General features: G+C 59.9%; 92 protein-coding genes and 1 tRNA gene (2 of these 93 running past the window's edge). 55 read left to right on the forward strand and 38 right to left on the reverse strand.

Annotated features, from left to right (window positions below; genetic code table 11):
* Positions 1–183 carry the 3' end of a translocation and assembly module lipoprotein TamL gene (gene tamL, locus INF32_RS00565; protein ID WP_226386470.1) on the forward strand. Its footprint begins 2,142 nt before the window's first position, so the window shows 183 of its 2,325 coding nt (coding positions 2,143–2,325); its start codon lies beyond the left edge, outside the window; its stop codon occupies positions 181–183.
* Positions 184–306: 123 nt separating this feature from the next.
* Positions 307–1,314: a malate dehydrogenase gene (locus tag INF32_RS00570; RefSeq protein ID WP_226386471.1), complete on the forward strand. Its 1,008-nt coding sequence runs from the start codon at positions 307–309 to the stop codon at positions 1,312–1,314.
* 72 nt (positions 1,315–1,386) lie between these two features.
* On the opposite strand, the gene INF32_RS00575 is transcribed toward INF32_RS00570, so the two are convergent.
* Positions 1,387–2,334, reverse strand: a complete 948-nt coding sequence (locus INF32_RS00575) for a hydrogen peroxide-inducible genes activator (RefSeq protein WP_226386472.1) — start codon at positions 2,332–2,334, stop codon at positions 1,387–1,389.
* Between the two features lie 91 nt (positions 2,335–2,425).
* Between INF32_RS00575 and INF32_RS00580 the strand changes: the two genes are divergently transcribed.
* Positions 2,426–2,944 carry a ferritin-like domain-containing protein gene (locus INF32_RS00580; protein WP_226386473.1) on the forward strand — a complete coding sequence of 173 codons (519 nt, stop codon included), beginning with the start codon at positions 2,426–2,428 and terminating at the stop codon, positions 2,942–2,944.
* A 115-nt stretch (positions 2,945–3,059) separates the two neighbouring features.
* Positions 3,060–3,284, forward strand: a complete 225-nt coding sequence (locus INF32_RS00585) for a heavy-metal-associated domain-containing protein (protein WP_226386474.1) — start codon at positions 3,060–3,062, stop codon at positions 3,282–3,284.
* Positions 3,285–3,371: 87 nt separating this feature from the next.
* Here the strand turns inward: INF32_RS00585 and INF32_RS00590 are convergent, their stop codons facing one another.
* The gene (locus INF32_RS00590) at positions 3,372–4,865 is read right to left on the reverse strand and encodes a DHA2 family efflux MFS transporter permease subunit (protein ID WP_226386475.1); all 1,494 of its coding nucleotides are present in this window, start codon (positions 4,863–4,865) and stop codon (positions 3,372–3,374) included.
* A 114-nt stretch (positions 4,866–4,979) separates the two neighbouring features.
* Between INF32_RS00590 and INF32_RS00595 the strand changes: the two genes are divergently transcribed.
* The 6 genes from INF32_RS00595 (at position 4,980) to INF32_RS00620 (ending at position 12,924) form a co-directional block, all read left to right on the forward strand.
* Positions 4,980–6,179, forward strand: a complete 1,200-nt coding sequence (locus tag INF32_RS00595; RefSeq protein WP_226386476.1) for an L-serine ammonia-lyase, iron-sulfur-dependent, subunit alpha — start codon at positions 4,980–4,982, stop codon at positions 6,177–6,179.
* Between the two features lie 11 nt (positions 6,180–6,190).
* Complete coding sequence (locus tag INF32_RS00600; protein WP_226386477.1) at positions 6,191–6,868, forward strand: NUDIX hydrolase; 678 nt, start codon at positions 6,191–6,193, stop codon at positions 6,866–6,868.
* Positions 6,869–7,020: 152 nt separating this feature from the next.
* Positions 7,021–8,586 (forward strand): glycerol-3-phosphate dehydrogenase/oxidase, encoded by a 1,566-nt coding sequence (locus INF32_RS00605; protein ID WP_226386478.1) that lies wholly within the window; start codon positions 7,021–7,023, stop codon positions 8,584–8,586.
* 226 nt (positions 8,587–8,812) lie between these two features.
* Positions 8,813–11,002, forward strand: a complete 2,190-nt coding sequence (locus INF32_RS00610) for a patatin-like phospholipase family protein (protein WP_226386479.1) — start codon at positions 8,813–8,815, stop codon at positions 11,000–11,002.
* 71 nt (positions 11,003–11,073) lie between these two features.
* Entirely contained in the window at positions 11,074–12,165 is a 1,092-nt protein-coding gene (locus INF32_RS00615) for an endonuclease/exonuclease/phosphatase family protein (RefSeq protein WP_226386480.1), read from the forward strand.
* Positions 12,166–12,333: 168 nt separating this feature from the next.
* Positions 12,334–12,924 carry a SagB/ThcOx family dehydrogenase gene (locus INF32_RS00620; RefSeq protein ID WP_226386481.1) on the forward strand — a complete coding sequence of 197 codons (591 nt, stop codon included), beginning with the start codon at positions 12,334–12,336 and terminating at the stop codon, positions 12,922–12,924.
* 202 nt (positions 12,925–13,126) lie between these two features.
* On the opposite strand, the gene INF32_RS00625 is transcribed toward INF32_RS00620, so the two are convergent.
* From INF32_RS00625 to INF32_RS00640, 4 genes are all read right to left on the reverse strand, one after another.
* The gene (locus tag INF32_RS00625) at positions 13,127–13,549 is read right to left on the reverse strand and encodes an organic hydroperoxide resistance protein (RefSeq protein ID WP_226386482.1); all 423 of its coding nucleotides are present in this window, start codon (positions 13,547–13,549) and stop codon (positions 13,127–13,129) included.
* 44 nt (positions 13,550–13,593) lie between these two features.
* Entirely contained in the window at positions 13,594–13,803 is a 210-nt protein-coding gene (locus tag INF32_RS00630) for a heavy-metal-associated domain-containing protein (protein WP_226386483.1), read from the reverse strand.
* Between the two features lie 13 nt (positions 13,804–13,816).
* Positions 13,817–16,039, reverse strand: coding sequence for a heavy metal translocating P-type ATPase (locus INF32_RS00635; protein WP_226386484.1), 2,223 nt, complete (start codon positions 16,037–16,039; stop codon positions 13,817–13,819).
* Between the two features lie 138 nt (positions 16,040–16,177).
* Positions 16,178–17,317: an aldose epimerase family protein gene (locus INF32_RS00640; RefSeq protein ID WP_226386485.1), complete on the reverse strand. Its 1,140-nt coding sequence runs from the start codon at positions 17,315–17,317 to the stop codon at positions 16,178–16,180.
* Between the two features lie 141 nt (positions 17,318–17,458).
* On the opposite strand from INF32_RS00640, the gene INF32_RS00645 reads away from it, so the two are divergent.
* Positions 17,459–18,790 (forward strand): MATE family efflux transporter, encoded by a 1,332-nt coding sequence (locus INF32_RS00645; protein ID WP_226388073.1) that lies wholly within the window; start codon positions 17,459–17,461, stop codon positions 18,788–18,790.
* A gap of 79 nt (positions 18,791–18,869) precedes the next feature.
* Here INF32_RS00645 and INF32_RS00650 read toward each other — a convergent pair whose 3' ends face one another.
* Genes INF32_RS00650 through INF32_RS00660 form a run of 3 tightly spaced genes read right to left on the reverse strand, consistent with a single transcriptional unit; the run spans position 18,870 to position 21,062 of the window.
* Positions 18,870–19,589, reverse strand: a complete 720-nt coding sequence (locus INF32_RS00650; RefSeq protein ID WP_226386486.1) for a pirin family protein — start codon at positions 19,587–19,589, stop codon at positions 18,870–18,872.
* 57 nt (positions 19,590–19,646) lie between these two features.
* Positions 19,647–20,735, reverse strand: a complete 1,089-nt coding sequence (gene mutY / locus INF32_RS00655) for an A/G-specific adenine glycosylase (protein ID WP_226386487.1) — start codon at positions 20,733–20,735, stop codon at positions 19,647–19,649.
* A gap of 9 nt (positions 20,736–20,744) precedes the next feature.
* Positions 20,745–21,062: a DMT family transporter gene (locus INF32_RS00660; RefSeq protein ID WP_226386488.1), complete on the reverse strand. Its 318-nt coding sequence runs from the start codon at positions 21,060–21,062 to the stop codon at positions 20,745–20,747.
* A 230-nt stretch (positions 21,063–21,292) separates the two neighbouring features.
* On the opposite strand from INF32_RS00660, the gene INF32_RS00665 reads away from it, so the two are divergent.
* The gene (locus INF32_RS00665) at positions 21,293–22,654 is read left to right on the forward strand and encodes an FAD-dependent oxidoreductase (RefSeq protein ID WP_226386489.1); all 1,362 of its coding nucleotides are present in this window, start codon (positions 21,293–21,295) and stop codon (positions 22,652–22,654) included.
* Positions 22,655–22,810: 156 nt separating this feature from the next.
* A complete protein-coding gene (locus tag INF32_RS00670; RefSeq protein WP_226386490.1) occupies positions 22,811–23,158 on the forward strand; it encodes a DUF805 domain-containing protein in 348 nt (115 codons plus the stop codon).
* Positions 23,159–23,222: 64 nt separating this feature from the next.
* On the opposite strand, the gene INF32_RS00675 is transcribed toward INF32_RS00670, so the two are convergent.
* Positions 23,223–24,317 (reverse strand): alkaline phosphatase, encoded by a 1,095-nt coding sequence (locus INF32_RS00675; protein ID WP_226386491.1) that lies wholly within the window; start codon positions 24,315–24,317, stop codon positions 23,223–23,225.
* A gap of 307 nt (positions 24,318–24,624) precedes the next feature.
* Here INF32_RS00675 and INF32_RS00680 point away from each other — a divergent pair, with 307 nt between their 5' ends.
* From INF32_RS00680 to INF32_RS00695, 4 genes are read left to right on the forward strand one after another with little or no spacing between them, the layout of a single operon-like run.
* Entirely contained in the window at positions 24,625–27,594 is a 2,970-nt protein-coding gene (locus tag INF32_RS00680) for a glycoside hydrolase family 2 protein (protein WP_226386492.1), read from the forward strand.
* A gap of 30 nt (positions 27,595–27,624) precedes the next feature.
* Positions 27,625–29,553, forward strand: a complete 1,929-nt coding sequence (locus INF32_RS00685) for a glycoside hydrolase family 28 protein (protein ID WP_226386493.1) — start codon at positions 27,625–27,627, stop codon at positions 29,551–29,553.
* Positions 29,554–29,590: 37 nt separating this feature from the next.
* Entirely contained in the window at positions 29,591–31,141 is a 1,551-nt protein-coding gene (locus tag INF32_RS00690) for a glycoside hydrolase family 28 protein (protein WP_226386494.1), read from the forward strand.
* Positions 31,142–31,148: 7 nt separating this feature from the next.
* On the forward strand, positions 31,149–32,903 hold the full coding sequence (locus INF32_RS00695; protein ID WP_226386495.1) for a glycoside hydrolase family 88/105 protein: 1,755 nt from the start codon (positions 31,149–31,151) through the stop codon (positions 32,901–32,903).
* 64 nt (positions 32,904–32,967) lie between these two features.
* On the opposite strand, the gene INF32_RS00700 is transcribed toward INF32_RS00695, so the two are convergent.
* The gene (locus INF32_RS00700; RefSeq protein WP_226386496.1) at positions 32,968–33,786 is read right to left on the reverse strand and encodes a phospholipase A; all 819 of its coding nucleotides are present in this window, start codon (positions 33,784–33,786) and stop codon (positions 32,968–32,970) included.
* Positions 33,787–33,869: 83 nt separating this feature from the next.
* Here INF32_RS00700 and INF32_RS00705 point away from each other — a divergent pair, with 83 nt between their 5' ends.
* Positions 33,870–34,592, forward strand: coding sequence for an acyl-[acyl-carrier-protein] thioesterase (locus tag INF32_RS00705; RefSeq protein WP_226386497.1), 723 nt, complete (start codon positions 33,870–33,872; stop codon positions 34,590–34,592).
* A 72-nt stretch (positions 34,593–34,664) separates the two neighbouring features.
* Positions 34,665–35,543: an arginase family protein gene (locus tag INF32_RS00710; protein ID WP_226386498.1), complete on the forward strand. Its 879-nt coding sequence runs from the start codon at positions 34,665–34,667 to the stop codon at positions 35,541–35,543.
* Positions 35,544–35,760: 217 nt separating this feature from the next.
* Here INF32_RS00710 and INF32_RS00715 read toward each other — a convergent pair whose 3' ends face one another.
* From INF32_RS00715 to INF32_RS00725, 3 genes are read right to left on the reverse strand one after another with little or no spacing between them, the layout of a single operon-like run.
* Positions 35,761–37,116: a Gfo/Idh/MocA family oxidoreductase gene (locus INF32_RS00715; protein ID WP_226386499.1), complete on the reverse strand. Its 1,356-nt coding sequence runs from the start codon at positions 37,114–37,116 to the stop codon at positions 35,761–35,763.
* 24 nt (positions 37,117–37,140) lie between these two features.
* A complete protein-coding gene (locus INF32_RS00720; protein ID WP_226386500.1) occupies positions 37,141–37,872 on the reverse strand; it encodes a 3-keto-disaccharide hydrolase in 732 nt (243 codons plus the stop codon).
* A 42-nt stretch (positions 37,873–37,914) separates the two neighbouring features.
* The gene (locus INF32_RS00725; protein ID WP_226386501.1) at positions 37,915–38,760 is read right to left on the reverse strand and encodes a sugar phosphate isomerase/epimerase family protein; all 846 of its coding nucleotides are present in this window, start codon (positions 38,758–38,760) and stop codon (positions 37,915–37,917) included.
* Positions 38,761–38,974: 214 nt separating this feature from the next.
* On the opposite strand from INF32_RS00725, the gene INF32_RS00730 reads away from it, so the two are divergent.
* The gene (locus INF32_RS00730; protein ID WP_226386502.1) at positions 38,975–40,972 is read left to right on the forward strand and encodes a protein-disulfide reductase DsbD family protein; all 1,998 of its coding nucleotides are present in this window, start codon (positions 38,975–38,977) and stop codon (positions 40,970–40,972) included.
* On the forward strand, positions 40,966–41,949 hold the full coding sequence (locus INF32_RS00735) for a glycosyltransferase (RefSeq protein ID WP_226388074.1): 984 nt from the start codon (positions 40,966–40,968) through the stop codon (positions 41,947–41,949). Before INF32_RS00730 ends, INF32_RS00735 begins: the two co-directional genes overlap by 7 nt.
* A 90-nt stretch (positions 41,950–42,039) precedes the next feature.
* Here the strand turns inward: INF32_RS00735 and INF32_RS00740 are convergent, their stop codons facing one another.
* Together INF32_RS00740 and INF32_RS00745 are read right to left on the reverse strand one after the other, a co-directional pair.
* Positions 42,040–43,425, reverse strand: a complete 1,386-nt coding sequence (locus INF32_RS00740; RefSeq protein ID WP_226386503.1) for an MFS transporter — start codon at positions 43,423–43,425, stop codon at positions 42,040–42,042.
* 26 nt (positions 43,426–43,451) lie between these two features.
* Positions 43,452–45,443, reverse strand: a complete 1,992-nt coding sequence (locus INF32_RS00745; RefSeq protein WP_226386504.1) for a tetratricopeptide repeat protein — start codon at positions 45,441–45,443, stop codon at positions 43,452–43,454.
* Positions 45,444–45,662: 219 nt separating this feature from the next.
* Between INF32_RS00745 and INF32_RS00750 the strand changes: the two genes are divergently transcribed.
* The 8 genes from INF32_RS00750 to INF32_RS00785 all read left to right on the forward strand — a co-directional run bounded on the left by INF32_RS00750 (position 45,663) and on the right by INF32_RS00785 (position 54,971).
* Positions 45,663–46,928 carry an adenylosuccinate synthase gene (locus INF32_RS00750; RefSeq protein WP_226386505.1) on the forward strand — a complete coding sequence of 422 codons (1,266 nt, stop codon included), beginning with the start codon at positions 45,663–45,665 and terminating at the stop codon, positions 46,926–46,928.
* A gap of 37 nt (positions 46,929–46,965) precedes the next feature.
* Positions 46,966–48,849: an FAD-dependent oxidoreductase gene (locus INF32_RS00755; RefSeq protein ID WP_226386506.1), complete on the forward strand. Its 1,884-nt coding sequence runs from the start codon at positions 46,966–46,968 to the stop codon at positions 48,847–48,849.
* 22 nt (positions 48,850–48,871) lie between these two features.
* On the forward strand, positions 48,872–49,564 hold the full coding sequence (locus tag INF32_RS00760) for an OmpA family protein (RefSeq protein ID WP_226386507.1): 693 nt from the start codon (positions 48,872–48,874) through the stop codon (positions 49,562–49,564).
* A 33-nt stretch (positions 49,565–49,597) separates the two neighbouring features.
* Positions 49,598–50,476 carry an electron transfer flavoprotein subunit beta/FixA family protein gene (locus INF32_RS00765; RefSeq protein WP_226386508.1) on the forward strand — a complete coding sequence of 293 codons (879 nt, stop codon included), beginning with the start codon at positions 49,598–49,600 and terminating at the stop codon, positions 50,474–50,476.
* Positions 50,477–50,497: 21 nt separating this feature from the next.
* Complete coding sequence (locus INF32_RS00770; RefSeq protein WP_226386509.1) at positions 50,498–51,517, forward strand: electron transfer flavoprotein subunit alpha/FixB family protein; 1,020 nt, start codon at positions 50,498–50,500, stop codon at positions 51,515–51,517.
* Positions 51,518–51,525: 8 nt separating this feature from the next.
* Positions 51,526–53,244: an acyl-CoA dehydrogenase family protein gene (locus INF32_RS00775; protein WP_226386510.1), complete on the forward strand. Its 1,719-nt coding sequence runs from the start codon at positions 51,526–51,528 to the stop codon at positions 53,242–53,244.
* Positions 53,245–53,376: 132 nt separating this feature from the next.
* A complete protein-coding gene (gene nagB / locus INF32_RS00780) occupies positions 53,377–54,189 on the forward strand; it encodes a glucosamine-6-phosphate deaminase (protein WP_226386511.1) in 813 nt (270 codons plus the stop codon).
* Positions 54,190–54,200: 11 nt separating this feature from the next.
* Entirely contained in the window at positions 54,201–54,971 is a 771-nt protein-coding gene (locus tag INF32_RS00785; RefSeq protein WP_226386512.1) for a glycerophosphodiester phosphodiesterase, read from the forward strand.
* Positions 54,972–55,085: 114 nt separating this feature from the next.
* Here INF32_RS00785 and INF32_RS00790 read toward each other — a convergent pair whose 3' ends face one another.
* From INF32_RS00790 to INF32_RS00800, 3 genes are all read right to left on the reverse strand, one after another.
* Entirely contained in the window at positions 55,086–56,051 is a 966-nt protein-coding gene (locus tag INF32_RS00790) for an alpha/beta hydrolase (protein WP_226386513.1), read from the reverse strand.
* A gap of 254 nt (positions 56,052–56,305) precedes the next feature.
* Positions 56,306–57,337, reverse strand: coding sequence for a 2-oxoacid:ferredoxin oxidoreductase subunit beta (locus INF32_RS00795; RefSeq protein WP_226386514.1), 1,032 nt, complete (start codon positions 57,335–57,337; stop codon positions 56,306–56,308).
* Between the two features lie 4 nt (positions 57,338–57,341).
* Positions 57,342–59,192: a 2-oxoacid:acceptor oxidoreductase subunit alpha gene (locus INF32_RS00800; RefSeq protein WP_226386515.1), complete on the reverse strand. Its 1,851-nt coding sequence runs from the start codon at positions 59,190–59,192 to the stop codon at positions 57,342–57,344.
* A 292-nt stretch (positions 59,193–59,484) separates the two neighbouring features.
* Here INF32_RS00800 and INF32_RS00805 point away from each other — a divergent pair, with 292 nt between their 5' ends.
* The 3 genes from INF32_RS00805 (at position 59,485) to INF32_RS00815 (ending at position 63,572) form a co-directional block, all read left to right on the forward strand.
* Positions 59,485–60,876 carry an FAD-dependent oxidoreductase gene (locus INF32_RS00805; protein WP_226386516.1) on the forward strand — a complete coding sequence of 464 codons (1,392 nt, stop codon included), beginning with the start codon at positions 59,485–59,487 and terminating at the stop codon, positions 60,874–60,876.
* A gap of 172 nt (positions 60,877–61,048) precedes the next feature.
* Positions 61,049–62,425 carry a Gfo/Idh/MocA family protein gene (locus tag INF32_RS00810; protein WP_226386517.1) on the forward strand — a complete coding sequence of 459 codons (1,377 nt, stop codon included), beginning with the start codon at positions 61,049–61,051 and terminating at the stop codon, positions 62,423–62,425.
* Between the two features lie 64 nt (positions 62,426–62,489).
* Positions 62,490–63,572, forward strand: a complete 1,083-nt coding sequence (locus tag INF32_RS00815) for a phosphotransferase enzyme family protein (protein ID WP_226386518.1) — start codon at positions 62,490–62,492, stop codon at positions 63,570–63,572.
* Between the two features lie 146 nt (positions 63,573–63,718).
* Here the strand turns inward: INF32_RS00815 and INF32_RS00820 are convergent, their stop codons facing one another.
* Positions 63,719–65,272 (reverse strand): glycosyltransferase family protein, encoded by a 1,554-nt coding sequence (locus INF32_RS00820; protein ID WP_226386519.1) that lies wholly within the window; start codon positions 65,270–65,272, stop codon positions 63,719–63,721.
* A 291-nt stretch (positions 65,273–65,563) separates the two neighbouring features.
* Between INF32_RS00820 and INF32_RS00825 the strand changes: the two genes are divergently transcribed.
* Positions 65,564–66,880 carry an acetyl-CoA hydrolase/transferase family protein gene (locus INF32_RS00825; RefSeq protein ID WP_226386520.1) on the forward strand — a complete coding sequence of 439 codons (1,317 nt, stop codon included), beginning with the start codon at positions 65,564–65,566 and terminating at the stop codon, positions 66,878–66,880.
* Between the two features lie 89 nt (positions 66,881–66,969).
* Here the strand turns inward: INF32_RS00825 and INF32_RS00830 are convergent, their stop codons facing one another.
* Entirely contained in the window at positions 66,970–68,127 is a 1,158-nt protein-coding gene (locus INF32_RS00830) for a PepSY-associated TM helix domain-containing protein (protein WP_226386521.1), read from the reverse strand.
* Positions 68,128–68,130: 3 nt separating this feature from the next.
* A complete protein-coding gene (locus tag INF32_RS00835; protein WP_226386522.1) occupies positions 68,131–70,491 on the reverse strand; it encodes a TonB-dependent receptor in 2,361 nt (786 codons plus the stop codon).
* A 241-nt stretch (positions 70,492–70,732) separates the two neighbouring features.
* Here INF32_RS00835 and INF32_RS00840 point away from each other — a divergent pair, with 241 nt between their 5' ends.
* The 7 genes from INF32_RS00840 to INF32_RS00870 all read left to right on the forward strand — a co-directional run bounded on the left by INF32_RS00840 (position 70,733) and on the right by INF32_RS00870 (position 80,465).
* Positions 70,733–71,488 carry a lipopolysaccharide kinase InaA family protein gene (locus INF32_RS00840; protein WP_226386523.1) on the forward strand — a complete coding sequence of 252 codons (756 nt, stop codon included), beginning with the start codon at positions 70,733–70,735 and terminating at the stop codon, positions 71,486–71,488.
* Between the two features lie 239 nt (positions 71,489–71,727).
* Complete coding sequence (locus INF32_RS00845; RefSeq protein ID WP_226386524.1) at positions 71,728–72,141, forward strand: hypothetical protein; 414 nt, start codon at positions 71,728–71,730, stop codon at positions 72,139–72,141.
* A 91-nt stretch (positions 72,142–72,232) separates the two neighbouring features.
* Entirely contained in the window at positions 72,233–73,465 is a 1,233-nt protein-coding gene (locus tag INF32_RS00850; RefSeq protein WP_226386525.1) for an efflux RND transporter periplasmic adaptor subunit, read from the forward strand.
* Positions 73,466–73,479: 14 nt separating this feature from the next.
* A complete protein-coding gene (locus INF32_RS00855; RefSeq protein WP_226386526.1) occupies positions 73,480–76,584 on the forward strand; it encodes an efflux RND transporter permease subunit in 3,105 nt (1,034 codons plus the stop codon).
* The gene (locus INF32_RS00860) at positions 76,569–77,747 is read left to right on the forward strand and encodes a TolC family protein (RefSeq protein WP_226386527.1); all 1,179 of its coding nucleotides are present in this window, start codon (positions 76,569–76,571) and stop codon (positions 77,745–77,747) included. The genes INF32_RS00855 and INF32_RS00860 overlap by 16 nt, the downstream gene beginning before the upstream one ends.
* Positions 77,748–77,873: 126 nt before the next feature.
* Positions 77,874–78,737 carry an enoyl-ACP reductase FabI gene (locus tag INF32_RS00865; protein WP_226386528.1) on the forward strand — a complete coding sequence of 288 codons (864 nt, stop codon included), beginning with the start codon at positions 77,874–77,876 and terminating at the stop codon, positions 78,735–78,737.
* 417 nt (positions 78,738–79,154) lie between these two features.
* A complete protein-coding gene (locus INF32_RS00870) occupies positions 79,155–80,465 on the forward strand; it encodes an aspartate kinase (RefSeq protein ID WP_226386529.1) in 1,311 nt (436 codons plus the stop codon).
* Between the two features lie 180 nt (positions 80,466–80,645).
* On the opposite strand, the gene INF32_RS00875 is transcribed toward INF32_RS00870, so the two are convergent.
* Positions 80,646–82,097, reverse strand: coding sequence for an aminoacyl-histidine dipeptidase (locus INF32_RS00875; protein ID WP_226386530.1), 1,452 nt, complete (start codon positions 82,095–82,097; stop codon positions 80,646–80,648).
* A 75-nt stretch (positions 82,098–82,172) separates the two neighbouring features.
* Between INF32_RS00875 and INF32_RS00880 the strand changes: the two genes are divergently transcribed.
* Together INF32_RS00880 and ispF are read left to right on the forward strand one after the other, a co-directional pair.
* Complete coding sequence (locus tag INF32_RS00880) at positions 82,173–83,006, forward strand: hypothetical protein (RefSeq protein WP_226386531.1); 834 nt, start codon at positions 82,173–82,175, stop codon at positions 83,004–83,006.
* Positions 83,007–83,110: 104 nt separating this feature from the next.
* On the forward strand, positions 83,111–83,617 hold the full coding sequence (gene ispF, locus INF32_RS00885; RefSeq protein WP_226386532.1) for a 2-C-methyl-D-erythritol 2,4-cyclodiphosphate synthase: 507 nt from the start codon (positions 83,111–83,113) through the stop codon (positions 83,615–83,617).
* On the opposite strand, the gene INF32_RS00890 is transcribed toward ispF, so the two are convergent.
* The 4 genes from INF32_RS00890 to purB all read right to left on the reverse strand — a co-directional run bounded on the left by INF32_RS00890 (position 83,590) and on the right by purB (position 86,658).
* Positions 83,590–84,390 carry a DUF4251 domain-containing protein gene (locus INF32_RS00890; RefSeq protein WP_226386533.1) on the reverse strand — a complete coding sequence of 267 codons (801 nt, stop codon included), beginning with the start codon at positions 84,388–84,390 and terminating at the stop codon, positions 83,590–83,592. The genes ispF and INF32_RS00890 overlap by 28 nt on opposite strands.
* A gap of 3 nt (positions 84,391–84,393) precedes the next feature.
* Positions 84,394–84,936 carry a DUF4251 domain-containing protein gene (locus tag INF32_RS00895; protein WP_226386534.1) on the reverse strand — a complete coding sequence of 181 codons (543 nt, stop codon included), beginning with the start codon at positions 84,934–84,936 and terminating at the stop codon, positions 84,394–84,396.
* Between the two features lie 168 nt (positions 84,937–85,104).
* Positions 85,105–85,266, reverse strand: coding sequence for a rubredoxin (gene rd, locus INF32_RS00900; RefSeq protein WP_226386535.1), 162 nt, complete (start codon positions 85,264–85,266; stop codon positions 85,105–85,107).
* A gap of 45 nt (positions 85,267–85,311) precedes the next feature.
* The gene (purB, locus tag INF32_RS00905; protein WP_226386536.1) at positions 85,312–86,658 is read right to left on the reverse strand and encodes an adenylosuccinate lyase; all 1,347 of its coding nucleotides are present in this window, start codon (positions 86,656–86,658) and stop codon (positions 85,312–85,314) included.
* A gap of 196 nt (positions 86,659–86,854) precedes the next feature.
* On the opposite strand from purB, the gene INF32_RS00910 reads away from it, so the two are divergent.
* The 8 genes from INF32_RS00910 (at position 86,855) to INF32_RS00945 (ending at position 93,084) form a co-directional block, all read left to right on the forward strand.
* Positions 86,855–87,175 (forward strand): DUF4834 family protein, encoded by a 321-nt coding sequence (locus INF32_RS00910; protein ID WP_226386537.1) that lies wholly within the window; start codon positions 86,855–86,857, stop codon positions 87,173–87,175.
* 13 nt (positions 87,176–87,188) lie between these two features.
* Entirely contained in the window at positions 87,189–87,929 is a 741-nt protein-coding gene (locus INF32_RS00915) for an MlaE family ABC transporter permease (RefSeq protein WP_226386538.1), read from the forward strand.
* Positions 87,926–88,687, forward strand: coding sequence for an ABC transporter ATP-binding protein (locus tag INF32_RS00920; RefSeq protein WP_226386539.1), 762 nt, complete (start codon positions 87,926–87,928; stop codon positions 88,685–88,687). Before INF32_RS00915 ends, INF32_RS00920 begins: the two co-directional genes overlap by 4 nt.
* 109 nt (positions 88,688–88,796) lie before the next feature.
* Positions 88,797–89,804 carry a type I glyceraldehyde-3-phosphate dehydrogenase gene (gap, locus tag INF32_RS00925; RefSeq protein WP_226386540.1) on the forward strand — a complete coding sequence of 336 codons (1,008 nt, stop codon included), beginning with the start codon at positions 88,797–88,799 and terminating at the stop codon, positions 89,802–89,804.
* A 120-nt stretch (positions 89,805–89,924) separates the two neighbouring features.
* Entirely contained in the window at positions 89,925–90,518 is a 594-nt protein-coding gene (gene yihA, locus INF32_RS00930; protein WP_226386541.1) for a ribosome biogenesis GTP-binding protein YihA/YsxC, read from the forward strand.
* 77 nt (positions 90,519–90,595) lie between these two features.
* The gene (locus tag INF32_RS00935) at positions 90,596–91,537 is read left to right on the forward strand and encodes a ribose-phosphate diphosphokinase (protein ID WP_226386542.1); all 942 of its coding nucleotides are present in this window, start codon (positions 90,596–90,598) and stop codon (positions 91,535–91,537) included.
* Positions 91,538–91,645: 108 nt separating this feature from the next.
* Positions 91,646–91,735 (forward strand) — tRNA-Ser (locus INF32_RS00940).
* Between the two features lie 77 nt (positions 91,736–91,812).
* Positions 91,813–93,084, forward strand: a complete 1,272-nt coding sequence (locus tag INF32_RS00945) for an anaerobic sulfatase maturase (RefSeq protein ID WP_226386543.1) — start codon at positions 91,813–91,815, stop codon at positions 93,082–93,084.
* 105 nt (positions 93,085–93,189) lie between these two features.
* On the opposite strand, the gene INF32_RS00950 is transcribed toward INF32_RS00945, so the two are convergent.
* Positions 93,190–93,696 (reverse strand): DUF4251 domain-containing protein, encoded by a 507-nt coding sequence (locus INF32_RS00950; protein ID WP_226386544.1) that lies wholly within the window; start codon positions 93,694–93,696, stop codon positions 93,190–93,192.
* A 76-nt stretch (positions 93,697–93,772) separates the two neighbouring features.
* A complete protein-coding gene (locus INF32_RS00955; protein ID WP_226386545.1) occupies positions 93,773–94,129 on the reverse strand; it encodes an arsenate reductase family protein in 357 nt (118 codons plus the stop codon).
* 141 nt (positions 94,130–94,270) lie between these two features.
* Between INF32_RS00955 and INF32_RS00960 the strand changes: the two genes are divergently transcribed.
* The gene (locus tag INF32_RS00960) at positions 94,271–94,882 is read left to right on the forward strand and encodes an RNA polymerase sigma-70 factor (protein ID WP_226386546.1); all 612 of its coding nucleotides are present in this window, start codon (positions 94,271–94,273) and stop codon (positions 94,880–94,882) included.
* A 64-nt stretch (positions 94,883–94,946) separates the two neighbouring features.
* Here INF32_RS00960 and INF32_RS00965 read toward each other — a convergent pair whose 3' ends face one another.
* From INF32_RS00965 to INF32_RS01005, 9 genes are all read right to left on the reverse strand, one after another.
* A complete protein-coding gene (locus INF32_RS00965; protein WP_226386547.1) occupies positions 94,947–96,533 on the reverse strand; it encodes a PKD-like domain-containing protein in 1,587 nt (528 codons plus the stop codon).
* Positions 96,534–96,597: 64 nt separating this feature from the next.
* Positions 96,598–97,281, reverse strand: coding sequence for a DUF4843 domain-containing protein (locus tag INF32_RS00970; protein ID WP_226386548.1), 684 nt, complete (start codon positions 97,279–97,281; stop codon positions 96,598–96,600).
* A gap of 25 nt (positions 97,282–97,306) precedes the next feature.
* On the reverse strand, positions 97,307–98,755 hold the full coding sequence (locus INF32_RS00975) for a RagB/SusD family nutrient uptake outer membrane protein (RefSeq protein ID WP_226386549.1): 1,449 nt from the start codon (positions 98,753–98,755) through the stop codon (positions 97,307–97,309).
* A gap of 19 nt (positions 98,756–98,774) precedes the next feature.
* Positions 98,775–102,149, reverse strand: coding sequence for a SusC/RagA family TonB-linked outer membrane protein (locus tag INF32_RS00980; protein ID WP_226386550.1), 3,375 nt, complete (start codon positions 102,147–102,149; stop codon positions 98,775–98,777).
* 112 nt (positions 102,150–102,261) lie between these two features.
* Complete coding sequence (locus INF32_RS00985; protein ID WP_226386551.1) at positions 102,262–104,901, reverse strand: DUF5117 domain-containing protein; 2,640 nt, start codon at positions 104,899–104,901, stop codon at positions 102,262–102,264.
* 28 nt (positions 104,902–104,929) lie between these two features.
* Positions 104,930–107,608 (reverse strand): zinc-dependent metalloprotease, encoded by a 2,679-nt coding sequence (locus INF32_RS00990; RefSeq protein ID WP_226386552.1) that lies wholly within the window; start codon positions 107,606–107,608, stop codon positions 104,930–104,932.
* A 36-nt stretch (positions 107,609–107,644) separates the two neighbouring features.
* Complete coding sequence (locus INF32_RS00995; RefSeq protein WP_226386553.1) at positions 107,645–108,814, reverse strand: FecR family protein; 1,170 nt, start codon at positions 108,812–108,814, stop codon at positions 107,645–107,647.
* Between the two features lie 801 nt (positions 108,815–109,615).
* Positions 109,616–111,106: a potassium/proton antiporter gene (locus tag INF32_RS01000; protein ID WP_226386554.1), complete on the reverse strand. Its 1,491-nt coding sequence runs from the start codon at positions 111,104–111,106 to the stop codon at positions 109,616–109,618.
* A gap of 159 nt (positions 111,107–111,265) precedes the next feature.
* On the reverse strand, positions 111,266–112,081 hold the full coding sequence (locus INF32_RS01005) for an energy transducer TonB family protein (RefSeq protein WP_226386555.1): 816 nt from the start codon (positions 112,079–112,081) through the stop codon (positions 111,266–111,268).
* A gap of 83 nt (positions 112,082–112,164) precedes the next feature.
* Here INF32_RS01005 and INF32_RS01010 point away from each other — a divergent pair, with 83 nt between their 5' ends.
* The 4 genes from INF32_RS01010 to nusA form a co-directional block, all read left to right on the forward strand.
* Entirely contained in the window at positions 112,165–113,553 is a 1,389-nt protein-coding gene (locus INF32_RS01010; protein ID WP_226386556.1) for a bifunctional UDP-3-O-[3-hydroxymyristoyl] N-acetylglucosamine deacetylase/3-hydroxyacyl-ACP dehydratase, read from the forward strand.
* Between the two features lie 43 nt (positions 113,554–113,596).
* Complete coding sequence (lpxA, locus tag INF32_RS01015) at positions 113,597–114,400, forward strand: acyl-ACP--UDP-N-acetylglucosamine O-acyltransferase (protein WP_226386557.1); 804 nt, start codon at positions 113,597–113,599, stop codon at positions 114,398–114,400.
* A gap of 140 nt (positions 114,401–114,540) precedes the next feature.
* Positions 114,541–115,008, forward strand: a complete 468-nt coding sequence (gene rimP, locus INF32_RS01020) for a ribosome assembly cofactor RimP (RefSeq protein ID WP_226386558.1) — start codon at positions 114,541–114,543, stop codon at positions 115,006–115,008.
* Positions 115,009–115,029: 21 nt separating this feature from the next.
* Positions 115,030–115,343, forward strand: the beginning of a protein-coding gene (nusA, locus tag INF32_RS01025) for a transcription termination factor NusA (protein WP_226386559.1). The gene runs 916 nt beyond the window's last position; the window shows 314 of its 1,230 coding nt (coding positions 1–314); the start codon lies at positions 115,030–115,032; its stop codon lies off the right edge, out of view.

Raw genomic sequence — 115,343 nt, forward strand, 5'->3', positions numbered from 1 at the left:
AACGACATCGCCCTGGGAACCGGTTTCGGCCTGCGCTACGATATCAGCTACCTGGTGCTCCGGGCCGACCTGGGAATCGGGATACACACGCCCTATCCCAATCCCGACAAACGGGGGTATTACAATATCCAGAGTTTCAAGGACGGTCTCGGTTTCCATCTGGCCATCGGCTATCCTTTCTGACGCCGTACGGTCCGGTACGCATTTTGCCGTCATAACCCCGTCTTATGGGGCATGCCTCTTTTCTATTTGTCAGGAGAAACGGAAAAGAATAGATTTGTCAACGATAAAAAAACGGAAAACGTCATGGAAAAGAACTTTCTTACGCACGAAAAACTGACGATCGTCGGCGCGGCCGGCATGATCGGCTCGAACATGGTGCAGACGGCGCTGATGATGCGTCTGACACCCAACATCTGCGCCTACGATCCCTATGCCCCCGCGCTGGAGGGGGTGGCCGAGGAGATGTACCATTGCAGTTTTGGGGGCGTGAACCTCACCTGGACCAGCGATATCCGCGAGGCGCTTTCCGGGGCGAAATACGTGGTCTCTTCGGGCGGTGCGGCCCGCAAGGCCGGCATGACCCGCGAGGATCTGCTCAAGGGGAACGCCGAGATCGCCGCCCGCTTCGGCAAGGATATACGGGCCTACTGTCCCGACGTGAAACACGTGGTGGTGGTCTTCAATCCGGCCGACATTACCGGGCTGATCGCCCTGATTCATGCCGGTATCGAACCCTCCCGGCTTTCCACGCTGGCGGCGCTCGACAGCACCCGTCTCCAGACCGAGCTGGCCCGTTTCTTCGGCGTGGCGCAGGACACCGTGACCCATGCCCGCACGTACGGCGGCCACGGCGAGCAGATGGCCGTTTTCGCTTCGGGCACGCAGATCGACGGCACGCCGCTCGATTCGCTGATCGGTTCCTCGGCCCTCGGACAGGAGCAGTGGGCCGAGTTGCAGCAGCGCGTGATCCAGGGAGGCAAGCGGATCATCGAGCTGAGGGGCCGTTCGTCGTTCCAGAGTCCGGCCTACCTCTCCGTGGAGATGATCCGTGCGGCGATGGGCGGCGAACCGTTCCGCTGGCCGGCCGGGGTGTATGTGTCGTGCGACAAGTTCCGCCATATCCTGATGGCGATGGATACGGTGATTACGAAAGAGGGGGTGGCCTATCGCGTTCCGCAGGGTACCGCTCCGGAAGCCGGGGCGCTCGAGGCGAGCTACCGTCATCTGTGTGCCTTGCGCGACGAGGTGATCGGCATGGGGATCGTGCCTCCCGTAGAACGGTGGGGGGAGCTGAACCCCCATTTGAAATGACCTGTCTCCGTCGTGGACGGGAATACGGTCCGGACCTGTGAAGGTCCGGACCGTCTCTTTCCTGTTCCCCGCTTAGATCCGTATGGCGAATTTCCGCAGCCGTTCGTCCAGCATCTCCCGGGGTATGACGCTTTTTACGGTATCGGCCACGGCGTTGAGCATCCGTTCGCGGATGAAATCGCGGCGGATGACGATCGAAATTTCCCGTACGGCGGGCGGATCGGCGATCGGGCGCACGTTGCGGCGCTGCGTTTCGTCAAGCAGGCCGATGTGCAGTTCCGGGATCACGGTGTAGCCCCCGTTGCGGTCCACGATCTTCACCAGGGTGTCGATGCTGCCCGCTTCGTACGCCTGCCTCGTACGGGCCTTTTCATGGCAGAAGTTGAATACCTGGTTGCGGATGCAGTGACCTTCCTGAAGTACCCACAGGTGGTCCAGCGGCATGTCGGAGGCCGACAGCGATTCCTTGCCGTAAATCTCTTCGAGGGGCGAGACGTAGGCCGCGAACTTCTCGTAGTAGAGCGGGATGGAGAAGAATTCGTTTTCGGACAGGGGCGTGGCCAGGATGGCCAGATCGGTCTCCGCCCGGCGGAGCTGTTCCAGTATGACGGGCGTGCGCATTTCGCGTATGTGGAGCCGGACAGCGGGATAGTGCTCCCGGAAATGGTGCAGGAAATCGGGCAGCAGGTAGGGCGATACGGTGGGGATGACCGCCATGCGTAGCTCTCCCCCGAGCGACTCCTTCTCCTGCGAGATGATTTCGTGCAGTCCCGCGATATTGCTCAGAACCACCTGCGCCTGTCCCACGACCGCCTCTCCGATCGGGGTGGGCTCCACTGGATGTTTCGTGCGGTCGAACAGGGCGACGCCCAGCTCCTCCTCCAGTTTGAGAATCATGGCGCTCAGGGTGGGTTGCGTGACGCCGCACTGTTCGGCAGCCTTCACGAAATGGCGCTGGCGGGCCAGGGCCACGATGTATTCGAGTTGTTGCAGGGTCATGACGGCATAGATTTTATCCATACAAAGATAGTGATTATCCTTTTGATTGATATGTGTTTTGGAATCACTTTTGCAGGAGTGTGGGGAAGTGAACAATCAAAAAAACGAGATTATGGGAAAAGAAGCTGTCAAGATTTCGAAACTGGACGTCGACAAACTGCTCAAGGAGATGAATGCCGCCCTGGCCGAGGAGTGGCTGGCCTACTATCAGTACTGGATCGGCGCCCGGGTCATGGAGGGACAGATGCGCAGCAACATCGAGCCCGAACTGCTCAAACATGCCGACGAGGAGCTGCACCACGCCGAAATGCTGGTCGAACGTATCAAACAGTTGGACGGGGTGCCCCTGCTCAGCCCGAAAGAGTGGTTTACCCATGCGCAGTGCGCCTACGAGACGCCCACCGATTTCTACATCGAGCGCATCCTCGAGCAGAACCTGCGCGGGGAACGGTGCGCCATCGAGCGCTATCAGCACATCGCCGAGTACACGATCGGCAAGGACTACGCCACCTACCGGATGGCCGTCGAAATTCTGGAGGACGAGATCGACCACGAGGACGACATCGAGTCATGGATGGCCGATTTCCGCCGTATGCGAGAAGATTTTCTCCAGGTGAAGGAGCGCGTGTAGCGGAACCCCGGCCGGCAACGGCCGGCCGGGAAACTTTAACTATCTTTGTCAATGCGTTGAAGGGAGGGCGGTCGTTTCCGCGGGGAGCGCCGCCCTTTTTTGGCTGAAAAGGAGTATGAAAACGGAGATACGGATAGAGAACGTCATGGCCTGCGGCTGCCGGGGTTCCATTCACAGGGGGCTCGCCGCGGTGCAGGGCGTTTACGGCGTTTCGGTCGATCCTCTTTCCGGCCGCGTGACGGTGGAGCATACCGAGGAGGTTGACCGTGCCCGCCTGGAGCGGAGACTCGGGGAGATGGGCTACCGGGTCCTGCCCCAGGAGAAACAGCCGGCCGTCTGACGGCGTGTCCGGGCGACCGGACCGTGCCTCCCCGCGGTGTGCGGGAACGGGCCCTTGTCGCAGGGAAATTCAGCCGGATGCTCTTCGTCAGGACGATGGGCCGGAGCGTCGCGTTTGCGGTGCGTTCCGGCTTTTTTGCGTCCCGGTGCCGGAGGGCCGGTGCCGTCCCAGGAGCAGGAAGAGGAACGGGGCGAGCGAAAGGAGGGTGAGCAGGACCAGCATCCGGAAATCGTCCGTGATGCCTGCGATGTAGAGATCGGTTTTCGACGCCGTGCCGTGCGCCGCATGGTAGGCCGTGCGCGAGGTCATCACGGCCGTGAGCAGGGCGATGCCCACGCTGCCCGAGAGTTGTTTGATGCTGTTGGCGATGCCCGAAGCGGCCGCCATGTCGTGCAGGGCCACGTGGCGCAGCGAAAAGAGGTTGAGCGGCGCGAACGTGAGGCCCATGCCGAATCCCCGCAGGTAGAGCATCAGCAGGATGTAGCCGTGCGGGGAACGGGCCGTGAAACGGCTGGCCACCCAGAAACTCGCCGCCATGACCAGTACGCCCGCAAAAACCAGGACCAGTGGGCGGACATGCCGCGTGAGGATGCCCGAGACGGTCGACAGGATGCCCTGGATGACGCCTACGGGCAGGAAGACGCTTCCGGCCATGATGGCCGTCCATCCCAGGCCGTTCTGCAGGTAGAGGGGCACGAGGTAGGTCCCTCCGAGCATTCCGATGCCGAACAGGAGGAGCACGGCCATCGAGAGTCCGAAATTGCGTTCTCCCACCAGGCGGATGTTCAGCAGCGGGTGTTTTGTTTTCAGTTCCGTAAAGATAAAGAGGACCAATGCCGCGCCGCCCACGGCGAAGGAGCCGATCACTTCCGGAGCCTCCCAGCCTTTCGGATTGGTGGCGGCGTTGCCTCGCGACAGCCCGTAGATCGTCAGCGGCATGAAAAGGGCGGCACACACGAATCCGGGCCAGTCGAACCGGCGCAGGGCCGGGTTTTTCCACTCTTTCTGTATGACGAGAGCTCCTGCGATGCCCAGCAGGCCGACCGGTACGTTCACGTCGAAGATCAGGTGCCAGCTGTACTCGTCCACGAGGAATCCTCCGAGCAGCGGCCCGAAGGAGATGGAGGCCGCCGCCGCCACCGACCACACGCCCAGTGCCGTGCCCCGTTGTCCGGCGGGGAATTCGCGCGTGACGATGGCCAGTCCCAGCGACTGGATGATGCCCGAACCCATGCCCTGCAAAGCCCGCGAGAAGATCAGGAACCCGTCGCTCCAGGCCCGTCCGCAGAGCCACGAGCCGAGGGTGAACAGGGCCAGCCCCGCGATGTAGAGCCGTTTGTTGCCGAAGCGGTCGGCCAGCCACCCGGCCGTGGGGAGCATGACGGTCATGGTGATCATGTAGGCCGTGATAACCCATTCGGCCGTGGAGAGTCCGATACGGAAGGCAGACATGATGGCCGGCATTCCGACGTTCACGACCGTAATGTCGAGCACCGCCATGAAGGTGCCCACCATGACGAAACCCAGCACCCACCATTTGTAGGCCGCGCTCTCCCGAAGCCGTTCTCTGAATCCGCTCATACGAAATTGTTTGCCGGGAGAGGGCGCAAAAAAAATGCCGTCCGAAAATTCCTCCGTTTTCTGCCGGAATTGCCGCGAATGCGTTATCTTTACACGGATTTAAAAATCGACCTTATGGAATCCCTCCGCGAACTCTACAAGATCGGGCACGGTCCTTCGAGCAGCCACACCATCGGCCCGCAGCGGGCGGCTGGACAGTTTCTCGAACGCTGTCCCGGTGCCGACTCCTTCCGTGTGACGCTTTACGGCTCGCTGGCCGCCACAGGCCGGGGCCACATGACCGATTCGGCCATTCTGGCCGTATTGCAGCCCGTGGCTCCGGTGGAGATCGTCTGGAAACCCTCCGAATTCCTTCCCTTCCATCCCAACGGCATGAAGTTCGAGGGTCTGAAGGACGGAAAAACGGTACAGGAGTGGTTCATTTACAGCGTGGGCGGGGGTTCGCTGGCCAACGAACAGACGCCTCCGCTCGACGGTTCGGTCTATCCGATGAGCCGTATCGCCGACATCCAGCACTGGTGCGAGGAGGGCGGCCGCACCTATTGGGAATATGTGGACGAGTGCGAGGGACCCGGAATCTGGGATTACCTGCGGACCGTGTGGGACGTGATGAAGCGTTCCATCGCCAACGGGCTCAACAACGAAGGGGTGCTGCCCGGCGGGCTGGGCGTGCGGCGCAAGGCGGCTACCTATATGGTCAAGGCGCGGGGGTATGCCGACGCGATGCAGAGCAGGGGCAAGATCTACGCCTATGCGCTGGCCGTGTCGGAGGAGAACGCCGCCGGAGGGGAGATCGTCACGGCTCCCACCTGCGGATCGAGCGGAGTGCTTCCCTCGGTGCTGTACCACCTCTCCACGTCGCGGGATTTTCTGGAGGTGCGTATTCTGCGGGCGCTGGCTACGGCGGGGCTTTTCGGCAACGTGGTCAAGACCAACGCCTCCATCTCGGGCGCCGAGGTGGGTTGTCAGGGCGAGGTGGGCGTGGCCTGCGCCATGGCGGCCGCGGCCGCCTGCCAGCTTTTCGGCGGGACCCCGGCCCAGATCGAATATGCCGCCGAGATGGCTCTCGAACACCATCTGGGCCTTACGTGCGATCCCGTGTGCGGGCTGGTGCAAATTCCCTGCATCGAGCGCAACGCCATCGCGGCGGCCCGGGCTTTCGACGCCAATATCTTCGCCACATTCTCCGACGGACGCCATCGGGTGAGTTTCGACAAGGTGGTGGAGGTGATGAAAGAGACGGGCCACGACATACCCAGCCTCTACAAGGAGACCGCCGAGGGAGGGCTGGCCCGCGAATATTCGAAGAAATAGATCGGGTGGGTATGGTCGGCAAGCGGGATATACTGGATTCGTTGGAGATTTTTCTGACGGCTTATCCGGACGGACGGGAACGTTACCTCGAGTTCTCGGAGTTCGTGGAGGAGTGCCGGGAAGGGGCTTACTGCGACCGGAAGAACTTTCGCGGACATCTGACCGTCAGCGGGTTCATCTTCTCCCGCGAGGGCGACCGCGTGCTGATGCTGCGCCACCGGGCGCTGGGGCGCTGGCTTCAGCCGGGCGGCCACCTCGAACCGTCCGACCGCTCGCTGGCGGAGGCCGTCCTCCGCGAGATACGGGAGGAGACGGGATTCGGGGAGGCCGATCTGAGGGCGCTGTCTCCTCTCCGTTGTGTTCCGGGCGGCGGAGAGCCCGGTTCCGGGATGCCCGTTCCGGACTTTGCCCGTTCCGGATTTCCGCGGCCTGCCGCCGGGCCGGTCCCGATAGGGCTCAACAGTCATCCCATTCCGGCCAATCCGTCCAAGAGGGAGGACGCACATGTCCATTACGACCTGCGGTTCGCGTTCCAGTATGCGGGCGATCCCGGTGCGGTACGCTGCCACGCGGCGGAGTCGGAGGGATTCCGTTGGGTACCGCTGGAGGAACTGAGGGGCGATCCCGATTTCGGAGAGGTGGCGCTCCGGGCGGGGGAACTCGATCTGGTGCGTTTTCCCCGGAAGTAGGGTTCCGGTAATTTTCCGTTTTGTAATTCCGTCGGAATGAATCCCTTCCCGTCCGGTGTGCGGGAAGGGTCGTTTCGTCCGTCTCTGCGGTGCGGGGTCCATCTGTGGCAGGAATATTGAGACGAAGGGAGTGAACGAAACAGACGGAAATTATGAAAAAGGAAGATTTGATCGGCCGCATCGCCGACACTTCGCAGGTGTGGGACATGGCGGTCGTGGGCGGTGGCGCCACGGGACTCGGGATCGCGCTCGACGCCGCCCTGCGCGGCTTCAGCGTGGTGCTGTTCGAACAGAGCGATTTCTCCAAAGGCACGTCGAGCCGGAGCACGAAACTGGTGCACGGCGGGGTACGATATCTGGAGAAAGGAGACGTGGGGCTGGTGATGGAGGCGCTCCGCGAACGGGGACTGCTGCTGCGCAACGCGCCCCATCTGGTGAAGGACCAGTCGTTCGTGATTCCCAACTACCGGCTTTGGGACAACGTGCTCTATACGGCGGGACTGACCTTTTACGACCTGCTGGCCGGACGGCTCGGATTCGGCCGTTCGCGTTACCTGTCGCGCCGCCGGACGCTCGAAATGCTTCCCGCGATCCGGGCCGAAGGGCTCCGGGGCGGCGTACTCTACCACGACGGGCAGTTCGACGATTCCCGGCTGGCGGTCAACCTGATGCAGTCCTGCATCGCCGAAGGGGCGGTTCCGGTCAACTACATGAAGGTGACGGGGCTGATCCACGACGTGCGGGGCCGGGCGGCGGGCGTGCAGGTGACCGATCTGGAGACGGGTGCCTCCTATTCCGTGCGTTCGACGGTGGTGGTCAACGCCGCCGGGGTCTTCGTGGACGACGTCGTGAGGATGGACGATCCCGGGGCCGATCCTCTGGTGCGTCCCAGCCAGGGGGTGCATCTGGTGCTCGACCGCTCCTTCCTGGAGAGTGAATCGGCGCTGATGATCCCGAAGACCTCGGACGGGCGGGTGCTTTTCGCCGTACCGTGGCACGGCAAGGTGGTGGTGGGTACGACCGATGTGCTGCGTGAGAGGCCGGAGTTGGAACCCCGTCCGCTGGAGCAGGAGATTGCCTTCATCCTGAAGACTGCCGGTCTCTACATGGCCCGTAAACCGGACCGTTCGGACGTGCGGTCCGTTTTCGCCGGGCAGCGTCCGCTGGCGGCCCCGAAAAAGGCCGGACAGAGCACGAAGGAGATTTCGCGGCGGCATAAGATCATCGTTTCGGAAAACCGGCTGATCACCGTGACGGGCGGCAAGTGGACCACCTACCGCCGCATGGCGCAGGATACGGTGGACCGGGTCATCGGACTGGGCCTGCTGCCCCGGCGTCCCTGTACGACCGCCTCCTACCATATCCACGGCTACCGTCCCTCGCCCGATCCGGGCAACCACCTCTGCATCTACGGTTCGGACATGCCTGCCGTGCAGGAGTTGATGCTTTCGGCTCCGGAAATGGCGGTTCCGCTCTCCCCCGACTATCCTTATACGGCCGCGGAGGCTGTGTGGGCCGTGCGGCACGAGATGGCCCGCACCGTGGAGGACGTTCTCGCCCGCCGGGTGAGGCTGCTGTTCCTCGATGCGCGGGCCGCCGTGGAGGCGGCTCCGGCCGTGGCGCATATCGTGGCCGGGGAGCTGGGATACGGGCGGCAGTGGGAGGAGCGGCAGGTGAAGGCCTTTGCCGGGCTGGCTTCCGGATACGAACTCGCGTGAGGCCGCCGGACTGCGGGACCGGCCGGACTGCGGACTGCGGCGGCGGAGCGGCGGAAAATCCGGGAAGACCTTTTTCCTTCCGGTGCTGGACATTCCTGCCGGCAGGAATCCCTGCGAGGCCAAACGGACTATTTTTACCTGCTTTCGGGGCATAATTACCGGGTCGGAAGCGTTTCGTTTCTCCGATCTAACGTTTATATTTGCAGAATAACAATTGATTGCCGTTATGAAAAGGGTCCTCCTGTTTATTGTCGCGTTGGCGATATGCTTCCAGGCCGGAGCGGAACGCAAGAAAGTGGGTGTCGTGCTCAGCGGCGGCGGGGCGAAGGGCGTGGCGCACATCGGCGTGCTGAAAGTGCTCGAAGAGGCGGGTATCCCGATCGACTATATCGCGGGAACCAGCATGGGGGCCATCGTGGGCGGCCTGTACGCCATCGGGTACAGCGTGGAGGAGCTCGACAGCATGGTGCGCACCCAGAACTGGACGGCCCTGCTGACGGACAAGGTGGCCCGCTCCCACCGGCTCTTCCCCGAACGGGAGATGGCCGACCGCTACATCGTGTCGGTTCCCCTTTCGCGCGACCATAAGATCAAGGTTCCGGCCGGTTTCCTGGCCGGGCAGAACGTCTATAACCTGCTTTCGGAACTGACGGTGGGGTATCACGACTCCGTTTCGTTCGACCGGCTGCCGATTCCGTTCGCCTGCGTGACCTACGATATGGTGGACGGCCGGGAGGTAGTCGTGCGCGAGGGAAACCTGCCGCTGGCGATCCGAGCCAGCATGTCGATTCCGGGAGCGTTTGCTCCGGTGGAGGTGGACAGCATGGTGCTGGTGGACGGCGGGGTCATCAACAATTTTCCGGTGGACGTGGTGCGTGACATGGGGGCTGAGGTGGTGATCGGTGTCGATCTGGCTTCGGGCATGAAGAAGGCGGGGGAGCTCAAGTCGGTCATGGACATCGTGGACCAGTTCACCTCGATCATCGGCGAACCGGCCTACGAGGCCAACCTTAAAAGCACCGATCTCTATATCCATCCGGACATCCATCCCTACTCGGCGGCCAGCTTCAATACGGAGGCGATCGACACGCTGATCCGGCGGGGCGAGGAGCGGGCCCGGGAGCAGTGGGACCAGATCGTGGCCCTGCGCGACAGGATCGGTCTGACCGAAAAGGAGTGGTACGAACACGAGACGGTCGATTACGCTCTGCGTTCGGACAGTATCCGGATCGGCCGTATCCGGATCGAGGGGCTCAGCCCCCAGGACGAGAAAATCCTGAGGCGCACGCTGACCCTGAAGGAGAACAGCGTGGTCGGCACGAAGGATATCCAGCAGGAGGTGAGTACCCTTCAGGGGTCGGGAGCCTTCTCCAACATTACCTACCAACTGAACGGGAAGCCTCCCTACGAGTTCACGCTTTTCCTGAGCGAGAAGTCGCGCAATTCGCTCAATCTGGGCATCCGGTTCGATTCGGAGGAGATGGCGGCGATCCTGCTCAACACCACGCTCGGCCCGCGGACGCTGAAGGGCTCTACGTTCGAGTTGACGGGGCGTCTGAGCAAGAATCCCTATATCCGGGTCGATTACAGCATAGGCAACACCTTCATGGGGCAGATGGGGCTTTCCTACATGTTCAAATACAACAACCTCGACATCTACGAGCAGGGGCGCAAGCGCAACAACGTCACCTTCGGCCAGCATCAGGCCGACCTGAGCGTGACGGGAATCCGGGTGCGGAACATGAAGTTCACGGCCGGTCTGCGCTTCGACTATTTCGATTACCACAATTTCCTTTTCTCGCGCGAGGGAGAGCAGATGACCGTCAAACCGGAAGGGCTGGTGAGTTACTACCTGTCGGGCCTGCTGGAGACGATCGACAACTATTATTATCCCGTCCGGGGGCTCTCGCTGCGTCTGCGCTACGGGCTCTATACCGATAATTTCGCCACCTACAAGGGCGGGTCTCCCTTCAGTGCCGTGGACCTCGGATTCCGCTGGGCGCTCTCCCCCTCCCGCAGGGTCACGTTCATTCCGGCGCTCTACGGGCGGGTACTGATCGGACCGCAGGCCGCCTATCCCATGTGGAACTGCATGGGCGGTGATGTGGCCGGGCGCTACCTCTCGCAGCAGATACCTTTCATCGGGGTGCAGCACTTCGAACTGGCCGACAATTCGCTGGTGGTGGCGAGGCTCGATTTCCGGGTGCGGCTCTGGAGGCGGCACTACGTCTCCCTGTTGGGGAATTACGGGAAACAGAGCCACGATTTCGGAGATATTTTCTCGGGCGAAGACCTGATCGGGTGCGGATTCGCCTATTCGTTCAACAGTCCGATCGGCCCGATCGGTTTTATGGTAGACTATTCGAACGTGGACAAGAAGGCCGGGCTCTATTTCAATCTGGGACGTTATTTCTGACGGTGTGCGGCGCGCGTGCGGATTCCGGAGAGAATTTTGCCTGTATTGGCGGAACGCCGTGCCTTGACGGTATGGGAAAGAAATTCACGACATATTGCTTGTATCCGGCTTTGCTGGCCGTGACGTGGGGTGCTGCCGCGGCTGCGGTCGCTGCGGTTTTCGTGCCGTGGGTGCGGCCCGTTCCCGGCCGGGACTGGGTGCCGCTGCTGGGACTGGCGCTTCCGGCGGTTCTGACTCTCTGTGCGGTTCTGGCGCTCGTGTGGAGCGTGATGCGTCGCCGGTGGGCGCTGCTTCCCCTGATCGGGTTGCTGGCCAACTGGCACTACCTGGCGGCGATGGTACAGGTTCCCCTTTTCCAGCGGCGGGTCGCCGGTCCGCCCGATTTGACCGTGGCCAGTTACAACGTCTTCGGTTTCCACAAAGAAGGCGTCCGCCCGACGGCCGGGAATGTCGCGCGGGAGATGGAGGCGAGGGGCGTGGATGTCCTCTGTCTCCAGGAATCGTGCGGGGGAGCTGCGTACGGGCCGGACAGCATCGCCGCCGCATTCCGCTATCTGCCGTACCGTTATCCGCCTTCGGGAACGCCCTGCGAGGGGGTGACCCTCTTCAGCCGCTATCCGGTGCTGGCCGCGGGAATGATCCGTTTCCCGGACACCGACAACCGTTCCATGTGGGCCGATGTGCTGGTGGGGGACGATACGGTGCGCATGTTCAATAACCACCTGCAAACGAGTGGCATCAGCAGGCGGCAGGACGATCTGCGCAGGCAGCGGGAGCTGGGCAGCGTGACGGGACAGACCCGTGTGGTGGTGTCGATGACCGGAGAGCTGCGCAGGAATTTCGGGATACGGGCCCGACAGGCCGAGACCGTCCGCGGGATGATCGACACGACCCGGATACCCGTGATCGTGTGCGGTGATTTCAACGATACTCCGGCTTCGTACACCTACCGGGTCATGCTGGGCGGACTGACCGACGGATTCCGCCAGGCCGGTTCGGGCTACGGCGACACTTTCCGCCAGATGCGCCGGATACTCCGTATCGACTACGTTTTCTATTCCGATGCTTTCCGCAGTGTGCGCTATTATTCCCCGTCGCTGCCGTGGAGCGACCACGACCCGGTGGTGGCGGAACTCCGGTTCGTCTCCCGGTACCGGGAGTGATGCGGTTTTCCGGAAAACGGGTAGGGGAAGCCCGAATCCGGAGTCTGTCTTCGGGTATGAGAATGGTCCGCATATCCGGTTTTTGCGGAGATAGGGGGTGGAAGATATCAGCTTTTTTACTATTATTGCAGAGATAACGATTATGTCGAATCCGAAAGAAAGAAACGTATGAAGAGGATGCTTTTGCCGCTGCTTATGGGTGGTCTGATCTTTTCGATGGAATTACAGGGACAGAATATGGAAACGATTCAACTGGAAAGCCCCGACCTGACGCGGGGCAAAAATGTCATGCAGGCGCTGTCCGAGCGTCGCTCCACCCGGGAATTTTCGTCGCGGATGCTCTCGATGCGCGATCTGTCCGACCTGCTTTGGGCGGCCAACGGCGTCAACCGTCCGGCTACGGGAGGCCGTACGGCTCCGTCGGCGATGAACCGGCAGGATGTGGCCGTGTACGTCTGCATGAAAGAGGGAAGCTATCGGTACGACGCACGGCAGAACCGGTTGGTTCCTCTTTCGGCGGGCGACGTGCGTCCGGTGGAGGCTCCCGTCTGCCTCGTCCTCGTGGCTGACGACGGACAGACGTGGAATGCGCTCGATGCGGGAATCGTCTCCCAGAACATTTCGCTCTTCTGCGCTGGGGTGGGGTTGGCGACCGTTCCGCGTGCCACGATGGACAAGGAGCAGTTGAAAAAGGCGCTGAAACTCGGTGACCGGCAGACCCCGTTCCTGAATCATCCCGTGGGGTATTTCAAGGAGTAGGCGGCGACGGAGGGTCCCGCCGGGTTCTCAAAAAAGGAAATCACCCCTGCCGGAGATGGTGCCGACAGGGGTGAAACCGTAAGAAAACGGATTCGGCGGATCGTATCATCCCGTGTCCGTTGTCCGGCAGCGCGGGCTCCCGGTGTGTCTGAAATCCGCCGGAAGTTCTTTCCCGGCCGCGTAGCCTGCGGGTGCCGGGGCGTCAGTCGGTACTGACTGCCGTGGTCACTTCGATGTTGCCGCGTGTGGCGTTGGAGTAGGGGCAGATATGGTGGGCCTGTTCGGCCAGTTTTTCCGCCTCGTCCTTCGTGATCCCGGGAACATAAACGTCGAGTTTTACGGCCAGCATGAAGCCGCCGCTGTCGTTCTTGCCGATGCTCACCGACGCGGTCACCGATGTGGTGCCCGTTTTGACGCGGGCGAGCCGCACGGCCAGGTTCAGCGCCCCGTTGTAGCAGGCGGCATAGCCCGCCGCGAAAAGCTGTTCGGGATTCGTGAAGCGTCCCCCTTGTCCGCCCATGGCGCCCGGGGTGTGCAGATCGAGGTCGAGCACTCCGTCCGAAGTGCTCACGTGGCCGTCCCGGCCTCCGGTGGCCGTGGCCACCGCCGTGTAGATTGCTTCCATGATGTTTTGTTTTTTATGTTTCCCTGCCGTTCGGAAGGAAGTTCCTATTCGATCGGTTCGGCTTTGTAGCCCGACTGCCGGACGGTTTCGACGATCGTTTCCGTCGGTACGTCGGCGGTTACGGTCAGTATTTTATCCCCCGAGTCAAGGTTGACCGACCACTGGCCGGGTTCCATGATCCGGTTGAGGTGTTCTCCGATCCGGGCGACGCATCCGCCGCATTTGGCGTTGGTTTTGAATTTCTTGGCGTTCATATCGTTTTTCTGTTTAGAATTTTTTCCATTTGAGCCGCAGGCTGTTCATCACCACGGAGACGGAGCTGAAGGCCATCGCCGCGCTGGCGAGCATCGGGTTGAGCAGCACGCCCCACAGGGGAAAGAGCACGCCGGCCGCTACGGGAATCCCGATCACGTTGTAGATGAAGGCCCAGAAGAGGTTCTGGCGGATTAGCCGTACCGTGCTTTTCGAGAGCGTGTAGGCCTTGGGCAGCAGCACGAGGTCGGAGTTCATCAGCGTGACCATCGCCACTTCCATTGCAATATCCGTACCTTTTCCCATCGCCACGCTCACGTCGGCCCGGGCCAGCGCCTGCGAGTCGTTGATGCCGTCGCCGACCATCGCTACCACCTTGCCCTCCTGTTGCAGACGGCGGATGTACTCCTCCTTGTCCGAGGGGAGCACTTCGGCCTGGTAGTGGTCAATCCCCACCTCGCCCGCGATCCATGCGGCGGCGTACTTGTTGTCGCCGGTGAGCATGTGCACCTCGATGCGGAGCTTGCGCAGGGCGGCCACGGCCTCGAAGGAGGTGGGCTTCACCCGGTCGCTCACGGCTCCCAGGGCGATCAGCCGGTCGCCCGTCCCGAAGAAGACGGTGCTTGCTCCCTGCATCTGGAACCGTTCGATGTGGGTCGAGGTCTCGGGCGAAGGGGTTACGCCGTAGGTCTCCAGCATCCGGTTGCTGCCGATCCAGTAGCGCAGGCCCTCGTGTTCGAAGACGATTCCCTGTCCCGTGACGCTCTCGAAAGAGCGGATGCCGGCGTTCGTGGCTCCGTTTTCGAGCAGATACTCCGCGACGGCCCCGCCCAGCGGGTGTTCCGATTTGAGTTCGGCCGTATAGACCAGGTCGCGGTAGCGGGCGATCCGTTCGGGGTCCTCTTCGAGCCATATCCACCGCGTGACCGAGGGGTGTCCTTCGGTGAGCGTTCCCGTCTTGTCGAGTACTACGGCCGTGACGTTACAGAGCTGTTCGAGGGCGGCGGCGTCCTTGATGAGTATCTGGTGTTCGGCTCCCTTGCCGATGCCTACCATAAGGGCGGTCGGCGTGGCCAGCCCCAATGCGCAGGGGCAGGCGATCACCAGCACCGAGACGGCCGAGAGCACGGCGTAGGAGATGTCCTCCCAGCCCCCGATCGCCAGCCACAGCACGAGGGTGAGCAGGGCGATCGCCAGCACCGAGGGGACGAACACCGAGGCGATCCGGTCGGCGATCCGCTGCACGGGGGCCTTGCTGCCCTGAGCCTGCTGCACCAGGGCGATGATGCGGGCCAGCACCGTGTCGGCGCCCACTTTGACCGCCTCCATGGTGAACGATCCGCGCTGGTTGATCGTGCCGGCCAGCACGCTCGCTCCCGGTTTCTTGCCCACGGGCATCGGTTCGCCGCTGATCATGCTTTCGTCCACGAACGAACTCCCTTCGCGCAGGATGCCGTCCACGGGAATTTTTTCGCCCGGGCGCACGCTCACGATGTCGCCGGGACGCAGCGCGGCGATCGGCAGTTCCGTCTCCTGTCCGTCCCGGACGACGCGGGCCGTGGGCGGCTGCAGGCCCATCAATTTGCGGATGGCCGTGGAGGTGTTGCCTTTGGCCCGCTCCTCCATCAGCTTGCCCAGCAGGACGAAGGCGATGATGACGCAGGCGGCTTCGTAGTAGACGTGGGGTTCCAGCCCGCGAAGGTACCAGAATTGGGGAAACAGCGTGTTGAAAAGGCTGAACAGAAAGGCGATCGCCGTGCTCAGCGCCACCAGCGTGTCCATGTTGGCGCTTCCGTGCAGGGCCTGCCGCCATCCGTTCACGTAGAATGTCCGTCCGAAGACGAAGACCACCGGCAGCGACAGCGCGAGCATGATCCAGGTGCCGCCCGGAATGTCCATGAAAAACATGGCGAGCACCAGTACGGGCAGCGAAAAGAGCCATGCCCCCAGCGTGGAGCGTTTCAGGGCGAGGTAGTGTTGCCGCTGGGCCTCTTCCTGCCGGCGCACGGGGTCGTCCGTCTCGACGATCAGATCGTAGCCGATGGCCTGCACGGCTTCGCGCATCTTCGCGGGGGTGATCCGGTCGGGATCGAACGTGACCTGGAGCGTTCCGGCCGCGAAATTTACCGAAGCGGACGTTACGCCCGGAAGTTCCCGCACGAGGTTCTCCACGTTCATGGCGCAGACGGCGCAACTCATATCCAGAACGGGATAATTCTTCGTAATTTGTTGTCCCATAGTATTTAATCTCTTTTCACCGACAGGTCTTACTGCATAAACAGTACCTAAAGGTACACAATTCCGGATGAAATTGAAAAGCAAAAAGCGGCATTCTTTCGGAATGCCGCCTGAAAACAATGCCGGAACGGGTCCGGATCACTCCTCCACGGAGAATTTGTAGATGCACCGGCTGGTGAACGTCTCCCCGGGCCGGAGCACGGAGGAGGGCCACTGCGGCTTGTTGGCGCTGTCGGGGAATTTCTGCGATTCGAGACAAGCGGCGCAGTAGCGGTTGTAGACGATCCCCTTTTTGCCCGTCACCGTGCCGTTGAGGGAGCCTCCGGCATAGAATTGCAGGGCCGGTTCGGTGGTATAGACATCGAGCCGGATACCGCTGTGGGGCGAGTACATCGAGGCGCAGGGCCGGCCGGCATCGCCCGGGGCGTTCAGGGCCCAGGTCTGGTCGTAACCGCCGCCGTAACGCAGCTGGTCGTTCTCCTCGCCCATCCGTGCTCCGATGGCGGCCGGCGTGCGGAAGTCCATCGGGGTGCCCTCCACCGGAACCAGCTCGCCCGTGGTGAGGCAGGTGCTGTCGATCGGGGCGAAACGGTCGGCGTCGATCCACACCACATATTCCGTGTTGAGGCGGTTCGGGTCGCCGTCCAGGTTGAAGAAGGAGTGGTTGGTCATGTTGACGATCGTGGTCTTGTCCGTCGTTCCCTCGTAGAGGATGTCCACCGCGTTGTCATCGGTAAGGGTGTAGGTCACCGTCACGTCGAAATTGCCGGGATAGCCGCACTCGCCGTCTGCCGCACGGTAGCTGAAGGCCACCTGCGAAGGGCTTTTCTGCACGGCGTCGAAGACGCGCGTATGGAAGCCGTCCGGTCCGGAGTGCATGCTGTGTCCGTTGTTGTTGACCGGGAATTCGTACTCCTTCCCGTCGATGACGGCCTTCCCGTGGGCGATACGGCCTGCGTAGCGGCCGATCGAGGCACCCATGTTGTTGCGGGCGGCCAGATAGGCCCCGATCGAATCGAAGCCGAGCACCACGTCCTTCATGTCGCCCTTGCGGTCGGGCACCCACACCGAGACGATGCGGGCTCCGTAGTTGCTCAGGCACACCTCCATGCCGGCGGCGTTTTTGAGGATATAGAGGTCGGTGGGCTTGCCGTCCACCACGGTGCGGAATTTGGCCCGGTCGAGCCCGGATTCGGAGATTTCCGCCTCTCTGTTTCCCGCACAGGAGACGGCGAGGGCCGCACAGAGGATCGCGGCGGCCGGCAGGATACGCTTCATTTTGTCTGTTGGTTTTAGGGTTGTCCGCCCAAAAGTACGCATATTTTCGTGTAAAAACAATCGGATATTGTTCCTAACGGAAAAAATGCTACCTTTGCAACCCTTTTCCCGGGACAGCGGGTGAATCCGATAAATGTAAACATTACTATGAAATTCAGTTACAGGCAGATATGGCAGATCGCCTATCCCATTCTGCTCAGTTTGCTCATGGAGAACATGATCAACCTGACCGACACCGTGTTCCTGGGACACGTGGGGGAGGTGGAACTGGGTGCCTCGGCGCTGGCCGGGGTGTACTACCTGGCGATTTTCATGCTGGCGTTCGGGTTCAGCGTGGGGGTGCAGATTCTGATCGGACGGCGCAACGGCGAGCGGCGCTATGCCGAGATCGGCTCCATTTTCCGGCAGGGGACCGTTTTCCTGCTGGCGCTGGCGGCGGTGCTCTTTTCCGTTTCGCAGTGGGCCACGCCTTATCTTCTGCGGCTGTTCATTCAGTCGGACGCTGTTTATGCGGCCACTGAAAAGTATATGGAGTGGCGGGTCTACGGCTTTTTCTTCTCGTTCGCGGCGGTCATGTTCCGGGCCTTTTTCGTGGGGATCACCCGGACCCGGGTGTTGACGGTCAACTCGATCGTCATGGTGCTTTCGAACGTGGTGCTCAACTACGTGCTGATTTTCGGAAAGTGCGGATTCCCGGAGCTGGGGATCGCCGGGGCGGCCATCGCCTCGTCGGTGGCCGAAGCCGTGTCGGTGATCTTTTTCGTGATCTACGTCCGCACGAAGGTCGATCGGGCCAAGTACGGGTTTTCGCTGCGCGGACGCTTCGAACCCGGCCTGCTGCGGCACGTGCTGGGAGTGTCGGTCTGGACGATGATCCAGTCGTTCGTCTCCATCAGTACGTGGTTCCTCTTTTTCCTGGCCGTGGAGCACCTGGGCGAACGGCCGCTGGCCGTCACCAACATGGTGCGCAGCATTTCGTCGCTGATGTTCATCGTGGTCAACGCCTTCGCATCGACCACCAGTTCGCTGGTGAGCAACCTGATGGGGGCCGGGCAGGCGCGGTACGTCCCCGGGACTTGTGCGTGTACCATTCGCATGTGCTATATGCTCGTGCTGCCGATCATGCTGCTCATCATGCTTTTCCCGCAGACCGTCCTGCGGCTCTATACGGACAGCGGACCTCTGATCGGGGCTTCCGTGCCGGCATTGCTGGTGATGGCTTCTTCCTATCTGGTGAGCGTTCCCTGCTTCATCCTGTTCAATGCCGTTTCCGGCACGGGCAATACCCGTTCGGCGCTGGGCATGGAACTGGTCGCGCTGGCCGTCTATGCGGCCTATGTGGTGTGGGTCATTCTCTGTCTGCGGGCCGACGTGGCCGTCTGCTGGACCACCGAGCATGTCTATGCCGTGGTGATGCTTTCCCTGTGCTGGCTCTATCTGAAACGGGGGCGCTGGCGCACCAAGCGCATATAGGAGCGGTTCCCTTTCCCGGATTCCTCTGCGGGCCGAGGCTGGAACCTGTGGAGAGCGGCCCCGTTTCTTCCGGCGTATCCTATTCCACTTCCGGAACTTCGATCAGCAGGATGCGGGCGTCGCCGACGGCGTAGATTTCGAACGAATCCGTTCCGCTGATCCCGAGCCCGTCGCGGTGCGAGAGATCGGTGCCCGCTATGTTCGCCTCTCCTTCGATCAGGAAGGCATAGACCCCGTAGCTGTCTCCCGATTTCATCGTATAGACCGTTCGGGTGTCCCGGTCCATCTCGGCCAGCGAGAACCATGCCTGCTGGTGAATCCACAGTCCATGTCCGTCGCCGGGATAGGGCGAGACGACGGTGCATATCTCCCCGCGGCGCACAAGGCCGGCGACGGCGGCATTCTCGTACCGCGGCGAAAGGTTCCGTCGGTCGGGAATGACCCATATCTGGAGCAGTTCGGCGGGCGTGTCTCCCTTTTCGGCGTATTCGCTGTGATGGATGCCCGTACCGGCCGTCATCACCTGTATCTCGCCCGGGCGGATGGCCGAGGCGTGTCCCATGCTGTCCTCGTGTTCCAGCGTGCCGTGCAGGGGGACCGTGACGATCTCCATGTCGCGGTGGGGGTGCATGCCGAATCCCGTGCCGGGAGCCACCACGTCGTCGTTCAGTACGCGCAGCGCCCCGAAATTGACCCGGGCGGGATCGTAGTAGTTGGCGAAGCTGAACGTGTGGTAGGTTTGCAGCCAGCCGTGGTCGAAGTGGCCGCGCGTGGCGGCTTTGTGCAGGATTGTTTCCATCGTGTGATTCCGTTTTTTACGGAGTACCGGCAAATTGCCTGCCGGAATCGCTTCTCCTTATCCGAGGGTTTCGAAATAACGGTCGAGCAGCCGGGGCACCGCCCGTTCGCCGGGACCGGGTCCCTCGGTGAGAACGAAGGCGCGGAGCGGAGCGGGCAGCTCCTTTCCTGGAATCTCCAGCCGCCATACGCAGGCGTGGATCGTGCGGTGCGAGAGCTGATGCGGGGGCATCCGTGTCGCACCCAGCAGGCGGAACTCCTCCCGGCCGGGGAACCACTCCCCGAACCGGGGCGTGCGGATCACCTCGTCCCATCCGGCGGGGGAACCGGTTTCGATCAGGGGAAATTCGTAGAGACCGTTCCAGATGTCGCCGGCCCCGCGGCGGGAGAGGAGCGTGCGGCCTCTCCAGAGGATGTGAAGATAGTTGAAATAGCGCGGGATAGGGGTGCTTTTGGCGCGTTTGACGGGGCGTTCCCCGACCGTTCCCGCGGCCAGAGCCAGACAGCGGCCGGCGAGGGGACAGGCGATGCACTCCGGAGAGGAGGGAACACAGTGCAGGGCGCCGAACTCCATGAGGGCCTGGTTGTGCATTCCCGGCTGCCGGGGATCGAGCAGTTCGGCGGCCAGCGAGGCGAAAGCACGCCTGCCGCGGCCCTCGTCGACGGGAAGCGCCAGGTCGAAGAGCCGGGAGAGCACCCGGTAGACGTTGCCGTCCACCGTGGCGTGGGGCAGTCCGAATGCGATGGAGCAGATCGCCGCCGCCGTATAGTCGCCTACGCCCGGCAGGGCCCGCACTTCCGGGTAGGTGTGTGGAAACCGGCCCCCGTGTTCCCGGACGATCCGCCGGGCGGCGGCGTGCAGGTTCCGGGCCCGGCTGTAATAGCCGAGCCCCTGCCATAACCGGAGCACCTCGTCTTCGGGGGCGGCGGCCAGCGCGGCGGGATCGGGAAAACGGCCGGTGAAGCGCAGGTAATAGCCGAGCCCCTGTGCCACGCGGGTCTGCTGGAGAATCACCTCGGATATCCAGATGCGGTATGGGTCGCGGGTCTCTCGCCAGGGGAGTTCCCTGCGGTTGCGGCCGTACCACTCGACCAGCGTGGCGCTGATCTCCCGTAAGGAGGCGGCGGTGTCGGGGCAGACGGACATGGGCGCGGGTCAGGCCAGTTTGAGGCCGACGATGCCGGCGACGATGAGGAACGCGGAGAACAGACGCCAGAAGCCGGCCGGATCGCCGAAAGCGAAGATACCGATGAAGAGGGTCCCGACGGCTCCGATTCCCGTCCAGACGGCATAGGCCGTGCCGATCGGGATGGAGCGCTGGGCCAGGTAGAGGAACAGCCCGCTCAGGGCCATCGACACGACCGACAGGGCGATGAACGCCAGGTGTCCGCGGGAGGCGGTGCCGGCCAGTTTGAATCCCAGGGGCCATCCGATCTCGAAAAGGCCGCCCAATATGAGGTATATCCAACCCATGACAGGTAATTGTGAATGATCCGGAGGCAAAGATAGTAAAACCGGGGGAAATGGCGAAGTCGTGCGTTTTCTCCGCCGGCCCGGTTGTTTCTCTCCGGAAAAACGGTAATTTTGTTACCCGGGCGGACCGGCCGGTGTCCTGTGGGGTATGCGGCCGGTCCGGGACCCGGTCTTCCGCCGGTGCGGGAAAGACATGTAACCCTAAAACCCTTGAAAAAACTGACTCGAAGATGAAAATGGACAGACGAACGATGTTGAAGACGGCGGCGGCCCTTTCGCTGTGCGCCGCGATGCCTGGCTGTCTTTCTTCCGGAACGGGGAAACCACGGCGAAAGGCGAAAAGAAGCATTGAAACCGATATTCTGGTGGTGGGCGGAGGAACGGCCGGAGTGGTCGCCGCGCTGCAGGCGGCCTACGGAGGGTGCCGCACGGTGCTCGTCGAGGGCGGCAGTCAGCTGGGCGGTACGATGACTACGGGCGGGGTCGCTTTCCCCGGTCTTTTCCATGTGAACGGGAAACAGATCATCGGCGGTATCGGCTGGAATCTCGTGTGCGAGACTGTGGCCATGAACGACGACACGCTGCCCGATTTCTCGGTTCCCTACGGCAAAAGCCATTGGCTGCACCAGGTGGCCTTCAATCCCTTCCTGTATGCGGCACTGGCCGAGGAGAAGTGCCTGGCGGCCGGTATCGGGCTGCGTTACTACGAGTGGCCGGTGTCGGTGGAGAAGAGCTCCGGCGGCTGGACGGTGAGGACGTTCGGCAAGGGAGAGGAGTACGAAATCCGCTGCCGGCAGCTGGTGGACTGTACGGGCGATGCGGCGGTGACGGCATTGGCCGGGTTCGCCCGCCTGCGGGAGGAGGAGACCCAGCCGGGGTCGATTCTCTTCCGTTTCTGCGGTTACGATCCCGAAAAGCTCGATTACGATCTGCTGGGGGCCCGCTACCGGGCGGCCGTGGCCGACGGGACGCTGGAGCGGGGCGACGTGTACAGCGATATCCGCCTGTTGCTCGACAAGCGGAACGGACTGGCCTCGTCGCACGTGCTGGGCGCCGACTCATCCACGTCCGAGGCCCACACGGCCGCCAATATCGCCGGAAAGGCTTCCGTATTGCGGATACTGCGTTTCCTGCGGACGCTGCCCGGATGCGAGAAGGCGCGGATCGAAAGCATGCAGCCGGAGACGGCCGTGCGCGAAACCTACCGGATCGACGGCTGCTACTGCATCACCTGCGAGGATTACGCCGAAGGACGCCGTTTCGACGATGCCGTATGCTATTCCTATTATCCGATCGACCTGCACGATGCCCACGGGGTGAAACCCCGTCACCTGGAAGAGGGGGTGGTGCCGACCGTTCCCCTGCGGGCGCTGATTCCTGCGGGCAGCCGGGACCTGGTCGTGGCGGGACGCTGCGTGAGCAGCGACCGGCTGGCCAATTCGGCGCTGCGGGTACAGGCGTCCTGCATGGGGATGGGGCAGGCGGCGGGAGCGGCTGCCGTGCTGGCCTGCCGGCAGGGGGCGACTCCCGGTGAGGTTCCCGTGGAGGATATTCGGGCGCTGATCCGCGAATACGGCGGTATTGTGCCCTGATCGGCATTCCGTTTGTTTCGTGCGGATGTCCTGCGGGACGGATTTTTGCGGCGGAATACGCCGAATGTGGATATATTTTGTTAATTTCGTATTCGAAAGGGCGGGGATGCCGAAAACCGCATTATAGAGTAGGTGTTTAAAAATAAACAAGGTGTTATGAACTATTTTCTCGACGCGGTAAAAAACAACTATGTGAATTTTTCGGGCCGCCTGGGTATCAAGGGTTATTGGATGTTCGTGCTGTTCTATGTGATTTTCGCCATCGTGGCTCAGATCGTTTCGCTGATCCCGCATCTGGGTTTCATCTATCCTCTTTATGGCCTGGCGCTGCTGCTGCCGTCGCTGGCCGCCGGGGTGCGCCGCCTGCAGGATACGGGAAAGCCGTGGCCGTGGATTTTGATCGGTCTCATTCCGCTGATCGGCTGGATATGGCTCATCATCCTGCTCTGCAAACCGAGCCAGGAAGGTGACAACCAGTACGGTCCGATGCCTGCCGAGAGATAGTCCCTCGCGGAGACAAAAAAACAGCCGGAGAAAAATCTCCGGCTGTTTTTTCGTCTCCGCTTCCCTACTGCGGAAGGCCCAGCAGGGCGGCCATCTTTTTCGGCAGGTCGGTGTTTTCCATGATGGTGCTGAAGTTGCGGGCTCCGGCGCCGTAGGCGTAAACCGGAACCATTACGCCGGTGTGGCCCTTCGTGCTGAACAGGTGCTGTATGCCCGATTCTCCCAGTGTGAAGTCGCTTTTGTTGGAGGGGATGGTCAGTCCGCCCGTTTCATGGTCGGCCGTCACCACCACCAGCGTGCCCGGGTTGCGGTCTGCGAAATCGAATGCCACGGCGATCGCCTTGTCGAAATCGAGCGTTTCGGAGATGACCACCTCCGCATCGTTCGCGTGGCCTCCGGAGTCGATCTGGGAGCCTTCCACCATGAGGAAGAAGCCCTTCGGGCTGTTGTTTTTCAGAATCGACAGGGCCTGGGCCGTCGCTTCGGGCAGGTAGTCGCCACGGCCTTCGGTCATCTTTTTCATGTGGCCCGGCGCCAGCAGGCCGGCCAGTTTGCCCGAATTCACGTTTTTCACTTCGTCGAGCGTGTAGGCGATTTCGTATCCCTGTTTGCGCAGCCGGTCGGTCAGGTCGATGCCGTCCTTGCGCTGCTCGAACCGGTTGCGTCCCCCGCCGATGAACAGGTCCACCCCGCTCGAGGCGATGTCGGAGGCGATCTCTTCGGCCATCTTGCGGCTCGGCTGGTGGGACATGAAGGCGGCAGGCGTGGCGTCGGTGATGTCTTTGGTCACGACGATGCCCGTTGCGAGACCTTTTTTACGGGCGCGCTCCGCGATGTTTTCCACGGGCTTCTTGTCCGTGTCCACACCGATGGCTCCGTTGTAGGTCTTGTGTCCGGTGGCCATGGCGGTGCCCGAGGCGGCCGAGTCGGTCACTCGGTTGTTGGCCGAATAGGTCTTCGACAGGCCGATGTATTGGGCCCGTTCGAAGGCGAGCGGACGTTCCGCCCGCAGCATGGCGGAATAGGTCTGGGTGAGGCCCATGCCGTCGCCGATCATGAAGATGATGTTTTTGACGGGGGGCTCCTGCGCCGATGCCCCGCTCTGGAAAAAGACCAGCAGCAGGAACAGCAGCATGGTACGGATGGTCAGATTGCGCATGGTTTTGGAGGTTTTCGTGATATTTTTTCGTTTGTCCTGTCAAAAGTATTCAAAAAAACAGGAAAAAGTATCCGGTGCGGTTGAAGTTTGTGTGAAGATTTCGCCCTCTCTTTTCCTGTTCCCCTTGTGCCGGTTGGGGTCCGGATGATGGAAAAAGGTTGAAAATTTTCCGGAAAAACCGTGTAAGCGGACGATTTTTCCCGGTGGGATGTTTCCGTTTCCCCGACATATATTAAATTTGCAACATGGGGGAGCGCATCTTTCCCCGACCCTGGAAAAATAGAGAACCTAACCCTGAAATTCAGATATGAGAAAATTCCTATTGTTGTGTGTGCTTGCCGTAAGTGTAGGTGAAGGGCTGGCGCAGGAGGGAGACCGGAGCCTGTCGCTCAACGGAACCTGGGAATACGGGCTGGCGCGCGAATATTCCGATACGACCCGGGTGCCGGGCATCGTGCTCGATCCGGCCAAGACGAGTGACAAGAAACTGTGGTACCGGAGGCGGGTGACCCTCCCGGAGGGCGAGTGGAGAAATGCCGTGCTCGAACTCAAGGGGGCCAGATTCCGTCCCGAGGTCTATGTGGACGGACAGTTGGTGTCGAGTCAGAACGGGGGTATGATCGCGTCGGTGCACCCTTTGAAATACAGGACCGTGAAGCCGGGCGCCACCGTGACGCTCGAAGTGGCTCTGGCGCCGCTGAGTGCCGTGCCGGCCGAAGACGCCTCTTTCATTCCGAAGGTGGACCAGTGGCGGAGCAACCGTTCTTCCTGTCTGTGGGACGACGTGGTGCTCCATTTCGATGCGGGGGCCCGCGTGACCCGGGCCGTTCCGTGGTTCGACCTTGACCGGAAGACGGTCCGTGTGAAATATGACGTGGAAGGGACGCGGGCCAATGCCCTGCACCTGGCCGTGTATGACCGGGCGGGGCGGGAGATGCTCTCCGCCGACGGGAAGGCGGCCGCGGGAAGCAATGAAATAACCTTCTCCTACGGCGGCATCCTGAAAGAGTGGACGCCCGACGAGCCGAACCTCTACACGATGGAGCTGACGCTCCGGAGGGGAACGAAGACGATCGACGTGCTGCGCCGGAATCTGGGCATCAAGGTCTTTTCCGCGAAGGACAAGCAGTTTTACCTGAACGGCAAGCCCTGCAAGGTGCGGGGCGGCACGGTGGTGTGGCACCGCTGGGTGCGCGATGCGGAGGGCCGCGACGTGGGGTTCGATACCACGTGGTTCCGCGACAACGTCGTGCTGCGCCTCAAGGAGCACGGGGCCAATCTGCTCCGGTTCCATCTGGGCGTTCCGCCCGAGAGACTGCTCGACCTGTGCGACCGCTACGGGTTGCTGGTGCAGTACGAATGGAATTTCTTCCACGGCATGCCGGCCAGCTACGAGAGTCTGATGGAGCAGTATCCCAAGTGGTTCGACCATGCGGCGGGACACCCTTCGGTCGCCCTCTACCACCCCTACAACGAGACGAACAAGGAGGAGCTGGAGACGGCCTGGAAAGCGCTCGACAAGATCGTGAAGGAGTATCCCCCGATGGTGATGGAGGACCGCGACGTGCTGCATCTGCACAAATACTGGTGGAGCCTGTTCGAGGATATCGGCTTGCACTACGACAGTGCCGACCAGTTCCGCAAGGCGATCATGGTGGACGAGTTCGGCGGAAACTACCTCGACGGGAACGGCAATCCGGGTGGTTATACCACACTCAAGGAGACTTTCCTGCGGTTTCTGGGGCGCGGCCACACGAAAGAGGAACGGCTCCGTTTGCAGGAGCTTTCCAACGGCAAGATCGCCGAATACTGGCGCAGGCTCGGCGCGGCGGGTGTGGCGCCTTTCACGATCGCCAGCAGCTGGGAGGACGGCAATACGTGGTTCATGGGCCGTCTTAGGGAAGAGAGACCCAAGCCGGTGTGGAATGCACTGACGGTGCTCTGGTCGCCGCGGGCCGTGAGCATGGATATATGGGACCGCGATTTCGTGCCGGAACAGACCGTGACGGTGCCGCTCCATTTCTTCAACGATACGGGAGCGGATGCCGGCATGAAGGCCGTGGTGACGGTGACGGACGCTTTCGGCAAGTGTTATTTCCGTCGGGAGATATCCCGCTGGGTGTCTCCCTGGTCGAAAGTGGTGGCGGATGTCCGGGTGAAGATGCCGGCGAAGCGGGGCGGCTATCTGCTGCGTACCGAACTGCTCAATCCGACGCCCGAAGTGAAATATCCGGTGGTTTCGGACTGGGATGTCCGGGTGCTGGAGGCTGTCGTTCCGGAGGCGGTGCGCAGGGCGACCGTGATGATTCCCGACGGGGAGAAGGAGCTTCGGGCTCTGGCCGAAGCGAAGGGGCTGAACGCCGTGTCGGAGCGGGCGGGGACCAGGCCCGATGCGATGATGCTTTCGCGGACGAGCTGGGAGAAGATCGCCGCCGGCGACGGAGAGCTCCGGAATGCGATCCGGAGTGCGATCGACAGCGGCGTTTCGGTGCTGCTGCTCGATGCGGGTGAACGTTACCTGGGGCCCGCCTATAACATAAAAGGCGACAATCTGGGCGATTTGCAGGGGGCGACCAAAGTGGCCGATCCCCGCGTGACGCGTTATGAACTGTTCGACGGCTTTTCGCTGACCTTCACCGAGACGGCCGAGCCCGAAAGCCATATCCAGCCCGATGCCAAGAGCGATGTCCTGTGGAACGGCATGCCGCACTCCTATACGTGGCTGTGGAACGGGCTGAAGGGGGGGCTGATCGTCCCGGCCGCCGACATGCAGGTACACGGGATGAACCGGGATGCGCTGCTCGAACAGTGGCGCAGCCGGGGCGCCGATCCCGAACGCATACGGGGCGAGAAGGGGTACTATGCCTACGAACTGGCCGGTTTCTACGAATATTCGGATTCCGCTTCCGACAAGATGTCCGAGAGCAAGCTGCGCGAACGGGTGGCCTTCCTGGTGGAAGATGCCCCGGCGCTGGCCATGACGATCGACCCGAAGGCCAAGATTAGGGTGACCGATCTGTGCGGGGAGTATCAGGCGTCGGCCGGCGGCATGGCCAAGAATTTCACCGTACTGGTCAATGCGGGCAAGAATCTGACCCGGACACCCGTTATACTGGTGGATTTCGGCGAGGGAAAAGGGCGGATGATCCTCTCCCAACTGCTGACTGCCGGGCGTCTGGCCGAAGGGTTCGGCGAACCGGAAGCGAACGGTATCCGCTACGACGAGGCCGCCGTGCAGATGACGCTGAACATGCTGGCCGAATTGCTGAAAAAATAGATGACTGACTATCTTAAAATAACTTATCGAATGAAAAGAATCGCGATCCATTTGTTGCTGCTGGTCTCCGTGCTGGGAGCATCTTCTTCGCAGGCCGACACGCGGCTGCTGACCCGGCTGGACATTCTGGACGCCTGGGAGAATAACTTCAACGCTTCGCACTGGCTGGAACAGGGCAATCTGCAGTCCGGCTGCCAGATGTACGGCGAGGAGGCGGTGACGATCACCTCGCTGCCTGCCGTGCTCGAAGGGGCCGACTGGATTCAGACGGCTTACGGGTCCAAAAGTTTCGTGAAATGGACGGAAGGTCCCGTGATCGCCTATTTCACGCTGAAACATGCGGCGGACGTCTATATTCTCCATAACGACGCCATCACGAACAAACCCGCATGGCTCGACGCCTATATCAAGGTACCCGGCCGCATGACCAACTCCTGCGGCGAGAGTTTTTCGCTCTACCGCCGCCGTGCGCTGGCCGGAGAGCGGGTGGCGCTCGGTCCCAACGGAAGCACCCGCGAGGGAATGTATATCGTGGCCCTGCAGCCCGTCGGGGAGTGGCCCGAGGTGAAACGGCCGGAGGGTCGCGTGTTCGACGTGACGGCGTTCGGGGCCAAAGGCGACGGACGGACGGTCAATACGAAGGCGATCCAGGCGGCCCTCGACAAATGCGCCGCATCGGGCGGCGGTACGGTGTGGGTCAACGGGGGCGTTTTCGTGACCGGCATGATCGAGCTGAAGGACAACACCACGCTGCGGGTGGAGGCCGGTTCGATCCTGCGGGGCTCCACCGAACTGGCCGACTATCCGGCCCGGCCGGTATCGACGCCCTATTTCCAGCCGAACGACACTACGGGCATCTACCAGTTGATCTTTTCCGAAAAGCGGAAGAACGTGGCCATCACGGGAGGCGGTATCATCGACGGTTATTCGATCGGCGAGGGATGGCCCTGGAAAGGACATTACAGCGTTTCGAAACGACCCTACCTGATCAGCATGTCGCAGGTGGCGGGGCTGACGGTCACCGACATCACGCTGGTGCGTCCCGCCCACTGGACGCAGCGCTACGAGTCGTGCAGGGACATGCGTATCGAGCGTATGCAGGTGCGCAGCTACACGGGAACGCACAACCAGGACGGTATCGACATCAGCAGTTGCCGGAACGTGCTGTTGCGTGATTACAGTGCCATTACGGGCGACGATGCCGTCTGCATGAAATCGCTCTCCGCTACGGGAAGCGACAATATCCGGATTGACGGGGTGCGGGTGCGTTACGCCAACTGCCACCTGGTGAAGATCGGAACCGAAACCCACAGCGACATCCGCAACGTGCACGTGAGCAACGTGGAGGGTTGGACGCGGTACAGCGTGGCGGTCGAATCGGCCGACGGTGCGCAGGTGGAGAACATCCTCTACGAGAATATCGTGCTGCACACCTGTTCCACGCCGCTCTTCATCCGGATGAGCAACCGGGGACGGACCTTCGAGGGAGGGCCGAAAGTGGCACCGGTGGGCATGATCCGCAACGTCACCATCCGCAATCTGCGCAATCCGGACATCGGTTACACCGAGCACAAGGGCGGCCGCGGACTGGGTACGATCATCGCGGGTATCCCCGGTCATCCGATCGAGAACATCACCATCGAGGACTGCGATCTCTACCTCTACGGGTCGATGCGCAATCCCGATCTGGTCTACGCCGACGTGCCGGAAGTGGAGAAGAAATATCCCGAGTTCGACAATTTCGGCGTGTGCCCCGCCTACGGGCTCTATATCCGCCATGTGAAGGGCATTACGCTCAAGAATGTGGATATCCGGTTCAAATACACCGATGTGCGCCCGGCCGTGGTGATGGATGACGCATCGGACTACAAGTTGGAGAACGTGACCGTGGAGACTTCTACCCGCACCGAGCCGAGCCCCCTGTGGGACAGGCAGCGCGGGAAGATCGTGTCGGAATAGCGTGCAGTGTGAAATTTGAAAATACCCTGGAAAAACAATGAAGAAAATAATGATGTTGATCGGCGCAGCGGCTGTGTGGCTGGGCCTTTTCCCTGCTGCGGTTTCCGCCGTGGCGCCCCAGCAGCCCACGGGCTCCGACAAGTTCCATAAGCCGAGCGAACTGTTCTCGGCCCGGGCCGACGGCCGGGCGCTGTTCGTGGAGCATTTCAAGGCGATCCACTATGTCAATTTCCCCGTTACGGGTCCGACCCGGATCGAGGCCGCTTTTGCGGGAGAGGTGAACGACTTCCGCATCAGCCCCATGATTCTCGGAATCGAGGGGACGCAGGCCGGCGGTACGGTCTCCTTCACGCTGCCCGGGCCGGGTTGGTACGTGCTGGAGGTGAACGGCAGGGAGAAGCTGATCCTGCTGGCCGATCCGGTGGAGACCGACGTGCCCCGGGTCGGAGATGCGGGTGTGATCTCCGTGCTGGATTACGTGAAGTCCGGTTCGGACGATACCTTGCAGACCGAGGCGCTGCAACGGGCGCTGGACGAGGCGTCCCGTACGGGGAAAACGCTCGTCTTTCCGCGGGGAGTGTACCGCACGGGGACCCTTACGGTGGGCAGCAACAGCCGTATCTACCTGGCCGAAGGGGCGCTGGTCAAGGGGTCGGAGAACCGGGAAGATTATCCTTCGGACGGGAACCGTCCCGAAGCCGACCACATCAACAACAAGGCGAACTATTCGGACAACGGCGAGTTCATGACCTTCAGCCGTCTGCTTCTGGTCGACAATGCCGAGAATGTGCGCATCTGGGGCCGGGGTATCATCGACGGCAGCGGTACGGTGATCCGGGCGCAGGGCAAGCCGGCCAATCTGATCCGTATCCGCAATTCGAAGGATGTGCTGATCGAAGGCGTGATCCTGCGCGACCCGGCCGCCTGGAACACCCATATCCTCCATTCGGAGCGGGTGACGGTGCGCGGGGTGAAGGTGCTCAACGACTTCGCCGTGCCCAATACGGACGGCTTCGATCCCGATGCCTCGCGCGACGTGCTGATCGAGAACTGTTTCGCCTACTGCAACGACGACAATATCGCCATCAAGACCACCAACAACATGGACCTGTTGCAGGATCTGGAGCGGGTGACGGTGCGCGGATGCGTCTTCATCACGCGCAAATCGTCGCTGAAGGTGGGGACCGAGACCAAGGCCGGCCGCATGAGCGACATCCTCTTCGAGGATAACGACGTGGTGGAATGCGACCGGGGCATGGCCCTTTACTGTTACGACGGGGCCGCCTTCGAGAATATCCGCTTCGTGAACAACCGCGTCGAACGCAATTTCCCCGACAACCAGCGCAAGGCGATCCATTTCCAGATTCTGAGCCGTTCGGGCAAGGGACATATCCGGAACGTGCTGTTCAAGGATTGCGCCTTCGACATCATGTTCCCGAAAGGGGCGTCGATGGCCGGTCTCGATGCGGAACACTGTATCGACGGGGTGACTTTCGACGGGGTGACCGTGGCGGGCAAACCCGTGCGCTCGCTCTCCGATCTGGGCATGGAGGAACCCCGTTTCGTGAAAAACATACGATTTAAATAGGATGCCGATGAAAAAGACGGTTTCGGCGTGTTTGGCGGTGCTGGCTGCCGCCGCGGTTTGTGCCTCGCCCTCCCGCACGCCATTGGAATGGGCCCGGCTGGTGGCCGACAACGTGGTGGACCGGGTGACTCCCGGGTTCGAATATGTGATGCAGGCCCCCTATCCCGACGTGGAGTTCATCGACTTCGGCATCAGTTGTGCGCCGGTGAAAGGAGTGGCCTACGGGCTCACCACGATGCACAGCCAGGCCGACCAGGAGCATACGTTCGCCGTGGGGCGTACGGCCGGGCTGAAGATATGGATCGACGACGAACTGGTGTTCGAGGGGCGGGGAGCCCGGGAGCTGCCGATCGTCTTCGACGAGCGGACCTACGAGCTGCCGGAGAGTTTCACCGTGCGGCTCGCTGCGGGAGACCACCGGGTACTGGTCAAGTCGGAATACATGGGCGACGGAAAATGGCTTTTCCTGCTTCAGGGACCCAATATGTCGCGGTATGCCGAAAAGGGGCAGAAGATCTCCTGTTCGCTGAAAAACTACGCTCCCAAGGTGACCCATGCCAACTGGCTGGTGCTGGGTACGTTCGAGGGGGATGTCGACACGCCCTGCCCGCCGGAGCGCGAGGACGGGTTTTACCGGGTGTACCGGAGCGGCGGCCGCCAGTTCGGATGGAACATCCCCCGGATCAATCTGCTGATCGACAACCGCGACGGCGGCAAGTTTTTCAGCTGGAGCTACCATGTGGGCGGATTCGTCTGGGCGTTGCAGCGGCTGGGAGCCGCGACGGGCGATCCGAAGTACGGCGATTATGCCGCCCGCTGGTGCGACTATGCGCTGGAGACGGTGCCGCTGGCCGAGTACCAGACCCGCGAGCTGCATGCCGTGCGTTCGATGAATTTCGGGCAGGCCGACCGTCCGATGCTCGACTACTATTCGGCTCCGGCCATGCCGTACGTGACGCGTCTGACGGCCGATCCCGATTTTGCGGAGAAAGAGGTCTACGAGGCCCGGGCCCGCAAGGTGGTGGAGTATCTGAAGCACCGTCAGTTCCGGATCGACGGCATCTTCGCCCGCACCTACACGCGGATACCCTCGATCTGGGTGGACGACATGTTCATGGGGCTGCCCTACCTGGTCTATTGGGCGAAATATACGGACGACCCGGCGGAACGCGAGGCCCTGCTGGACGATGCCTCGACGCAGGTGCTGACCTTCAACCGCTATCTTTTCGAACCCTCGGCGGGCCTCTACCGGCAGGCGTGCTATCCTTCGCGTCCGGAGGATAAGGTGCCTTTCTGGTCGCGGGGCAACGGCTGGGCTTTCTGGGCCACGAGCGAGGTGCTGGAGGCGCTGCCCCGGAACCACAAGAACTACAAGGCGATTCTTTCGATCTACCGGAAACACGCGCAGGGGCTGGTGCGCTGTCAGGACGGCGACGGTTTCTGGCGCAACGTGCTCGATATGGAGGGTTCGGTGCGCGAGTCGTCCGGCGCCGCCATCTTCACGATGAACCTGGCCCGGGGGATCAACAACGGTTGGCTCTCGCGTAAGGAGTACGGCCCTGCGGTGGAGAAGGCGTGGGCCGCGCTGACCACCTTCGTCGATGAAAACGGCGATTTCAACGGGGTGAAGGCCGGAACCAATTTCAGTACCGACCCGATGGATTACGAACGGGTGAAGTTCGTCAAGAGCGATACGCACGGCCTGCTGCCGTTCGTCTTCGCCTGTCTCCAGATGGACCGTTTCTATCGGGAGAGGAGATAGAGAACGGGCCCTTCCGGGTTCCGGACGACGGGAAGATCCGCAACGACGGGTCTTCCCGTCGCGTTTAATAGAAATCGAGGTTGCGGGCCTTGATGAAGAGGCCGAAACGGATCATGCTGACGAAATCCTGGTATTCGATCAGGCTTTCGGCCTGTCCCACGTACCACTGGAAGCCGAGGTACTGGTTGCTGTTTTTGCCTATTTTGAAAGCGAAATTGGTCTGCACCGATCCTTTCCATGACCAGGAGGCTCCCTTGCGGACGGTGATGTCGGTCACGATCCGTTCGTTGCGCAGGGGCAGCCACGTCACCTTCGCCTCTCCGTAGCCGACGTAGTCCATCAACCGGGGGTTGTCGCTGCGCCACGAGAAGGGAATCCAGCCCTTGACGGTCAGTTTCCAGTGGCTGTTGAACGAGGTGCTGTAAGCCAGCGAGACGAAGTTCCAGCTCCGGCTCCAGATGCTGTCGCGGCCGTTCGATTCGTGCTCGACCGTGAGGGAGAAGAAACCTTTCAGGCTGTTCTGGCAGAAGACGGGAACGGAGATGCCGATTCCCGGGTTGTAGTTCAGTTCGGTGAAGGGTTTCGAATTGCGGAAAATGTCCCAGAAGGCTTTCTGTGTGTAGGAGATGAACAGGTAGGAATCCAGCGGCAGTACGGCATTGGTGAGCCGCTGCCGGAAACTGATCTGGTACTTGACGTTCGAATTGAACTTGTCGGGCGTGTGGTTGGTGGGGCAGCCCACCACGGCGTAGTTGTCCTTGTAGATGGAGAAGGAGGGGGTGCGCTTGAGCTCGGAGAAGAGCGAATCGCGCGGCGTCCCGGCCGGCTGGGCCAGCGAAAGCGTACAACAGAGAAGGGCCGGAAGGAGCGGAAGGTATTTCATCGGAGGGATCGGATTTGACTTGGCAAAGTTAGGAAAAAAGAGTATATTTGTTCTGTCTTAATCTGTCCTAAAAGGAGGTTGTTATGGGTGAAACAGGCTGTTATACTTACCGGATCGAGCCGAGAGACGTGGATTTCACGCGGCAGGCGACGCTGATGGCGCTCGGCGACGACATTCTGCATGCGGCGGGCGAGGATGCCGACCGCAACGGGTTCGGGCTGCGCGTGCTGGGGGCGAACAACGCCTCGTGGGTGCTTTCCCGTTTCGCCGTGGAGATGGAGCGCCGTCCCGCACAGTACGAGAAACTGCGTGTGGAGACCTGGGTCGGCGACGTGAGCCGTCTGATGACCACCCGTAATTTCCGGGTGCTGGACGAGCAGGGGAACCGGATCGGTGCCGCGGTCAGCTATTGGGCGATGATCGACCTTTCGTCCCGCCAGCCGCTTGATCTGCGCAACAATCCGGACTACCTGAAAGCCGTGCGCGACGAGCCCTCCCCGATCGAGAAGCCGGGCCGTATCGCACGGGTCGAGCCTTCGCGGACGGAGGCGCACCGGGTCGTGTACAGCGACGTGGATTTCAACCGGCATGCCAACAGCATGAAATACCTGGAGTGGATGGTCGACATGCTCCCCGTGGAGTGGCACACGGAACGGGTGTGCCGCCGTTATACGCTCAACTTCATGCACGAAGCCCGCTACGGCGATCTTCTGGACATCTGTTTCGAGGATGCGCCCGTCTCCCTGTTCGAAGTCCGCAATGCGGAGGGGACGGCGCTCTGCCGTGCCTCGCTGGAGTGGAAATAGGCGTTCCCGCCCGGGCATGAACGGAATTTCTGCCGGACCATACCGGCGGCAGGATCGACATATATCGGAATCATGGAAAACAAAGAATCGACTATTCGCCTCATCTATCCGCAGTGGCAGGGCGGAATCGTGGACCGTTGGATGCCGGATATTCCGGCCGACGACGCATCGAGAGGATACTGGCTGGGCGCACAGTTGCTGAAAATGCTCGCCCCGGAGAGTGACCGGAAGACGGTCGAGGTACCCGTGTCGATGGATGTGGGTGACCGAAAGACGGAGAGAGGAATCAGTGCCCGCCGGGTTATCCTCGAACAGACGAAGACAGCCCTCGCGCTGCTGCGCGAAAACGCCCCGGGGCGGATCGTCACGCTCGGCGGTGAATGTTCTGTGAGTGTCGTCCCTTTTACGTATCTGATGGAAAGGTATCCGGACGACGTGGCCGTAATCTGGCTCGACGCACATCCGGATATCAACCTGCCCGGCGATGAGTACGAGGGGTATCATGCGATGGCCCTGACAGCTTGTCTCGGGATGGGCGACGAGGAGATCGTAGGTCTATTGCCGGGCCGGGCGGATGCTTCACGGGTGTTGATCGTGGGCTTGCGGGCATGGGAAGCGAACGGCGGAACGCGGGAACGTCAGCAGGTTTTCGGAATAAGAAGCCTCGCGCCGGCCGAGGTGGCCGCGGACAGCCGGGCCGTACTGGAGTGGTTGCGAGGTACCGGAGTCTCCCGGGTGGTCATCCATCTCGACCTGGATGTGCTCGATCCTGCAGAGATCGTCGCCGGAGTGGGGGTGGAGCCGGACGGTATGAAGATGGAACAGGTGGCGAGGGTCATCGAGGATGTGGCCGCTACGTACGACGTGGTTGGGCTCACGGTGGCCGAGCCGATGCCCCGGATTGCGATTAAAATCAGAAATTTGCTGGCTCGGTTGCCTTTGCTGAAGTAGTGAGGGGGAGGCGATGGCCTTCCCTGTTCCGTGTAATGAGGGATGCGGTATAAAAGGTCGGAATTTCCGCTGTATCGGAGAGTCTTCCGTCGCTGACGGGAGGGGCTGTCGATGCTTCTCGCTTTAATAATTTCACCCCCGTCAGAACGAACTCTGACGGGGGTGACGATCATTTTCGGGGATTTATTCGGAGGGTCCCCTTTGTCCGGAAGACCGTTTAGTATTTGAAAATCTTGCCTCCGGCGATAACCTCCTGATGCTCTTCGTCGAACTCTACGTACTGTTTCGTGCGCAGGGCGGCGTTGACCATGATGCAGGCGGTCGAGTGGTCGTAAGCGGCGCCGACGGGGGCGTTGGGCTGTTTGCGGCTGCGCACGCACTCCATCCAGTTTTGCATGTGGAGCGAGGTGAGCGGGTCGCCGCCCATATTCGCTTCGGAGGCTGCCTTGATGCCTTCCAGCTTGATTTCGGGCAGCTTGTTCTCCTTCAGGCCCATCTTTTCGGCATGGGCCTTGGTCAGGTAACCGTTCGAGGAGATCATGTTGGTGTCGAGGTTCAGCTCGCCGCCGTTCGAATAGTAGATCTCCTTCACACCGCCGGCCGAGTTGGTGAAACGCGAAGAGTAGAGCACCTGGAAACCCTTGTTGGGATCGTCCGTGGGACCGTAGTCCATCACGGCGGTCATGGTGTCGTAGTTGGTGCGTCCGTCTTTCCAGAGATAGATGTTGCCGTTCGCCGTCACGCTGCGCGGGTGGTGCAGGCCGGTGAACCAGTGCACGGTGTCGATCTGGTGAGCCATCCACTGTCCGGGAATACCCGACGAAAAGGGCCAGAACAGACGGTATTCGAGGTATTTGCGGGGATCGAAATCCTGATAGGGCCGGTTGCACAGGTAGCGCGTCCAGTCCAGATCCTCCTTCTTGCATTTGGGAACGAGGGTCGGCCTTCTCCAACGGTCGGGCTGATTGACGTTCCAGGTCATTTCGCACATCACGATGTCGCCGAACTTGCCGCTGCGGATGAAGTCGTTGGCTGCGTGGTAGTTCGGACCGCTGCGGCGCTGCGAGCCCATCTGGAAGATGACGCCGGCTTTCTCCACGGCCTTGCGGGCGGCGCGGTTGTCCTCCATCGTCTCGGCGAAGGGTTTTTCCACGTACATGTCACGGCCGGCTTCGGCGGCCTCGATGGCGTGCACGGCGTGCTGGAAGTCGGCGGTGGAGATGATGACCGCGTCGATGTCCTTATCCTTGTAAAGGGCCTCGTTATTGACGTACTGGCGCATCGAGTGGCCCAGTTTCCCTTCGAGATAACGTCCTCCCTCTTCGCGGCGCAGCTTCCAGATGTCGGATACGCCGACGATGTCGAAATTCAGTTTGTCTTTGTGGTTGAGGAAGCAGGGCAGCAGCGTGGCGCGGAAACGGTCGGAAAAGCCGACTACACCCACGTTCACGCGGTCGTTTGCACCCTTGACCCGTGCATAGCTCTTGTTGCTCAGGGCAACGCCGCCCAGCATCAGCCCGGCGGAGGCGAGACCTGCCTGTTTGATGAAGTCTCTTCTTGTGATCTTGCTCATGTTCTTACGGTTAGTTTGACTATCTTAGAGTTCCTTGATTTTGATGTTCTTGAACGAAACCTTTTTCCCGTGGTCCTGCAGCAGGATGTATCCCTCTTCGGCCATGCCGAAACCGTCGCGCTTGCTGAACTTGCTGCGGGCCACGCCCTCTTTCCACTGCTGGCTGCCGCGTTCGTACTCCAGGATTTTCTTGCCGTTGAGGTAGTGGGTCACCCGGTTGCCGTTCACCACGATGCGGGCCGTGTTCCACTCGCCGGCTTTGGCCGGGGTTTTGATCTCGGCGGGGAAGATGTCGTAGAGCGCTCCCAGCTGCCGGTTGCCGTCGTGTCCCAGCTTGGCATCGGGATGAAGCAGGTTGTCCAGCACCTGGTATTCGCAGGCCACGTTCGAGATTTTACCGCTCTTGTCCTCGGTGATGAAATACTTGATGCCGCTGTTGGCGCCGTCCGTGTAGAGGAAATCGACCGAGAGTTCGAAGTTCTTGTACTTGCGGTCGGTGACGATGTCGCCCACTGACGTCTTGTTGTTATTGTCGGCGATGGTGAGCGTGCCGTTTTCCACGGTCCAGCCGGTCGCAGGCACAGGACCGCCCTTGATGCTTTTCCATCCGTTTTTGCTCTTTCCGTCCCAGAGCAGTTTCCACCCCTGTTTCTGTTCCTTCGTGGTCAGCGTGTTGTCCGCTCCCTTTCCTTTTGCCGAGGCTCCGGCGCACAGAAGCGTGCACAGGGTGACCACGGCGATGCGTTTCAGATTCATGATCGGTGTTTACTTTGAATGATTAACGTATGAAAGCCCGTTTTATTTCCGGGCGGTGTTCTTTTTCAGATTGGCCAGGGCCGGAGCGAGCTGCTTGTCGAAGTCCGTCCATTTGCATTCGATCGAGAGGCCGCCTTTGTAGCCGATTTTGTTCAGCGCGTCGTAATAGGGCGTCAGGTCTTCGCCGTTGGTGCCCGGGGCCGCGCGGTCGGTCTTCTCCGCTACGTGGCAGTGTTTGATGTATTTGGCTCCCCTGACGATCGCTTCGGGACCTTCGTTCTCCTGAAGCATGTGGTAGATGTCGGCCAGGCACTGGATGTTGGGATGGCCTACCTTCTTGACGATCTTCACACCCTCTCCTACCGTGTTGAGGAAGTTGCATTCGCCGCTGCGGAGCGGTTCCAGCACGACGGTCACGTCGTATTTCCCGGCGATCGGACCCATCTTTTTCAGCAGGGAGACGAACTGGTCCGTCGCTTCCGCATGGCTGAAACCTTCGGGGACCTGACGGGCGCCGCCGCTGCCGAATACGATGTAGGAGATACCGGCCTGCTGCGCACGGCGGAAGGCTGTTTCGGCCCATTTCAAGGCGGCTTCGTGGTCGGCTGCGGGACCGGTCACCTTGATCGTGCCGGGCAGGAAACCGTTGCAGGAGCGGATGGGCAGCGGGGAGGCTTTGGCTGCGGCCAAATTGGCGGCGAACTCGGCATCCGGTTTGCCGGGGATGAGGAAGCGCCCCACGCTCTCTTCGATGAACTGGGCGCCGGCCTCCTTGGCCTTCTGTGCGTTCTGGACATTGGTGCAGACTCCCAGTTTGATCTGGGCCGTGACCGTGCCCGTTCCCACCAGAAGAGCCGCCAGAACGGCCAGATTTTTCAGATTTTTCATATTAGGGTAGATTTAAGGTTTGAAAAATGCGTAAAAAAGGCGAAACAAATCTAATGAAAAAAAACGGAACGGGCAAGGGCGTTCGCCCGTTTTGTTCTTCAGAACCCGAATTTTACGGGCCGTGTGTCCGTAAACCGATAAAATTGTCTACTTTAGTGGCGGAATCGGAGGGTTTCCGGCCATGCCGGTTCCGGACAGAACGAAATATCGAACGATGAATAATAGAATAGTGAAAATCCTTGCGTTGTCGCTCCTGTTTTCCGGTCTGTTCCTGCAGGCCCTGCCGCAGGAGAATCCCGTGTCGTGGCGGTTTTCGGCGCGGCCGGCCGGGGAGGGTGTGTTCGAGGCGGTTTTCGAGGCCGACATCCGTCCTCCTTATCACATGTACGATCTGGGGCCGTACGAGGCGTTCGGACCCAATGCCACGCTCTTTACGTTCGAACCTTCCGACGGACTGGTGCTCGAGGGCGGGGTCTATCCTTTCGCCGAGCCGCAGCGGGTGGACGATCCGGTGTTCGGCATGGAGATCGGCTACTATGCCGGGAAAGCGGTTTTCGGCCAGAAGGTGCGGCTGACGGCGGCTTCGGCCGTGCTGAAGGGTAACGTGGAGTGGATGGTCTGCGACGAGACGACCTGCCTGCCTCCCGCCGACGAGGATTTTGAGGTGAGGATCGGTCCGGCAGAGCCGGAAGCGGCTTCCTCCGCCCGTGCGCCCGGAAATACGGGAAGTCTGTGGGGAACGGTGGTCGAGGCGGTCCTCTGGGGGCTGGCCGCGCTGCTCACCCCGTGCGTCTTCCCGATGGTGCCCATGACGGTCTCCTTCTTCCTGAAAGGGAACGAACGGAAGGGGCGCGGACGTTTCCGGGCGCTGATGTACGGCGTTTTCATCGTGGCGCTCTATACGTTGCCGATCGCCGCGATCATTCTGGTGACACGGGTCGTGGGAGGCGATGCCGTGACGGCCGACATCTTCAACTGGCTGGCTACGCATTGGCTGCCCAACGTGATTTTCTTCCTCGTGTTCATGGTCTTCGCCGCATCGTTTTTCGGCGCCTTCGAAATCACGATGCCCAGCCGGCTGGTCAATCGGAGCGACCGGGGCGCCGACCGGGGCGGACTGGGTGGCCTCTTTTTCATGGCCCTGACGCTGGTGCTGGTGTCGTTTTCCTGTACGGGGCCCATCGTAGGGTCGGTGCTCATCAAATCGACCGCCGGCGAGTTCTGGGAGCCGATCGTCACCATGTTCGCCTTTTCGGTGGCGTTCGCCCTGCCGTTCACGCTCTTCGCCTTTTTCCCCTCCCTGCTGAAAAATCTGCCCAAAAGCGGCGGATGGCTCAATTCGGTGAAGGTGGTGCTGGGTTTCGTGGAGGTGGCGCTGGGCCTCAAGTTCCTCAGCGTGGCGGACCAGACCTATCACTGGGGCATTCTCGACCGCGAGGTCTATCTGGCCGTCTGGATCGTCGTTTTCGCCCTGCTGGGATTTTATCTGCTGGGTAAGCTGCGGTTCGCGCACGACAGCGAGGTGAAGCATATCGGCGTGTTCCGGCTGCTGCTGGCGATCGTCACCTTCAGCTTCGTGGTCTATCTCCTGCCGGGCATGTTCGGCGCCCCGCTCAAGGGGCTGGCGGGTTACCTGCCTCCGATGCACACGCAGGATTTCGTGCTGCTGGGCGGAACGGCGGACAGGAGTGCGGCGCCGTCCGGTGCGGCTGTCGGGAGTGCGGGAACGAAAGGGCCTAAATACGGCGATTTCCTCCATCTGCCCCATGGATTGCAGGGTTTCTTCGACTTCGAAGAGGGGATGGCCCATGCCCGCGAGGTCGGCAAGCCCGTGCTGGTCGATTTCACGGGGCACGGCTGCGTGAACTGCCGCGAGATGGAGGCCCGGGTGTGGTCGGCGCCGGAGGTGCTCTCCCTGCTGCGGGACGATTACGTGATTATAGCCCTCTATTCCGATGATAAGAAGCAGCTGCCCGAGAGCGACTGGGTAACCACCGAAAGCGGCAAGGTGCTCAAAAGTCTCGGCAAGATCAATTCCTATTTCGCACGCACGCGCTACGGGGTCAACGCCCAGCCCTGCTATCTGCTGCTGGACGACCGCGGGGAGCTGCTGGTGCCGCCGCGGGGCTACGATCTGAGCGTGCCCGGTTTCGCCGCGTTCCTGGAGAGCGGGATCGCGGCCTGGGAGGCCCGTAAAAACGGAAAATTATGATTTCGGTCGTCGTACCCGTCTATAACCGTCCCCGCGAGGCGGAGGAGCTGCTCGACAGCCTCGTCCGCCAGAGCCGCGGGGGATTCGAGGTGGTCCTTGTCGAAGACGGTTCGCAGGTGGATTCGCGGGCCGTGGCGGAGCGATATGCCGGCCGGCTCGACGTGTCGTATTACGTGAAGGAGAACGGGGGGCCCGGTCCGGCCCGCAATTACGGGGCGGACCGGGCGAAGGGCGATTTCCTGGTTTTCCTCGATTCGGACTGCATCGCCCCTCCGTCTTACATGGAGGCCGTTTCGCGTGCGGTGGAGGCCGGTGTGCGGGCATTCGGCGGGCCCGACCGGGCCGACGAGCGGTTTACTCCCATGCAGAAGGCCGTGAGCTATTCGATGACCTCTTTTTTTACCACGGGGGGTATCCGGGGCGGAAAGCATAAGCTCGACCGTTTCATTCCCCGCAGTTTCAACATGGGAGTGGCCCGCGACCTGTTCGAGCGGGTGGGAGGATTCGCCTCCATGCGTTTCGGGGAGGACATCGACCTCAGCATGCGGATCATTGCGGCGGGTGGGGAGCCCCGTCTGCTGCCTGAGGCGGCGGTTTGCCACAAGCGGCGGACGAGCCTGCGCTCCTTCTTCCGGCAGGTCTATTTTTCGGGTGTGGCCCGGATCAACCTGACGAAACGGCATCCCGGTTCGCTCAAGGCGGTGCACCTGCTGCCGGCGGCTTTCACGGTGGGATCGTTGCTTTGTCTGGGGCTGGCGTTCGTCCGTCCGGCTTTCCTGCTGCCGCTGGGTTTGGCTGCGCTGGTCTGGTGTGCCGATTCCTCGCTGCGCAACCGCAGCCTGAGGGTGGGGCTGCTTTCGGCCGCCACTTCGTTCGTGCAGTTGTGGGGCTATGGAATCGGTTTTTTGACCGGTGCCTGGAAACGTCTCGTGCTGAAACGGACGGAGGCGGAGACTTACCGGACGAATTTTTTCTGAGCGGGGGCTGTCCGTACCGGAACCGGTAAATGCACGGGAGGGGCCGAAATTCTTTTCGGCCCCTCCCGCATATTCCGTACCTTGACAGGGTTATTTTTTGATGTTGGGCAGTTGCAGTCCGTAATGCTTGATCGCGTCTTCGCGGCGCAGGAGCAGAGCGAAGACGATGGACAGGATGCCGAAGCAGGTGAAGATCAGCATCGGCAGCGTGTAATCGTAGGCGGGTTTTCCGTCCACGAAGCCTGTGATGCAGTATTTGTCGAGCACCTTGCCGATCAGGTACGGAACGCCCATCAGGCCCCAGTTCTGAATCCAGAAAATGAGGGCGTAGGCCGTGCCCAGTTTGTTTTCGGGAATGATTTTGGGGACCGAAGGCCACATGGCCGAGGGTACCAGCGAGAAGGCGATTCCCAGCAGGATCATCAGTACGAGGGCTATGATCCAATAGTCGAGCCCCGGGATGGAGAACATGGCGTGGATGAAGACCAGCATCACGGCGCCGATCAGCATGATGCCCGCTCCGTGTCCCTTGCGGTCGTACAGGTTGCCGAAGAAGGGGGTCAGCAGGATCGTCCCGAAGGGAAGGATCGAGGGAATCAGACCCGACAGCTCCTGGGAGATGCCGAATTTGTTGATCATCAGACTGGGGGCGTATTTCAGGAAGGGGAACACGGCCGAGTAGAAGAGCACGCAGAGGATGGCGATGTACCAGAACCCTTTGATCCTGATGATTGAGAAGATGTCCGAAAAACGGAAGGGCTCCTCGGCCTCCGTCTCCTCTTCCGCCCGCTCGGCGTCGAGCCTGCGGTCCATCACCACGAAGACCATGAACGAGAGGAATCCGATGCAGAGCAACAGCAGGCCCATCAGCACGGGCATGCTGATCGACCCTCCGAACGCCTTGCACAGCAGCGGCGTGACACCGATGGCCAGTCCCGTTCCGATCCGCGCGCAGGCCATCTCCAGTCCCATGGCCAGCGCCATTTCCTTTCCCTTGAACCACTTGACGATGATCTTGGAGACCGTGATGCCCGCGATTTCGATCCCTACGCCGAACAGGGCGAAGCCGAACGAGGCCACGAGCAGCGGATAGCCCCAGTCCGACCCGAAGAGACGCACCGTGGCACCCCCGAAGTCGTGCGAGACGCCGAACCACTTGATCGCCACGCCCAGCACCATGATTCCGGCCGCCATGAGGCCCGTGAAGCGGACGCCCATCCGGTCGAGGATCATGCCGCCGAAGATGAGCATCAGCAGGAATACGTTGAACCAGCCGTAGGCACTGGTGAACGTGCCGTATTCGTCGCCGCTCCAGCCCAGTCCGCCGAGGTTCACGGGGCTCTGGAGCAGGTCCTGCAGCGGAGCCATCATGTCGGTGATGAAGTAGCCGCACAGCATGGTGAAGGCCACCAGTCCCAGTACGAACCAGCGGGCCGTGGCCGACTCGCTGATCTTCTTTTGAATTTTTGCTACCATTTATTTAATCGTTTGAGTTGTAGTCGCTATTCCCCGTCCTCCGACCCGGCGAATCTTTTGAGCACCGGATAGGCCTCCTGGATGCCCATTTCGCCCGCCTTGCTCAGGTCGAGGCACCCTTTGCGGGTATCCTTCATGTATATCTGTACCAGCCCCCGGTTGAAGTAGGCCTCGGCGAAGTTGGGATTGAGTTCCAGCGCTTTGGTGTAGTCGTCGAACGCCTCCGGCAGATTGCCCGAAAGAGCCTGCAGGTTGGCCCGGTTGTAATAGATGTGGGCGAAGTCCGGAAGCAGTTTGGCCGCCTTGTTCAGGTCGGCGATCGCCTCGTCGTAGTTGTACGTGCGCCGGGAGTTGTTCTTGAGCCGGTTCACGGGATCGGCGTCGATCGTGATGCGCTGGTAGTTGTTGTCGATCGAGGAGATGAAGTCGATCATTTCGCTGCGCGTGGTGCTCCGGTTCAGGTAGAGGAACGGATTGGTCGGGTTGCGCTCGATGGCCGCCGAGTAGAAGTTCACCGAATTGGTGTACTGGCGGATCAGCCCCTGCGTGACGGCCCGTTCGAAGAGCAGGTGCCAGTCCGTATTGCCTGCGTCGATCCGTGCGGCCAGCCGGCGGTCCATGGCCACCAGCGAGTCGGGCGACAACGAACTGCTCCGGTTGGTGAGCCTCAGCAGCGGATTGTCGATCTCCGCGAGGAAGTCCTCCGCGCGCTGTACGTAATAGCGCTGCGGGTCGATCGTGGTGGTCGAATCCGGCTCCGTGAGGGTGAACTTGAACAGGGGCAGCAGCGTGACGTTGTCCGTGCGGTTGCCGATCCGGCCGAACCGGCTGCCCGAGAACTTGTTGTCGAAGGAGAGGAGCTGGTTGAACTTGCGGCTGGTGTCGGCATAGACCGAAAAGGTGCTGTCGTTGAGCTTCGAGCGGTATTCGGCGATCTTCTTTTCGGCGAAATTGCGGTCCTGTTTCGCCCCCTTGGTGTCCTTCATCATGTAGCGCAGGTGGGCCCGGTTGAGGTAGGCGTTGGCGAAATCGGGATAGAGTTCGATCGCCTTCGAGTAGTCGTCGATGGCGCTGGGGTAGTCGCCGAGCTGGGTGTAGAGCAGCGCCCGGTTGAAGTAGACCAGCACGTTGCCCGGCGAATACTCCGCCACGCGGTTGTAGTCGTCCAGCGCCCGGTTGTAGTCGCCGATCTGCGACCGGATGATGGCCCGGTTGAAGTAGGTGAGCGAGTTGGTCGAGTCGAGTTCGATCACCCGGTCGAAGTCTTCGAGCGCCTGCATCGGTTTTTTCGTGTTGGCGTAGACGAGCGCGCGGTTGAAGAACGAGACGGTGTAGGCGGAGTCGCAGGTGATCGCCTTGTTGAAGTCCTCCAGTGCCAGATCGTATTTCCCTTCGGCCATGTAGAGCCCCCCCCGGCGGTTGTAGCCGTCCGGGCTCTCACGGTTGGTGCGGATCGCCGTGTTGTAGTCCTCGAACGCCCTCACCGTGTCTTTCAGGAAGAGGTAGCTCGTTCCCCGGTTGATGTAGGCGTCGGCCACCTTGTTTTCGTGGCGGATGAACATGTCGAAGTCGGCGATGGCCTCCTCGTACTGCTGGCTCAGCAGGTAGGTGACGCCCCGGCTGTAATAGGGGCCGGGCAGGTCGGGCCGCAGGTTGATCGCCTCCCGGAAGTCGTTCAGCGCGTCGTCGTAATTGCCCAGCCGCGAGCGGGTGATGGCCCGGTACTGGTAGGCCATCGTGAAGACGGGATTTTTCTCGATGGCCAGCGAAAAGTCCATCTCGGCGCCCAGCAGGTCGTCGAGGTTGTATTTGGCGATGCCGCGCAGGAAGTAACCTTCGTGCGCACCCGGATCGACCTTCAGCAGGATGTTGAGCGTCTCGATGGCGTCCTGGTAGCGGTTGTCGATGAGCATGCCCCGGCCCACCCAGAAGAAATACTCTTTGTTTAGCTGTGCATACCCCTTCTGGCCTGCCAGAGAGCACAGGCCCAGCAGGAATACGATGACCGCTTTGCGCATGAAAGACGTATGGTGAGATGTAAACGACATTTTCAGACCGCTAATATAACATAAACTATCGAAATAACCGCTTTATTGTTTCCTGCTTTTGTGCGAAACCCCGTTTGTTGATTAAATGGGGATAACATTTTCGGGCTTATTTTAGGGACTTACCGAAAAAAAACGTAATTTTGACAGCAATTTGTGTTTTAACCGAACGTGAAATTTAATACCTATCCGATGAAAAAAGTAGATGTCGTGCTCGGTCTGCAATGGGGCGACGAAGGCAAGGGGAAGGTGGTCGACGTGCTGACCCCGAAATATCAGGTGATCGCCCGGTTCCAGGGCGGCCCCAATGCGGGCCACTCCCTCCATTTCAGCGACAGAAGCTACGTACTGCATACGATCCCCTCCGGTATTTTCCGCGACGGCTCGGTCAATGTCATCGGCAACGGCGTGGTGATCGATCCCGTGATCCTTTCGCAGGAGATCGCCGAGCTCGAAGCCAGCGGCGTGGATGTGGCCTCGAAACTTCTCGTCTCCAGGAAGGCCCATCTGATTCTGCCCACCCACCGGATGCTCGACGCCGCCTCGGAGGCGGCCAAGGGCGGTGCCAAGATCGGTTCGACCCTCAAGGGAATCGGCCCGACCTATATGGACAAGACGGGGCGCAACGGCCTGCGCGTGGGAGACATCCTCTCGCCGGAGTTCCCCGAGCGTTACCGCAAGCTCCGGGAGAAGCACGAACACATGCTGAAACAGTACGATTTCCGGTACGATATCGCCGAGTACGAACGCGAATGGTTCGCCGGTATCGAGAACCTCAAACGATTCCGTCTGGTGGAGAGCGAATATGCCGTCAACCGTTTCGTCGAGGAGAACAAGGCCGTGCTGGCCGAAGGGGCGCAGGGCTCGATGCTCGACATAGACTTCGGTACCTATCCGTTCGTCACCTCGTCCAATACCTTGTGCGCGGGTGTTTGCACCGGTCTGGGTGTGGCCCCGAGCCGGATCGGCAACGTGTACGGTATTTTCAAGGCATACTGTACCCGCGTGGGCAGCGGTCCGTTTCCGACGGAACTGTTCGACGGCGACGGGGAGAAGCTGCGCGAGATCGGCCGCGAGTTCGGCGCCACGACGGGACGGCCGCGCCGCTGCGGCTGGCTCGACATGGTGGCCCTGAAATATTCGGTGATGATGAACGGAGTCACGGGCCTTATCATGATGAAGGCCGATGTGATGAACGATTTCGACACGATCCGGGTGGCTACGGCCTACAAGGTGGACGGCGTGGAGACCTCCGAATTCCCCTTTGAGACCGGCGGGAAGATCGAACCTGTCTACAAGGATTTCAAAGGGTGGAAATGCAATATCAACAATATCCGCAGGTACGAGGATTTCCCGGCCGAACTGAAAACCTACGTTGAATATATCGAACGCGAGACGGGAGTGCCCGTGGTGATCATCTCCGTGGGTCCCGACCGCGAGGAGACGATCGTTCGCTAATCCCGGCCCTTTGCAGGGCCGCCGTCGACCGTGCCGTATGAGATTTACGATCCTGTTGAACCTTTTTCTGCTGTTGTCCTGTGCGGGTTCCGCCCGTCCGGGATACGATCTGGTCATCGTCGGGGGAACTCCCGGGGGAATCATGGCCGCCATCGCCGCCGCCCGCGAAGGGAAAAGTTCCGTTATTCTGGAGCGCACTTCCCATATCGGCGGGCTTCCTGTCAACGGTCTGGGAGCGACCGACATCAATACCCGGGCGGCCACGACAGGCCTGTTCCGCGAGTTCGTGGAGAACGTGCGCCGGTATTATGCCGATAAGTACGGACCCGATTCGCAGCAGGTGAAGGATTGCAGCGGCGGATTCCATTTCGAGCCTTCCGTGGCCGGCCGGGTGTTCGACCGTATGCTGTCCGGATACCGGGGGCGGATCGACGTGTTCACCCTGCGTCAGTTCGACTGCGACCCCGCCAACGTGGAGATGGAGGACGACCGGATACTGGGCGTTCGCGTCACCGACCGGGCTACGGGACGGAGCGAAACGTACCGGGGCCGGGTGTTCCTGGACGCCACGTACGAAGGCGATCTGGGAGCGGCCGCAGGCGTGCCTTTCCGGGTGGGCCGCGAGGGGCGCGACGAATTCGGCGAGCCGGGTGCGGGCCGTATCTACAAGTATTGGAGCGGTCCCGTGGCCGAGGGAAGCGACGGGATGGGCGACAATGCCGTGCAGGCCTACAACTACCGTCTCTGCCTGACCGACGATCCGGCCAACCGGGTGCGGGTCGAAAAACCGAAGAACTACAACCGGGAAGAGTATCTTTCCCTTGTCGAGGATGTCTGGACGGGGCGCAATACCCATGTCTCGTTCAGGAAGGTGACGCCGGAGATGATGGAGGAGAACCGCCGGGCGATCGGAGCGGGCGGAGAGACGGGAATTCCCGGCGACAAGTGGGGTATCGCCAAGATTACCAATATGGTGACCCTGCCCAACCGGAAAACCGATGCCAACAATCAGCATCTGGCCCTGATTTCGACCGACCTGCCGGAGGAGAACTGGCCCTGGCCCACCTCGTCGTGGGAGTGGAGGGACCGTTTCGCCGGCCGGCTGCGCGATTATACGCTGGGGCTCATCTGGTTCGCTCAGAACGACGAGGCGCTGCCGGAACACTTCCGCGAGGCTGCGTCGCGGTGGGGGCTGGCGGCGGACGAATATATCGACAACGGCCATTTCCCGCGTCAGGTCTACGTGCGCGAGGGACGCCGTTTCGAGGGAGTTTATTTTTTTACAGCGAAAGACGCCCTGCCCGTGGCGGATGGCCAGCGGCCCCCGGTCCACGCGGAGAGCGTGACGGCCAGTCACTATTCGCTTGATTCGCACGCCGTGCGCAAGCGCGAGAAGGGGCGGGTGCATCTGGACGGCTTTTTCGGCATTACGGACGCCCGGGTCTATACCGTCCCCTACGGAGTGATGGTGCCCCGGCAGGTGGACAACCTGCTGCTGCCCGTTCCCGTGTCGGGTTCGCACGTGGGATTCTCCACCCTGCGGATGGAACCCTGCTGGATGGCGCTGGGCCAGGCTGCGGGCATCGCATCCTCGCTGGCCATCGACTGCGGGCTGAAGGTGCGCAACGTCGATGTGAGACGGCTGCAGGAGAAGCTGATCGGACAGAAAGCCACGTTGATCTATTATGAAGATGTGACCCCGGAAGACGATGCGTTCGAGATGGTGCAGGTGCTGGGGTTGGCCGGATATTTGCCCGGATGGGAGGCCCGGCTGTCGGAGGCGGTGAGCCGTGCCGACCTGGAGGCGTGGAGAAAGCGCAGCAGGTTGGCGCTGGAGGCCGAAGCGGGCCGCACTCCGCGCGGAGAGGTGTTGGAAGAGATATACAGAAGAGGAACGGAAGGCCGTTCCGCGAGACAATAGCGATTTTAAAATGTGAAAGAAGATGAAAACGACGAAATTTTCCGTGATCGTTCTGCTGGCTGCCCTCCTTTCGGTGACGGGCTGTTCCACCATGAGCCGCACCGGGAAGGGTGCATTGTACGGTACGGGCGGCGGTGCCGCGCTGGGTGCCGGTATCGGGGCATTGGCCGGAGGCGGTAAGGGCGCAGCGATCGGAGCGGCCATCGGTGCCGGTGTGGGTGCCGGAGCCGGGGCGCTGATCGGCCGCCGGATGGATAAGCAGAAGGCCGAGCTGGAGAAAATCCAGGGGGCTCAGGTGGAGATGGTGAAGGACAGCAACAACCTGCAGGCCATCAAGGTGACCTTCAACGACAAGATTCTTTTCGCCACCGGCAAGAGCGACCTGAGTCAGGCATCGCGCGATGCGCTCGTGCGTTTCGCCGTCTCGTTGCAGAATGCTCCCGACACGGATATAACCATTTACGGGCATACCGACAACACGGGCAGCCGGGCCGTGAACGAACGTCTTTCGCAGGAGCGTGCGCAGGCCGTGGCCAATGTGCTGATGGGGCAGGGCGTGAGCAGTAAACGGATGATCGTCAAGGGGCTCGCCTACGACTCTCCCGTGGCCGACAACTCCACCGAGGCGGGGCGTGCCGCCAACCGTCGCGTGGAGATTTTCATCACGGCCAGTGAAGAGACGATCCGCCAGGCCGAGGCCGGAACCCTGAAATAGAACCTGAAAACATCTAAACCATACTTTTTAATAATGAAAAAAGCGTTGAAAATAGTAGTGCTGGCCAAGCAGGTGCCCGATACCCGCAATGTGGGGAAGGACGCCATGAAGGAGGACGGCACCGTGAACCGTGCAGCCCTGCCGGCCATCTTCAACCCCGAAGACCTGAATGCCCTGGAGCAGGCACTCGTAATCAAGGATATGAATCCGGGAAGTACCGTGCAGGTGCTTACCATGGGACCTCCCCGGGCCGCCGACATTCTGCGCGACGCCATGTTCCGCGGGGCGGACGGCGGCGTGCTGCTTACCGACCGTAAATTCGCCGGGGCCGATACGCTGGCCACCTCCTACGCCCTTTCGCGGGCGCTGGTCAAGATGCAGCCCGACATCATCGTCGCCGGCCGTCAGGCCATCGACGGAGATACGGCGCAGGTAGGTCCGCAGGTGGCCGAGAAGCTGGGGATTCCCCAGGTGACCTATGCCGAGGAGATCGTCTCCCTCGACGGAGAGCAGATCGTCGTCAAGCGTCGGCTGGAACATGGCGTGGAGACGGTGAGCTGCCCTCTGCCGATGGTGATGACCGTGAACGGATCGGCTGCCGAGTGCCGTCCGCAGCATGCCAAACGGGTGATGAAGTACAAGAACGCCAAGACCCCCAGCGAACTGCAGGCGGTGGACAACGACTATCTGCGCGTGCAGTGCGGCTGCAAGGAGTACCTCAATATCGGGGAGTGGAGCGTGGCCGACGTCGATGCCGACGACAGCCAGCTGGGTATGAGCGGCTCTCCCACGAAGGTGAAGAAGATCGAGAACGTCGTTTTCCAGGCCAAGGAGGCCAAGCGCCTTACTGCGGCCGATGCGGACATCGACGGGCTGATGGCCGAGCTGATCGCCAGCCATACATTGGGTTAAATCATCTAACGAGAGAGTATTATGAACAACATATTTGTATATTGCGAAATAGAGAGCGGCAAGGTCGCCGACGTGAGCCTCGAGCTGCTGACCAAAGGCCGTGAACTGGCCGATACGCTGGGGTGCAAACTGGAGGCCCTTGTGCTGGGCGAGGGACTGGACGGCGTGGAGAAGGAACTGGCCAAATACGGTGCCGACACCGTGTGGGTGGCCGACGACAAGGAGCTGGCACCTTACCGTACGCTGCCCCACACCTCCGTCGTGTGCGGTGTGTTCGAGGAGGAGAAGCCGCAGATCGCCCTGTTCGGTGCCACGCCCGTGGGACGCGACCTGGGCCCCCGCGTTTCGTCGGCCCTGCACAGCGGTCTGACGGCCGACTGCACCAGTCTGGTGATCGGCGACCATACGGATGCCAAGAGCGGCACGGAATACAAGAACCTGCTGTATCAGATCCGTCCCGCATTCGGAGGCAACATCATTGCCACGATCGTCAATCCCGACCACCGTCCCCAGATGGCCACGGTACGCGAGGGCGTGATGAAGAAAGAGGCGGCCAAGACCCCCGGCGCCGGTGAGGTGAAACGGGTGGACGTGAAGAAATACCTGAAGGATACCGATCTCGTGGTGAAGATCATCGACCGCCAGATGGAGGAGCGCAAGATCGACATCAAGAGTTCGGCCGTGCTCGTTTCGGGCGGATACGGCATGGGGTCGAAGGAGAATTTCGGCCTGCTGTTCGAACTGGCCGAGGTCCTGGGGGCCGAGGTGGGCGCTTCGCGTGCCGCCGTGGACGCCGGGTTCGCCGACCATGCCCGTCAGGTGGGGCAGACCGGAGTGACGGTCCGTCCGAAGCTCTATATCGCCTGCGGTATTTCGGGCCAGATCCAGCATACGGCCGGTATGGACCAGTCGTCGATGATCATTTCGATCAATACCGATCCGGACGCCCCGATCAACAAGATCGCCGACTACGCCATCGTGGGCGACGTGATGGAGGTGATCCCCAAGATGATTAAGTATTACAAGCAAAACTCTAAATAAGCACGGATATGGCCAACTTTTTTTTAGATAATAAAGATTTGCAGTATCATCTGGAGCATCCCCTGATGAAGAAGCTGGTGGAGCTTCAGGAGCGGGGTTTTGCCGAGAAGGATGTGTATGACTACGCCCCGGCCGATTTCGAGGACGCGATGGACAACTACCGCCGGGTACTGACCATCACCGGCGAAGTGTGCGGCGACGTGATCGCCCCCAATGCCGAAGGGGTGGACGAAGAGGGCCCGAAGGTGGTGAACGACCACGTGGTCTACGCTCCCGGAACCGCCAGAAACATCGAGGCGGTCACCAAGGCCGGTCTGTTCGGCATGACGCTGCCCCGCAAGTACGAGGGGCTGAACCTGCCGCTGATCTGCTTCGTGATGGCCAACGAGATGGTGGCCCGTGCCGATGCCGGATTCGAGAACATCTGGGGGCTTCAGGACTGTGCCGAGACGCTGAACGAGTTCGCCAGCGAAGAGCTCAAGGCCGAGTTCCTGCCCCGCGTCTCGCGCGGAGAGACCTGCGCCATGGACCTCACCGAGCCCGATGCCGGCAGCGACCTGCAGGCCGTGATGCTCAAGGCCACGTGGGACGAGGCCCGGGGAACGTGGCTGCTCAACGGCGTGAAACGCTTCATCACCAACGGTGACGGCGATATTTCGCTGGTATTGGCCCGTTCCGAAGAGGGTACGACCGATGCCCGCGGCCTGTCGATGTTCGTGTATGACAAGCGCGACAATGCCGTGAAGGTGCGCCGAATCGAGCACAAACTGGGTATCAAGGGGTCGCCCACCTGCGAACTGGTCTTCACCAATGCCCCGGCCAAACTGGTCGGCGACCGCAAGATGGGTCTGATCAAATACGTGATGTCGCTGATGAACGCCGCCCGTCTGGGCATCGGCGCCCAGTCGACCGGCCTTTCCGAGGCCGCCTACCGCGAGGCGCTCAAGTATGCGCATGAGCGGGAGCAGTTCGGCAAGCCGATCATCGAATTCCCCGCCGTATTCGAGATGCTGACCAACATGAAGGCCAAACTGCAGGCTTCGCGGGCGATGCTCTACGAGACCACCCGTTTCGTGCAGCTCTACAAGACCTATACGCACATCAGCCACGAGCGTAAACTGGAGGCGGAGGAACGCGCCGAGATGAAGGCCTACACCCGTCTGGCCGACGCTTTCACGCCGCTGCTGAAGCTGATGAGCAGCGAATACTGCAACCAGCTGGCTTACGACGCCCTTCAGATTCACGGCGGTTCGGGCTACATGCACGACTATCCGATCCAGCGTATCTACCGCGATGCCCGTATCACCAATATCTACGAGGGTACGAGTCAGTTGCAGGTGGTCGCTGCCATCCGTCACGTGACCACGGGAACCTATCTCTCCCAGATCATGGAGTATGAGAAGGCCGAATGTCCAGGCGATCTGGACCAGATCCGCAAGCGCCTGGTGGCCATGCGCGAGGAGTACGAGAAGACGGTGGAGAAGGTGGTCTCCACCGGCGACAACGAGGTGATCGACTTCCATGCCCGCCGCATGGTGGAGATGGCCGGTCATATCATCTTGTCGCACCTGTTGCTGCGTCAGGCGGCCGAGGTGGATGAGTACCGTACGTCCGCCGTTGTCTACTCCAAGTACGGACAGGCTCAGAACCGGGCCGCCGCGGAGTACATTGCCCATTCGTGCTGCGGCGACATCGACCTGTTCAAGCAGGTGCTGGACGAACATTAGCAGCCGGAACGATCCGGCAGGAAAGCCGTCTCCCTCGGGAGACGGCTTTCCCGTTTTCGGGATAAGCGTTTGGTAATCGTACCGAAAAGTGTATCTTTGTGGACAGATCGAACCATCAAATCCCTAACCGATATGAGAGTTATTATTCAGGAGAAAAGCGATGCCGTGGCCAGCTGGGCCGCCCGGTATATCGCTTCGAAAATCAATTCCCATGCCCGTATCAGCGACCGGCCTTTCGTGCTGGGTCTGCCCACGGGTTCCACGCCGCTGAAAACCTATGCCGAACTGATCCGCCTGCACCGCGAGGGGAAGGTCTCTTTCGAGAACGTGGTGACTTTCAATATGGACGAGTACGTGGGACTGCCCGAAGAGCATCCCGAAAGCTACCATTCGTTCATGTGGAACAATTTCTTCAGCTCGGTGGATATCCGACCCGAAAACGTCAACATCCTGAACGGAAATGCCGCCGATCTGGAGGCCGAGTGCCGTTCGTACGAGGAGCGGATCGCTGCACAGGGCGGCATCGACCTGTTCATGGGGGGAATCGGGCCCGACGGCCATATCGCCTTCAACGAACCCTTTTCCTCGATGACTTCGCGTACGCGGGTGAAAACCCTCACGCACGACACGCTGGTGGCCAATTCGCGCTTTTTCGGCGGCGACATCGACCGGGTGCCCAAGACGGCCCTGACCGTGGGCGTAGGGACTGTGCTCGACGCCCGCGAGGTGATGATTCTCGTCACGGGGTATAACAAGGCCCGTGCCCTGCACCATGTGGTAGAGGAGGGGTACAACCATGCCTGGACGGTGAGTGCCCTTCAGACCCATCCCAAAGGGATCATCGTCTGCGACGAAGAGGCCACCTACGAGCTCAAGGTCGGAACGTTCCGCTACTTCAAGGATATAGAGCGGGAGCATATCGACCCGCAGAGCATCACTCTGTAAACTGTCCTGCGATGAAACGGATTGTCGCCGTATCGTTGCTGCTGGCCGGTGTGCTGTTCGCCTCGGCGGCCCGTTGTGCCCGGCCGAAGGTGATCGCCCACCGCGGTTTCTGGAAATGGGAGGGTTCGGCCCAGAATTCGATCGCTTCGCTGCGTCTGGCGGCCCGGTGCGGCCTGTGGGGGAGCGAGTTCGACGTGAATGTCACTTCGGACGGTGTGGCCGTCGTCAACCATGATCCCGTGATCGGCGGGAAACGGATCGAAAATACGCCCTATGCCGAATTCCGTGACGTACGCCTGCGCAACGGCGAACGGATGCCGACGCTGGCCGAATACCTGGCCGAGGGGAAGAGGCATCCGGAACTGAAGCTGATTCTGGAACTCAAATCGGCCCGTTCGGCGGAACACGAGCTTCGCAGCGTGGAAGTCGTGCTCCGGGAAGTGGAGCGGGCCGGCGTCGCACGGCAGGTGGAATATATCGCTTTCAGCCGCCGGATCGTGGAGGAGTTGCTCCGGCGCGACCCGAAACTGAAAGTGGCCTATCTCAACGGGGACATCGCTCCGGAAGAGCTGAAAAGGATGGGGTGTACCGGGCTGGACTATTCGGTCGGGAAGATGCGCCGCCATCCGGAATGGTTCTCCGAGGCCCGGAAAAACCGTGTCCGTACGAATGTCTGGACCGTGAACCGGATGGAGGATATTCGGTTCGTGACGGAGAACGGTGCCGGGTATATCACGACCGACGAACCGCTGCTTGTGGAAAAAATCCTGCGCGGAAAGTAGCCCGGTCCCGGGATATGCAAAGCGGGGTGTCCGATTTCGTCGGACACCCCGCTTCTGTATCCTGCGGAGGAAGGGTTTTCCCGGGTGCGTATCGCCGGGGCTGCCGGTTGCCTGCTATCGGAGATAGTCCCGGAAGAATGTTGCGATCCGGTCGAACGGAATCTTTTCCATGTTGTCGTACAGATCGACATGGCTGGCACCGGGGACGATCAGCAGCTCCTTGTTGTCGCCTTTCAACTGCTTGAATGCGTCTTCGCTGAAGTAGCGGGAGTGGGCTTTTTCGCCGTGGATGACCAGAACGGCGCTCCGGATTTCGTCGCTGTACGTGAGCAGAGGCGTGTTGATGAACGAAAGGGCCGACGTCTTGTTCCAACCGCCGTTCGAATTGAGCGAGCGAGGATGGTAGCCGCGTTCGGTCTTGTAATAGGCGTGGTAGTCTTTTACGAACTGCGGGGCATCCTCGGGCAGCGGGTCCGCTACGCCGCCGGCCAGCGCATAGGTGCCGTTGCGGTAGTCTTCCGTGCGTTGGGTGTTGAGCTGTTTGCGCAGTTCGTAGCGGGCATTGGCATCCATCGCATCGAAATAGCCCCGGGCGTTGACGCGGCTCATGTCGTACATCGTGACGGCGACGGTGGCCTTGATCCGCGTGTCGATGGCGGCCGCATTGAGTGCCATGCCACCCCAACCGCAGATGCCGAGGATACCGATCCGTCCCGGGTCCGCTTTTTCGTGTGTCGAAAGGAAATCGACCGCCGCACAGAAGTCTTCCGTATTGATGTCGGGCGAAGCCACGTAACGGGGTTCTCCGCTGCTCTCCCCGGTGTAGGAGGGGTCGAAGGCGATCGTGAGGAATCCGCGTTCGGCCAGCGTCTGGGCATACAGTCCCGATGCCTGTTCCTTTACCGCACCGAAAGGTCCGCTGACGGCTATGGCGGGCAGTTTGCCCGTGGCATTTCTGGGAATGTACATGTCGGCGGCGAGCGTGATGCCGAAACGGTTGTGGAAAAGGACGCGCTCGACCGTCACCTTGTCGCTGGGAGCGAACGTTTTGTCGTTGTGTCGTGCTTGAGAGGTATTCATAATTGTCAGAATGGATAAAACGGTCGGAATGAATTTTTTCATCGGTTCGGAGGTTTCGGTTTTTCACCGCAAAGATAGCCTCCCTTCTCCGTCCGGACAGTAGACAGATTACGGATAAATGTACCCCGATTCCGGTTGTCGTACTCCTGAGGTTTGCGGAGAGAAGGGGAGCGGACGGAGACCGCTCTGCCGGATGCGAAAGGAGGATACCCTGTTATCGGTATCCTCCTTGAAAATGACGGTGCGGGAGCGGTTTATTTGATCTCCCACGTCTCCCCGCTGTGGAGCAGGTCGTCGACGCACCGGATGGCACGTTTCGATTTGACGCTCTCCACCTGGTCGTAGAAATTGTCGTCGTAGGTGTGGTCGGGTACGTCGCGGATCACGCCCAGCGCCACGGGATAGTTCGGGTAGCGCATGTTGACCAGCATCATGTGTACGCCCGGATTGGGCTCATGGGCGTTGTGGGTGAGAATGTCGTCGATCGTCACGCCGCCCTCGCCGATTTTGACCACCATCAGTTTCATGCCGATCTGCACGAGACCCTTGTCGCGGTTCTTGCCGAAAACCATCTTTTCGCCGTGTTTCAGCACGATGGTGTGCTCGGCGCGGGTCTCTTTGTCGAGAGCGAAATCGGCGTGTGTCTTGTCGTTGAATATCACGCAGTTCTGAAGAACCTCCACCACGGAGGTCCCGTCGTGTTTGGCTGCGGCCACCAGGCAGTCCTTCGTCAGCCCCACTTCGGCGTCCACCGAGCGGGCGAAGAACGTGCCCCGTGCCCCGAGCACCAGCTCGCCGGGGGTGAACGGGTGTTCGATCGTGCCGAATGGGGAGGTCTTGGTCACCTTGCCCAGTTTCGAGGTGGGCGAATACTGCCCTTTGGTCAGGCCGTAGATCTCGTTGTTGAAGAGCAGGATGTTGATGTCGATGTTGCGGCGCACGGCGTGGATGAAATGGTTGCCGCCGATGGCCAGCGAGTCGCCGTCGCCGGTGGGGACCCACACGGTGAGTTTCGGGTTGGCCACCTTCACGCCCGTGGCGATGGCCGAGGCCCGGCCGTGGATGCCGTGGAACCCGAAGGTGTTCATGTAGTAGGGAAAACGGGACGAACAGCCGATTCCCGATACGAAGGTAAACCGTTCGTGCTTGTATTTTAAGGCTTCGGCCACTTCGGGCAGCGCTTTGAGCACGGAACTGAGGATAGCGTGGTCGCCGCATCCGGGACACCACTTGACCTCCTGGTCGCTCTTGAAATCCGCAGGGGTATATTTATATTGGTCGTTCATGGCATTATTCGGTTAAAAGACTGTTGAATTTCTCTTTCAGTTCCGTGACGGTGAAAGGCAGACCCTGCACCTTGTTGTATTGCAGGTACTCGAACTCCTGGAAGTTCATGCGCAGGTAGTTGGCGAACTGTCCCATGTTGAGCTCGCAGACCACGATCTTCTTGAATCGTCTGAAGATGTCGCGCACGCCGTGCGGCAGGGGATTGATGTAGTTGAAATGGCACAGCGAGACGCTTTTGCCCTCCTTCTGCAGGTCGGACACGGCCGTCGAGAGGTGCCCGTAGGTGCCGCCCCAGCCCACGACCAGCAGGTCGCCGCTCTTTTTGCCCATCACGCTCTGTTTGGGGATGAAGTCGGCCACGCGGGCCACCTTCTCCGCCCGGATGTTCACCATGTTCTGGTGATTGGCCGGGTTATGCGACACGCTTCCCTTCAGGAAATCCTTTTCGAGACCGCCGACGCGGTGCTCCACCCCTTTCGTACCCGGAAGCGCCCAGTAGCGGGCCAGCCGTTTGGGGTCACGGCGGTAGGGCATGTATCCTCCCTCGGGTGCCTTGTGGAGGATGGGCGGATTGATCTTCGGATAGTCGGCCATCGAGGGAATCCGCCACGGTTCGCTGCCGTTGGCAATGAAACCGTCCGACAGCATCAGCACGGGGGTCATGTGCTCCATGGCGATCTTGCCGGCCCGGAAAGCGTAGTCGAAGCAGTCGGACGGGGTGCTGGCGGCGATCACCACCAGCGGACATTCGCCGTTGCGTCCCCACAGGGCCTGGTAGAGGTCGGCCTGCTCGGGCTTGGTGGGCAGCCCCGTGGAGGGGCCTCCGCGCTGTACGTCCACGATCACCAGCGGCAGTTCGGTCATTACGGCCAGCCCGATGGCTTCCGACTTGAGCGAAAGGCCCGGACCGGAGGTGGTCGTCACGGCGAAGTTGCCGGCGAACGAAGCCCCGATGGCGGTGCAGATGCCCGCGATTTCGTCTTCGGCCTGAAGGGTCTTCACGCCGAGGTCCTTGCGCTTGGCCAGCTCTTCGAGGATGACCGTGGCCGGGGTGATGGGGTAGGAGCCGCAGAAGAGCGGACGTCCGCTCTTCTCGGAGGCGGCGATGAATCCCCATGCCGTGGCCTGGTTGCCGCTGATGCTGCGGTAGGTGCCTTTGGGCAGGTCGGCCGGCTGCACGTCGAACGTGTTGGCGAAGGCATGCGTATTGGCCGCATAGTTATACCCCGCCTGCAGGGCCAGTTTGTTGGCCGTGGCCACGAGCGGGTTTTTCTTCGAGAACTTGGTGTCGATATAGTGTTCGGTGTGCTCCATCGGCCGGTGATAGACGAAGAAGCAGATGCCCAGCGCGAACATGTTCTTGCACTTGGTGATGCTCTTGGGGTCGAGGTCGATCTCTTTCAGGGCCTCGCGTGTCATGGTCGTGATGTCGGGCCGGACGATGTTGTAGTTTTCCAGGTTGAGCTCCCGGATCGGATCGTCGGTCTGGAATCCGGCCTTCTCGATGTGTTTCTCGGTGAAGGTGTCGTTGTCCACGATAATCGTGGCGCCCCGCTTGAGCCAGCAGGCATTGGCCTTCAGTGCGGCGGGGTTCATGGCCACCAGTACGTCGCAGAAGTCGCCCGGCGTGCTCACCTTGCGGCTGCCGAAGTGAACCTGAAAGCCCGACACGCCCGATACGGTGCCCTGCGGGGCCCGGATTTCGGCCGGATAGTCGGGAAACGTGGAGATTCCGTTTCCCAGGAAGGCGGAGGTGTCCGAAAAGAGCGTTCCGGTCAGCTGCATACCGTCGCCGGAGTCGCCCGAGAAGCGGATGACCACATCGTCCAACTCAACTATGTGTGATTTGTCCATGATGATGAGATGACTTGAAGTTAGTTAGAATTTGTTATGATTAGTGCCGAAAGATAGTGAATTTATTATCCAATTTATAAAATGCGGTTAAAATTTCGCGTGTATTTTGTCCGTTTCCGTTTTTTCTTCCGTGCCGGGGCGGGGCGGACGGAGGGAGGGGACCCTGTCCCTGGCCCCGGAAACGGGGAAGAATTTGTGTGAAATCGTGGTTGCGGACGGCGATTTCGCCGCAAAATGCCTATATTTATGGACTCGATAACGAAAACTAACCTGATAAAACTAACCTGCTCTTATGAATCGACGTCAATTTCTTAAAACGGGAGGAATGGGCCTGCTGGCCTCTTCGCTCCTTCCCGCATCCGCATTGAATTCGTGCCGGCAGTCGCCGGACAACTGTATTACGGAGGAAAAGAGAGACATTCCGGTCAGTGCGAGCGTGGACGTCGTCGTCTGCGGGGCCGGTCCCGCCGGCGTCGCCGCGGCCATCGAAGCGGCCCGGGCGGGAGCATCGACGCTGCTGGTGGAGAATAACGGTTGTCTGGGAGGGGTCTGGACGGCAGGACTGCTGAGCTGGATTCTGGACTACCGGAACAAGAGCGGCTTTTTCACCCGGTTGATCGCGGACCTGCGAGCCCGGGGAGCGGTCTCGCCCATTCCGACGGGCAGTTCCCTGTCGTTCGACGCGGAGGCGATGAAGCTGCTGCTGGAGGAGTATTGCCAGGAGGCGGGTGTCCGGATCAGGATGCATACGCGGGTGGTGGGGGCGGTGAAGTCCTCCGGCCGCATTACGCATATCGTTACGGAATCCAAATCGGGGCGGGAGGCTTGGGCCGGCAGGATATTCGTGGATGCGACGGGCGACGGCGACCTGGCCGCCTTTTCGGGCTGCGGCTTCGAGTTCGGCGATCCGGAACACGATTCGACCGCGCAGCCGATGAGCCTGGGCGTCGAGGTCGGAGGGCTGGATTTCGGGGAGATCAAGGAATATGTGCGATGGGACGGGGATGTGAACATGGAGTCGAAGAAACGGCTGCTGGCGCTGATCGAGAACGGGGGGCATATCCTCTCCAACAAAAGGCCCAGTATGGGACCGGTGAGCGAAGACCGCTTCATCCTCGGGGCCAATCACGAATACGGGTACAGCCCCTTCGACGCCGATGACCTCACCGAGGCCACGCTCCGGGCCCGGAGGGAGATGCACCGGGTCGTACAGGCGATGAGGGCGAACGGAGGAGTGTGGAAAAACGCGAGGATCGTCTCGACCGCCGCGCAGATCGGCATACGGGAAGGCCGGCGGATACACGGGCTCTATACCGTGACGGTACAGGACGTCATCGAGGGCCGGCGCCACGGGGATGCCGTCTGCCGCGTCACTTTTCCCGTGGACGTGCACCCGGTGTCCCATGCGAACGAATCGAAGGAGCTTTACTCCAAGACCTATAAGACGAAACCGTACGATATTCCGTTGAGGGCGCTCATCGCCAGGGACGTCGCCGGGCTGATGATGGCGGGGCGCTGCATCAGCGGCGATTTCATGGCCCATGCCAGCTACCGTGTCACCGGGAACGCCGTTCCGATGGGCGAAGCCGCGGGCAAGGTGGCGGCCTATGCGGTGTTGAACGGCTGTCTGCCCCAGGAGGTGCCGGTCGGGGTCTACCGGGCGGAGGCCGGAGAGGAAGGTTGACCGGGGGAGGAACGGATCGTTTCTTCCCTTTTGAGGCGGAGGTGCGGCGGAGGGAAAAAGTGCTGTCCGGACGATCTGATACCGTATCCCGTCCGATCTTGCCCGGTCGGTTCCGCGGATTTTCGTTTTATTTGTACCCGGAAAACTCCGAAACCTTAAAACTGTATACGATATGAAAAGAATTCTGTCTCTTTCGTCGGTCGCCGCGTTGCTGGCTGCCGTATTGCTATCTTCCTGCTGCGGTCCGGCCGTCAGGGAGGAGTCCGTTTCCTGTGCCGTTCCGCCCCGTGCCGAGGGGCAGACCGACGTGTTGGGCCTGCGCTGTCCTGCGCTGGATACCGTGCGGGTGGCCTTTATCGGATTGGGCAACAGGGGAAAGGAGGCCGTCAAGCGTTTCACCCATCTGGAGGGGGTGCGTGTAGTGGCCCTGTGCGATCTGGTGAAAGAGTATGTGGACCGGAGCCAGGCGACACTGGCGAAGGCGGGTTTGCCGGCCGCCGCCGGGTATTACGCTTCGGACGAGGATTGGAAGAAGGTGTGCGAGCGGCCGGATGTCGATCTGGTCTATATCTGCACCGACTGGAGCACCCATACCCCGATGGCGGTCTATGCCATGCGGCAGGGCAAGCACGTGGCCGTGGAGGTGCCGGCGGCCCTCACGGTGGAGGAGTGCTGGCAGCTGGTGGATGCCGCCGAGCAGACCCGCCGCCACTGCATGATGCTGGAGAACTGTTGTTACGATTTCTTCGAAATGACCACGCTGAACATGGCCCAGAAGGGTCTTTTCGGTGAGATCGTCCATGTGGAGGGTGCCTATATACACGATCTGCGCAACAACAATTTCAGTCCCGATTTCTACCATGACATGTGGCGCCTGAAATACAATGCGGCCCATACGGGCAATCCCTATCCCACTCACGGGCTGGGCCCCGTCTGCCAGATTCTGAACATCCACCGCGGCGACCGCATGGAATACCTGGTGTCGCTCTCCTCGGACCAGTTCGGCCTGAGCGAGGAGGCGGTCCGGCGTTTCGGTGCCGGCTCCCCGCAGGCGGAAGAGGAGTACCGGCTGGGCGACATGAATACCACGCTGATCCGTACGGCGCGCGGCAAGACGATCATGATCCAGCACGACGTCACTTCGCCCCGTCCGTACAGCCGTCTGCACACGGTGAGCGGCACGCGCGGGTTCGCCCAGAAGTATCCGGTGCAGGGGATCGCCCTGCCGCCCGACACCCATCGTTTCCTTCCGGCGGAACAGCTGCGCGATACGCTGGCCAAATACGAGCATCCGATCACCCGCGAGGTGGGGGAGCAGGCCCGGCGGGTGGGCGGCCACGGAGGCATGGACTTCATCATGGACTATCGGCTGGTCTACTGTCTGCGCAACGGTCTTCCGCTGGACCAGGACGTCTACGATGCGGCGGAATGGTCGGTGCTGGTGCCCCTCACGGAGGAGTCCGTGCGCCGGGGCGGGCAGCCCGTTCCGGTTCCCGACTTCACGCGCGGAGCCTGGGACAAACTGAAGGGGCTTAAACTGGCGGAATAGTTGCGGTTTCGGACAATTTGCGTATATTTGGAGTGTCCGGCGATGACCTCCGGGCCCGAAACGTATGGATAGACTGATGCAAATTGCCGGGCGGTTCGAGATACCCGCCCCGATCGTCCGCATCGCCCCGCTGGGCAGCGGACTGGTCAACGATACCTACCGCATGGAGACGGCGGACGACGGTCCCGACTACGTGCTGCAACGGATCAACCACCATGTGTTCCGCGATGTGGAGTTGTTGCAGCGGAACATCGAACATATCACTTCCCACATCCGCCGCAAGCTCGTCGAGGCGGGCGAGGCGGAGCCCGACCGGAAGGTGGTGAGGCTGATTCCCCTGCGGGACGGGGCCCTCTACCTGAAAGAGGGCGAGGACTATTGGCGGGTGATGGTGCTCGTGCCGCGTTCGCGGACCCATGAGTCGATCGACGATCCCCGGCTGGCTTACGATACGGGTGTGGCGTTCGGCCGTTTCCAGTCGATGCTTTCCGACCTGCCGGAAGGGGCGCTGGGCGCCACGATTCCCGATTTCCACAACATCGAATTCCGGTTGCGGACTTTCCGGGAGACGGTCCGGCGCGATCCTGCGGGACGCCTTGCCGACGTGAACTGGCTGGTGGACGAGCTGTTGTCGCGCAGCGGGCCGATGTGCCGGGCCGAAGAGCTGTACCGGCAGGGCGTGCTGCCCAAACGGGTGTCGCACTGCGATACGAAGATCAACAACGTGCTGTTCGACGAGGAGGACCGTCCGCTGTGTGTGATCGACCTCGATACGACGATGCCCGGCTTCGTGATCTCCGATTTCGGCGACTTCATCCGCACGGCGGCCAATACGGGAGCCGAGGACGATCCCGACCTGGACCGGGTCGGGGTGGACATGGAGATTTTCCGGGCTTTCTCCCGCGGGTACGTGGCCTCCACAGCCGATTTCCTCACCCCGGTCGAAAAGGAGCTGCTTCCCTTCGGGGCCAGGCTGCTGACCTACATGCAGACGGTCCGTTTCCTGACCGACTATCTGGACGGCGACCACTATTACAAGACCGCCTATCCCGAACATAACCGCCAGCGGTCGCTGGCCCAGTTCCGCCTGTTGCAGCGGATCGAGGAGCGCGAACCGGAGATGGCGGCCTTTATCGCTTCGCTCTGACGGACTGCGGGCGCCGCCTCTCCGGCGATCTTCCGGCAGGGGAGCGTCTATGCGTTGGAAACGGCGGACAACCTGCGACACGGAGCCGGCGGGGTGTCCGCCGTTTTTCGGGCGATCCCGGAGACAGGGGCGGTGTCCCGGTGCGTTCAGCGGGCGGACCCGTTGTCCGGGGCGGAGGTCCGGGCGGGAACCAGTTCGTAGATGTTTTTGCTCCGGACGGTGAACCGTGTCCAGTCGTTGAAATTGAAGTAGCGGATGACCCAGCGGGGATAGGGGCTCCACGTGATTTTGCGGAGCGGAAGGGAGCTGCTTCCGTCCAGTCCGGGGTCGGCGGAGAGGACGATCACCTGCGTCCCCTCTCCGGAGAGTTCGCGCGCCCGCTTTTCGAGCGGTTCGCCGGGCGGGGGACATTCCCAGCGCATGTTGTCGGGCATGTAGAAGGTGGCGATCGTCATTCTCGGCGTGCCGATATTCTGGAAGATCGAATAATATGTCCGTTCGCCGTAGGGAATCAGCACCGTCACGCGTTCTTTGCCGTCGCAGTATTTCCGCATCATCTTGAAAAAATAGATGTCGGGCGTGTCGATCGTCAGCGGGTAGGCCATGGCGCAGAAGTTGAGCACGGCCAGCAGGGCGACCGTATAACGCCACGGGCGGCTGTCGACGATCCGGCGCGGCAGGTTCCGGATCATCAGAACGATGAACCACGGGGAGAAGAAGAGGACCGGAAAGAAGAACCGGAGTTCCTTGTGCCCCAGGAAAAAGTGGACGAACAGGAACGGTACGAGCATCCAGGTAACCACATGCCGGGGGTGCCGGACGAAAAAGTAGAGCGTGGCGACCGCGGCCAGCAGGCCGAAAACGATGCCGCCTTCCAGAATCGGCGCCGTCAGGTAGTACCACCACGGTTCGCGGCCGAATTTGTCCATCTCTCCGTTCAGGATGTTCTCCCGCAGGTAGTTGACCGGGGTGCAGACCCACTCCCCGTAAAGCCAGTGGTCGGCCAGGGCCCCCACGCCCAGCATGACGATGAATCCCGCGGCGATGCCGGCGTAGAGTCTCCACCGCCGGTGGAAGAAGAGCAGCCAGAGACCGAAGCCTGCCAGGGCGAATCCTGTCTGGAATTTGACGATGAAGGCGAGGCCGGCAGCCAGTCCCAGGGCCACGCCCCGGAGAAACTCCTTCCGGTCGCAGTCGTCGCGGCGATACCGCAGGAAGAGACCCGCGAGCAGAAGCAGGGCGTTGCCGGAGAACATTTCGGCGGAGAAGTGTACGTGGAGATAGGCCATGAACCAAAGGAAGAGTCCGAGGATCAGGTACCATTTCCGCCAGGAGAGCGTGCCGAGCTCCCTGCGCACGGCTCCGAGGAAGAAGATCAGCACGGTGACGGAGAAGGCGCCGCTCAGCAACTGGAGGAGAAACACGTGGACGAAGGGCGAGTAGAGGTCCGCCGCATCGAGCATCGCTCCCGCGCAGTAGGCGATGAAAGGTTGCAGGCCGGGGCGCATCATGGCCGGGTACTCCCAGGCGAGATTCTCCGGGCCGGGTGTGCCGAACAGCTTCATGCGGGCATATTCCAGAATCTGGAAATGCTCGTCGGAATGATAGGTTCCCTGGCTCAGCAGGGCGTAGAGCAGCGTGAGGAGACAGCCTGCCAGCACGATCTGCCCGGTGGTTATTTTCCTGAGGAACTGACGCATGGATTTGCAATAGACTGCAAAAATAGGAAAACCCGGTTGAATACCGCATCTTCCGGCTGAAAAAAAGCCCCGATTCCCCGCCGGATGTCCGGTAGCCGGGACGACGGGGATGCCGTTCGGATACGGCAGAACGGATTCCGGTGCACCGTTCCGTTTCCGGGGCCGGGCTTCCTCCTGAGCATTTCCCTCTATTCCCGATAACTTTCCGCGAAAAGTGTTTTTGTGCGGAAAAATTGTTTAATTTTGTCATCCGTAACGTGCAATTTCCTAATTCAAACGAAATAGAACGAAATGAATAACCCGATTAAGTTTACCACGGCCGAGGAGGCCGTGAAGGTGATCAAGTCCGGCGACCACATTCACCTGAGTTCGGTGGCCAGCGCTCCCCAGTGTCTGATCAAGGCCATGTGCGAGCGGGGTGCCCGCAAGGAGTTCGAGCATGTCCACATCCACCACCTCCACACCGAGGGGCCCGCTCCCTATGCGGCTCCCGAGTTCGAGGGGATTTTCCAGCTCGACTCGTTCTTCGTGGGCGGCAACGTGCGCAAGGTGACCCAGAGCGGCTATGCCGACTACATTCCCGTCTTCCTGAGCGAGACGCAGAAGCTCTACCGCAGCGGCGTGCTGCCCTGTAATGTGGCCATGATCCAGGTATGCCCGCCCGACAAACACGGTTACGTGTCGCTGGGTACGTCGGTCGATGCCACGCTGGCCGCCGTGGAGTGCGCCGACACCGTGATCGCCGTGGTGAACCGGCATGTTCCCCGCTCGTTCGGCGATGCTTTCCTGCACCTTTCGCAGATCGACCTGTTCGTGGAGGACGATACGCCGCTGGAGGAGGCCCATTTCTCCGTGCCCAACGAGGTGGAGACGGCGATCGGCAAATACTGCGCCGAGCTGATCGAGGACGGAGCCTGCCTCCAGATGGGGATCGGGGCGATTCCCAACGCCGTGCTGGCCCAGTTGGGCAACCACAAGAACCTGGGTATCCATACCGAAATGTTCGCCGACGGCGTGCTGCCGCTGGTGGAGAGCGGCGTGATAAACGGCGCCAACAAGGCGATCGACAAGGGTAAGATGGTCTCGACGTTCCTGATGGGTTCGCAGAAGGTGTACGACTTCATCGACAACAATCCCGGCGTGGCCATGATGGATGTGGGATACACGAACGATCCCTTCATCATCGCCAAAAACCCGAAGGTGACGGCCATCAACTCGGCCCTGCAGGTGGACCTGACGGGCCAGATCTGCGCCGATTCGCTGGGTACGAAGTTCTATTCGGGCGTGGGCGGACAGATCGACTTCATGTACGGGGCTTCGCGCTCCGAGGGAGGCAAGGCCATCCTGGCCATGCCTTCGGTGACGAACAAGGGCATGAGCAAGATCGCCAATACGCTGACCGAAGGTGCCGGCGTGGTGACCACCCGCGCCCACATGCACTGGTTCGTGACGGAGTACGGTGCCGTGGACCTCTACGGCAAGAGCATGCAGGAGCGCGCCCGTCTGATTATCAGCGTAGCGCATCCCGATCACCGCGAGGAACTCGACCGGGCCGCTTTCGAGCGTTACGGATCGCATCACGCCTATATCAAGATGACCTGCAAATAGCGGCCGGCCGGGCGTCCCCCGGCAGACAGGGATAAAAAACGCAGCGGAACCTGGTTCCGCTGCGTTTTTATATGGATGTATTCGGGGGGTTATACCCGCCGCATCCGAGGCAGGCGGGTGCGGCGTCTCCAAAGCAGGAATCCTGTGACGGGCAGGCTGGCGCAGACCAGTGAAGCGGCGAAGGCGAGCAGCTTCGTGTAGATCGACCCGATGCGTCCGGTGTGCAGGTCGTAATTCATGCGCAGGAGCTTTTCCCGGCCGGAGGCCTCCGGAAACGGGCGGTTCTCGGGCCGGGAGACCGGCAATTCCCGTAGCGTATGCCGGTCGAAATAGCGGAATTCTCTGCGGAAACGGGTTTCGGCTCCTTCCACGGTGCCGTCTGCTCCGGGGTTGACGATGGCCCATATCGGGGCGTTGCCGGAAGCAGGGACGAGCAGGGAGAGAGCCAGTTCCCTGCCGCGGGGGGAACTGGCGAAGAGCATGGCCGCGACCGAATCCTGCGGCTGGAAGGGTGCGTCCGTCTGCCGGAACCAGGTGCCGGGAACCGCGCTTTCTGGCTGCGGGGTGCGGCCCGGGGAGTGGAAGGTGCCGGGTGCCGGACCTCCGAGTCCGGGGAAGGCGATCAGCAGGCCGGAGAGTGCGAGGAGGAGTGCGAAGGGGAGAAGGTAGAAACCGGGTACGTTGTGCAGGTCGTAGACCCGTTTGGCTGCGGAAGTTCCCCGGCGGATGAGCAGCCGGCCGCGCAGGGTCTGGAGACCGGGCCGGTGGGGAAACCACAAGACGAGCCCCGTGAGCAGGACCGGCACGAAGAGGAAGACGGCGACCCCGACGATGGTTTTCCCGGTTTTGCCCAGCCACAGCGTCCGGTGGCCCGATTTGACGATCCGGAAAAAGTCCCGGCTTTGGTCGGTCGTTTTCAGCACCTCTCCCGTGCAGGGGTTCAGGTAGACGTTGTACAGGGAGCCCCGGCCGAAGAGGATGACTGCGGCCGACAGTCCCGTACCCCGGTAGTCTACCCGGGCCTGCCATGCGGAGTCCGGCGCTGCGATGCTTTGCCGGGCGATCCGTTCCAATACGGACGGAGGCAGAAAAGCGGAATCCCGGGTCTCCGCGAATTGGCAGGACCCGAGACTCCGGATTTCATCCTCGAAGACCAGAAGCGCCCCCGTCAGCGATACGACGACGATGACGGGCGAGACGAGCAGTCCGATCCACCGATGCAGATTGCGGCATATCTTCCGGAACATCCGTCAGAATTTGTAGACGATGTTGCAGATGAAGTGGCGGGGTTTCTGGGGGCTTCCGATGTAACTCCAGTATTTTTCGTCGGTCAGGTTACCCACCTTGACGCCGATCCGGTATTTGTTCTTTTCATAGAACACGGTGGACGACAGTACGAAATATGCCGGGAGGACGAACGTGTTGGTGTCGTTCAGATAGGAGTCGCTCGCGTAGTTGCCGCCCAGGCCTACGCCGAAACCTTTCATGATGCCGACCGGAATCCGGTAGCTGACCCAGAAGTTGGCCATGTGGACAGGGGTGCCCAGAGGCCGCTTCCCTTCTACGTTGGCGTTGGCCCGGGTGTATTCGCTGTCGTTGTACCCGTACCCGCAGAGAAGGTTCAGTCCGCTGAGGGGATTGGCTACGATTTCGGCTTCGAATCCCTTGCTGCTGCGCTCCCCGTCCTGGATGCTGAAACCCAGGTGTTCGGTGTCCTGGCGCAGGACGTTGTTCACGTTGATATCGTAATAGCTGAGGGTGGCCGTGAGACGGTTGTCGAACGCTTCGAGTTTTACGCCCCCTTCCCACTGGCGTGCCCGCTGCGGTTTGAATACTTTGCCGTAATAGTCGGCCCCGTTCTGGTTGGAGAAGCCGTCGGTATAGTTGGCGAACAGGGAGAGATGTTCCTTCCAGGGCTGATAGACCAGTCCGAATTTGGGCGACCACGACGATTGGTCGTAGGCATCCGAAGTCATCTTTCCGTTCATGTAGACGCCTTTGCTCTTGTAGTAGTCGTAGCGCACGCTGGCCATGGCGAAAAGCCGGTCGGTGACGTCGAGTACGTCCGATGCGTAGATGCCCAGGTTGTGTTCTTCGTTGCGCTGCTGGGTGTAGCCCCCGTTGTCGGCGATGATCTGGTCGAGTTCGGATATCTGAATGTCGCTGAACGGTTGCTGGTTGATGTTGACCACGTCGTACGGCAGGGCGGAAGTGTAGCGCAGGTCGGCTTTGAAATAGGTGTAGTTGATGCCTGTCACGATCCGGTTACGCATCCGTCCGATCTTGAAATCGCCCGTGAAATTCTGTTGCAGGGAGGTCATGATCTGCCGCTGCGGTTTCTGGGCCATCACCCCGCGCATGACGGTCGAGTCGGTCTGCCATACGGTGTAAAGGCGGTAGGCATCATAGTATTCGGTCATGGCATACGAATAGTTGGTGGTGGATTTCCACTGTTCCGAGATTTTGTAGTCGGCCTGGGCGAAGAAGTTGCTCGTGCCGAGTTTGCTGTCGAGGTCGCTGCCCGAGAGCGATGTCCGGTAATCCAGCGGCAGGTCTTTCATGTTGTCGAACGTCACGCCCGAGGCGCTGTACGAGAAGTTGGCGGGCAGGAATCGGGTCGTACGGTAGATTTCGGCATCGAAAAGCAGGCTGAGGCGTTCGTTCACCCGGAGGGAAAGCGAGGGGGCGATCAGAAAATTGCGCTGGTAGCCGATGTCCTGGAAGCTGTTTTCGGTGTGGTAGGCCGCATTGATGCGGGCCAGGGCGGTGCGGTCGTCGTTCAGGGGCGTATTGAGGTCGACCGTGAAACGTCCGAGTCCCCAGCTGCCGGCGGAAAAGCCCGCTTCGCCGAAGAAATGGTCCTGCGGACGTTTGGTGACTCGGTTCATCACGCCGCCGAAGGTGACCAGACTGGCATTGCTGTTGCCGAACAGCGTGCCTGCGGGCCCTTTGATCGCCTCGACACTCTCGATGTTGGCCGGGTCGATGGCGATCATCGTGTAGGAGGCCATGCCGTTGCGCAGGCCGTTGAACGTCCGGAAACCGCGCAGCATCGACTGGTTGCTGGAGTTGTTGGACGAGGACACGTTGCCTCCGGTGATGTTCTGGAGGATGTCGTTGTAGTCCACTACCAGCTGTTCCTGGGTGAGCTGCCTGGGAATGACGTTATAGACTTGTGCGTTTTCCATGTTTTTCAGCGGCATCCGGGCCACGGTTTCGGTCTCCTTCTTCGAGAAGCGGTTGAATCCGCCGTGCACCACGACCTGGTCGATCGACACTTCGGAAGGTTTGAGCCTGATCTCTTTCAGCGAAACGGTCCCGCCCGGCTTGACCGTCACCTCCATGTTCCGGGGGACATATCCCAGATAAAAGACTTTCAGCATGTGTCTTCCGGCCGGCAGCGAGAGGGAGAAACCGCCGGAACGGTCCGTGTCATCTCCCGTGTTCAGGGCCTCCACCAGTACGGAGGCCCCGACCAGGGGTTCTCCGCTTTGGGACAGTACCCGTCCGGTGATGCGTCCCCCGTTTTGGGCGACTTCCGCCGCGCAGGTTTCCTGCCGGCAGGTGATGACGGCGGCAAACGCCGTCAGCAACAAAATCAAACGTCTCATGGTTCTCTTCATTATTTGAATTCGGGGGGCAAAGATAGGACGGGCCGCCGGGGGAGGCAATCACTAAAAATGATTAAATCGGCGGGTGGAATATACCTAATCGGCGGGATCGTACGGGGCTCGGACGGGCGGTTCCGGTCGTTTTCCGACTTTCGGAACATTTAAGTATGCCTATCGGCTATTCTGAGGTTCCGATTTTCGGTAGTTTTGTTCCGAACCCGTTAAAAATAAGGAGGTCGTCATGAAAATGGTCGTGCATGAAGAGTATGCTTTTCTCGAAGATTTCATACGGGAACTACCCTTGCGGTTCGAAAACGAGGGCGTCACGCTTCACAACGGCAGGAATTGTGTGAAGACCTTTCTGGTGGACGGGGTGCGGATCGTGGTCAAACGGTTCCGGCGTCCGAACCTTTTCAACCGCTGTGTCTATGCGTGGTTCCGCAAGAGCAAGGCGGAACGGGCGTACGGCAATGCGCTGGAACTGCGCGGGCTGGGGATACGGACGCCTGATCCGGCGGGGTATCTGGAACTGTACTCGCGGGGGCTGCTCACGACCTGTTACCTGGTGACATCCTTTACGGACTACACTCCGTTGAAACAGCTCGAGTTCGAAGCGTTGGACAGCCAACTGCATATTTTCGAAGATTTCGTCCGCTTTACGGTCATGCTGCATGAAAAAGGGGTGTGTCATGACGATTACAACCTGAGCAACGTGCTCTATAAACAGAAGGCGGACGGGAGTGTCGATTTCATGCTGATCGACATCAACCGCATGCGGTTCGGGCGAATGAGCCGCCGGGCCTGCATGGCCAATGTCCGGCGGTTGTGCGAGGACACCCGTCTCACCTACGAACTCTCCGTGCGTTACGCCGCCCTGCGGGGATGGAATGCGAGCAGATGTCTGGCGGGCGTGGCTTTTTTCAGGGCGATGTTCGAACGCAAGGCCGACCGCAAGCGCCGGCTGAAGGAGTGGGCCAGGGGAATGGCGGAGAATTAGGCTCTCTCCGTCATTTTCGTATCCCGGCGGCCCGGCCGTTCCGGGTGCGAAGAATTTATCTTTCACTTCGTTAGGTGGGGAACGAAATAATTTTTATATTTGCTGCGTTGGGTTTCCGGAAAGTTTGCAACCGGGTGGCGGAATGTTTCGTCTATCTTTGTCCCGGTAAGAATATTGACGGTATGACACGCGGTTTTATGTTTCGGATAAGACGGAATAGAGCGATTCGAACGGTATTGATGCTCTGCATGGTCATGCAGGGTGTGATGCTCTTTCCCCATCATCACCATCCGGAGAGCAGCGGGGTGTGCATGAACCTGCTGCACTGCACCGAGGCACATGCCGACTGCCGGGACCACGAGGGGCGCAGCTGCGGGTCTCACAGCCATGACGCCGCCGGAGACGGTTGCGGTTTCAGCGACCTGGTCTTCTCCCAGCCTCAGCGGGAGGACCTCTCCCCCGAGGCGTGGGATGCGGCCTGTCTGCCGGACGCAGGGCCGGCGGTGACGGTGTCTGCGGTGGGGAGTATGTCCAAAACCGGTGCGTCCGACATGGCGGCCGGGACGGTGTATGAGCGTCCGGACATGACGCCTCTCCATATTCTTTATATCACGCAGGCTTCCCTGCTGCGTGCTCCCACGCTTTTCGCATAGATGGGCCGGTTCCCCGTTCAGGGTGCGGCGGCTTCCGGTCTCTATGGCCGGGGCGTATTCCGTTTATGTCGAAACCAGTAAAAACGAAATCATGAATAGAACAGTTTGGTGCCTGATGCTCGGCGGCGCCCTGATGACAGGGTGCGGCGGTCAGGCCGATCAGAATAAAGCTGCTTCGGAACAGGCGGCGGAAAAAAACCATGTCCATTCGGAACACGAGGGGGAGGAGCACGACGGTCACGACCACGAGGCCGAAGGCCACGACCATGAAGCCGAACTGGCCGCCGAGGCCGCCCATGCCGACGAGATCGTTTTCCCGAAGGCGCAGGCCGAGCGGGCCGGTCTGAAGGTGGAGAGGGTGGAACCCGGTGTCTTCTGCGAGGTGATCCGCACCAGCGGCCAGGTGCTGGCCGCGCAGGGCGACGAGGTGTCGCTGTCGGCTCCCGTGTCGGGGATCGTCTCCTTTGCCGGGCCGCGTCTGACCGAGGGGGCGCAGGTGGTGCACGGAGCCCGTCTCTTCTACATATCTTCCCGGAAAATCGCCACGGGAGACATCAATGCCCGTACGAAAGCGGCTTACGACAAGGCCCGGGCCGATTACGAACGGGCGAAGGAGCTGTTGGCCGACCGTATCGTGTCGCAGCGCGAATACGACCAGACGAAACTGGCTTACGAACAGGCCCTGGCCGAGTACGAGGCCATCGCTTCGATCCGTTCCGAACGGGGAACGGTGGTGGCGGCTCCGATTCCGGGGTTCCTCACCTCCCTGTCGGTGAAGGAGGGCGACTATGTGGAGATGGGCGCCCCGCTGGCTACCGTGTCGAAGAACCGCCGTCTGATGCTCCGGGCCGAAGTCTCCCAGAAATATTACGACCGGCTGAAAAGCGTGCGGAGCGCCAATTTCAAAGCCCCTTACGAAGAGCGGGTCTGGTCCCTGAAGGATATGAACGGACGCCTCGTCTCCGTGGGCAAGGCATCGCCGTCCGGTTCCTACCTGATTCCCGTCACCTTCGAGTTCGATAACCGGGGCGGTGTGGTGCCGGGTTCCTTCGTGGAGGTGTGGCTCACCGGAGCTCCGCAGAGCGGAGTGATTTCGGTGCCGCTCTCCGCCGTCACCGAACAGCAGGGCGTCTATTACGTGTATGTGCGGCTCGACGAGGAGGGTTACCAGCGCCGCGAGGTGAAGCTCGGCCCCGGCGACGGGGAGCGGGTGCGGATTCTCTCGGGGCTTGCGCCCGGCGAGGAGGTGGTGACCGAGGGAGCGGTCCATGTGCGTATGGCTTCGGCCTCCGCGTCCATTCCGGGACATACCCATAACCACTAACGGGGAGGGTGCGTATGCTGAACAAAATCATACAGTTTTCACTGCACAACCGCCTGTTTGTAGTGATCGTCTCCTCCCTGCTGGCCGCAGTGGGGCTTTATACGGCCATGCGCATGGAGGTGGACGTGTTTCCCGATCTGAATGCGCCCACGGTGGTCGTGATGACCGAAGCCAGCGGCATGGCAGCCGAAGAGGTGGAACGTCTGGTGACTTTCCCTGTGGAGACGGCCGTCAACGGCGCCACGGGCGTGCGGCGTGTCCGCTCCTCTTCCGCGACCGGATTTTCGGTGGTGTGGGTCGAGTTCGACTGGAACACAGACATCTATATCGCCCGCCAGATCGTGACCGAAAAGCTGGCCGCACTCTCCGGCACGCTTCCCCCGGGCGTGGGAACCCCCGTGCTGGGGCCCCAGTCCTCCATTCTGGGCGAACTGATGATCGTGGGTCTCACCTCGGACAGCACGTCGCTGCGGGACCTGCGAACGCTGGCCGACTGGACGATCCGCCCCCGACTGCTCTCCATGTCGGGTGTGGCACAGGTTTCGGTGATCGGCGGCGAGGTCAAGGAGTACCAGATACTGATGTCGCCCCGGAAGATGAAACAGTTCGGGGTGAGTGTCGAAGAGCTGACCGCCTCCGTGCAGGAGATGACCCAGAACACGGCGGGCGGTGTGCTGTACGAATACGGCAACGAATATATCGTACGCGGGGTGACCTCCACGACCGATCCGGCCGAGATCGGCAAGGCCGTGGTGAAACTTTCGGCCGAAGGGCTTCCCGTGCTGGTGGAGGATGTGGCCGAGGTGCGCATCGGAGATAAGGCGCCCAAACTGGGCGTGGCCTCCTACCGCGGAACGCCGGCCGTGCTCATCACCGTTACCAAACAGCCGCAGACCAACACGATCGAACTTACGGAACGGCTCGACGCTGCGCTGGCCGAATTGCAGGCTTCCCTCCCGGCGGACGTGCACGTGGCGACCGACATATTCCGTCAGTCGCGCTTTATCGACAGTTCGATCGACAACATTCAGAAATCGCTTCTGGAGGGGGCGCTCTTCGTGATCGTGGTGCTCTTCTTCTTCCTGATGAACACGCGTGTGACGGTCATTTCGCTGGTGGCCCTGCCGTTGTCGCTGCTGGTGTCCGTGTTGGTGCTCAAGGTGCTGGGTTTCACGATCAATACGATGAGTCTCGGCGGTATGGCCATCGCCATCGGTTCTCTGGTGGACGACGCCATCATCGACGTGGAGAACGTCTTCAAACGGTTGCGGGAGAATCGCCGCAAGCCGAAGGAGGAGCGGGAGAATCCGCTGCATGTGGTGTTCGAGGCATCGAAGGAGATCCGCACCTCGATCGTCAATGCGACGATCATCACGATCGTCGCATTCGTGCCCCTCTTTTTCCTGAGCGGTATGGAGGGACGGATGCTCCGTCCGCTGGGCGTGTCGTTCATCGTGTCGCTGTTCGCCTCGATGGTGGTGGCCGTCACGCTGACTCCCGTCATGTGCAGTTACCTGCTCACGGGCGACAGGGTGTTGAAAAAGGCGGAGAAGGAGCCTTTCGTCGCCGCTTTCCTCAAGCGGGTCTATCGCAGGGCGCTGGAGTGGGTCATGGGTCGCAAGCGGGCGCTGCTGGGCGTGACGCTGGCCCTGTTCGCGGGGGCGCTTGCGGTTTTCTTTACGCTGGGACGCAGTTTCCTGCCCCCCTTCAATGAAGGTTCGCTTACGATCAATGCGAGCGTCCTGCCGGGCGTGTCGCTCGAGGAGTCGGACCGCATCGGCGGTGAAGTGGAGAAAATCCTGCTCGAAGTTCCCGAGATCAGAACCGTGGCCCGCAAGACGGGCCGAGCCGAACTGGACGAGCACGCGCTCGGAGTGAACGTCTCCGAGATCGAGGCTCCCTTCGAACTGGACGGCCGTTCGCGCGAGGAGTTCATGGCCGACGTACGGGCCCGGCTGGGTGCGTTGAAGGGGGTGAACATCGAGATCGGACAGCCCATTTCGCACCGTATCGACGCCATGCTCTCGGGGACGAAGGCCAATATCGCCATCAAACTGTTCGGCACCGATCTGAACCGTATGTTCACGTTGGGCAACCGGATCAGGGAGGCCATCGCCACGGTTCCCGGCATCGCCGATCTGAACGTGGAGCAGCAGATCGAACGTTCGCAGCTTCAGATCAAACCCCGCCGCGAACTGCTGGCCCGTTACGGGATCACGATACCGCAGTTCTCCGAATTCGTGAACGTGGCGCTGGCGGGCAAGGTGATTTCGCAGGTCTACGACCAGGGAAGTTCGTTCGACCTGACCGTGCGGGCCGACGACGGGAGCCGTTCCTCGATGGAGGAGATTGGCAACCTGCTGATCGACGCGGGCGGTACGAAGGTGCCTCTCGGCTATGTGGCCGAGATCGTCTCCACGGCCGGGCCCGATGCCGTGAACCGGGAGAACGTGAAGCGCAAGATCGTCGTGTCGGCCAACGTGACCGGGGGCGATCTGGGCGGTGCGGTCGCCGAAATCGAGAAGCGTATCCGGGAACAGGTCGAGCTGCCCGAGGGTTATTACGTGGAGTATGGCGGACAGTTCGAGAGCCAGCAATCCGCTTCGCGGGTGCTTTCGTTCGCCTCGCTGGTGGCCCTGTTGGTGATCTTCCTGATGCTGTTTCAGGAGTTCAAGCAGGTGAAACTGGCCGGAATGGTGATGATCAACCTGCCGCTGGCCCTGATCGGCGGCGTTGCGGCGATCTGGATGACTTCCGGCGTGGTGAGCATTCCGGCCATTATCGGTTTCATTTCGCTGCTGGGCATCGCCGTGCGCAACGGCATCCTGCTCGTCTCCCATTACAATCATTTGCGCTCCGGGGGATGTCCCCTCTACGAGAGTGTGATACAGGGGTCGCTCGACCGGTTGAACCCGATCCTGATGACCTCCCTGTCGTCGGCGCTGGCGCTGATTCCGCTGGCACTGGGCGGCGATGTCTCCGGCAACGAGATTCAGAGCCCCATGGCGAAGGTGATTCTGGGCGGTCTGGTCAGCTCCACGTTTCTGAACGGGTTCGTGGTGCCGGTGGTCTATCTGATGTTGAACCGTAAAAACGAAAACGTATGCGAACGATCGTAACGACCGTTGCGGCCCTGCTCGTAGTGTCGGGGGCCTTCGCGCAGAACGGGGTGGAGCGTGTGCTCCGCTCCGTGGAGGAGAACAGCGTGACGCTCCGGGCCCGCAGGGAGCTGACCGGGGCGCAGGTGCTGGAAGCCCGGTCGTCGAACAATCTGGGCAATCCGACTGTCTCCTACGACCAGTTGTGGGGTACGCCTTCCGAGGTGGGCCGCAGCGGAGAGATCAATGTGGCCCAGCCGTTCGATTTCCCCACGGTGTATGCCAACCGTTCCAAAATGAACCGGTTGCTGGAGAGGCAGTACGGCCATGAATACGCCGTGTTCCGCCGGCAGGTGCTTCTGCAGGCCCAGGAGGCGTGCATCGCCATCGTCGCCCAGCGGCGGCTGAAGGCGCTGGCGGACGAGAAGGTGAAGAATGCCGAGCGTCTGGCGGCCCTCTATGCCGTCAGGTCCGAGACGGGCGATGCGAACATATTGGAACAGAACAAGGTGAATCTGGAACTGGTGGCTGCCCGCAATGCGGCGCGTCTGGTTGATATGGACCTGGCCGCCCTGGAGTCCCAGCTGGTGAATCTGAACGGAGGCGTGTCCGTCGATTTCCCCGATACGGAATATCCGCCCCTGTCCCTGCTTCAGCCGCTGGATTCCATGCTGGTGTTCTATCGGGAAAACGATCCCCAGCTGCTGGCTTTCCGCACGGGTGTGGAGGCGGCCGAGCAGGACGTGAAACTGTCGAAGGCGCAGTCGCTGCCTTCGTTCGAGGTAGGGTATCGGAGAGAGTTCGCGGCGGGGGAGCATTCCGACGGCTTTACGGTGGGTATGAGCGTGCCCCTGTTCGAGAGCCGGGGTCGGGTGAAACGGGCCAGGGCACAGGCGCAGTTCGCCCGCACGCAGCTCGAAAGCGGCCGGATCGACGTGGAGACCACCCTCCGGCAGCTCTACGACAAGGCCGCCCAACTGGAACATTCGCTCCGCGAATACGGAAACGCGCTGGCTCCGGACCGTAATCTGGAACTGCTGGACAAGGCGCTCCGGGTGGGACAGGTCTCGGTCGTGGACTATTTCACCGAACTGTCCACCGTGTACCAGGTCCGCGAGGCGCTGATTACGACCGAACGGGATTACCGTGTGGTACGTGCCCGCATCGAGATGATCGGATTGTAGGTGTGCGGCGGCGAGCCGCAGGCAGGGGGCATCCCGCTTTTCGTGTACGCGCACGAAAGGCGGGATGTCCGGTTTTGTATTCGGCAACTTTTTCGTACCTTTGTCCCATCATCAATACGGAAAATTATGGCATACAATCTTTTGAAAGGAAAGAAAGGACTGATCTTCGGGGCGCTCAACGAGCAATCCATCGCATGGAAAGTGGCTCAGCGGGCCGTCGAGGAGGGGGCCGAGATCGTGCTGACCAACACGGCCGTTTCGATCCGCATGGGTACCGTGGGACAACTGGCCGAGCAGTGCGGCACGATCGTCGTTCCGGCCGATGCGACCTCCGTGTCCGACCTGGAGAATCTGATCGACCGGACGATGGAGCATTTCGGCGGCAAGTTCGATTTCATCCTCCACTCGATCGGCATGTCGCCCAATGTCCGCAAGGGGCGCACGTACGACGATCTGGACTACGATTTCCTGACCAAAACCCTCGATATTTCGGCGATTTCGTTCCACAAGGTCATCCAGGTGGCCCGCAAGAAAGACGCCCTGAACGACTGGGGGTCGATCGTGGCGCTCTCCTATATCGCCGCCCAGCGTACGCTCTACGGCTACAACGACATGGCCGACGCCAAGGCCCTGCTGGAGAGCATCGCCCGCAGCTTCGGGTATATCTACGGACGGGAGAAGAAAATCCGCATCAATACCGTGTCGCAGTCGCCCACGCCCACCACGGCGGGCAACGGCGTGCTCGGACTGGGCGATCTGATGGACTTCGCCGAGCGGATGTCGCCGCTGGGCAATGCCACGGCCGACGACTGCGCGGGATACGTCATCACGCTCTTCTCCGACCTGACGCGCAAGGTCACCATGCAGAACCTGTTCCACGACGGAGGGTTCTCGAGCATGGGCATGAGCCGCCGGGCCATGCACACCTACGAAAAGGGTCTCGCCTTCCAGGACGTTCATCAGAACCAGTATCCTTTCGGGAAGGAATAACGCTCTCCGGCCGGCCGGTATCCGGCATGTCCGTTCCTACGGTTTCTCCCCCGCTGCGAGTGTGTGCAGCGGGGGTTTTTTTGTTCCTGCGACAGAATATTGCCCGGTTGTCCGGCCGCTTTGGGACGGTTTCGGAAAGGGCCGGGGGGCGTACGGATTTCGCTTTCCGGAATTGCCCGGCCCTTTTCCGTTTCCTCTCATTCTGAAAGGACCGCTTTATCAGAATGGAAGGATACGGAGTCCGTAGTCTTTTTTTTCATGGTGCTGTCTGTCAGTTCGTTGTCCGTTCCCGGTGCGGGTTGGTCCGGCCTTTGACGTTCGGTCGGATACGAAATTGCCGGAACGAAGCCTGTCCTTCCCTCCGGGTGGAGATACGGGGGAGTTCCGCATCGGAAACAGCGAATGAAAATCGAAAAGATGAAAGTATTGAAATTCGGCGGGACCTCGGTAGGTTCCGTCGAAAGAATCAAGCACGTCGCCCGGCTGATTTGCAGCGAAGAACCCAAGGTGGTCGTGCTTTCGGCCATGTCCGGGACGACGAACGCGCTGGCGGCGATCGCCGGGCAGCTCTCCGGTAACGATGTCGCCGGAGAGCTGGCCTCCGTCGCAGAACTCGAAGGGCGGTATGCGGATGTCTCCGACCGTCTTTACCGGTCGGAGGGAAGCCGGGCCAAGGCGAAAGCGCATATATCCGAATCTTTCGCCCTGTTGCGGCGGATCGCCGGCGAGCCGTTCACCTCCACCGCGGAGAAAGTGGTGCTGGCCCAGGGCGAACTGATCGTTACGCGGCTGATGCATCTCTACCTGAAGGAAGAGGGGGTGAACGCCGCCTTGCTGCCGGCCACCGATTTCATGCGGACGGACCGGTACGGGGAACCGGACATGCGTTTTATCCGGCGCAACGTGCGCAAGGCGCTGAACGAATATCCCTTTACCCGTCTGTTCATTACACAGGGGTATATCTGCCGAAATGCTGCGGGGGAGATCGACAACCTGAGAAGGGGAGGCAGCGATTACAGCGCCTCGTTGATCGGTGCCGCACTGGGCGCCTCCGAAATCCAGATATGGACCGACATCGACGGGCTGCACAACAACGATCCGCGCGTGGTGCACCGGACGACACCCGTCCGCAGGCTCACTTTCGACGAGGCGTCCAAACTGGCCCATTTCGGGGCGAAGATTCTGCATCCCACCTGCATCCTGCCCGCCAAACAGAAGAACATTCCCGTGCGGCTGCTCAACACGATGGACCCGGAAGCGCCCGGTACGCTCATTTCCGATACGGCCGACACGGGACGGATCAAGGCCGTGGCCGCCAAGGACGACGTGACCTATGTCAAGATACGTTCTACCTACAAGGTGCCGTCCTACCGTTTCCTGAACAAGGTGTTCGGTATCTTCGACCGCCTGCACACCCCGATCGACCTGATGGTCACCTCCGATGTGGAGATTTCCCTCTCCGTGGACAGCCGGGAGCGGCTTCCGCAGATCGTCGAGGCGCTGAGCCCCTATGCCGACGTGACGGTGGAGGACGACATGGTGATCGTCTGCGTGGTCGGCGACCTGAAATGGTACAACGTGGGGTTCGAAACCCGTATCATCGGGGCTCTGAAAGACATTCCCGTGCGGATGATCTCCTACGGCGACAACTGCGACCTGTCGCTGGTCATGCACCGGGACAATAAGAAGCAGGCTCTCGAAGCGCTCAACAACTGCGTTTTCCACTGATTCTGTCCATATATTGCCTGTTGTCCGTCCGCCTGCCGGACCTCTTTCCTGAGCGTCTCCGGCCGGAGAGCGGAGCAGGGACCTCCGGGTGGAACGAAATCCGTTTCTTTCGGGGAAACGGGGGCGGGGGGAAGGTCCGCGCACGTCGGTCCGGATGCGGAATCGCCCGTCTCTGTTTTTCTACAAGGTACGGATCACCTCGCAGAGCAGTTTCCAGAATTTGTCCACCGTGGCGATCTCCAGCCGTTCGTCGGGCGAGTGTACCCCGCGCAGGGTGGGACCGAAGGAGACCATTTCCAGATCGGGGTATTTTTCCAGAAACAGCCCGCACTCCAGTCCGGCGTGGATGGCCCGTATCCTGGGTTCCGTGCCGAACAGCGACGCATAGGCCGTCCGTGTCGTCTCCAGCAGACGGGAATCGGGGTCGGGGGTCCAGCCCGGGTAACCGTCCGAATGGCTGACCTCCGCTCCGGCGAGCCGGTAGACCGCTTCCACGGAGGCTGCCGCCGCCCGTTTGGCGCTCTCGGACGAGGAGCGCTGCGAGGAGGTGACCGTGATCGTACGGTCGGGTCCGAATTTCACCGAAGCGAGGTTCGTAGAGGTCTCCACGAGCCCCGGTACGGCATGGCTCATGGCCAGTACGCCGTTGGGTACGCCCAGCAGCGATCCGAGCAGTCCGTCCCGTGTGGCGGCGTCGAGCACCGTGTCGGTGGGCGGCATTTCGGCGATGGAGAACGTGATGCCGGGATCGGTCAGGCGGAACTCTTCGGCGATGTCGCGCGTGAACCGTTCGTAAATCTCGAACAGCCGCCGAACACCCTTGACGGGAACGCCGAACAATGCGTAGGCCTCTCTCGGAATAGCGTTGCGGAGGTTGCCTCCGTCGAAATAGCCGAGGCAGAGGTCCGTCTCCCGGCCGATCTGTCCGAGCAGCCGGGCCATCAGCTTGTTCGAATTGGCCAGCCCGTCGTTGATGTTGTCGCCCGAATGGCCGCCCTTCAGCCCGGCGATGTCCACCCGGAAGAAGACCGTTCCCCGGGGCGGTTCCTGGGGGGTGTAGCGGAAGGTGGCGACCGTGTCGATCCCTCCGGCGCATCCGATGAAGAGTTCTCCCTCGTCTTCAGAGTCGAGATTGATCAGGTACTGCCCGGAGAGCATCTCTTCGCCCAGATTGAAGGCTCCGGTCAGTCCCGTCTCCTCGTCCACGGTGAAAAGGGCCTCCAGCGGACCGTGTTCCAGCTTTTCGTCGGTCAGTGCGGCCAGAGCCGCCGCCATGCCGATACCGCAGTCGGCCCCGAGCGTGGTGCCGGTCGCTTTGACCCATCCGTCTTCGATGCGGGGGACGATGGGGTCGTTTTCGAAGTCGAATACGACGTCCGAGTTCTTCTCGCAGACCATATCCATGTGGCTTTGCAGCACCACGGCGGGGCGGTCTTCCCGTCCGGGAGTGGCGGGTTTCCGGATGACCACGTTGCCTGCGTCGTCCTTTTTGCAGTCGAACCCGTGTTTCCCTGCGAAATCCGTGAGATAGCGGATGATCTTGCCCTCCTTTTTCGAGGGTCTGGGCACCCGGGTGATCTCTTCGAAAATCTCCCACACCGGGCGCGGTTCCAATCGGTCGAGTATAGCCATGATTTCGTGTAGTTTGCTTGTAAAGATAGTGAATTTTGCGTATATTTATCCCTGACGACACCGATACCTGGCCTTATGATGAAGAAATTTCCCCTCTGTCGCAGGGCATTTCTGCCCGTAGCGTTTCTTTTGTCGATTGCGGGCAGTGCCGCTGCCCAGACCCGGGTGATCCGTACCACAACGGGAAAGGAGTATGTCTGCCGGGTGCTCAGTGCCGATTCCGAAAAACTGATGGTGAGGATGGAGGGCCGGAGGGCGCTCCGCTATTTCGGACGGGACAGCATACGGAGCATACGCTCCCTTCCCCGGGAGGAGAAGGAGGGCCGCTACGATATGCTGACTTTGGTGCTGGAGGGAGGATACAGCTATCGGGGGCGTATTTTCGCCTCCACGGGCGACTGTTCCCTGAACGGCGTGCAGTATGCGGGAGAAGGGATGCCGTGGCACGACATGACCGACGGGTTTATCGTCGGCGGGACCGTATCGGGTTTCGTCTCCGAATCCTGGGGGGTGGGCGTCGCGGCAAATTACCGGGGCCTGCAGGAGTGGGATTTTCGCAGTTTCTATATCGGTCCCGCCGTGACATACAGGCTTTTCGACGGCAGATACCGCAATGCATGGATGTTCGACCTGGGGGCGGGTTACCTGCGTTCGCGTATGGACTTCGGAAGCGGCGAGACGTGGCGGACGGCCTCGTTCGCCGGGCAGGCCGGGGCGGCTTACCTGTGGCGGCTGACCGGCGGCGTAGGGTTGCAGCTGCGTGTGTCGCTGCTGGCGTCGGCTGCGAAACGGTTCGATGCGGAGCAGAATGTCTCCGGCGGACAGGCGGGCGAGCGGAGGGTGAGAATGTCGCCGGCTATGGCCCTGCACTCCGTGAACCTGACCGTCGGGCTGGTTTTCGGCCGGTGACCGGGCGCCTTCCGGGGCGGGACCGGGAGGACAATGGCCGGCAGGGTTCTGTATGTCGGCTATATTTCGTATATTTATCCCCTGTTAATTATCGGATAACGGAAATGGAGGATTTTCGGATCGGGCACGGTTTCGACGTGCATGTGCTCCGCGAGGGGCTGCCGCTGGTGATCGGCGGGGTGCGGATTCCGCACGAAAAGGGATTCGTGGCGCATTCGGACGGCGACGTGCTGGTGCACGCCCTCTGCGATGCGTTGCTGGGCGCCGTGGCGCTGGGCGATATCGGGCTTCATTTTCCCGACACGTCGGAGGAGTTCCGGGGCATCGACAGTCTCGTGCTGCTGCGCCGCACGGTGGAATTGCTTCGGGAGAAGGGATACAGGGTGGCCAACGTCGACGCGACGATCGTGATGCAGCGGCCCCGGCTGAGGCCCCATATCGACGAAATGCGCCGCATCCTAGCCCGGACGATGGGCGTGGAGTGCGACGCGGTTTCGGTAAAGGCGACGACTTCCGAACGGCTGGGATACGAGGGGCGCGAAGAGGGCGTTTCCGCCTATGCCGTGGCCCTCGTATGCCGTTGTCACTCTTTCGACAGGGGCTGTATGTAACCCACGTAGCGGATCGTGTTGCTCAGCGTGAGCAGGTTCAGAACGGTCTGTCCCGTCAGCGTGTAGACCATCATGTTGACCGTGTAGTTCCGGTCCGCATGGATCATGTTGAAGGAGACGTTCCATCCGTACTGCACCTGGGAAATCTGGTAGTTCTGCCATTCGGACGTGTCGAAGTTGAGGATTTCGATGTACTCCGCCATATTGCCCCGGATCATGGGCATGTGGACCTCCACGTGGTCGGAGAAGATACCCACGAAATAGAGTTCGTTGTAGATCAGCTGGGTCCAGCCTCCGGGCAGCTCCTGCATGCTGTTGGGCAGGAAGCGGAAGTTGTGTGACCGGACCAGCGAGTCGAGCCGTGCGGCGAAACGTTCCGCCTTGAGCCTGCGCCGTTCGGTGCGGGTCAGCCTGTCCGCATCCTTGTCGGGAACGGACTGCACTTCGGGCGGAATTGTGCGGGGCAGGGCTACGGGCGTGCTTGGGGGCTCGGCGGCCGGAGCGGGGGGAGCCTGTGCCGGCCGTGCGGAGGCCGGGGGGTCCGTACGGGCCGGTGCCGCCGCGGATACGGCGGTATTCTGCCGTATGATTCCGGGGGACATCCCTTCCGTCGGGGAAAGCCCGTCGGAGGCTGTCCCGGCCGGAGCGTCGGCATATTCCGCCACGGCCGGTTCTCCGGAATAGTCCGGCGGCGAATCGGCCGTCTGTTGTTGCGCCTGCAGGGCCGCACAGCCGCAGAGAAGGAGAATCGGGAGAAACGACATTCCTTTCATCGCCTAATAGTTGCCCATGATGGTGCCGTTGTAGGTCACCGTGTTGTAAAGGTCGGACGAGAGGTTGAGTACCGCTTCGCCGGTGGCTCCGTAGATGTTGAGGGTGAAGGTGTAGTTGTTCGCGCTGAAGAGGCTCGAATTGAAGGTGATCGTCCAGCCTTCGTTCGTCTGCTTGGCGATGTAGTTGTCGGGATTGGTGATCGTGTAGTTGAGTACCGTGATGAAATAGGGCGGGGTGATGCCTTTGATGTAGGGCAGGTAGATGTCCACGAAATCTTCGTACACGCCCAGCTGGAAGTTGGGGTTGTAGATCATCCTGGTCATGCCGGCCGGCTGGCGCGTGAAACTGCTGGGCAGGAACCGGTAACTGTGGGTGAGCACGATCGAGTCGATGTGCTTCTTGAATTCGGCCGTCTTGATCTCGCGTTCCTGGACGCGGGCCTGGTGGCGCAGTTCGGAAGCGTGTTTGCGGAGTTCTTCGGGGGAAAGCTGGGCTACCGCCGCGTAGCTGCACATGGCAGCCAGACATAATAAAAGATATCTCATAGTCGTAAAAGTTTACGCTATGAGATATCAAATTTCCTGCCCAAACTTCGGGCTATAAGCTCTTTAGCCTTTTCGTGGCATAGATCGGGCCCTCTAAGGAACCCGACTGCCTCCCGGCCGCCGCTGCGGGCCTCTCCGGACCCGTTCCGCAGCCGGGGGGAGAGACCGTTAGTCGATCGGGGAGAAAACCTCCTTGCCCTCCTGGCAGATGGGGCATACCCAGTCGTCCGGAAGGTCTTCGAAAGCCGTACCCGGGTCGATGCCGTTTTCGGGATCGCCCACTTCGGGGTCATAGATGTAGCCGCAGACTTCGCATTTGTACTTTTTCATAATCCTGTGTTTTTGTGTGATTGAATGATAATTGTATGACGGGTATTAATAGATGCCTGTGTAGGTCTGGGGTGTGAGACGGTGCAGTTCCTCCTTTACGCTCGGTTTCACGTCCAGCTGGTCGATGAATTGGCCGATGTCCTCTTTGGTCACGGGCTTGTTGGTGCGTGTCAGGGCCTTGAGTGCTTCGTAGGGGGCCGGATACTGCTCCCTGCGGAGGATCGTCTGGATGCCTTCGGCCACCACCGCCCAGTTGCGGTCGAGGTCCTGGCTGATCGCTTCGGTGTTGATGATGAGCTTGCCCAGGCCCTTGAGGATCGACTTGAGGGCGATCAGCGTGTGGGCCGCGGGTACCCCGATGTTGCGCAGGGTGGTCGAGTCGGTCAGGTCGCGCTGCATCCGCGAGACAGGCAGTTTGGCCGACAAATGCTGGAAGATGGCGTTCGCCATGCCGAGGTTGCCCTCGGCGTTCTCGAAGTCGATCGGGTTCACCTTGTGCGGCATGGCCGAAGAGCCCACTTCGCCCGCCTTGATTTTCTGCTTGAAATACTCCATGGAGATATAGGTCCACATGTCGCGGCAGAAGTCGATGAGAATGGTGTTGATCCGCTTGAACCCGTCGAAGATGGCGGCCATGTTGTCGTAATGTTCGATCTGGGTGGTCGTCTGCGAGCGGTCCAGGTGAAGGATGTCGTTGACGAACCGGTTGGCGAAGGCTACCCAGTCGATTTCGGGATAGGCGGCCATGTGGGCGTTGAAGTTCCCCGTGGCGCCTCCGAACTTGGCCGGGGCGGGGATGCGGCGCAGCAGGGCCATCTGTTTTTCGAGCCGTTCGACGAAGACCCGTATCTCCTTGCCCAGCTTGGTGGGCGAGGCGGGCTGGCCGTGGGTGTGGGCCAGCAGGGGAATGTTCTCCCATTCGGTGGCCAGCGACGACAGCTTGGCCACAAGTTCTTCCAGCTGGGGATAGTAGACCCGGTGGGTGGCGTCCTTGAGGCTCAGAGGAATGGCCGTGTTATTGATGTCCTGCGAGGTGAGGCCGAAATGGACGAACTCCTTGACGCCGGAGAGTTCCAGAGTATCCATTTTCTCCTTGATGAAATATTCCACGGCCTTGACGTCGTGGTTGGTGGTCTTTTCGATCTCCTTGACCCGCAGGGCCTCTTCGACGGTGAAGTCGCGGTAGATGTCGCGCAGCTTCTCGAACAGGGACGGATCGACTCCTTCGAGCTGGGGCAGGGGGATGTCGCACAGGGCGATGAAGTATTCGATCTCGACCAGCACCCGGTAGCGGATCAGGGCGAATTCGGAAAAATAGTTGTCCAGCGGTTCCGCGCTGGCCCTGTAACGGCCGTCTACGGGGGATATGGCAGTGATTTTGCTCAGTTCCATGAGTTTTTTCTTTTGTTGCGGAATACAATAAATTGTTAGGTTCGAATGACAAAGATACAATATTATATTGTACGAAGGGCAAGAAACCTCTCTCTTCGCTGCAAAATTATTACCAAACTATTTTAGAGGAAGCCCCGGACAATAAATCGGAAAATTGTCGTTATCTTTGCATAGTTTATCGTGGTACGCTGATTTTATGGAGGCATTTCTTTCGTTTCTCTTTTTTCTGATTCTGGGCTTTTACGCGGTGGGGGCTCTGGGCCGCTGGCTGCTGCGACGCTGGATCGGGAAAAAGCAGCAGGAGTTCGCCGAGCGTTTCGCGGGTACCTCTTCGGAGGCATTCCGCGGTTTTTCGTGGAATTCCGGGGCCCGTACCCGCCGGCCTTCGGCCCGGGAAGGCGAGGTGACCGTGCAGCAGACGGCACGCGCCCCGAAAAAGCGGGTGAGCGGTACGGTGGGGGATTACGTGGAGTTCGAAGAGATCACGAGCGGGGAACGGACCGACCAACCTTCGTAGAAATAGATCGCCTATGAAACTTTTCGCCCTCTTTGGGAACTATTGCATTCTGATGTCGAAGGTCTTTTCGAGGCCTGAGAAGCGGAGCATCTACCGCCGGCGGATTCTCTTCGAGATGGAGTCGCTGGGGCTCAATTCGATCGGTATCGCGGCCCTGATCTCGGTCTTCATGGGGGCCGTCATCACCCTCCAGATGTCAATCAACCTCGAATCGCCCTTCATTCCCCGTTATCTGATCGGCTACGCCACCCGTGAGTCGATGATTCTCGAATTCAGTTCGACGGTAGTGGCGCTCATCCTGGCCGGCAAGGTGGGGTCGAATATCGCCTCCGAGATCGGGACCATGCGTATCACCGAGCAGATCGACGCGCTGGAGATCATGGGCGTCAACTCGGCCAGTTACCTGATCCTGCCCAAGATCGTGGCCACGGTCTTCTTCTTTCCCTTCCTGACAATCCTCAGCATCCTGATCGGTACGGCCGGGGGGTATCTGATCGCCATTTTCACGGGCGTGATGAATCCGGGCGACTACATCGACGGGCTGATGTACAGTTTCAAACTCTTTTCGATCTGGTACTCGCTCATCAAGATCGCCGTCTACGCCTTTCTCATCACTTCGATTTCCGGATTTTACGGCTATTTCGCGCAGGGCAATTCGCTGGAAGTGGGGCGTGCCAGCACGAAGGCGGTGGTCGTCAGCTCGGTGATGATCCTGATTTTCGACCTGATCCTCACTCAACTCCTATTGATATGATACGTACGGAACATCTGGTCAAGTCGTTCGACGGAAGGGTCGTGCTCAACGACATCAGCGTGGAGTTCGACCAGGGGAAAACCAACCTCATCATCGGCCAGAGCGGTTCGGGCAAGACCGTACTGCTGAAGTCGATCGTAGGGCTGCATCCGATCGACAGCGGCGAGATATACTACGACGACGTGCTCTTTTCGAACCTCGATTTCAAGGAGCGCAAACTGATCCGCCGCGATGTGGGGATGATTTTCCAGGGCGGTGCCCTGCTCGACTCCTCGACGGTGGAGGAGAACGTGAAGCTGCCGCTCGACCTTTTCACGACGCAGAGCGAGAGGGAGAAACTCGAACGGGTGAACTTCTGCCTGCGGAGGGTGAACCTTCAGGATGCCAACGGGCTCTATCCTGCTGAGCTGAGCGGCGGCATGGTCAAGCGGGTGGCCATCGCGCGGGCGATCGTGATGAATCCCCGGTACCTGTTCTGCGACGAGCCCAATTCGGGTCTCGATCCGAAGACCTCGGTGGTGATCGACAACCTGATCCACGAGATTACGGTGGAGTACGGCATGACCACCATCATAAATACGCACGACATGAACTCCGTGATGGAGATCGGCGAGAAAATTGTATTCCTCCACGAGGGCCGCAAATGGTGGGAGGGAACGAAGAAGGACATTCTTCATTCGAAAAACCGCGAACTCAACGATTTCGTCTTCGCTTCGGCCATGGCCAAGCGGGCCAAGGAGTGCACGGAAACCCGTTAATAAAAATATTTAAAAATTTTTTGGTTACGATTTTGAAATTGTTTATTTTTGCCGTGCGTTAGAACGCGAAAAAAGAGAGGAATAAGTTCAAACCTAATAATAACAGATTATGTCAAAGATTAAAATTGGTATCAACGGCTTCGGACGTATCGGCCGTTTGGTGTTCCGCGCTGCCATGGAGAAGGCAGACAAGATCGAGGTGGTAGGTATCAACGACCTGATCGACGTAGATTACATGGCTTACATGCTTCGTTACGACACGATGCACGGTCAGTTCAAGGGTTCGATCGAGGTGAAGGACGGCAAGCTGGTCGTTAACGGCCACGCCATCCGCGTAACCGCTGAGAAAGATCCCGCCAACCTGAAGTGGAACGAGGTAGGTGCCGAGTACGTGGTTGAGTCCACCGGCCTGTTCCTCACCAAGGAGAAGGCCGAGGCCCACATCAAGGCCGGTGCCAAACGCGTGGTGATGTCGGCTCCCTCGAAGGACGACACCCCGATGTTCGTTATGGGTGTGAACAACAAGACCTATGCTGGTCAGCCCATCGTTTCGAACGCATCCTGCACCACCAACTGTCTGGCTCCCATCGCCAAGGTGCTGAACGACAAGTTCGGCATGGTAGAGGGTCTGATGACCACCGTACACTCGACCACCGCTACGCAGAAGACCGTGGACGGTCCCTCGATGAAGGACTGGAGAGGCGGCCGTGCCGCCAGCGGCAACATCATCCCCTCGTCGACCGGTGCCGCCAAGGCCGTAGGCAAGGTGATCCCCGCCCTGAACGGTAAGCTGACGGGTATGTCGCTGCGTGTTCCCACCCTCGACGTATCGGTTGTCGACCTGACTTGTACGCTGGCCAAGGAGACCACCTACGACGAGATCTGCAAGGCCATGAAAGAGGCTTCGGAAGGCGAACTGAAAGGTATTCTGGGTTACACCGAGGATGCTGTCGTATCGAGCGACTTCCTGGGCGATCCCCGCACTTCGATCTTCGATGCGAAGGCCGGTATCCAGCTTTCGCCCAAATTCGTGAAGGTCGTATCGTGGTACGACAACGAGTGGGGTTACTCGAACAAGGTGCTCGAGCTGATCGAGTACATGGCTACCGTAAAGTAATTTCAAGCCATATATCTGAAAAACGGCGCCTCGAAGGCGCCGTTTTTTTGTCCGGGGAGGGCGGCACCGCATTTTTTATCTTCGGCGAAAAGAGTTACTTTTGCCGGAAATCTTCCTGCAATGAATATTACCTCCGCACAGTTCAGATGCAGCAGCAGCAAGCTGTCCCAGATGCCGGACGACCGGCCGGAGTTCGCCTTCATCGGGCGGAGCAACGTGGGCAAGTCGTCACTCATCAACATGCTGACGGATCGTCCGGGGCTGGCCAAGGTGTCCGGACAGCCGGGCAAGACCCGCCTGGCGAATCATTTTCTGATCAACGGGGCGTGGTATCTGGTCGACCTTCCGGGATACGGCTATGCCCGGGTGGCCAGGAGCCGGCGGGAGGAGTTTTCGAAGCTGATCCGGGATTACATTATGCGCGGTCCGAGGCTCCATTTCCTCTTCGTGCTGGTGGATTCGAGGCTGGAACCCCAGCGGATCGACCTCGATTTTATCCGGATGCTGGGCGAGGAGGGGATACCTTTCGGGATCGTCTTCACCAAGGGGGACAAACTGTCGGCCGACCGGCTTGCCTCGAACGTGGCGCATTACAAACGCCGTCTGCTCGAAGAGTGGGAGGAACTGCCTCCGGTCTTCCTCACCTCGTCGGAAAAGAAACTGGGGCGCGACGGGATTCTCTCCTTTATCGGCGAAAGTTTAAATGATTGTTAATAAAAAAGCGCTTTTCGGATACGAATTTCATTCGTAAACATTACTTTTGTGGTCGAAACAGACCAAACCCTAAAACGATGGCGATACATAAACTCAAATTTTTTGCCTGCCGGGAGTCCCGTTACCTGGCGGAGAAGATAGCCAAGAGCTACGGAACGGAGTTGGGCGACTCTTCGGTGCTGGAGTTCAGCGACGGCGAGTTCCAGCCCGCCTACAACGAGAGTATCCGTGGCTGCACGGTCTTTATCGTAGCCTCCACGTTCCCGCCTACGGACAACCTGATGGAACTCCTGCTGATGATCGACGCCGCCCACCGTGCGTCGGCCCACCGTGTGATCGCCGTCATGCCTTATTTCGGCTGGGCCCGTCAGGACCGGAAGGATCGTCCGAGGGTTTCGATCGGTGCCAAACTGGTGGCCAATCTGCTGCGTGCCGCCGGGGTGGACCGCATCATGACGATGGACCTGCATGCGGACCAGATACAGGGTTTCTTCGACATTCCGGTCGATCATCTCTATGCCAGCGGCATTTTCGTCCCCTATATCAACGGGCTCAACATGGAGGACCTCTCCATCGCGGCGCCCGACATGGGCGGGGCCAAGCGGGCCCATGCCTATTCGCAGTATCTGCACGCCCCGATGATCATCAGCCACAAGCAGCGCGAGAAGGCCAACGTCGTGGGAAGCATGACTGCGATCGGCGATGTCGAGGGACGCAACATCATCATTCTCGACGACATGATCGACACGGCCGGGACAATCACCAAGGCGGCCGACATGCTGATGGAAAAGGGGGCCAAGAGTGTCCGGGCCGCCGCTACGCATGCCGTGCTTTCGGGGCCGGCCTACGAACGGATCAACAACAGTTCGCTCAGCGAGGTGATCGTGACCGATACGATTCCCCTGCGCAAGGATAAGGACACCTCGAAGTTCACGGTGCTCTCGGTGGCCGACATCTTCGCAGATGTGATCGAACGGGTGCACAATTACAAGGAGATCAGCTCCCGGTTTATTTTTTAGCGGGAGGGTGTGAATTCTTTCCGTCTGCGGGCGGAAAAGTGACGGTTCCGTTTGGTTTATCCCGGAAAATACGTTACATTTGCACCACGAAAGACAAGACATAGGTCCGGAGAGGTGGGTGAGTGGCTGAAACCAGTAGTTTGCTAAACTGCCGTACGGGTAACTGTACCACGGGTTCGAATCCCGTCCTCTCCGCCAGATCTGAAAAGCCGGCCCTTTATGGGGCCGGCTTTTTCATTTGAATATCCGTCTTACCCGCTACTGAATCGGTCGATATGGCCCGTAATTTCCGTAAATCCCTCACATTCGGCGATGCTGTCAAAAGCAGTCGTCCCACCTCTTTCGGCACGATGCTGAAGCCTGCCGGATCGCTGTGCAATCTGGACTGCCAGTATTGCTATTATCTGGACAAGGCCGGCCTTTACGGCGGCAGGGAGCCGAAAATGAGCTTGGAGATGCTGGAAGAGTACGTGCGGCAGTATATCGAGGGGAACGACGTCCCGCTGGTCACCTTCTGTTGGCATGGCGGGGAACCGTTGTTGGCGGGACTGGACTTTTACCGCCGGGCGGTGGAGTTCCAGAAAAAATATGCGGGAGAGAAGAAGATCGACAATGCGCTCCAGACCAACGGCGTGTTGCTCGACGAGGAGTGGTGTTCCTTTTTCCGGGAGAACGATTTTCTCGTCGGGGTTTCGATCGACGGGCCGCGGGATATTCACGATCCGTTCCGCGTGGACAAGGGCGGCCGGCCCACTTTCGACCGGGTGATGGCCGGGATCGAACTGCTGGCCCGTACGGGAGTGGAGTACAATACGCTGAGTACGGTCAACCGCCTGAGCGAAGGGCGCGGAGCCGAGGTCTATCGTTTCCTCAAGTCGATAGGCAGCCGTTACATGCAGTTTCTGCCCGTAGTGGAACACGTGGTCGATTCGCCGCAGGGCGGCCGGTCGCGGATCGTGCCGCCGGGATACGAGGGGGCCCGGCGGGCCGAATGGTCGGTGACGGGCCGCGGATACGGGGAGTTCATGAACGATATTTTCGACCAGTGGGTCGTGAGTGACGTGGGCAGTTGTTTCGTGCAGCTGTTCGACGTGGCGCTGGCCCAGTGGGTGGGCGTGCAGCCGGGCCTGTGTTCGTTCGGCGAGACATGCGGCGACGCCCTGGTGGTGGAGCACAACGGCGACGTCTATTCCTGCGATCATTTCGTCTATCCGGAATACCGGCTCGGGAACCTGATGGAGAGCGACCTGAAAACCCTGTTCCGGTCGCAGGCCCAGTTTCGGTTCGGAATCAACAAACGCAATACGCTGCCGGCCGAATGCCTGCGTTGCAAATGGTACTTCGCCTGCCGGGGCGAGTGTCCCAAGCACCGGTTCGAAAAGGCGGCCAATGGGGAGAACAACCTGAATGCCCTGTGCGAGGGGTATAAACTGTTCTTCTCCCATGTGGAACCCTACATGAAATACATGGCGGAACTGCTCGCAGGCAAACAACCTCCTGCGCTGGTGATCCCGTGGGCCCGCCGGCGGATGATGGGGCTGATCTGATTCTGGTTCCGGCTTTCCCTTCGCTCAGGCGCCGTTCGGTTCCGGTCTTCCCTTTCCGCTCTTTCCTGCCCGGAAGAAGCGTTTCCGGGGGCCGTTCGCGGGCAGCTATTTCTTTTCCGCTCCGCGCTCCCGGGTCGCCATGCGGCCGTTGTAGCTGATTCCCTCGCGGTTGTTGCACTGGACGCTGATCATGCTCGATCCGTTGCCGAAGACGGAGAGGCGGAACTGGAAGTTGTCTTCGTCGGTGCGCACGGAGAAGGTGATTTGCGTCTCTTTCCTTTTTTTGTTGTATTCCTGCCTGTAATCCCGGGTGACGGCTTCGAAGCGCAGTCCGTTGCCGCCGCCGTAGGGAACGGTGTAGGCCCGTCCGAAATAGGGAAGCACCGAGCGGACGGAATCTCCCTTCACGGTGAGCGTAAAGTCGGGCGTGACCTGGATGCTGCGTCCTCCCATCGGATGAACGGTGAGCACTTCGATCGTGTAGTCGCGGTTTTCGAGGCGTGTCTTGACGGTTTCGGCCTCGCGGGCCTTGCGTTCGGCCTTGGTCTGGGCCTGTGTGCAGACCGATCCTGCCAGCAGGATCATGACGGCCAGAGAAAGAAACTTTTTCATACGCGTCGGTTTTTGAATGTGATCCCTGTTTTCAAATATACGTTTTTTCGCGGAGAACCGCAATTCATCGCCCTTTTCAGCGCAGCGCCTTCGCCCACTCCTCTTCCCGGAAGCCGAAAAGGACGCCTCCGTCCCATACCAGTACGGGCCGTTTGACCAGTTTCCCGTCCGTGGCGAGCAGGTCGAGCAGTTCGCTGTCTGATGAGGCGGGAATCCGTTCCTTCAGGTTCAGCTCCTTGTAACGGAGCCCGCTGGTGTTGAACAGTTTCCGCACGGGAAGCCCGCTGCGGGAGAGCCATCCGGACAGTTCGTCGCGGGAAGGGCGGTCGGCGACGATGTCGCGCGTGTCGGTTTCGATGCCGTGGGCGGCGAGCCATTTGGCCGCTTTGGCGCAGGTGCTGCATTTCGGATAGCAAATGAAAGTCGGTTTCATACTACGTGTATTGTTTTTTCGTTTCTTTTGCGAAGATATATGGTTTTTAACTGAAAAACGGTTTTTTGTGCTGTATGGTATAAAAATACCGTTTTGTTTTCAAAATTCGTATCTTTGCGCGATAGCACTCCCGAGAGAATAATGTATAAAGGGCTTTCCGACATAATCCAGGAGATCAACGACAAGGACTACCAGGCGTGGGAGGCGCTGTACGCCCACTATTACCGAGCTCTCTGTTCGTACAGCCATACGGTGGTAAAGGACGGGCCGTGTGCCGAGGACATCGTGCAGGACGTGCTGATGAAGATATGGCAGTCGGACGTGCGGTTCACCGACGCGCGCGATTTGGGGGCCTATCTCTACAAGGCGGTTTACAACAATTCGGTGGCCTACATGCGTAACAGCGGCAACCGGGCCGGTATCCTGAACCATCTGTACGAAGAGAGCGACCGGGAGCGGCGCGAGCGGATCGAAAACGGGGAGGAGACCGATTTCGAATTTTTGGCGGGCGTCGTAGGTGAGGAGGTGATCCGGGAGCTTTATCTTTCGATTCAGGAGCTGCCGGAGGACCGCCGCCGCATCATGCGCCTGTCGATCGAGGGCCACTCCGGGGCCGAGATCGCCGAAATGCTCGGCGTGAGCATCAACACGGTCAAGACGCAGAAGTACCGGAGCTACAAGTTTCTGAAAAAACGGCTGAACAAATACTACTATCTGCTGCCGCTGCTGCTGGCGTTTGTCGACAGACCCTGATGACCGGCGGATATGAAAAAACGGGAGGATATTTCCTCCCGTTTTTTTCGGATGTCGCGGTCTGTTACTTCGGAGCCGAGGCTTTGCCCCATTTGTAGGTGCAGGAGACGATCTCTCCGAGATCGGCATTGATTTCGGGATCGGTGGAGTCGAGCGTCACCCGCTCCTCCTTGAACTCGGTGAAGGAAGCCCCCAGCGTGTAATCCTGCGTGTTGTAAAGCATCACGGAACCGTCCTTGAAGCAGATGCAGAGGAAGCCCATGTATTGGGTGCAGGCCGAAGAGACGGAGACGATCTCCTTGTCGAACTCCTTGAATACGGCCGGCTCGCCCAGATCGTCCTGATCCCGCTTGCGTACGCGCAGAACCTTTTGGTCGACTCCGTCCGTGTAATAGATGTGGGCATAGTTCGTTGTGAAGGTAGGCATCACATGGATCACGCTGTTCTCGTTCATGTCGTCGATCTGGATGTATGTCTCCGGATAGTTGTTCTCCGCAGCGCCGATTTCATGGTAATTGAAATCGAACCAGAACTGGCGGGCGTAGTAGTTGCCGTCCGTCCCTTTGAACAGGGCCCAGTATTGGGCATAACTCATGTGTTCGAAATCCCTAGTGTTGGCCATGTTGATGTTGGCACAGAAAATCATTTTGTCCTGTTTGGCTTCATCGACGTCGGATTCGATCATTTCGATCGTGGGACCGGCAGTCGAGGGAACCGTAGCCGTACTGTACTGGGTGTCCTTGATCAGGAAGCGATGGTTGGTCCCGTCGTACAGCAGGCAGACCGAGGCTCCCATGGAGGTGACATTGCATTGGGGGATCAGGCAGTCGATCTTCACGGCCTGGTCTCCGAATTTCCACGGAGTGTTCAGATACCTGCCTTCGAAATAGCCCTTTCCGCGGAAAGCGTTGTACATCGTGCCGTCCTGCGCCTGAACGAACCCTTCGTATCCATGCTGGGGCATGACGTTCTTAACCTGGAGGCCGGCCGGAACGTTTCCGTCGATGAACTCCTGTGCGAGTGTGTTCTCCGGGTCCATGCTGGAACCGTTCAGGTTGATGCAGTAGTTCGGGTCGGAGGTGACGAGCATCAGGTTACCGATTACATTGGTACTGCTGTTGTCCCAGTATTCGACGATGCGGCTCCCTTCGGCCAGTGTCTCGGGAACGTCGATCGGGGCCACGTTGCTCAGCAGTTCCACGTCGGCCGTAGTCGTGCCGATGATGCACTTCATGAAGTGGATGACGGTTTTACCCCCCTTCTTGGCCACGATCGGGAAACCTCTTTCGAAAGGCATGTAACGGGTGATGGAGAATCTGTAAATGTCGGCGTTGCCGGCCGATTTGCGGTACAGGGCGAAATGGCCGTACTGCCGGTCGGCCGTCGTGGTTTTCACCCAATGCAGATCTTTTTCGGTGGAGACGATCTCCCCGTCGATGTTCCATTCGTAGCGCAGGTCGTTCATGTCCTTGTACTCGATTTCGGGAATGACTACCAGTTCGTCGTTGTAGGCGACTTTGAACTCTTGGGTCGTCGACAGGTTGGAGACTACCGGTTTGTCCAGCGTGGCGAAATCGAGATTGGTGTCGTCCTTGATGCAGGAAGACAGCGTCACGGCCGCGGCTATCGCTAAAATTCTGTATAATTTCATCGTTCTGTGTTTTAATGGTTGAACCGCAGCACGCACCGGAGCGCGTGCCGCGAATCGGGTTTGACTATACGACGGGAACTACCATCGGTTCGTTGTTGTCCTCCCTGATGTCGTTCTGCTCGACGTACTCCTTGAACTGGAGCGCGTAGGCACGCTTCTCGTCCGCGGAGAGCGCGCCGTAGTCCCCGGAGTAGATTTCGGAGAGGAACAGGCGGAACTTCTTGTCGCTGTACGGGCCCAGATAACTGTTTATCACGGTTTCGTCCCACCATTCGGGTTGGGAGATCATGTCCGAGACGATGATCGTGGCCGAGGTGGCATCGCGCTGCGTGGCCAGGAAATTTTCATTCGAAACGAGGTTCAGGACCAGTTTGTAGCTGTTCTGCTGCATGCGTTCGCTACGGGTGAAGGTGACGTAGAGCGTGTCCTGGAAGTATCCTTTCCTGAATACGAACCGCTCGGGCAGTTCGTACTCTCCCTCGGTCACGTCCGTCTCGGTGCCGAGTTTTACGGCATATTCGGTGTCTTCGGTGAGGGTGCGGCCTGCGAAACGCAGCGGAATCCCGACCGTTTTGTCATCCTCCAGCGTGGTGATGAACGAGCAGATGAAGTTTTTGTCCGTCACGTCCTTTGCCCACTCGACGTAGATGTATCGTTCCTCGCCGAAGGTGGGGATTTCGCGTTCGTCGCAGGATTGGCTTACGATTCCTGCGGCCAGAACGGTCATCAGTATGAATATTCTTTTCATTTTACAGTCTTCTTTAGTCGGTTGGTTAAATCGCGCTTTCGCTGTCCGGAATGTTCAGTTTCAGGTTTCCGTTGTGGATGAATCCCGTATCGCTGCCGGAGTAGACGATCGGAATGTTCCTGCGTTTGAAATAGAACAGCATCTGACCCTCTCCGATCAGGTCCTTGCGGTATTCGGCGGTCAGGTTGGAGAGGAATTCGTCCGTACCCATCGAGGTGTTGAGGGTATAGCCGCTCGTCATGCGGGCTTTGCGCACGGTGTTCAGATATCCGACTGCGGTTTTCATGTCGGTTTCGTAGGTACATTCGGCGGCGATGTAGTACATCTCCGAAATCCGGATGTTCGGCACCAGTCCGTCGCGGAAAACGCCGTCCGTACCGATATATTTCGACAAAACCGGGGTCTTGGAGCCCTGCTGGTTGGTCACCTGCCGCACGAACGCCTTGCGTTTGTCGTAGTTGTTGCCGGTGAAGAGCGTCGGACTGTCGAGCACGAGGTAGGTGGTGACGGCATTCCCCTCCTTGGAATAGGTCGAGTAGGTGTCGGCCAGATCCGGATTGTAGAAGGCGAACAGGATGTCGGCTCTCATGCGGGGATCGTTGTCGAACGGGTTCGAGTTGTCCAGTTTGATGGCTTTGGCCGTTACATAGTCGATGATCAGCGAAGCGTTCTCCAGCGCCTTGTCCCGGTCGCCGGCATAGAGGCTGACACGGGCCAGCAGTCCGGTGACGGCCAGATAGTTCAGCCGGATACCCCGGTTCGAGTAGAAATCGCTTTTATCGGTGAGGAAACGGGAATCCGCATTGGTGAGTTTGGTACTGTCGGTTTTCGATCCCAGATCGTACGTCGCCAGCAGACCTTTGGCCTTCTCCAGGTCGGCGATGGCTTTCGCCAGCACCTGCTGCGTGGAGACGGGCGGATTGAATTTCGAAGGATAGGTCTCCACATAGGGAATGTAGGCCTTCGCGTCGTTCAGCGCGGGAGCGCTGGCGAACAGCCGGAGCAGGTCGAAGTGGATCATGGCACGCAGGGCGAGCGCTTCGCCTTCGATCATGTTCTTTTCCCGTTCCTTGTAGTAGAACATATCGGCGCCGACTTCCTGGAGATGGGCCAGCAGGTCGTTGGTCTGGGCGATCATCTTGTAGCCGGTTTGCCAGAACGTGGTGGCATAATCCTCGGGACCTTCTTCGTCGTATTTCAGGTCGCGGAGAGAGACGTAGTTGGTCTGGGAATTCGACAGCGCATAGACCCGTGCCCATGCTTCGACGGCGCCCCAGCTGAGTTCCTTGCCGTACATGCCGTTTCCCGACAGGGTCAGGTAGATGCCGTTGAGCGCTTTGTGGTATCCTTCCGCGTTTTTGAACAGGTCGGTGTCCGTTACCTGGTAGTCGGGTTCCACCGTCAGCCATTTGTCGCAGGAGCAGAACAGCACCGCGAGGGCTAACGCACCGTATTTGATATATTTCGTTATCATGATTCGTAAAGTTTGCGGATTAGAATGAAGTGCTGAGCGAGAAGTTGAAGGTTCTGGCGAACGGGCTGCTGGTTCCCCGTTCGATGGCGATCGACGAAGCCGTGAACACGTCGCTCATGTTGAAGCTCAGCTTGAGCCGGCGGAGCCCCAGTTTTTCGATTTTCTCGCGCGGGAATTCGTATCCCAGGGAGAGCGAGGTGAGCTTCAGCCAGTTGTCGTCCTGGACGAAACGGGTGGAAGGCTGGGTCGAGGTGAGCCAGTCTTTGATGTTCCGGTACCGGGACACGTCGCCCGGTTTCGCCCACCGGTCGGTGAGCACGCGACGGTCACAGTTGTTTTCCAGAATGTTGGCCCTCTCCACTTTCGAAACGAGGGTCTCGTTGTAGCTTTGACCGCCGAACTGGTACATGAAGTAGCAGTCGAAGGTGAAGCCTTTCCAGTAGATGCTCGGTCCGAACGAACCGCTCAGGGTCGGTTCCGTGTTGTAGATCGCCACGTTCTCGCTGCTGAGCCAGTCGAATCCGGTCGTGCCGTCCTTGTAAAGGTAGAGTTCCCGTCCCGTGGCCGGGTCGATGCCCAGCGAGATCATACCATAGCGGTCTTCCAGCGATCCGCCTTCCACGTACCGCAGCAGGGGGCGGCTCACCTTGTCCGCATCGCCCGTGCTGTAATATTCGTCCACCTTGTCGTTGTAGCTTTTCAGCGCGTTGGAGATCTCCTTGATCTTGTTCTTGTTGTGAGCGGCATTGGCCCTCAGGTTGACGGTCAGGTCCTTCGTCTTGACGGCCCGTACCTGGACTTCGATTTCGTAACCCCGGTTCTGGATGCGGCCGATGTTTTCCTTGTAGCTCGTGAATCCCGAAGAAGAGGGAATGTAGAAATCCGCGATGTGGTCTTTCGTGTCCTTGTTATAGTAGGTGAACTTCGTGTAGAAGATGTTGTCGAACACGCTCAGTTCCGCTCCGATATCCGTGATGACGGTCTTCTGCCATTTCAGGTTCGGGTTGCCCATGTACATGATCGACACCCCGTCTCCCGTGCCGTACCAGTCGTCCTTGATGAACTCGTATTTGTTCTGGGCCGCGTAGGGAGGGAAGTTGACCATACCGGTCATTCCGTAGGTGCCTTTGATCTTGAGTTGGGAGAGCCACGGAAGCCTGTTCTTGACAGCTTTGTAGTTGTGGATGTTGATACCGAATCCGGTCGAGTAGAACGGTGCGTATTTCTTGTTGGCGCCGAACTGCGAACTGCCGTCGATACGTCCCGAGAGGTCGACCATATAGATGTCGTTGAAACTGTAATTGAATACGCCGAGAACGCCCATCAGCCGGTTCGTCTCGTTGTTGCGGCTGTACGAATCTATTTTCTGCGCATAGCCCGGGGCGTAATAGCCGCCGGAGGGGAATCCCCTGAAGGTGTCGGAATAGAGTTTGTTTTTCGTTTCGCGGGCGTTGAAGCCGACCACGAAGTTCATGGCATGTTTTCCGATCGTGTTGTTGTAGAACCCTTTGAACGAGAAGTCGTAGGTGAAGGTGCTGTTGTTGGATTTGTTGTAGCTTCCCTTGTCGATATTCTGCGTGTTGGTGAAATATCCGGAATCCGGGTCCCTGAACTGGTCGTAGTCCGTCACGTTGTATGTGAGCGCCAGGTTGCTCTCGAAGTGGATCGTCTTGGTCGGGTACCAGCGCAGGTCGATGTTGTCGGTGAATTCACGGCTTTTGCTTTTGTCGAAACTGTTCAGCGTGGCATCGTACATGGGGTTCCGTTTGGAATTGGAACCGCCCCACAGCGGCATGGTTTTGAGCAGATTGCCGTTTTCGTCCAGGTAGCTGTCGTAGGGGTTCATGCCTACGAATTCAGAGAAAGTCCCGTAGGGGGACTCTTCGCCCCGGGTGATGGAGACGTCCGCACTGTTCCGGAACTGGAGCGTCTTGTAGTTGTACTGAAGGATCATTCCGAAATTCATCCGTTCGCGGAAGTTCCCTTTCATCACGCCGTTCGACTTGTCGTACAGGCCGCTCAATTCGTATTTGAAATTGTCGGCACCGCCGCTGACGATCACCGAATGACGGTGGTTGACCGCATTGCGCAGCGGAAGGGCCATCCAGTCGGTGTAGACGCCACGTTCGATGTTCTGCAGCTTCTTGTTGTAGAGGTCGGCCTGGTAGCCTATGTCCGAAGCATCGGAGGGTTCGAAGATGCCGGCCAGCAGCTCGGTTTGCAACTTTTCCGACGAGTTCATCATGTTGTAGCTGGAGAGGTCGGGCGTGGTGAGACCCAGCGTCATGTTGTAGCTCACGTTCAGTTTGCCCGCGGCGGGCGGGATCGTGTTGATGACGATGACGCCGTTGGCGGCCCGGGAACCGTACATGGCCGTGGCGGCTGCGTCTTTCAGGATCGTAAAGGTCTCGATCCGTTCGATGTCCAGGTCGTAGATCCTGTTGGTGTTCACCTCGTAACCGTCCAGAATGAAAATCGGCAGGTTCGGGTTGTTGTTGAGCGAGTATTCGGAGATGGATTCCTGGTCCAGTTCGGGGGTACCGATGCCGGACTTTCCCCGGATGTACATTTCGGGAATTGCGTTGGGGTTGGAGCCCAGCGCCAGGTTTTCCTGAAGGCGGAACGAGGGGTCGAACACCTGCACGGCGCTCATGATGTTGGTGGGGGAGACGGTTTTCAACTGTTCCCGCGTGATGGTGGTCGAGGTTCCCGAAAACGATTTCTTGGAGATGTTCATGATACCGGTGACCACGATGTCGTCGATCTGGCTGACGTCGGATTCCATCGTCACCTGTATTTTAAGCGGGTCGCGCAGGGTGACCTTGCCGTTGTTGATGACATTCAGCACGTAGGGTTTCATGCCGAGGAAAGAGAAGCGCAGGTCGAGTTTGTCCTGGCGTTTCAGGTCGATCCGGAACTCTCCGTTGGGACTGGTGACCGAGCCTTTGCCCGTTCCTTCCCCGATCACGGCTACCCCGGCCATGGGATGTCCGTGGTCGTCCCTGACCACGCCCATGAAGCGGATCGCCGCTTCGGTCTGCTGGCTGATCTCCTCTTTGGGTTTGATGACGATCATCTTGCCCCGGATCTGGTAGCTCAGGTTGCTTCCTTTCAGGCAGAAGCGGAGTATCTCCTGTATCGAGGCATGACGGTCGATCGAGACACGGGGCAGTCCGGCGATCTGGGCGTTGTTGTATACGAAGTCGTACTCCGTCTTTTCATCCAGATAACTCAGCACTTCCTGCACCGTCGCATTCGTGAATTTTACCGGTATCAGAGCCTGCTGCTGAGCATAGCCCGTGACACCCGCACACAGGAGCAACACGAGGGTCAGTATGGCACCGACCACCCGTTTCTCCGAGTTTTTCAGGTTGACAGGTAAAAATTTCATCATTTAATTTATATTAAGTTAAAAATTAGTGTAGTGGCTTGTTTGGAGACAACCTCTGCCACGCTTCCGGGGAAACGTGGCAGAAGGTCGTTAAAGATTGTTCGCTTTCAGCGGGTTAGTCCATCAGGCGATCCAGTTTGTCGATCATCAGGCGATAGTGTGCACGGGTCTCCGCATCGCCGTCGTTGCGGTGGGCTTTGAGCAGGGTGCGCATATCCTTGAGAATCGAGTAGTAAATCTGGCGGGAGACCTGGGAATATACCATCGGCCATTTTTTCAGGCGGCCGTACTGGGCCCCGATTTCGTCGCGGTTTTCATCGAAGCCGGCCGGAAGGTCGTACAGGATGCCTGCATTTTCCACGAATTTCATGCAGGCTTCGGGATCGCTGTAATCGAACACGTTGTCCTCGAAAGAACCCATGTCATCCGAGAAGCGGGCAGCTGCCCGGGCATCCTTGTACTTCTGGCTCTTGTCGACCATTTTCGAACTGGCCACCATCGAGCGGAAGAAGTGCATCTGATAGTAGCGGTCGTTGGCGTTGAGGTTTTTGCCCTGGCGGGTCGGGGTGAACAGCTGGTCGTACATGTAGCGGATATACTCCGTGTGTCCCATCGAACCCTTCACGTTTTCGAACATGAACAGGCGGCTGGCCGTGGCACTCATCAGCAGGAACAGGTAGTCGCGGTGGCTCTCGCTGCGGTCGTGGGCGATGTCCATCAGTTTCTCCAACTCGAAATCGCGGACCCAGTCGGGTTCGTAGCGGTGTTCGTACAGCACTTTCCAGGCTTCCAGCTGGCGCTCTTTCGGCGTGTATTCGTAGGCGGGAACCGGGTCGCCGGCCTTTTTCTCGTAGGTCTTGATGCCGTAGGCGGAGATGGCGACCTGGGTCAGAACCTGTTTGTAACGGCGGTAAATGGTCTGGTACAGCGCCTTGCGGGCCATGTAGGTGGGGTCGTCCTCGTCGCTGATCCAGTTCTTGAAGTTCTGCATCGAGTATTTGAGGTTCTCCACCGCATATTTGAAGTTGAGCAGGTCGTCATCGCCCACGTCGTTGGCGCCGCAGTCGGGACAGTCTTTCGAATTCTCGTAGCGGTAGAGGGGATCGCCCACGTGTTCGTCGATCCAGCCTTCGATCACCTTCAGCTCGTCACGCAGGTTCTTGGCCTCGGGAATGGGTTTGTAGAGGCATTTCACTACATGGCAGTCGTATTCGCCCACGCCTTTGGGAGTGAGGCGGATGCCCTGTTTCGCGGCGTTGACCGGAGCCACGAAGTTGTATTTGGCCAGGTCGAGGATCGAGGGCGTCGTGCCGTACTTCTGGGTAAAGGAGGCGCTGCGCAGCGAATCGGTCGGGAAGGCGGCCGATCCGGTCAGGTTGTAACTCATACCGAGGCAGTTGACACCTACCGTCCACGCGAAATCGTTCCGGATGAACTCCTTGAGTTTGGCTTCCGGCATGTAGCGCTGCTGCAGGTCGGGATCGGCGTGGCCGATGAAGGTGATCGCTTCGAACGGCAGCTCGTACACATAGTTGTGGCATACGAGGATCGAGGTCCGCAGGATTTCGCCCGTGCGGGGATCGGTGTAGGTGCGCACCCGCGTGTCGCCGGCCAGCGAGGGAACGTAGCGGACACAGCTGTACTTGAAGTTTTCCGGATCGAATTCCGGGTCTTCGGCCGGGCTGGGGAAGGGTTTGATCCGGATCACGTTCTTGAAACCGATCTTCTCGAACGCTTCGTTCCAGGTGAGGAACCCTTCGGTGATGCCGTCGCGCACCAGGTCGGTGAAGGTGGTGTCCATGTAGATGACGATCGGTTTGACCGGCTCCACGAGTTCACCCCGTCCATAGGCGGCCGGGTCCGAAGGCTCGATCCTCCAGCGGGTGACGAAATAGGTGGCTTCCAGCTGCTTGTATCCGTTGTGATAGTTGTACTTGCCCATCACGTTGAGCGGAATCCGGTAGTCGGCCAGGCGCATGGCCATCGGCTTTTCGGGAAGCAGGGCGATGGTGCGCGTCATGCGGGCCGTGGTCACCTTGCTGAATACGTTCTTGTAGCTGGCGTCGTACGTGTTGTAGGTGTACACCGAGATGTTGTCCGGAAAGGCCCGTACGTCGTCGAGGAACGAACGCTCCTTCGAATGACGGAACGATACGCCCATCATCTTCAGTTTCGATTCGCCCCGCGCGTCGATCGGATCGAGCAGGTCTTCGTTGCCGGTGAAATAGGCGGTCATGTCGAATACCACGGCAGTGCTGTCGGCATTCCACGCCTTGATTTCATAGGAGTTGATGATGGCGTCGAGGTTGCTCTTCTCGAGTGCCTCGATCATGCCCTTTTCGCCCTCCTCGACCATCGCCTGGTCGCGTTCGCGGCGCAGCTGCACCGAGTTCCCGATCTTGGAGAAACGGATCTGCTGCGGCTTGATGGGCGAACCGCCCACGTAGCTGTCCGTATGGTCGGAGATTTCCGACACGGAGGAGAGGATCATCATGTCGCGGCCGAGCAGGTTGAGGGGAAGCTCCACCAGCAGCTGTTTGCCGTCCACCATGTGGAGGGTCATCAATCCCTTTACGGTCTTGACCTTTTTGTCCTTGAACAGTTTGTCGTAATCGCTGGTCTTTTTGGGAGCCGGAGCTGCCGCTTCGGTTTTGTCGCCCTTTTTCTTCTTTTTGCCGCTGCCTTTGGCGTAGAGCCCTTCTCCGGCCAGCAGGAACGCCGTACCCAGCAGCAGATAAGCTATATATCTTCTCATTGTGTATAGTCGGTTTTCGGTTAAACGCTTATTGGAGCAGGCCGTCGATCCGGTGGAGCAGCAGCTCGTAGTGGGCACGGGTCTCCTTGTCTCCGGTATTGCGCATCCGGCTGATCAGATTGCGGGCCTGAAGCACGTTCTGGTAGTAGATGTGGTCGAACGGAGTGAACGAGGCGTACAGGGCCCGGAAATAGCCGAATCCGTTCACGTCGCCGGTCTGGGGATCGAGTTTGTCGATCAGGTTTTCGTTGGCGAGCATCTGGCTCATGCAGCACATCGAACCGCTCTGGTCGTGCGTCTCGATCGGACGGATTTCCACGAAATTCTCCTCGCCAAGCGGACCTTCGCTGTCAGCGAACCCTTTGATACTACCTTTACCTTTGTCCAGGCCCGAGACAACGAACATGAAGTCGAGATAGCTCACCTGGTTGGTCCGGTCGCGGTCGTTGAGGTTCTGGCCTTTCAGCGTGGGGGCGAATATGGCCTCGAACGCCAGGTCGGCATTCTCCTTGACCGAATAAGCGTTGGGGGCGGGGTCTTTCATGCTCTCCAGCGAACCGCGCGGGGCGATAATGAGACTGACCAGGATGCGTTGTATCCGGTTCGAGAGGTTGCCCTGCAGGGGCAGCTCCCTGACCAGCGGATTCTGATCCAGCCAGTCGAGGTCGTGCAGCTGGTCGCCCAGGAATTTCTGTGCCCTGCGCTGATAGTCGCCGTCCACGAACTCATAGGCGGGACGCGGGTCGCCGGCCTTGCGCTCGTTCATGTAGACGCCGCCTTTCACGTTGTAGACATGCAGAATATAACGCATGTACTGGTTCAGGATGGCGACATACATGTCCTGACGGTAGCTGTAATCGGGGTCCTCCTTGTCCACCCATTCGCTCAGGTGGTTCATCACGTATTTCAGGTTCTTGATACCCACCTCGGCGCTGGAGATCACGTCATCGCCCAGGTCTTCGGACTGGGCCGACGGGTCGAGGATCGTGTAGGGCTGCTGTTTGCCGTAGCGGAAGACGGGGTCGTCGGCCTTTTCGAAAATCCATTTGTCGAGCGTGGCCACTTCTGCCTCGGGCGTCGCGGCTTCCGGAATAGGAGAGTAGAGCCACTTCACGGCGAACATGTCGTGTACGCCCAGATGGGGCGGGTTCATGTTCACCCCGCGGGCGGCATCCCCTTCCTGGGCCACGTAGTTGAAACGGGCGTAGTCCATGATACAGGGGGTGGTACCGTATTTCTGGGTGAAGGAGGGCGAACGGAGCGAGTCGTTGGGGAAGGCGGCCGAAGAGCCGAAGTTGTGCATGTAGCCGAGGCAGTGGCCGATCTCATGGGCGATCACATAGCGCATGGCGTCGTCCATGATGTCGTCGGGAATGTTCTTCGTGCGCACGGCGGGGTCGGCCACGGCGGTCTGGATCAGTCGCCAGTTGTTGACCAGCCGGGTGATGTCGTGATATACCACGACCGATGCGTTGATGATCTCGCCCGTGCGGGGATCGTCCCACGAGGGACCCATGGCGTTCATGATCGAGATGGGCTCGTAACGCAGGCAGGAGTATTTGATGTTGTCGGGATCGAATTCGGGATCGTCCTTCGGGTCGGGGAAATCCAGCGCCCGGATCACGTTCTTGAAGCCGATCTCCTCGAACGCGGCGTTCCAGTCGAGGATACCGGCCCGGATGGCGGGTTTCCACGTTTCGGGGAAGTTCTTGTCGATGTAGAAGTCGATGTGTTTCTTGGGTTCCACCAGTTCACCGCGCTTCCATGCCTCCATGTCGCTGGGCTCCACTCTCCAGTGGCGGGCATAGTAGACGGGAATCGTACCCCGGTTCTTGTTGGCGGAGAACTTGGCCTTGGGGGCGATGAAGATGTTCATGCGCGAGTCGGCGATGCGGGGGCGCATCGGCTCCTCGGGCAGCAGGATCAGCGAACGGGTCATCAGCGCGGTGAACGGGCGTTTGTACTCCAGTGCACCCATCACCTTGCCGCTGTTCACCATCACGTCCACCGTGTAGCTCAGGTAGCTCTTCACGACCACGTTGTCCGAAAAAGCCTTGATTTCGCCCAGATGGCTCTTCGACTTCTCGAACGAGGTGTTCCGCTGGAAGCGGCTACCGCCGTACATGCCCCACGGGTCGAACGGCGTGAGGTCCTTGTTGTCCTCCATGAAGAGGTTGGTCACGTCGATCACCACGGCCGTGCTGTCCGGATTGTAGGCTTCCGGTTTGAAGGTGCGGTAGATGCCGTCGATGGTCGATTTCTTCACCGCGGCGGCGATTCCCTCGTTGTCGGGCACCGTCTCGTCGGCTCCGTAGAGGCAGTTGACCAGGCAGAGGTGGAAATTGGGCCCGATCTTGCGGAACGTGACGTGAAGGGGGTCTTTGGGTTTGTATCCGATCACGCCGTGGGCGTTGTTGCTGGTTTCGGAGATGGTCGAACCCAGCAGCATCTCGCGGCCCAGCAGCGAGAAGGGCAGTTCGAAGTAGAGCTTCGTGTCGTCCACCTTATGAAGCGTGATGAGACCTTTTTTCGTCTCGCACTTTTTGTCCTTGAAAAGTTTCTCGTAATCAGATAGTTTCTTTGCGGGGGCGGGGGCACTCTTTTCGGCCGCCTTTTTCTTTTTGTTGAAAATGCCGGCCTCCGTGCCGCCGAACACCAGCGCCGGCACGAGCAGACTGCAAACAAGTAAAAGTTCTCTGCGTTTCATAAATTTTGGTTTAGTGTGTATTGTTTTTCTTTCGGTTTATTTCCTGCTTACGATAAGCGTGTCGTCCTCGATTCTGAAAGAGGCGTCGGTGATCATTTCGAACAGCTCGATCACGTCGGCCAGCGTACAGTCGCGCGGGATTTTGCCCGTGAGCGAATAGGAGGCCGGGTCGATATTCTCGTATTCGATGCGTATGTCGTACCAGCGGGCGATCGAGGCCAGTATCTCGTCGAATCCCTGCTGCCAGAAGACGAATTTGTTCTCCGTCCAGGCCGAAACGGCGTTGGCGTCCACTTTCTTGACGTTCATCATGGCGTTGCCGCCGGAAGCCAGCGCCTGATACCCGGGCGTGAGAGTGACGCGGTGGCTGGTGTTGCCTACGTCCACCTTTCCCGTCACGAGGGTCGTGGTGGCCATCTTTTCGTCCGCGAAATCACGGACATTGAACGAAGTCCCGCAGACCGTCACCTGCATCTTGGGCGTCTCCACCACGAACGGGTGGGCCGTGTCGTGCGACACCCTGAAGAACACCTCTCCCTCCACTCTCACCCTGCGCTCCCTGCCGTCGAAGCGCACGGGATATTCCAGCCGCGAATCGGAATTGAGCCACACCTTCGTTCCATCGTCCAGCGTGAACGTGCATTCGCCGCCCCGGGGAACCGACAGTTCGTTGTAGGCGGCGGCGATCTCGGCCGAGGGTTCCTCCGCGCTGGTGTAGACGATGTCGCCTCCTTCGGAGGAGAGCGAACCGATTCCATCCACCTTCCGTTCCACGGCCGAATCCGCGAAGGCGATCACCTCCCCGTTGGCCAGTTTGAGTTGGGCCTTTTTCGTGCCCGGCAGTATCTTTTCCGCCTGTTCCATAGTGCGTTTTTCCGCTATGCGCCCTCCCGGGTCGGATATGCGGATCAGCAGGCCTCCGGCCACCAGAACCGCTGCGGCGGCCCCTGCGACGGCATACCGGAGACGGTACAGCCGGCTGCCCAGCGTCGCCCGGCGGAAACGACGGAAAGCCCGCCGGTGATCGTAGGTGTTGTATTCCTGTATTTTGGACAGAATGTAGTCGTTGTCGTGCAGCCTGCGGTCCAGCTCGGCAAAATGCTTCTCCTCGAGAAGCCGGTCGAACTCCTGCCGTTCCTGCGGCGTCAGGCGTCCCCGGTAACTCTGCCGGAAAAGGTGGATCAGTCTCGATAGATCTGTCAGCATGTTATGTAGAGTTTGGGCATGGGCCTTTTCATTATTTTTCTTTTTTAATAATGCATAACTTAGATGCAAGTATGACAGGTTTTGTTGCTTTTTTTAACAAAAAGTGTTTTTTTATTCCGCAAACTCTGTTTTTTCTCTCCCGAAAAAGGGAACGGCCGCCGTATGTGCGGACCGTTCCGGGGTCATTTCAGGCAGGCAGTGTTCCGTCGGTATGCGGTCGGGCCGGGGGCGGCTCCGTCGTGTCCGGATTGCCCGGTCGGAATGGCCGGGCGGCATGTGCGGAACGGATACGGCTGTCGCCGGTGTCGATACATTGAGTCGGGAAAGGGTCCGTTTTTCGGGCGGGGGACGAAAAACGCTGCGAATGTCCGTGCCGGAAAACACCGTTTCCCGGAAAGACCGGGAGGGTGCCCCTTTTTCTGGGCCGGGCGGAGATGTGTGCCGGATTATTGCAGTTCCGGTACACGTTTAAACGGAGCCGGGGCGGTGTTAGTATGACCGGGGGTATAATTTTGCCGGTCTTACGGTCCTGTTTGTGGTCTTCCGGCCGGGAAAAGGGAGGAATAAGGCTGTGGGTTTCGGGTCCGTGCGGGGAGGCCGAACCGACGGTTATGCGGATAGAATCGTATGTTGCGGGAAGAAGCGGTGCCCGTTTCGGACAAGGAGTCGCGGTTACGGGGGAGCGTCATGCGTTCCTGTGGGCCGGCCGGATGGTATATGGAGCCCCGCCGGGGAGCAGGGAAATGAAAACGGGGTGCGTTCTTTGGAACGGCACCCCGTTTTTTTCGTCTCTTTTGTGTCTCAGCTTTTGATTGAGTTGAGGATGCCCAGCGACTCGTAGGTTTTTTTCAGTTCTTCGTCGTTGTCCGACAGTACGAGCAGTTTGTCCCCGAGCACGAGCTGCGTGCTGCCCGTCGGTACGAAATAGCGGTCGTCCCGTTTGATCATCACCACCAGCGTGTGTTTGGGCAGGGTCAGGTCGCGCAGGCAGTCGCCCTTCTCCAGCAGAACGGGGGCCACGTCGATCTCCGAGAGGGCGCTTTTGATGTTTTCCGGCAGGTCGATCGGGAAGGCGTCCTCCTTCTCCTCCACGGCCAGCCCCAGTATTTTGGCCATGTAGTTGACCGTCGTGCCCTGCACGAGCAGGGAGACGATCGTGATGAAGAAGACGATGTTGAAGATAAGGTTGGCGTGCTCCACGCCCGCGATCAGCGGGTAGGTGGCGAAGATGATGGGAACGGCTCCGCGCAGACCCACCCACGAGACGAACCAGCGGGCCCGCGTGGTCATGTGCCGGAAGGGGAGCAGGCAGAGGAACACCGTGGCCGGACGGGCCACGACGATCATGAAGATGCCCACCAGCAGGCCGATGCCCGCCACGTGGACCAGTTCCGAAGGGTTGACCAGCAGCCCCAGGGTGAGGAACATGACGATCTGGAAGAGCCATGCGAAACCGTCGAAGAAGGTGGTGAGGCTCTTTTTGAACACGATCTTGTGGTTGCCGATCACCAGTCCCGCGATATAGACGGCCAGGTAGCCGTTCCCCTTGATCAGGTCGGTGAACGAGAAGATGAAGAACACCGTGGCCAGCAGCAGTACGGAGTAGAGCGAACGGTTGTCGATGTTGATTCTGTTCATCAGCAGGATGGCCCCTTTCCCCAGCAGAAAACCCGATACGGCGCCCACGCTCATCTGTACGATGAAAAGCACGGCCGACTGCTTGAGGTCCATCTCGCCCGAGGCGATGATCTGGATCAGCAGGATGGTGAGCATGTAGGCCATCGGGTCGTTGCTTCCGCTCTCGAGCTCCAGCATGGGGCGCAGGCGCTGTTTGAGGCCCTGCCGTTTGGAGCGGAGGATCGAGAAGACCGACGCCGAGTCGGTGGAGGACATGACCGCCGCCAGCAGCAGCGACTGTGTGAGCGTGAGGGAGACGAAGCGGTCGAACGCTCCCGAGATGAGCCAGATGAAGACGCCCGTGATGCCGGCCGTCAGGACGACGCCCACGGTGGCCAGGATGACGCCCTGTCCGAGCACGGGTTTGATTTCGGAGAATTTGGTGTCCATGCCGCCCGAGAAGAGGATGATGCTCAGGGCGAGCATGCCGATGAACTGGGCGATGGAAGGGCTGTTGAACTGGATGCCGAACCCGTCGCTTCCGAACAGCATGCCCACGCCCAGGAACAGCAACAGGGCAGGGACGCCGAAACGGTAGCCGGCTTTGCTGGCCAGTACGCTGACGAAAAGGAGAACGGAGCCGATCAATAGAATGTTACCGGTATCCAGAATCATAGGCGGAATAATTAATTGAATAACGATATAGAATAATAATTCTGCGGGGTCAAAGCCCACACAATACGTATTTTACAAAGATAGAGAATCGGACGCATTCCTGCAAACGCTGTGCCTTTGCGTAACGTTATTTTAACATTAATTTAATGTTTTTCTCTGCTACTGGGGGATGAAAATGTAGCTGATCGTTCCCGTCTGTTTGTCCGGGGCGTTGCGGTCGACGTTGAAGCGGGATTCGCGGGCCGCTCCGAGCGCGGCGTCCACCATGCAGCCGTCGGTCGTGGAGACGGCACGGTCCACGGATGCCGCCGTGACGCGGCCGTTGCGGTTGACGGTGATGTTCACCGTCACCTCCCCGCCGCCTTCGCACCGGTAGGCCGGAACCACCAGTTTGACCGACGTGCGTACCGGGTCGACCAGCGAGAAGGAGACCGTCACGCGGCCCTTGATCTTCACGTCCCGGCTCCGGGCCTGTTCCGTTTTCGTCCGGCGGCCGTCGAGGATGGCCCGTTCTTCGCCCAGCCCCCGTTCGTAGGCCTCCCGGTTGGCCCGGATGCGGCGCTGCACCTCTTCCGCCTCGTCGTAGATTTCGCCGGCGTCGGTTCCCCGGTCGTCGCGCAGCCGTTCGTTCAGCGTGTTGTCTCCCGCTTCGGCGTTTTCGTTGGAGATCAGGTTGCGGATGTCGGAAAAGTCGGCTTCGGCCTCCTGCCTCAGCCGCTCCCGGCGCTCCTCGGGCGTTTCGGGCCGGGGCTCTTCTTCCTGGAAGTCGATGTAGATGGCTGTCTGCCGTTCCGGGCTTCCCACGGCGATACGGGCCGATACGAATGCGATGGCGGCCACCAGATAGGCGATCACCGTCACGCAGAGCCCCACGCGGTGGTCGTAGCTCCACGCGCCGATGTCCGTGGGACGCTTCTCGAAGGGAAGCCTCAGCCGCGGCGGCCTGCCGTTGTTCTTCTGATCGGTATCGTTCATCGGAATCGCATAAAATCGAACAAAAGTACGATTCTTTTCAAAAATTTAATACCTTTGTGTGCAAATTATTCAAAATCCACATCATGTCCTGTAAACAAAAAACACTGAAAGCACCCCTTACATTCAAAGGTAAGGGACTCCATACCGGTGTCGACGTGACGATGACCATACAGCCTGCCGAGGCCAATCACGGAATCGTGTTCAAGCGCCTCGACCTGCCGGGGGAACCCACCGTGGAAGCCCTTTCGGAAAACGTGACCGACACCGCCCGCGGAACCACCGTCGAGAAAAAAGGCGTGAAGGTGAGCACCATCGAGCACGTCATGTCCGCCCTGTGGAACAGCGGCGTGGACAACGCGCTGGTCGAGGTGGACGCTCCCGAAGTGCCCATCATGGACGGTTCCGCCCGGGAGTACGCCCGTTCCATCGCCCGGGTCGGGTTGGAGGAGCAGGCGGCCGAGCGCAAATATTACGAAGTGACCGAAAAGGTCGTCTACTCGATTCCCGAGAAGGGCGTGGAGATCGCGATCTATCCCGACGAGGAGTTCAGCGTTTCGGTGCACATCGACTACAATTCCCGGGTGCTGGGCAACCAGTATGCCACGTTCGGCCCCGGCGACGATTTCGCCGAACAGGTGGCTCCCTGCCGCACGTTCGTTTTCCTGCATGAGCTGGAGCCGCTGCTCAAACTGAACCTCATCAAGGGCGGAGACCTGGACAATGCCATCGTGATCGTGGAGGGTGATGTGCCCGATGCCGAGATCAAACGGCTCGAAGGGGTTTTCAACAAGAAGGACATCCGGGTGACGGGCGGATACCTGAACAATCTGGAACTGCGGTTCCGCAACGAGCCCGCCCGCCACAAACTGCTCGACATCCTGGGCGATTTCGCCCTGCTGGGCATGCGGATCAAGGGTAAGGTGATCGCCACCCGTCCCGGTCATTTCGCCAATACGGAGATGGTGAAGATGATCAAGAAGAATATCCGCAAGGAGGGAGTGAAACCCGGCGTGAAATACAATCCGTCGGCCGCTCCGGTGTACGACATCAACCAGATCCGCAGCATGCTGCCCCACCGTCCGCCGTTCCTGCTGGTGGACAAGATCATCGACATCAATTCGGAGAGCGTGGCCGGTATCAAGAACGTCACGATGAACGAGCCTTTCTTCGTGGGGCATTTCCCCGAAGAGCCCGTCATGCCGGGCGTGCTGATCGTCGAGGCTATGGCGCAGTGCGGCGGGATTCTTGCGTTGCACGATATTCCCGACCCGGAGAACTACTCGACCTATTTCATGAAGATCGACGGCGTGAAGTTCAAGCACAAGGTGGTGCCGGGCGATACGCTCCAGTTCGAACTGCGCCTGATGGAGCCCATCCGGCGGGGCATCGTGCTGATGGAAGCGCGCGCGTTCGTCGGCGACAGGCTGGCGACCGAGGCCGTGCTGATGGCCCAGGTGGCCCGTAACAAATAGAAAACGATGATGACGAAAGATTAACCCCCTAACTCTATCTATTATGATCAGCAAGTTGGCTTATATAGACCCGAAAGCCCGTTTGGGCGAGAACGTGACGGTGGAACCGTTCGCGTATATTGCAGGCGATGTCGTGCTGGGCGACGGATGCTGGGTGGGTCCCGGCGCCGTGATTCTCGACGGGGCGCGGCTGGGCAGGAACTGCAAGGTGCATACGGCGGCCGTGGTGGCCGGCGTTCCGCAGGACTTGAAATTCAAAGGGGAATATACGACCGCGGTGATCGGCGACAACACCACCATCCGCGAGTGCGCCACCATCAGCCGCGGAACGGCCGCCAAAGGAACCACGATCGTCGGCAGCAACACGCTGATTATGGCCTACGTGCACGTGGGACACGACTGCGTGGTGGGTAACAACTGCGTGCTGGTGAACCGTGTGTCGCTGGCCGGTGAGGTGGAAGTGGGCGACTGGGCCATCCTGGGCGGCCACGTGGCCGTGCACCAGTTCAGCCGCATCGGCGCCCATGCCATGGTGAGCGGAGGTTCGCTGGTGAGCAAGGACATTCCCCCCTTCGTGAAGGCGGCCCATTTGCCCCTTTCGTTCGTGGGGGCCAATTTCATCGGATTGCGCCGCCGCGGGTTCACTCCCGAGAAGATCAGTGAGATACAGGAGATTTTCCGGCTGATTTTCCAGAGCGGATTCGGTTATTCGAGGGCTTGCGAAATGGTGCTGGAACAGGTGCCTTACAGCGAGGAGCGCGACATGATCATCAATTTCATCCGCGAGTCGAAACGGGGTATCCTCAAGCCCTACAATGCATCCAAGGCGGGCGAAGAGATGGAGTAATCGTAAGAAAAAACAAAATAATCCGCTGCCATAGTGCGTTTTTCGATAAAAAGCATTATATTTGTGCGGTAACAAGAGGGAAGATGGGGGCGGAAGTCCCCATCTTTCGTTAGATAAACGACTCGAAACAAGCAATCGACATGATGGATACAGCTAAAATACGGGCTTTGGCCGAAGAGAGACTCGCGGGCAGCGATCTGTTCGTGGTCGACGTGACCTGTTCGCCCGCCAACGAGGTGGAGGTGCTGGTGGACAGCGACTCGTCGGTGGCGATCGAGGATTGCGTGGAGTTGAGCCGTGCGATCGAGGCGTCGCTCGACCGTGACGTGGAGGATTTCGCCCTTACGGTCTCCTCGGCCGGGATCGGCCAGCCGCTGCGGATGCTCCGCCAGTACCGCAGGCTTATCGGCCGTCCCGTAGAGGTGGTGCTGCTCAGCGGCGTGAAACTGTTGGCCGAACTGAGGGATGCTACCGAAGAGTCCGTCACGTTGGCCTACGAGGAGAAGGTGGCCGTCGAGGGCAAGAAACGCAAACAGTTGGTGGAAACCGTGCGGGAGTATCCCCTGAGCGAGGTGAAGTCTACCCGGGAATATATTGATTTTAAATAAAAAAACAGCGATAAAAACCTTATGGACAATCTGAATCTGATAAGCAACTTTGCGGAGTTCAAGGAGCTTAAGAACATTGACAAGAGCACGATGATCGGCGTGCTGGAGGATGTTTTCCGTCACCTGTTGATCAAGACCTACGAGACGGACGAGAATTTCGACGTCATCATCAACCCCGAGAAGGGCGACCTCGAAATCTGGCGCAACCGTCAGATCGTCGAGGACGGACAGGTGGAGAATCCCAACCAGCAGATTTCGCTTACGGACGCCCGCAAACTCGACCCTACCTACGAAGTGGGCGAGGAGGTGGCCGACGAGATCAAGCTCGATTCGTT

The sequence above is a fragment of the Gallalistipes aquisgranensis genome (assembly GCF_014982715.1).
GTDB lineage: Bacteria > Bacteroidota > Bacteroidia > Bacteroidales > Rikenellaceae > Gallalistipes > Gallalistipes aquisgranensis.

Coding starts and splice junctions, on each gene's coding strand:
- INF32_RS00715 (WP_226386499.1), bottom strand. CDS start 37,116: ATGAGCAAGATCACAAGAAGAGACTTCATCAAACAGGCAGGTCTCGCC.
- INF32_RS00755 (WP_226386506.1), top strand. CDS start 46,966: ATGAGATTTACGATCCTGTTGAACCTTTTTCTGCTGTTGTCCTGTGCG.
- INF32_RS00785 (WP_226386512.1), top strand. CDS start 54,201: ATGAAACGGATTGTCGCCGTATCGTTGCTGCTGGCCGGTGTGCTGTTC.
- INF32_RS00840 (WP_226386523.1), top strand. CDS start 70,733: ATGAAAATGGTCGTGCATGAAGAGTATGCTTTTCTCGAAGATTTCATA.
- INF32_RS00600 (WP_226386477.1), top strand. CDS start 6,191: ATGGTCGGCAAGCGGGATATACTGGATTCGTTGGAGATTTTTCTGACG.
- INF32_RS00955 (WP_226386545.1), bottom strand. CDS start 94,129: ATGAAACCGACTTTCATTTGCTATCCGAAATGCAGCACCTGCGCCAAA.
- INF32_RS00765 (WP_226386508.1), top strand. CDS start 49,598: ATGAAAAAAGCGTTGAAAATAGTAGTGCTGGCCAAGCAGGTGCCCGAT.
- INF32_RS00875 (WP_226386530.1), bottom strand. CDS start 82,097: ATGGCTATACTCGACCGATTGGAACCGCGCCCGGTGTGGGAGATTTTC.
- INF32_RS00685 (WP_226386493.1), top strand. CDS start 27,625: ATGAAAAGAATCGCGATCCATTTGTTGCTGCTGGTCTCCGTGCTGGGA.
- INF32_RS00995 (WP_226386553.1), bottom strand. CDS start 108,814: ATGCTGACAGATCTATCGAGACTGATCCACCTTTTCCGGCAGAGTTAC.
- INF32_RS00705 (WP_226386497.1), top strand. CDS start 33,870: ATGGGTGAAACAGGCTGTTATACTTACCGGATCGAGCCGAGAGACGTG.
- INF32_RS00975 (WP_226386549.1), bottom strand. CDS start 98,755: ATGATAACGAAATATATCAAATACGGTGCGTTAGCCCTCGCGGTGCTG.
- INF32_RS00625 (WP_226386482.1), bottom strand. CDS start 13,549: ATGGAAGCAATCTACACGGCGGTGGCCACGGCCACCGGAGGCCGGGAC.
- INF32_RS00595 (WP_226386476.1), top strand. CDS start 4,980: ATGGAATCCCTCCGCGAACTCTACAAGATCGGGCACGGTCCTTCGAGC.
- INF32_RS00870 (WP_226386529.1), top strand. CDS start 79,155: ATGAAAGTATTGAAATTCGGCGGGACCTCGGTAGGTTCCGTCGAAAGA.
- yihA (WP_226386541.1), top strand. CDS start 89,925: ATGAATATTACCTCCGCACAGTTCAGATGCAGCAGCAGCAAGCTGTCC.
- INF32_RS00575 (WP_226386472.1), bottom strand. CDS start 2,334: ATGGATAAAATCTATGCCGTCATGACCCTGCAACAACTCGAATACATC.
- INF32_RS00760 (WP_226386507.1), top strand. CDS start 48,872: ATGAAAACGACGAAATTTTCCGTGATCGTTCTGCTGGCTGCCCTCCTT.
- INF32_RS00620 (WP_226386481.1), top strand. CDS start 12,334: ATGAAGAGGATGCTTTTGCCGCTGCTTATGGGTGGTCTGATCTTTTCG.
- INF32_RS00980 (WP_226386550.1), bottom strand. CDS start 102,149: ATGATGAAATTTTTACCTGTCAACCTGAAAAACTCGGAGAAACGGGTG.
- mutY (WP_226386487.1), bottom strand. CDS start 20,735: ATGTCCGTCTGCCCCGACACCGCCGCCTCCTTACGGGAGATCAGCGCC.
- INF32_RS00680 (WP_226386492.1), top strand. CDS start 24,625: ATGAGAAAATTCCTATTGTTGTGTGTGCTTGCCGTAAGTGTAGGTGAA.
- INF32_RS00825 (WP_226386520.1), top strand. CDS start 65,564: ATGAATAACCCGATTAAGTTTACCACGGCCGAGGAGGCCGTGAAGGTG.
- lpxA (WP_226386557.1), top strand. CDS start 113,597: ATGATCAGCAAGTTGGCTTATATAGACCCGAAAGCCCGTTTGGGCGAG.
- ispF (WP_226386532.1), top strand. CDS start 83,111: ATGGAGGATTTTCGGATCGGGCACGGTTTCGACGTGCATGTGCTCCGC.
- INF32_RS00750 (WP_226386505.1), top strand. CDS start 45,663: ATGAAAAAAGTAGATGTCGTGCTCGGTCTGCAATGGGGCGACGAAGGC.
- INF32_RS00960 (WP_226386546.1), top strand. CDS start 94,271: ATGTATAAAGGGCTTTCCGACATAATCCAGGAGATCAACGACAAGGAC.
- INF32_RS00770 (WP_226386509.1), top strand. CDS start 50,498: ATGAACAACATATTTGTATATTGCGAAATAGAGAGCGGCAAGGTCGCC.
- INF32_RS00910 (WP_226386537.1), top strand. CDS start 86,855: ATGGAGGCATTTCTTTCGTTTCTCTTTTTTCTGATTCTGGGCTTTTAC.
- INF32_RS00635 (WP_226386484.1), bottom strand. CDS start 16,039: ATGGGACAACAAATTACGAAGAATTATCCCGTTCTGGATATGAGTTGC.
- INF32_RS00915 (WP_226386538.1), top strand. CDS start 87,189: ATGAAACTTTTCGCCCTCTTTGGGAACTATTGCATTCTGATGTCGAAG.
- INF32_RS00945 (WP_226386543.1), top strand. CDS start 91,813: ATGGCCCGTAATTTCCGTAAATCCCTCACATTCGGCGATGCTGTCAAA.
- gap (WP_226386540.1), top strand. CDS start 88,797: ATGTCAAAGATTAAAATTGGTATCAACGGCTTCGGACGTATCGGCCGT.
- INF32_RS00835 (WP_226386522.1), bottom strand. CDS start 70,491: ATGAGACGTTTGATTTTGTTGCTGACGGCGTTTGCCGCCGTCATCACC.
- INF32_RS00720 (WP_226386500.1), bottom strand. CDS start 37,872: ATGAATCTGAAACGCATCGCCGTGGTCACCCTGTGCACGCTTCTGTGC.
- rd (WP_226386535.1), bottom strand. CDS start 85,266: ATGAAAAAGTACAAATGCGAAGTCTGCGGCTACATCTATGACCCCGAA.
- INF32_RS00985 (WP_226386551.1), bottom strand. CDS start 104,901: ATGAGAAGATATATAGCTTATCTGCTGCTGGGTACGGCGTTCCTGCTG.
- INF32_RS00610 (WP_226386479.1), top strand. CDS start 8,813: ATGAAAAGGGTCCTCCTGTTTATTGTCGCGTTGGCGATATGCTTCCAG.
- purB (WP_226386536.1), bottom strand. CDS start 86,658: ATGGAACTGAGCAAAATCACTGCCATATCCCCCGTAGACGGCCGTTAC.
- INF32_RS00920 (WP_226386539.1), top strand. CDS start 87,926: ATGATACGTACGGAACATCTGGTCAAGTCGTTCGACGGAAGGGTCGTG.
- INF32_RS00580 (WP_226386473.1), top strand. CDS start 2,426: ATGGGAAAAGAAGCTGTCAAGATTTCGAAACTGGACGTCGACAAACTG.
- INF32_RS00850 (WP_226386525.1), top strand. CDS start 72,233: ATGAATAGAACAGTTTGGTGCCTGATGCTCGGCGGCGCCCTGATGACA.
- INF32_RS00710 (WP_226386498.1), top strand. CDS start 34,665: ATGGAAAACAAAGAATCGACTATTCGCCTCATCTATCCGCAGTGGCAG.
- INF32_RS00695 (WP_226386495.1), top strand. CDS start 31,149: ATGAAAAAGACGGTTTCGGCGTGTTTGGCGGTGCTGGCTGCCGCCGCG.
- INF32_RS00570 (WP_226386471.1), top strand. CDS start 307: ATGGAAAAGAACTTTCTTACGCACGAAAAACTGACGATCGTCGGCGCG.
- INF32_RS00895 (WP_226386534.1), bottom strand. CDS start 84,936: ATGAGATATCTTTTATTATGTCTGGCTGCCATGTGCAGCTACGCGGCG.
- INF32_RS00800 (WP_226386515.1), bottom strand. CDS start 59,192: ATGGACAAATCACACATAGTTGAGTTGGACGATGTGGTCATCCGCTTC.
- INF32_RS00790 (WP_226386513.1), bottom strand. CDS start 56,051: ATGAATACCTCTCAAGCACGACACAACGACAAAACGTTCGCTCCCAGC.
- INF32_RS00650 (WP_226386486.1), bottom strand. CDS start 19,589: ATGGAAACAATCCTGCACAAAGCCGCCACGCGCGGCCACTTCGACCAC.
- INF32_RS00815 (WP_226386518.1), top strand. CDS start 62,490: ATGGATAGACTGATGCAAATTGCCGGGCGGTTCGAGATACCCGCCCCG.
- INF32_RS00795 (WP_226386514.1), bottom strand. CDS start 57,337: ATGAACGACCAATATAAATATACCCCTGCGGATTTCAAGAGCGACCAG.
- INF32_RS00860 (WP_226386527.1), top strand. CDS start 76,569: ATGCGAACGATCGTAACGACCGTTGCGGCCCTGCTCGTAGTGTCGGGG.
- INF32_RS00820 (WP_226386519.1), bottom strand. CDS start 65,272: ATGCGTCAGTTCCTCAGGAAAATAACCACCGGGCAGATCGTGCTGGCA.
- rimP (WP_226386558.1), top strand. CDS start 114,541: ATGATGGATACAGCTAAAATACGGGCTTTGGCCGAAGAGAGACTCGCG.
- nagB (WP_226386511.1), top strand. CDS start 53,377: ATGAGAGTTATTATTCAGGAGAAAAGCGATGCCGTGGCCAGCTGGGCC.
- INF32_RS00965 (WP_226386547.1), bottom strand. CDS start 96,533: ATGAAATTATACAGAATTTTAGCGATAGCCGCGGCCGTGACGCTGTCT.
- INF32_RS01000 (WP_226386554.1), bottom strand. CDS start 111,106: ATGATTCTGGATACCGGTAACATTCTATTGATCGGCTCCGTTCTCCTT.
- INF32_RS00730 (WP_226386502.1), top strand. CDS start 38,975: ATGAATAATAGAATAGTGAAAATCCTTGCGTTGTCGCTCCTGTTTTCC.
- INF32_RS00865 (WP_226386528.1), top strand. CDS start 77,874: ATGGCATACAATCTTTTGAAAGGAAAGAAAGGACTGATCTTCGGGGCG.
- INF32_RS00590 (WP_226386475.1), bottom strand. CDS start 4,865: ATGAGCGGATTCAGAGAACGGCTTCGGGAGAGCGCGGCCTACAAATGG.
- INF32_RS01005 (WP_226386555.1), bottom strand. CDS start 112,081: ATGAACGATACCGATCAGAAGAACAACGGCAGGCCGCCGCGGCTGAGG.
- INF32_RS01010 (WP_226386556.1), top strand. CDS start 112,165: ATGTCCTGTAAACAAAAAACACTGAAAGCACCCCTTACATTCAAAGGT.
- INF32_RS00585 (WP_226386474.1), top strand. CDS start 3,060: ATGAAAACGGAGATACGGATAGAGAACGTCATGGCCTGCGGCTGCCGG.
- INF32_RS00935 (WP_226386542.1), top strand. CDS start 90,596: ATGGCGATACATAAACTCAAATTTTTTGCCTGCCGGGAGTCCCGTTAC.
- INF32_RS00690 (WP_226386494.1), top strand. CDS start 29,591: ATGAAGAAAATAATGATGTTGATCGGCGCAGCGGCTGTGTGGCTGGGC.
- INF32_RS00615 (WP_226386480.1), top strand. CDS start 11,074: ATGGGAAAGAAATTCACGACATATTGCTTGTATCCGGCTTTGCTGGCC.
- INF32_RS00950 (WP_226386544.1), bottom strand. CDS start 93,696: ATGAAAAAGTTTCTTTCTCTGGCCGTCATGATCCTGCTGGCAGGATCG.
- INF32_RS00630 (WP_226386483.1), bottom strand. CDS start 13,803: ATGAACGCCAAGAAATTCAAAACCAACGCCAAATGCGGCGGATGCGTC.
- INF32_RS00775 (WP_226386510.1), top strand. CDS start 51,526: ATGGCCAACTTTTTTTTAGATAATAAAGATTTGCAGTATCATCTGGAG.
- INF32_RS00640 (WP_226386485.1), bottom strand. CDS start 17,317: ATGAAGCGTATCCTGCCGGCCGCCGCGATCCTCTGTGCGGCCCTCGCC.
- INF32_RS00845 (WP_226386524.1), top strand. CDS start 71,728: ATGCTCTGCATGGTCATGCAGGGTGTGATGCTCTTTCCCCATCATCAC.
- INF32_RS00890 (WP_226386533.1), bottom strand. CDS start 84,390: ATGAAAGGAATGTCGTTTCTCCCGATTCTCCTTCTCTGCGGCTGTGCG.
- INF32_RS00830 (WP_226386521.1), bottom strand. CDS start 68,127: ATGTTCCGGAAGATATGCCGCAATCTGCATCGGTGGATCGGACTGCTC.
- INF32_RS00745 (WP_226386504.1), bottom strand. CDS start 45,443: ATGCGCAAAGCGGTCATCGTATTCCTGCTGGGCCTGTGCTCTCTGGCA.
- INF32_RS00670 (WP_226386490.1), top strand. CDS start 22,811: ATGAACTATTTTCTCGACGCGGTAAAAAACAACTATGTGAATTTTTCG.
- INF32_RS00700 (WP_226386496.1), bottom strand. CDS start 33,786: ATGAAATACCTTCCGCTCCTTCCGGCCCTTCTCTGTTGTACGCTTTCG.
- INF32_RS00740 (WP_226386503.1), bottom strand. CDS start 43,425: ATGGTAGCAAAAATTCAAAAGAAGATCAGCGAGTCGGCCACGGCCCGC.
- INF32_RS00810 (WP_226386517.1), top strand. CDS start 61,049: ATGAAAAGAATTCTGTCTCTTTCGTCGGTCGCCGCGTTGCTGGCTGCC.
- INF32_RS00665 (WP_226386489.1), top strand. CDS start 21,293: ATGAAAATGGACAGACGAACGATGTTGAAGACGGCGGCGGCCCTTTCG.
- INF32_RS00660 (WP_226386488.1), bottom strand. CDS start 21,062: ATGGGTTGGATATACCTCATATTGGGCGGCCTTTTCGAGATCGGATGG.
- INF32_RS00855 (WP_226386526.1), top strand. CDS start 73,480: ATGCTGAACAAAATCATACAGTTTTCACTGCACAACCGCCTGTTTGTA.
- INF32_RS00805 (WP_226386516.1), top strand. CDS start 59,485: ATGAATCGACGTCAATTTCTTAAAACGGGAGGAATGGGCCTGCTGGCC.
- INF32_RS00725 (WP_226386501.1), bottom strand. CDS start 38,760: ATGAAAAATCTGAAAAATCTGGCCGTTCTGGCGGCTCTTCTGGTGGGA.
- INF32_RS00880 (WP_226386531.1), top strand. CDS start 82,173: ATGATGAAGAAATTTCCCCTCTGTCGCAGGGCATTTCTGCCCGTAGCG.
- INF32_RS00990 (WP_226386552.1), bottom strand. CDS start 107,608: ATGAAACGCAGAGAACTTTTACTTGTTTGCAGTCTGCTCGTGCCGGCG.
- INF32_RS00970 (WP_226386548.1), bottom strand. CDS start 97,281: ATGAAAAGAATATTCATACTGATGACCGTTCTGGCCGCAGGAATCGTA.
- INF32_RS00605 (WP_226386478.1), top strand. CDS start 7,021: ATGAAAAAGGAAGATTTGATCGGCCGCATCGCCGACACTTCGCAGGTG.
- INF32_RS00675 (WP_226386491.1), bottom strand. CDS start 24,317: ATGCGCAATCTGACCATCCGTACCATGCTGCTGTTCCTGCTGCTGGTC.